90 protein-coding genes (2 of these 90 running past the window's edge) are annotated in these 115,343 nt (G+C 57.9%); 47 read left to right on the top strand and 43 right to left on the bottom strand.

Annotated features, from left to right (window positions below; genetic code table 11):
• Positions 1-1,127: the 3' portion of a glycosyltransferase family 2 protein gene (locus ACR2R1_RS04420; RefSeq protein WP_133716169.1), read on the top strand. 31 nt of this gene lie to the left of the window's left edge; the window shows 1,127 of its 1,158 coding nt (coding positions 32-1,158); its start codon lies off the left edge, out of view; the stop codon is at positions 1,125-1,127.
• A 338-nt stretch (positions 1,128-1,465) separates the two neighbouring features.
• Here the strand turns inward: ACR2R1_RS04420 and ACR2R1_RS04415 are convergent, their stop codons facing one another.
• From ACR2R1_RS04415 to ACR2R1_RS04400, 4 genes are all read right to left on the bottom strand, one after another.
• Positions 1,466-2,854 carry a GumC family protein gene (locus tag ACR2R1_RS04415; protein WP_434114199.1) on the bottom strand — a complete coding sequence of 463 codons (1,389 nt, stop codon included), beginning with the start codon at positions 2,852-2,854 and terminating at the stop codon, positions 1,466-1,468.
• A gap of 77 nt (positions 2,855-2,931) precedes the next feature.
• Positions 2,932-4,434 (bottom strand): O-antigen ligase family protein, encoded by a 1,503-nt coding sequence (locus ACR2R1_RS04410; protein ID WP_434112839.1) that lies wholly within the window; start codon positions 4,432-4,434, stop codon positions 2,932-2,934.
• An 85-nt stretch (positions 4,435-4,519) separates the two neighbouring features.
• Positions 4,520-5,212: a sugar transferase gene (locus tag ACR2R1_RS04405; protein WP_133716166.1), complete on the bottom strand. Its 693-nt coding sequence runs from the start codon at positions 5,210-5,212 to the stop codon at positions 4,520-4,522.
• Complete coding sequence (locus ACR2R1_RS04400; RefSeq protein WP_434112837.1) at positions 5,209-6,081, bottom strand: GGDEF domain-containing protein; 873 nt, start codon at positions 6,079-6,081, stop codon at positions 5,209-5,211. The genes ACR2R1_RS04405 and ACR2R1_RS04400 overlap by 4 nt, the downstream gene beginning before the upstream one ends.
• 1,014 nt (positions 6,082-7,095) lie before the next feature.
• Here ACR2R1_RS04400 and ACR2R1_RS04395 point away from each other — a divergent pair.
• Entirely contained in the window at positions 7,096-8,541 is a 1,446-nt protein-coding gene (locus ACR2R1_RS04395) for a lipopolysaccharide biosynthesis protein (protein ID WP_434112835.1), read from the top strand.
• A 99-nt stretch (positions 8,542-8,640) separates the two neighbouring features.
• Positions 8,641-9,378, top strand: a complete 738-nt coding sequence (locus ACR2R1_RS04390) for a polysaccharide biosynthesis/export family protein (protein ID WP_133716164.1) — start codon at positions 8,641-8,643, stop codon at positions 9,376-9,378.
• A gap of 443 nt (positions 9,379-9,821) precedes the next feature.
• Here the strand turns inward: ACR2R1_RS04390 and ACR2R1_RS04385 are convergent, their stop codons facing one another.
• Positions 9,822-10,871 (bottom strand): hypothetical protein, encoded by a 1,050-nt coding sequence (locus ACR2R1_RS04385; RefSeq protein ID WP_434112833.1) that lies wholly within the window; start codon positions 10,869-10,871, stop codon positions 9,822-9,824.
• A gap of 1,293 nt (positions 10,872-12,164) precedes the next feature.
• Here ACR2R1_RS04385 and ACR2R1_RS04380 point away from each other — a divergent pair.
• From ACR2R1_RS04380 to ACR2R1_RS04370, 3 genes are read left to right on the top strand one after another with little or no spacing between them, the layout of a single operon-like run.
• Positions 12,165-13,460, top strand: coding sequence for a glycosyltransferase family 4 protein (locus ACR2R1_RS04380; protein WP_434112831.1), 1,296 nt, complete (start codon positions 12,165-12,167; stop codon positions 13,458-13,460).
• Entirely contained in the window at positions 13,457-14,608 is a 1,152-nt protein-coding gene (locus ACR2R1_RS04375) for a GNAT family N-acetyltransferase (protein WP_434112829.1), read from the top strand. The genes ACR2R1_RS04380 and ACR2R1_RS04375 overlap by 4 nt, the downstream gene beginning before the upstream one ends.
• A 13-nt stretch (positions 14,609-14,621) precedes the next feature.
• Entirely contained in the window at positions 14,622-15,746 is a 1,125-nt protein-coding gene (locus ACR2R1_RS04370) for a glycosyltransferase (protein ID WP_434112827.1), read from the top strand.
• Positions 15,747-15,902: 156 nt separating this feature from the next.
• Here the strand turns inward: ACR2R1_RS04370 and ACR2R1_RS04365 are convergent, their stop codons facing one another.
• Entirely contained in the window at positions 15,903-16,940 is a 1,038-nt protein-coding gene (locus tag ACR2R1_RS04365) for a polysaccharide deacetylase family protein (RefSeq protein ID WP_077732111.1), read from the bottom strand.
• A gap of 577 nt (positions 16,941-17,517) precedes the next feature.
• Between ACR2R1_RS04365 and ACR2R1_RS04360 the strand changes: the two genes are divergently transcribed.
• A complete protein-coding gene (locus ACR2R1_RS04360) occupies positions 17,518-18,753 on the top strand; it encodes an anion transporter (protein WP_434112825.1) in 1,236 nt (411 codons plus the stop codon).
• Positions 18,754-18,959: 206 nt separating this feature from the next.
• Here ACR2R1_RS04360 and ACR2R1_RS04355 read toward each other — a convergent pair whose 3' ends face one another.
• From ACR2R1_RS04355 to ACR2R1_RS04340, 4 genes are all read right to left on the bottom strand, one after another.
• Entirely contained in the window at positions 18,960-20,207 is a 1,248-nt protein-coding gene (locus tag ACR2R1_RS04355) for a PepSY-associated TM helix domain-containing protein (protein WP_434112823.1), read from the bottom strand.
• Between the two features lie 77 nt (positions 20,208-20,284).
• Positions 20,285-22,750, bottom strand: a complete 2,466-nt coding sequence (locus tag ACR2R1_RS04350; RefSeq protein ID WP_434112821.1) for a TonB-dependent siderophore receptor — start codon at positions 22,748-22,750, stop codon at positions 20,285-20,287.
• A gap of 111 nt (positions 22,751-22,861) precedes the next feature.
• The gene (locus tag ACR2R1_RS04345) at positions 22,862-23,827 is read right to left on the bottom strand and encodes a FecR domain-containing protein (RefSeq protein WP_156881308.1); all 966 of its coding nucleotides are present in this window, start codon (positions 23,825-23,827) and stop codon (positions 22,862-22,864) included.
• A complete protein-coding gene (locus ACR2R1_RS04340; protein ID WP_077732116.1) occupies positions 23,827-24,357 on the bottom strand; it encodes an RNA polymerase sigma factor in 531 nt (176 codons plus the stop codon). Before ACR2R1_RS04340 ends, ACR2R1_RS04345 begins: the two co-directional genes overlap by 1 nt.
• 453 nt (positions 24,358-24,810) lie before the next feature.
• Here ACR2R1_RS04340 and ACR2R1_RS04335 point away from each other — a divergent pair, with 453 nt between their 5' ends.
• On the top strand, positions 24,811-26,043 hold the full coding sequence (locus ACR2R1_RS04335; protein ID WP_240506905.1) for an amidohydrolase family protein: 1,233 nt from the start codon (positions 24,811-24,813) through the stop codon (positions 26,041-26,043).
• Here the strand turns inward: ACR2R1_RS04335 and ACR2R1_RS04330 are convergent.
• The 4 genes from ACR2R1_RS04330 to ACR2R1_RS04315 form a co-directional block, all read right to left on the bottom strand.
• Positions 26,024-27,316, bottom strand: a complete 1,293-nt coding sequence (locus ACR2R1_RS04330; RefSeq protein WP_086133897.1) for a PepSY-associated TM helix domain-containing protein — start codon at positions 27,314-27,316, stop codon at positions 26,024-26,026. The genes ACR2R1_RS04335 and ACR2R1_RS04330 overlap by 20 nt on opposite strands.
• A 15-nt stretch (positions 27,317-27,331) precedes the next feature.
• Complete coding sequence (locus ACR2R1_RS04325; RefSeq protein ID WP_086133898.1) at positions 27,332-29,872, bottom strand: TonB-dependent siderophore receptor; 2,541 nt, start codon at positions 29,870-29,872, stop codon at positions 27,332-27,334.
• Between the two features lie 346 nt (positions 29,873-30,218).
• Complete coding sequence (locus ACR2R1_RS04320; RefSeq protein WP_086133899.1) at positions 30,219-31,181, bottom strand: FecR family protein; 963 nt, start codon at positions 31,179-31,181, stop codon at positions 30,219-30,221.
• Positions 31,182-31,255: 74 nt separating this feature from the next.
• A complete protein-coding gene (locus ACR2R1_RS04315) occupies positions 31,256-31,777 on the bottom strand; it encodes an RNA polymerase sigma factor (protein ID WP_077732121.1) in 522 nt (173 codons plus the stop codon).
• A gap of 698 nt (positions 31,778-32,475) precedes the next feature.
• Here ACR2R1_RS04315 and smbP point away from each other — a divergent pair.
• Both smbP and ACR2R1_RS04305 read left to right on the top strand, forming a co-directional pair.
• Entirely contained in the window at positions 32,476-32,811 is a 336-nt protein-coding gene (gene smbP, locus ACR2R1_RS04310) for a small metal-binding protein SmbP (protein ID WP_077732122.1), read from the top strand.
• A gap of 659 nt (positions 32,812-33,470) precedes the next feature.
• Positions 33,471-33,878, top strand: a complete 408-nt coding sequence (locus ACR2R1_RS04305; RefSeq protein ID WP_086133900.1) for a c-type cytochrome — start codon at positions 33,471-33,473, stop codon at positions 33,876-33,878.
• Positions 33,879-33,980: 102 nt separating this feature from the next.
• Here the strand turns inward: ACR2R1_RS04305 and ACR2R1_RS04300 are convergent, their stop codons facing one another.
• From ACR2R1_RS04300 to ACR2R1_RS04260, 9 genes are all read right to left on the bottom strand, one after another.
• On the bottom strand, positions 33,981-35,204 hold the full coding sequence (locus ACR2R1_RS04300; RefSeq protein ID WP_347258696.1) for a sialidase family protein: 1,224 nt from the start codon (positions 35,202-35,204) through the stop codon (positions 33,981-33,983).
• Between the two features lie 787 nt (positions 35,205-35,991).
• Positions 35,992-38,448 (bottom strand): TonB-dependent siderophore receptor, encoded by a 2,457-nt coding sequence (locus ACR2R1_RS04295; protein WP_434112817.1) that lies wholly within the window; start codon positions 38,446-38,448, stop codon positions 35,992-35,994.
• A 693-nt stretch (positions 38,449-39,141) separates the two neighbouring features.
• Positions 39,142-40,182, bottom strand: coding sequence for a FecR family protein (locus tag ACR2R1_RS04290; protein WP_434112815.1), 1,041 nt, complete (start codon positions 40,180-40,182; stop codon positions 39,142-39,144).
• 69 nt (positions 40,183-40,251) lie between these two features.
• A complete protein-coding gene (locus ACR2R1_RS04285) occupies positions 40,252-40,809 on the bottom strand; it encodes an RNA polymerase sigma factor (protein WP_434112814.1) in 558 nt (185 codons plus the stop codon).
• Positions 40,810-40,909: 100 nt separating this feature from the next.
• Entirely contained in the window at positions 40,910-42,142 is a 1,233-nt protein-coding gene (locus ACR2R1_RS04280; protein ID WP_434112812.1) for a PepSY-associated TM helix domain-containing protein, read from the bottom strand.
• 644 nt (positions 42,143-42,786) lie between these two features.
• Complete coding sequence (locus ACR2R1_RS04275; protein ID WP_434112810.1) at positions 42,787-43,854, bottom strand: TonB-dependent receptor domain-containing protein; 1,068 nt, start codon at positions 43,852-43,854, stop codon at positions 42,787-42,789.
• A gap of 119 nt (positions 43,855-43,973) precedes the next feature.
• A complete protein-coding gene (locus tag ACR2R1_RS04270) occupies positions 43,974-44,981 on the bottom strand; it encodes a FecR family protein (protein WP_434112808.1) in 1,008 nt (335 codons plus the stop codon).
• 96 nt (positions 44,982-45,077) lie between these two features.
• Positions 45,078-45,602 (bottom strand): RNA polymerase sigma factor, encoded by a 525-nt coding sequence (locus ACR2R1_RS04265; protein ID WP_434112805.1) that lies wholly within the window; start codon positions 45,600-45,602, stop codon positions 45,078-45,080.
• A gap of 570 nt (positions 45,603-46,172) precedes the next feature.
• Entirely contained in the window at positions 46,173-46,712 is a 540-nt protein-coding gene (locus ACR2R1_RS04260; protein ID WP_434112803.1) for a PepSY-associated TM helix domain-containing protein, read from the bottom strand.
• A gap of 383 nt (positions 46,713-47,095) precedes the next feature.
• On the opposite strand from ACR2R1_RS04260, the gene ACR2R1_RS04255 reads away from it, so the two are divergent.
• The gene (locus tag ACR2R1_RS04255; protein ID WP_434112801.1) at positions 47,096-47,449 is read left to right on the top strand and encodes a hypothetical protein; all 354 of its coding nucleotides are present in this window, start codon (positions 47,096-47,098) and stop codon (positions 47,447-47,449) included.
• 334 nt (positions 47,450-47,783) lie between these two features.
• Here ACR2R1_RS04255 and ACR2R1_RS04250 read toward each other — a convergent pair whose 3' ends face one another.
• The 12 genes from ACR2R1_RS04250 to ACR2R1_RS04195 all read right to left on the bottom strand — a co-directional run bounded on the left by ACR2R1_RS04250 (position 47,784) and on the right by ACR2R1_RS04195 (position 57,505).
• Positions 47,784-48,872, bottom strand: a complete 1,089-nt coding sequence (locus tag ACR2R1_RS04250; RefSeq protein ID WP_434114196.1) for a TonB-dependent receptor domain-containing protein — start codon at positions 48,870-48,872, stop codon at positions 47,784-47,786.
• Between the two features lie 6 nt (positions 48,873-48,878).
• Positions 48,879-50,618 (bottom strand): complex I subunit 5 family protein, encoded by a 1,740-nt coding sequence (locus ACR2R1_RS04245; protein WP_434112799.1) that lies wholly within the window; start codon positions 50,616-50,618, stop codon positions 48,879-48,881.
• Positions 50,615-52,108: a complex I subunit 5 family protein gene (locus ACR2R1_RS04240; RefSeq protein ID WP_347258455.1), complete on the bottom strand. Its 1,494-nt coding sequence runs from the start codon at positions 52,106-52,108 to the stop codon at positions 50,615-50,617. The genes ACR2R1_RS04245 and ACR2R1_RS04240 overlap by 4 nt, the downstream gene beginning before the upstream one ends.
• A complete protein-coding gene (locus ACR2R1_RS04235) occupies positions 52,105-53,601 on the bottom strand; it encodes a complex I subunit 5 family protein (RefSeq protein WP_434112797.1) in 1,497 nt (498 codons plus the stop codon). The genes ACR2R1_RS04240 and ACR2R1_RS04235 overlap by 4 nt, the downstream gene beginning before the upstream one ends.
• On the bottom strand, positions 53,598-53,915 hold the full coding sequence (locus ACR2R1_RS04230) for an NADH-quinone oxidoreductase subunit K (protein ID WP_077730989.1): 318 nt from the start codon (positions 53,913-53,915) through the stop codon (positions 53,598-53,600). The genes ACR2R1_RS04235 and ACR2R1_RS04230 overlap by 4 nt, the downstream gene beginning before the upstream one ends.
• Positions 53,912-54,649: an MnhB domain-containing protein gene (locus ACR2R1_RS04225; RefSeq protein WP_434112795.1), complete on the bottom strand. Its 738-nt coding sequence runs from the start codon at positions 54,647-54,649 to the stop codon at positions 53,912-53,914. The genes ACR2R1_RS04230 and ACR2R1_RS04225 overlap by 4 nt, the downstream gene beginning before the upstream one ends.
• A complete protein-coding gene (locus ACR2R1_RS04220) occupies positions 54,646-54,918 on the bottom strand; it encodes a Na(+)/H(+) antiporter subunit B (protein ID WP_434112793.1) in 273 nt (90 codons plus the stop codon). Before ACR2R1_RS04220 ends, ACR2R1_RS04225 begins: the two co-directional genes overlap by 4 nt.
• Positions 54,918-55,241, bottom strand: coding sequence for a monovalent cation/H(+) antiporter subunit G (mnhG, locus tag ACR2R1_RS04215; RefSeq protein WP_434112791.1), 324 nt, complete (start codon positions 55,239-55,241; stop codon positions 54,918-54,920). Before mnhG ends, ACR2R1_RS04220 begins: the two co-directional genes overlap by 1 nt.
• On the bottom strand, positions 55,238-55,513 hold the full coding sequence (locus tag ACR2R1_RS04210; protein ID WP_086133912.1) for a monovalent cation/H+ antiporter complex subunit F: 276 nt from the start codon (positions 55,511-55,513) through the stop codon (positions 55,238-55,240). Before ACR2R1_RS04210 ends, mnhG begins: the two co-directional genes overlap by 4 nt.
• Positions 55,506-56,006, bottom strand: a complete 501-nt coding sequence (locus tag ACR2R1_RS04205) for a Na+/H+ antiporter subunit E (RefSeq protein WP_434112789.1) — start codon at positions 56,004-56,006, stop codon at positions 55,506-55,508. Before ACR2R1_RS04205 ends, ACR2R1_RS04210 begins: the two co-directional genes overlap by 8 nt.
• A gap of 219 nt (positions 56,007-56,225) precedes the next feature.
• Entirely contained in the window at positions 56,226-56,852 is a 627-nt protein-coding gene (locus tag ACR2R1_RS04200; protein ID WP_434112787.1) for a hypothetical protein, read from the bottom strand.
• Between the two features lie 233 nt (positions 56,853-57,085).
• Complete coding sequence (locus ACR2R1_RS04195; RefSeq protein ID WP_077730999.1) at positions 57,086-57,505, bottom strand: GFA family protein; 420 nt, start codon at positions 57,503-57,505, stop codon at positions 57,086-57,088.
• Positions 57,506-58,109: 604 nt separating this feature from the next.
• On the opposite strand from ACR2R1_RS04195, the gene ltrA reads away from it, so the two are divergent.
• Positions 58,110-59,444, top strand: a complete 1,335-nt coding sequence (gene ltrA, locus ACR2R1_RS04190; protein ID WP_205780748.1) for a group II intron reverse transcriptase/maturase — start codon at positions 58,110-58,112, stop codon at positions 59,442-59,444.
• A gap of 95 nt (positions 59,445-59,539) precedes the next feature.
• Here ltrA and ACR2R1_RS04185 read toward each other — a convergent pair whose 3' ends face one another.
• The 4 genes from ACR2R1_RS04185 to tssJ form a co-directional block, all read right to left on the bottom strand.
• Positions 59,540-59,944, bottom strand: coding sequence for a YybH family protein (locus tag ACR2R1_RS04185; protein ID WP_434112785.1), 405 nt, complete (start codon positions 59,942-59,944; stop codon positions 59,540-59,542).
• Between the two features lie 445 nt (positions 59,945-60,389).
• Positions 60,390-62,726: a caspase family protein gene (locus ACR2R1_RS04180; protein WP_086133915.1), complete on the bottom strand. Its 2,337-nt coding sequence runs from the start codon at positions 62,724-62,726 to the stop codon at positions 60,390-60,392.
• 50 nt (positions 62,727-62,776) lie between these two features.
• Positions 62,777-63,622, bottom strand: a complete 846-nt coding sequence (locus tag ACR2R1_RS04175; protein ID WP_434112783.1) for an alpha/beta fold hydrolase — start codon at positions 63,620-63,622, stop codon at positions 62,777-62,779.
• Entirely contained in the window at positions 63,603-64,103 is a 501-nt protein-coding gene (gene tssJ, locus ACR2R1_RS04170; RefSeq protein WP_077731003.1) for a type VI secretion system lipoprotein TssJ, read from the bottom strand. Before tssJ ends, ACR2R1_RS04175 begins: the two co-directional genes overlap by 20 nt.
• A 505-nt stretch (positions 64,104-64,608) precedes the next feature.
• Here tssJ and tagH point away from each other — a divergent pair.
• The 26 genes from tagH to ACR2R1_RS04040 all read left to right on the top strand — a co-directional run bounded on the left by tagH (position 64,609) and on the right by ACR2R1_RS04040 (position 99,360).
• Entirely contained in the window at positions 64,609-66,183 is a 1,575-nt protein-coding gene (gene tagH, locus ACR2R1_RS04165; protein WP_434112780.1) for a type VI secretion system-associated FHA domain protein TagH, read from the top strand.
• Between the two features lie 21 nt (positions 66,184-66,204).
• Complete coding sequence (gene tssK, locus ACR2R1_RS04160) at positions 66,205-67,542, top strand: type VI secretion system baseplate subunit TssK (protein WP_077731005.1); 1,338 nt, start codon at positions 66,205-66,207, stop codon at positions 67,540-67,542.
• 573 nt (positions 67,543-68,115) lie between these two features.
• Positions 68,116-69,438 carry a type IVB secretion system protein IcmH/DotU gene (gene icmH, locus ACR2R1_RS04155; protein ID WP_086133918.1) on the top strand — a complete coding sequence of 441 codons (1,323 nt, stop codon included), beginning with the start codon at positions 68,116-68,118 and terminating at the stop codon, positions 69,436-69,438.
• A gap of 8 nt (positions 69,439-69,446) precedes the next feature.
• A complete protein-coding gene (gene tssM / locus ACR2R1_RS04150) occupies positions 69,447-73,007 on the top strand; it encodes a type VI secretion system membrane subunit TssM (RefSeq protein ID WP_434112777.1) in 3,561 nt (1,186 codons plus the stop codon).
• The gene (gene tagF / locus ACR2R1_RS04145; RefSeq protein WP_434112775.1) at positions 73,004-74,536 is read left to right on the top strand and encodes a type VI secretion system-associated protein TagF; all 1,533 of its coding nucleotides are present in this window, start codon (positions 73,004-73,006) and stop codon (positions 74,534-74,536) included. The genes tssM and tagF overlap by 4 nt, the downstream gene beginning before the upstream one ends.
• A 69-nt stretch (positions 74,537-74,605) precedes the next feature.
• Positions 74,606-76,009, top strand: coding sequence for an autotransporter outer membrane beta-barrel domain-containing protein (locus tag ACR2R1_RS04140; RefSeq protein ID WP_434112773.1), 1,404 nt, complete (start codon positions 74,606-74,608; stop codon positions 76,007-76,009).
• A gap of 109 nt (positions 76,010-76,118) precedes the next feature.
• Positions 76,119-77,171 carry a type VI secretion system protein TssA gene (gene tssA, locus ACR2R1_RS04135; RefSeq protein ID WP_434112771.1) on the top strand — a complete coding sequence of 351 codons (1,053 nt, stop codon included), beginning with the start codon at positions 76,119-76,121 and terminating at the stop codon, positions 77,169-77,171.
• A 459-nt stretch (positions 77,172-77,630) separates the two neighbouring features.
• The gene (tssB, locus tag ACR2R1_RS04130; RefSeq protein WP_077731009.1) at positions 77,631-78,161 is read left to right on the top strand and encodes a type VI secretion system contractile sheath small subunit; all 531 of its coding nucleotides are present in this window, start codon (positions 77,631-77,633) and stop codon (positions 78,159-78,161) included.
• Positions 78,162-78,164: 3 nt separating this feature from the next.
• Positions 78,165-79,661 carry a type VI secretion system contractile sheath large subunit gene (gene tssC / locus ACR2R1_RS04125; protein WP_077731010.1) on the top strand — a complete coding sequence of 499 codons (1,497 nt, stop codon included), beginning with the start codon at positions 78,165-78,167 and terminating at the stop codon, positions 79,659-79,661.
• Positions 79,662-79,823: 162 nt separating this feature from the next.
• Positions 79,824-80,306 (top strand): Hcp family type VI secretion system effector, encoded by a 483-nt coding sequence (locus ACR2R1_RS04120; RefSeq protein ID WP_434112769.1) that lies wholly within the window; start codon positions 79,824-79,826, stop codon positions 80,304-80,306.
• Between the two features lie 75 nt (positions 80,307-80,381).
• Entirely contained in the window at positions 80,382-81,200 is an 819-nt protein-coding gene (locus ACR2R1_RS04115; protein WP_347257326.1) for a type VI secretion system accessory protein TagJ, read from the top strand.
• Entirely contained in the window at positions 81,193-81,693 is a 501-nt protein-coding gene (gene tssE / locus ACR2R1_RS04110; RefSeq protein WP_077731013.1) for a type VI secretion system baseplate subunit TssE, read from the top strand. Before ACR2R1_RS04115 ends, tssE begins: the two co-directional genes overlap by 8 nt.
• 3 nt (positions 81,694-81,696) lie before the next feature.
• Complete coding sequence (tssF, locus tag ACR2R1_RS04105; RefSeq protein WP_434112767.1) at positions 81,697-83,574, top strand: type VI secretion system baseplate subunit TssF; 1,878 nt, start codon at positions 81,697-81,699, stop codon at positions 83,572-83,574.
• Positions 83,538-84,569: a type VI secretion system baseplate subunit TssG gene (gene tssG, locus ACR2R1_RS04100; protein ID WP_156880901.1), complete on the top strand. Its 1,032-nt coding sequence runs from the start codon at positions 83,538-83,540 to the stop codon at positions 84,567-84,569. The genes tssF and tssG overlap by 37 nt, the downstream gene beginning before the upstream one ends.
• Positions 84,570-84,636: 67 nt before the next feature.
• Positions 84,637-87,348, top strand: coding sequence for a type VI secretion system ATPase TssH (gene tssH, locus ACR2R1_RS04095; RefSeq protein WP_434112764.1), 2,712 nt, complete (start codon positions 84,637-84,639; stop codon positions 87,346-87,348).
• 101 nt (positions 87,349-87,449) lie between these two features.
• A complete protein-coding gene (locus tag ACR2R1_RS04090) occupies positions 87,450-88,460 on the top strand; it encodes a M35 family metallo-endopeptidase (protein WP_156880899.1) in 1,011 nt (336 codons plus the stop codon).
• Positions 88,461-88,590: 130 nt separating this feature from the next.
• Positions 88,591-88,917, top strand: coding sequence for a hypothetical protein (locus ACR2R1_RS04085; protein ID WP_077731018.1), 327 nt, complete (start codon positions 88,591-88,593; stop codon positions 88,915-88,917).
• 215 nt (positions 88,918-89,132) lie between these two features.
• Positions 89,133-90,041: a DUF2934 domain-containing protein gene (locus tag ACR2R1_RS04080; RefSeq protein ID WP_077731019.1), complete on the top strand. Its 909-nt coding sequence runs from the start codon at positions 89,133-89,135 to the stop codon at positions 90,039-90,041.
• Between the two features lie 348 nt (positions 90,042-90,389).
• Positions 90,390-91,232, top strand: coding sequence for an FYVE zinc finger domain-containing protein (locus tag ACR2R1_RS04075; RefSeq protein WP_347257331.1), 843 nt, complete (start codon positions 90,390-90,392; stop codon positions 91,230-91,232).
• Positions 91,233-91,298: 66 nt separating this feature from the next.
• Positions 91,299-92,633, top strand: a complete 1,335-nt coding sequence (locus ACR2R1_RS04070; RefSeq protein ID WP_156880897.1) for a tetratricopeptide repeat protein — start codon at positions 91,299-91,301, stop codon at positions 92,631-92,633.
• 125 nt (positions 92,634-92,758) lie between these two features.
• On the top strand, positions 92,759-94,708 hold the full coding sequence (locus ACR2R1_RS04065; RefSeq protein ID WP_434112761.1) for a type VI secretion system Vgr family protein: 1,950 nt from the start codon (positions 92,759-92,761) through the stop codon (positions 94,706-94,708).
• 32 nt (positions 94,709-94,740) lie between these two features.
• Positions 94,741-95,346 (top strand): DUF6931 family protein, encoded by a 606-nt coding sequence (locus ACR2R1_RS04060; RefSeq protein ID WP_434112759.1) that lies wholly within the window; start codon positions 94,741-94,743, stop codon positions 95,344-95,346.
• 35 nt (positions 95,347-95,381) lie between these two features.
• The gene (locus tag ACR2R1_RS04055; protein WP_077731024.1) at positions 95,382-95,675 is read left to right on the top strand and encodes a PAAR domain-containing protein; all 294 of its coding nucleotides are present in this window, start codon (positions 95,382-95,384) and stop codon (positions 95,673-95,675) included.
• A 181-nt stretch (positions 95,676-95,856) separates the two neighbouring features.
• The gene (locus tag ACR2R1_RS04050) at positions 95,857-97,143 is read left to right on the top strand and encodes a paraquat-inducible protein A (protein ID WP_347257333.1); all 1,287 of its coding nucleotides are present in this window, start codon (positions 95,857-95,859) and stop codon (positions 97,141-97,143) included.
• Positions 97,127-98,782, top strand: a complete 1,656-nt coding sequence (locus tag ACR2R1_RS04045; RefSeq protein WP_077731026.1) for an intermembrane transport protein PqiB — start codon at positions 97,127-97,129, stop codon at positions 98,780-98,782. Before ACR2R1_RS04050 ends, ACR2R1_RS04045 begins: the two co-directional genes overlap by 17 nt.
• Positions 98,779-99,360: a PqiC family protein gene (locus ACR2R1_RS04040; protein ID WP_077731027.1), complete on the top strand. Its 582-nt coding sequence runs from the start codon at positions 98,779-98,781 to the stop codon at positions 99,358-99,360. Before ACR2R1_RS04045 ends, ACR2R1_RS04040 begins: the two co-directional genes overlap by 4 nt.
• Before the next feature lie 117 nt (positions 99,361-99,477).
• Here ACR2R1_RS04040 and ACR2R1_RS04035 read toward each other — a convergent pair whose 3' ends face one another.
• The 3 genes from ACR2R1_RS04035 to ACR2R1_RS04025 all read right to left on the bottom strand — a co-directional run bounded on the left by ACR2R1_RS04035 (position 99,478) and on the right by ACR2R1_RS04025 (position 101,621).
• The gene (locus tag ACR2R1_RS04035; protein WP_086133961.1) at positions 99,478-99,810 is read right to left on the bottom strand and encodes an RNA recognition motif domain-containing protein; all 333 of its coding nucleotides are present in this window, start codon (positions 99,808-99,810) and stop codon (positions 99,478-99,480) included.
• 297 nt (positions 99,811-100,107) lie between these two features.
• Positions 100,108-100,602: a siphovirus Gp157 family protein gene (locus ACR2R1_RS04030; protein WP_077731029.1), complete on the bottom strand. Its 495-nt coding sequence runs from the start codon at positions 100,600-100,602 to the stop codon at positions 100,108-100,110.
• 5 nt (positions 100,603-100,607) lie between these two features.
• Positions 100,608-101,621 (bottom strand): hypothetical protein, encoded by a 1,014-nt coding sequence (locus ACR2R1_RS04025; RefSeq protein WP_347257334.1) that lies wholly within the window; start codon positions 101,619-101,621, stop codon positions 100,608-100,610.
• Positions 101,622-102,305: 684 nt separating this feature from the next.
• Here ACR2R1_RS04025 and ACR2R1_RS04020 point away from each other — a divergent pair.
• From ACR2R1_RS04020 to ACR2R1_RS04005, 4 genes are all read left to right on the top strand, one after another.
• Positions 102,306-103,544 (top strand): PhoPQ-activated pathogenicity-related family protein, encoded by a 1,239-nt coding sequence (locus tag ACR2R1_RS04020; RefSeq protein WP_166642424.1) that lies wholly within the window; start codon positions 102,306-102,308, stop codon positions 103,542-103,544.
• Positions 103,545-104,259: 715 nt separating this feature from the next.
• A complete protein-coding gene (locus ACR2R1_RS04015; RefSeq protein WP_240502563.1) occupies positions 104,260-104,730 on the top strand; it encodes a transcriptional repressor in 471 nt (156 codons plus the stop codon).
• 95 nt (positions 104,731-104,825) lie between these two features.
• Positions 104,826-106,919, top strand: coding sequence for a TonB-dependent receptor (locus ACR2R1_RS04010; protein WP_434112755.1), 2,094 nt, complete (start codon positions 104,826-104,828; stop codon positions 106,917-106,919).
• A gap of 422 nt (positions 106,920-107,341) precedes the next feature.
• Positions 107,342-108,640 (top strand): citrate synthase, encoded by a 1,299-nt coding sequence (locus ACR2R1_RS04005; RefSeq protein ID WP_077731034.1) that lies wholly within the window; start codon positions 107,342-107,344, stop codon positions 108,638-108,640.
• 96 nt (positions 108,641-108,736) lie between these two features.
• On the opposite strand, the gene ACR2R1_RS04000 is transcribed toward ACR2R1_RS04005, so the two are convergent.
• Positions 108,737-110,266: a diguanylate cyclase domain-containing protein gene (locus ACR2R1_RS04000; RefSeq protein WP_434112753.1), complete on the bottom strand. Its 1,530-nt coding sequence runs from the start codon at positions 110,264-110,266 to the stop codon at positions 108,737-108,739.
• Between the two features lie 605 nt (positions 110,267-110,871).
• On the opposite strand from ACR2R1_RS04000, the gene modA reads away from it, so the two are divergent.
• The 5 genes from modA to atpD all read left to right on the top strand — a co-directional run.
• Positions 110,872-111,654, top strand: coding sequence for a molybdate ABC transporter substrate-binding protein (modA, locus tag ACR2R1_RS03995; protein ID WP_156880892.1), 783 nt, complete (start codon positions 110,872-110,874; stop codon positions 111,652-111,654).
• The gene (locus tag ACR2R1_RS03990; RefSeq protein ID WP_156880891.1) at positions 111,651-112,505 is read left to right on the top strand and encodes a sulfite exporter TauE/SafE family protein; all 855 of its coding nucleotides are present in this window, start codon (positions 111,651-111,653) and stop codon (positions 112,503-112,505) included. The genes modA and ACR2R1_RS03990 overlap by 4 nt, the downstream gene beginning before the upstream one ends.
• Positions 112,506-112,530: 25 nt before the next feature.
• Entirely contained in the window at positions 112,531-113,226 is a 696-nt protein-coding gene (locus ACR2R1_RS03985) for an ABC transporter permease subunit (protein WP_208110020.1), read from the top strand.
• 402 nt (positions 113,227-113,628) lie between these two features.
• Positions 113,629-113,994, top strand: a complete 366-nt coding sequence (locus tag ACR2R1_RS03980) for a hypothetical protein (RefSeq protein ID WP_156880890.1) — start codon at positions 113,629-113,631, stop codon at positions 113,992-113,994.
• Between the two features lie 630 nt (positions 113,995-114,624).
• Positions 114,625-115,343 carry the 5' portion of a F0F1 ATP synthase subunit beta gene (atpD, locus tag ACR2R1_RS03975; protein WP_156880889.1) on the top strand. 667 nt of this gene lie beyond the right edge of the window, so 719 of the gene's 1,386 nt are visible here — the first part of the coding sequence; the start codon lies at positions 114,625-114,627; its stop codon lies off the right edge, out of view.

Raw genomic sequence — 115,343 nt, 5'->3', positions numbered from 1 at the left:
GCTTAATTTGTTACGTCTATATCGGATACCCCATCTTAATTACAGCGCTTGCCTCGGTAAGACAACGTCGAATCGACGCAGCGCCGATTCACCCGACAGTCAGCTTGATTGTTTGCGCTTACAATGAAGAGGATATTATAGGCAGGAAAATTGAGAACAGTCTGTCATTGAATTACCCGGCGCATCTGCTCGAGGTGATAGTGGTTAATGATGGGTCGACGGATAGAACGTCATCAATAATCAGTAAATATACCGATAAACCGGATATCACTATTGTTCACTCCCCTGTGCGGGAAGGGAAGGCTGCCGCGATGAATCGGGCCGCCGCTCTAGCCAAGGGTGAAATCCTGATTTTTTCGGACGCACGTGCCATTTATCGTGCCGATAGTCTAAAGCTTCTGGTTCGGAATTTTAATGATCCAGAGGTCGGATGCGTTAATGGCAACAGGCGTTTGCACAAAAACAGATCGCCGATCTTCGGCTCCGAGAAATCGTATTGGGGCTACGAGGCTTACATTAAAACGAAGGAAACTCAATGCGGGTCGACCGTCAGTGTCAGCGGGGCGATGCTCGCCATTCGCGCATCGATATTCGAGCCTATACCGACCAATATGATTCTCGATGATGCCTGCCTCGCCATGCAGACATTGCGGAAAGGATTTCGAGTCATCTACGATCCGGCGGCGCTGTGTTTCCAAAGTTCGGCGATGTCCACGCGCGACGAGGTTTTGCGAAGGCAGCGCATTACAGCCGGACGCTTTCAGATGCTCCTGGATGCTCGGGCATTATGGCCATGGAACGACAAGCTCGCAATTTTCGAATTGGTATCTCATAAGGTCATGCGTCTCTTCCTGCCGTTCTTCAGTGCCGGTGTCTTTCTTTCCAGCGCGGGATTGATGTTTTTACCGGATACTCCCGAAATAGTGATTGCATTATTTTGGGCCCAAATCGCATTTGGTTTCCTGGCCGTTATTGGATGGATCTCGGAAAAGTTCGGTTGGAAGGTAGGGCTGTTGGGGATTTGGTATTACATCGCGAGCGGAAATTTTGCGTCCTTCCGCGGTCTGGTGAGGTATTCGAAAGGTAGGCAGACCGTTCTTTGGGACAAAGCGCGCCGTACGGAGTGAGGGCAGATTCGTTCTGCGAGCGCTTTCCTTTTCGATGGTGAGTTCGGTCTGCTGATGAAGCGGTAACGACTCCGGCAAGCGGATCGCAGCTTCCAAGGACGTTCGATCAGTGTTGTGGCTGTGGGGTGTGGGGCGCACGGATGCCCTGAGGCCCATCGAGACGGCACGACGATAGTCCGCGGGAAGTCAGGCGCCGACGGATCGTCCATCGAAAGGAGGTGCACAGCCGTCGAGCGGGGTAGGGCGGCCTCGAGACCGCCCATCCGCTGACGACAGCGGGTTTACCCAGCCGAGTGTGTCCACTGTTCCCAAATGCCGGCCACTCCGTTCGAAGGTCTTTATGGGGACGGGATTCGAGCCAGGACCGGCACGCCGAGCTTTTCTTCAACACCTTCCGGTGTGTAAAGCCCGCGTCGCTTCAACTCAGCAAGGTAGGCCACGATGAAGGCAGCCAAAAGCCCAAAAAGCGCACCAACCATTACCTTTAAGAGTCTTGCCGCGTTTAATGGCTTCGGAGATATCGTGGGCTCCTGGAAGACGCGGACATTGGTAACTTTCTTGAGGTCCAGTTCTTCGGAAATCTTGGTTTCCTCGAGTTTGCTCAGATAATCACGATAGAGGCCTTCCTTTACCGCTAGCCGCGTTTCAAGATTAAGCAATTCTCCCTTATGCATATTGATGACCGATAGTTGATCGTTGACCTGCCTCAGGGTCTGCTCGGCATCCTTAATGGTTGTCTGGACGCTCAGCAATTCGGGCTCGAGGTGGGTCGTTTCCAGTTCCAGCGCCCAGTAAGCCTGGTTCGGCTGACGCCGAATCTGCGCCGCTTTTTCCTCTTCGTTCTGGCGCATGAATGCCTTCACGTTATCGATGTCTTGTCGAACTTCACTCACGGTTCTGCTGTTTTCATTGTATCTCCGCAAAAGCTCCTGCTCCTTCAGCTGAAGCTCGAGGAGCCTTTGCTGCGCAAAGTCCACCCCCGTGGACAACGGATCATTCCGCGGAACCCTGTTTTTCAACTTTTGCAGAGCGGCCAATTTATGAGACAGTTCATTAGCCCTCGATTTGGAAAGCCGGAGCGTTTCCTCTACGGCCGACTGTCTTTGCAACAGTAACCGTATCTGTTCGTCGACGTTAATTATCCCGTACTGTTGCTTGAAGTCGCGTAGATTCTGCGTGGCTTCTTGCAGGCCTACGGTGTACTCGGCGAGTTTTTGCTCGAAAAACGGAGCGCGGGACTCTCCGTAAATTCGGACGTGCTTATCGATAAAACTGTTAACGAGCAAGTCGACGACCCGCTTCGCGACAACCGAATCCGGATGGGCAAAATAGACGTGGATGACGCCCGAATTTTTCACGCTTTTGACGGCGAGAGCTTTGTCGAAATTCAATAGCGCCGCATCCATTACGGATTGATCCTGAGGATTGGCGTCTTTAAGTTCAGGGTATAGCGTTTTGATGCCTATCGAAGTGATTACTTTTTGCCGTAAGTCTGTGCTATTCAGAAGCTCCGACTCCGTGTTGAGCAATTCCTCCATTTTGAATTCACGCCTAGAGCTACTATAGGGGCCGCTGAATTCAGGTATGTATTTGTACTCACGACCCAGGTTGAACAACAACGCGGCATGTGCCTCATAAACCGGTTTTTCAAGAATTGCGGTAATTGCTCCAGCCGATAAGGCTACTAAGAAAGCCACCAAAGCCTTGCGTTTATGCCTGATCACCATGGCGACCAAATTAGAATCTCGTATTTGACGATTAGAGAGCATCACTGTTATATCCCTATAGTGAGTTATTGAAAAAGTTAAGTAGAGAGCGAACGCTTACCAGAGTGAGCCATTTCCCACTCGGCTGCTTGCGGTAAAGAAAGGGCAATTCCCATCAGAATCCAAAAATATTTTGGATAAGAGTCGTGCAGAAATAAGCTGCTCACAAGAAAACCGAAAACTCCTATGCTAAAGGCAGTTACCAAAGTTGCATAGTCGTGGCGTCCTGCTTGTTCGAACGTGTATCTTGCCTGCTTCAGGCTCTTGACCATAAACCATAGCAGAGTTCCGAAACTCACCAAACCGATAAGTCCTCGTTCAGCGGCTATCTGAAGATAAAGACTATGTGCGTTTCGATTTTCGCCGCGATTCATAAGGTGTAAGTCCTGGCTATAGCGCTGGAAATTGAAAACATAATTACCGGCTCCAACTCCGAACAACGGGTTATCCGCGAACATACGCAACGCGATTTGCATCTCCGCCTTGCGTCCGTCGACCGAAATGTCTGCGGCGCTGGTTTCGGATGGATCTTTCTCTCCGGAAAACGTGGCGACCATATCGTTTATACGAGTGACATAAGCACTCGGAGCAAGGGCGAGCAGGCAGATTAGTACGGCGAGGCCTGATGTTAACACCTTGGGAGAAACGCGAATGTGCATAAGTGCAAGGCACAGCATTCCGAATATGCCCACAAGTGCGCCGCGAGAGTAGGTGAGACTGATGGCCAGGAGTACCAAAGCGAGCGTAATTGCCGCTAGTGGGCGAAGCAACCGAATGGGTTCGTTTAACAGCCGCTCGATACATAATGGCACTATGGGTAGAAGGATAAGGGCATAGAAATTGGGGTCGGTCAAAGGGCCCGATATCCGATAATCGCCCAATTCCTTTGCGAGCTCATCATATTCGGCATTTGCAAATCCAGCGAACTTGAACCAATAAGCACCAGTAACAAATTGGGCAAAATTCATGGATACTAAGAATAGTGCCCCGAATCCTAGTGCCCAAATCAAGAGCCTAAACGAGGCGGCAGTTCGTGATATTAGTATTATGAGAATACAAATCATTCCTTCCCTGATGTTATTGAAGACGAATTCCTGTGCGTCCCGAAAGTAGTCCGAATAGGATAACGACGCCAAGACGAGCAGCATGTATATCAGGACGAGCAGGGCCGGTTTGGCGGCTCCAACGGGTCTATCGCCACCGATGAAGCGAAGCGTGAATGCGGTGAGCAGCGCGGCGCCATACAACTTAGTCGGCGATGGTGCACCGTGCTCGATGGCGACATCCGAGGCATTCGTATAAATGATGAATGTCAATGCCGCCAAACCCCAGTCGGTACGTGCAAAAGTGAGAACGGCGGCTGGAATTCCGACAAACACGACAATGAACATCAGTGCCAATTGAAGAGCTTCCAGTTGGGAAATCAATACAACCGGCACCAGCGCACTCGCGCCTAGGGCCAAAAGATCCCATTTTTGTGCGGCGATCCGCCGCCCGATCCCTTCAGGTTGGGATAGCCAAGTCCATGGTTTTGCAGACACTCTTTTCTCCTTATGTTCGATCGAAAATTGCACTGTTCTCCCTTAAGGGAACAATTTGCATCGCGAGCCCGTCCGGCTCAGTTTGCTAACAACCGAGTGAGCGCCGGGTCAGTATTACCTGGAAAGTTCGCAGAAGGATTTCCAGGTCGAGTCGGAGACAGGCTCGCTGAATGTAAGCGATATCGAGTTGTGAGCGTTCGTCGAACTCAGTCTTATTTCTACCCAGAATCTGCCACAAGCCCGTGATTCCCGGTATCGCATCCAGGCGTTCGGTTTGCCAGAGCCGGTAGGTTTCGGGGCGGAAAGATGTCGGCCGTGGTCCGACTAACGTCATTTGGCCGAACAAGAGATTAAAAATTTGCGGGAGTTCATCCAGGCTCGTTTTCCGCAATATCTTTCCTACGCGGGTTATCCGCGGGTCATTCTGGATTTTGAAGTCCGGCCACTGTAGTTCGTTCAAGTGCATGAGTTCACATTTGAGCGCTTCAGCATTTGGAACCATGGTTCTGAATTTAAAGATACAAAACCGATAGCCGTTCTTACCGGTCCTTTCTTGTAAGAAGAAAATGGGATCTCGTGGAGATTCCAGTTTAATGAACAATGAAATAATTAATATTAGCGGTATCCACAATGGACTCGTAAGTATTACAAATAGCATGTCGAATAGCCGCTTGGCTATCAAGTAACCCTGGTTATTGGAGATTCTTAGTCTTGGCTTGAATCGACCTAACCAGTCGAGATCATTTCCATATCGCTCTCTTAGCGTTGGGGTAATCATGCAGCTTGCTCCTCGGTTTCTTCGACAGGCAGGGGCTGCTTGCCATCCACGATATTTGACTCGGCGGTTTTGATTAAGGCTTCAAGTGTGAACCCATCGCTTGGAAAAGACGCTGCACCAACCGATACGGGAAGGTCCAGATCCTTCTTGGCGCTCGTTTGTATCCGTTGAGCCACGGTATTGCATGCTTCGAGACTTGTTGACGGACACATGATTAACAACCGGGAGTCATGCTCGGTACACATTACGATCATGTCGCTGCGTCGAAACCCGGCGACGATCCGGTTTATCAACTTTACCGTCAGATAGCGCTTCAAGTAGCGTTCGGCAAGCTCATGAAATATCATTTTTCGATAGTGGGATAGCGAGTATTTGTTAAGGTTTTCCTTCACGTCTAATACGATAACGCTAAGCGGATTTCCGGATCGCCTGCTTTGATAAAGATATGTATTGATTTCATTCATGGAGTCCGGGAGCTTGGCGATCGGTTTATGCAGATCTTTCAAGAGCATGCTTTCCAGTTCCTCTGAAACGTAAGCTATCCACCTGGCGACGGCATGGGAGAAATACACCGATATACTCAGAAGAATGGTTTCTAAAAAACCGAAGATGTAATTATTGTATTGGGTATTATGGCGTGCCGATAAAGCGAGGTTTGTACTTATAACTAATAGGAGAGGCAGGTATATGGAATGTTTGGTCCAGAATTTCCAGCCCGCCACGATAGTGAGCACCGACAAGGCGGCTAAAATTTTTGTGGGAGTGGAGATGCTGGCGATCGAACCCGTTCCCAGATCTAAGGTATTTAGGCCGAAAAGTATAAAGACAGTCGTAAGCAGACCAAGCAAGTCCTTTGAAATAGATTTCATTTGCAAACACTCCTTTTCTGCAAACTTTATTCTCTCTATCTGTCCGTTAAGATTCTCCGAATAGTGAGAGGGCGCTGCATCAAGTCCTCGTGCTGCGCGCAATCGCTGTATGTATTTTTACCTCCGATAAATTGAACGATAAGCCGTCAGGATAGCTCCAAGGTGGCGGGTTTGACTTCCGCGCTTCGGCCGGCTGCGCGCAGGCGCTAAATTCACCTTGGGTGCAGCGGAATGAATGTCGACGTCGACAGCTCGAGCGATCGGGACCGCTTCAAAGCCGTCATAATGCAGATCGAAAGTTTTGCTGCACTCCGACAAATTTAGATGAGCTAGAGGACGGTATTCAACATCGTGATGCAGGAACGGCCAGGCAACGAGACCGGCCGGAGAGTAACGCGGCCGCGACAATCCGCCTGCACGGCGGTGCCTCGGGTTCGCGTGAATGGGGGTGCTGTCCATCGCCAGACTCCAAAAGTCGATTATCCTCCCTGGGACGGACCGGGACTGCGCGAAGTCCGGCCGAATGCGTTCACTATATCAAACAGTCGCGTAATCAGAATAGACAAAAATCAACAAAAAATCGGCTTTTCGAAGCTCGATATTGTTAAGAATAACTTTGTTTGAATCTTTCCGCTGCCCCGGCAGTCCAACTGGCCGATAGAGGTTCAACTAAGTCATAGCAACTGAGCCGGTTTCGAAACATGCGACGACGGCCAGTGTAACAAAGGCGTTAAGCCGCCACTCGCCCCGGTCGAGATAACAGCCAGGAGGAACTCGGCGTGATGCACGCAACGGGCGACGTGTATCAACAATGCAATAGGGAATCGCATCTCTTGGCGTATCGGCAAGATTTATATTAGAGTACGAAGCGCCAGTCGGTTTGTGTATCGCACGATGAACAAGGAGGGCAGACCGGTAGGGTTCTGCCTTAATAGTGCTGTAAGCAGAGTTGGGACTTATGACATGACGTCATAAGAATGGCCTGCGAACGAATTCGCGACAAGGGATTGAACAATGATTCATGCTGGCAGAAAGACCGTACATGCCGTGGCGTGGAACTACGCGTCTTTTGCACTGAGCAAAGGCGTCGTACTGATCACCATGGCAGTACTTACCCGGCTCTTGCCACCCGAAACCTTCGGGATAGTCAGTCTAGCGACAATCATCATTTCATACTTTTCGCTGCTGCAAGACTTGGGTTTAGGAAGCGCCCTGATACAGCAGCGAAACGATGTACAGGAAGCGGCGAACACCGTTTACGCCGCGAATCTGGTCATCGGAATTCTTTTTTTTCTTTTTACCTTCGCCATAGCTCCGGCGGTTGCCGTCTTTTTTCGCGCACCGGCGGTCGAGCCGATGTTGCGGATACTTGCTTTGACGTTCCTCATCGATCCTTTCGGTTCGGTCCACATTGCGCTTCTTCAGCGGGATTTGGCGTTTCGCAAAAAGCTGATACCGGATCTCGGGCGATTGCTTATCAAAGCAGTTGTCACGATCGTTCTTGCCGTCAAAGGATTCGGGGCATGGTCGCTGATCATCGGACAGCTATCGAGTTCGCTTTCGGGCGTCATCCTAGCGCGCATCGCACTGCGGCAAAAACTCAGGATGCGCATCAAAAAGCCGCAGCTTGGCCGCCTTTTGAAGTTCAGCATACCCTTCATGGCATTTAACCTGATTAACGCACTTGTATCGAATATCGAGTTTATCGTTATTGGACGAACCCTCGGAGATGCGGCGCTCGGGATATATTCGATAACTTATCGTATCGTCGATCTACTGATTATGAATGTGTGGGTGGTATTGGCGGGAGCGATGTTTCCCGCGTTAGCGACGATACAGCACCAGCCCCACTTGCTGCGACGAGCATTTCTTTCGGTAACCCAATACGTTCAGGTTTTTATTGTTCCGATCTCTCTCGGTCTCATTATCACGGCGGAACCTATAGTCAAGGTTTTGCTCGGGGCTCAGTGGTTGGGCGCGATTCCGATTCTCCGGTTGCTGCCCGTTGCATTTCTTATTTTCTCGATCGGAACGACAGCGGGTGATATCTATAAGGCAATTGGACGCCCGGCACTGTTGTTAAAAATGGGCATACTACACATCATGATACTGATTCCTTTACTTCTCGTGGGTGTTCAATACCAGCTCGTAGGGGTGGCATTGAGCCTAATCGCAACGGCATTCCTAGTCAAAATCGTTCATTTGTTCGTAATCGTACGGGTGATAGGGGTTACGGTGTCGGAATTGATGCGCGCACTCAGGCCGGCGTTTGTCGGCGGGACCGCGCTCACCATTGTTACCACCCCGCTGGTCTACAGCATCGGCGATCAGCCTCCCGTGGTGCAACTGTTGGTTGCCGGAGTAACGGGAGCCGCCGCTTATTTCGGAACACTATGGCTTTTAGAAAAGGAGGTCGTTATTAAGGGAGCAAATACGATACTCGATGCCGTCAGGCGTTAAGGCAGCGAAAGAATGCTAGATGTCGAGCTTTCGTAAACCAGGTACCGAATTACGTCACGTATTTTTGTAAACCACGATTTATCTAATGGACAGGATGCTATGAACGGAGTCAACCCGATTGCGCGAGGTCGCAAAGCTATTTCCGGTCGTCTGGCACGGCTGATGACGCTGATCATCATCATGGGCTGCTATGGGTGTACGGTTAACCGGCCCGTCCTTGATCCCAGCGTGGCATTGGCCGAGGTGGAGAGCAGGTATGAGGTTCCGCCTAATTACATCATTCAGCCCGGAGATCAGCTGGACGTGAAATTCTTTTATACCCCTGAGTTCAACGAGTCGGTAATCGTGCGGCCGGATGGCAAGATTTCTCTCCAACTGATCGACGACGTGCAGGCGGCGGGGATTAACCCGGCGAAGCTCGACGAAGTCTTGACGAACGCCTATTCCGGAGAGTTGAAAGATCCCGCCGTCACGGTGCTTGTCCGGACGCTTACCGAGCCAAGGGTCTACTTGGCGGGCGACATCGCAAAGCCGGGATTCATCACGGTAAGAAACAAGATCGGGGTCCTCCAAGCCATAGACGAAGCCGGGGGATTCCTGGAGACTGCAAATATCAACGATGTCACCGTCATCCGAAAAGGACCCAACAACCAACCGTTGACGCATGAAGTCGATGTGGAAAATATCCTCGACGGCGAGTTAAGCGATTCGGATTTTCTGCTTCAGCCTACGGATGTCGTTTTTGTGCCGAAGCGCGGGGTGGCGAAGGTTGCGGGTTTCATGGATCAAATCCGGAAAATACTGATGCTCAACGGGCTCTTCATACCGCTGTTTTGAGGTTTGAGGAAAGGACCAGCAGTATCTGGAACGATTTAGGACCGTCGGCGGACTGTTCCGCCTATGAGATCGCGAGCGACTCGCGCCTCATGACGCATGAGCAGCCTGAGGGAAAGGTTGGCGAAACGGATTTTTCCGGTGTTCGGTTGATCTATGAATGCATCCCGGGGCGAGAAAAATCCCGCCCGAGGATGGATCGACGTGGCCGAGTGTCGAAACCCGGCTGAGGGAGAGTTCGGAGTAGAGCTGGGCCCACCGACGATTATCGCCTCTCGCAATCGAATCGCGGGGAGGCGGATACGGCGACGTGGGTTCAGAACTGCTCGGCTTGGGCTAGCCCAGTCGGTATTTACCCTGCGTGCGGTCTCACTTTGAGAGGGAACGGACGAACTGTCTTATCTCGAGAAAACGCGCACGCAGGGTTTCCGTACCGATAAGCTCGATCAGTATTGGTCGCTAGGAGCTATCGCATAGATACGCTGTTTGGTCAGCAAGCCATCGAGCAGATCGGTGGGATAGTTCTTATAGTTGATGTATTGCTCTCCCAAGCCCAGCGCCTCCCATTTGGCTTTGGCGGTGGCGTTGTCCTCGAACTGGAAGTGCGCGCCGCCGGCCGTGTCGGAGATGAACCAGCCGTAATCCCTAAGGGCCACGGCGATGATCCGCGCCGCCTGGCGGGTCTGGTCCGACAATTGGCTCGGCAAGGAGTTCACCCACTCGTCGATCTCGGCATCGGTGATGTTCAGCGCGAACCGGGTGCCCATGGGCATACCGTTCTGGGTAACCCGACCGTCCGACTTGGTGGCCGGCGCCACGAAGGTCTTCGCGGTGTTCCGGCTCGGCATCGACAGCGCGTGCTCGATCTTGCCCTGGGCAATTTCCTCAGGTCTCACCAGCATGGCGAGATAGGAAATGCCGCAGCCGCGCGAGGGCTTGAAGCCGTCTTCCTTGGTCAAGTACGAGCCCGGCACCAGATTGCCGTTCGAGATGCGAATCCGGGAGCCGTTAAAGTTCACCTGCCACAAATCCCACTCCTGTCCGCTGTCCGGGTCGAGGATGATCACCTGGCCATCGGAGCCGGTCGCGGGCTTCCAGTCCGGGCTCCAGGGGATCTTGGTACCGTTGAGGTTACCCATCCCCGCCTGGACCTGGTAAGAGCCCTTCGCGGTGCCGGCCATGTACACCGGATAGGTATAGCCGCTGAAGGACAGATTGAAATTGCCGACCCGCGACGGCGAATATTGCCACAGGCGATTGGTCAAGGCATCGGACTGGGGATGGCGCGGCAGCCCGTCCACCGGTCGGTTCCAGGGCGCGTTCGGGCCGAACGGACGAACATAATCGTCGGCGGCACCGGCTGATTGAGCCATGACCAGGGTCGCTGCTATCGACAGGCCATGGACGGCTTTGCGTACGATTCTATGGCTGCGACCGTCGGCAACTCGTTTTTCGGCGCATTTGGCTGAAGGAAGGTAAGAGTTTACAAATTTCATGGTTTCTCCCGTGGGATTTTTTCGCTACAAATTCGAGGCATAGCGGCTCTTCGCGGCCATGCCAGGTTATGTAAGCTTCAGTGCGACGGCTGATCTAAACCGCCGTAATCACCGAGCTTTAGCGTCCCTGGGACCAACTCCATCATTCCTGACAGGTTCAGCGTTGGTCGAACTACCGGCTGTTCAAGCAGTTCCATTCGTTTTCCAAAAGTACGAGCACCCCCCCTTTTAAGCTATGGCTGAATCCCATGTGTCTTAAGTACCGCTTCGAATAACTCAGTGATGAAAAAGGCATCAGCCACGTTTGATGAAGGCAAACGTCGGTGACATTCATTACTGGGTTATTCAAGGCTGATTGAGTAGGCCCGAATGTTTTTCGGGGGAACTGCTCTGGGAGCAGCGTGTTGCCCTACTCACGGGGTCGGATATCCGAGACCGCCAATTACCTAAGGGGCACAAAGGCAAGCATGTTTAACGCTTCAGTTTCCAAGCAAAAAAGCGCAAGTGGATTGAAGTAAAACCAATTTTTGTTGTCGGGTAGTCGCTCGTCACTTGCGTAGCCGATGAAAGCATGTGCCGTGCCAATATCGATCAAACCTAGAGCTGACGCGGGATTGGCTTTTTGGGGGTGTCGCCGACTACGTAGAATTACTTATCAATCGACGCTGATATGCGACAGAGGATCGCTCCTATCCAAAAAGATGTGTGGTTCGATGGAAGAGGACGCGCCGGGCGTATGCAGCGAAAATGGGGTCACTGGAGGGGGCGGAAATGACACCCGAAACGCATGTAAGGGATCGGAAAGTCGAGGGGTCGCCGGAGAGCGACGGTTAAGCACATACCCCTTGCACCATAGAAAGGCGACACAAGTCGTGATTGTTCGTCTTTTCTCATCCGACGACTGTTTGATATAGTGAAAAACGTTTCGGCCGGACCGTTCTCGTTCCCGGCCCATTCAAGGAGGATAGTCGACTTGCGGAGAGTCTGGCGATGGACAGCGCACCGTTTCCGCTTCATCTAAACCCGAGGTCCCATTGGGGGCCAGCATTCGCTGCTCCGTCCGACGGGTGCTATTCCTCGGAGCAAATCGCCATTCCCTCGATCGCGTGCGGAATTCAAGCTGAGGGAAACCGTAATCTCGCTGACTAGCCAAGGTTTTTGATCTTCCGTGCGGGGTTTATCGAGGGCGGAAATCGCCGGGCCTCACGGGTTGTTGGATCATCGAGCGATTCATGGCGTCAGTGCTGATACAGGGAAGTTGTCGGTACCTTATATATAAGACAGGGATTTAAGATGAGGATATTTGTCGTCGAGCCTACGGGCCAGGGAGGGTTGGTGCACTATGCCTACGAGTTATGCACCGGACTCGCGAATGCCGGAGCGGACATCACTTTAGTGACCGCAGATGAGTATGAACTCAGCGGCTGTCCGCATAATTTTCGTGTCGACAAGCGATTGCATCTGTGGAAGATCGTCGATTCGCGCGCAGTGCGAAAGCAGCCGCGAGGAGTCCCGGCGAAAACGTGGCGCCGGTTCTGGTGGACCGGCCGAAGAGTGTTGAGGTTTTCTCGACTACTCGGCCAGTGGATTCGCCTGACGAATTATCTGATCGCCGAGAAACCCGACGTCATTCTGTTTGGACGGTTCTATTTTCCCGGAGTCTCGCTTTTTCTTCGAAGGCTTAAGCGTCATGGCCTGGTCTTGGCGGACGTGTGCCATGAGTACGAGTTTCGCGATCCGAGCTTGTCTCGAATCAATGCCCTGATCGATCGGACGACGGGGTTTTTCGAGAAAACCGTATATAAAGCGTTCTCCGCCGTGTTCATCCACGGGGAAATAAATCGGGATCGGTTCTTGGCCGAGCTCGAGGTGCCTTCCGAGCGCGTCCACATCATCCAGCACGGGGTGTCCAGTCTATTTTTCAGTCAAGCCCAAAAGGTCGGCTTAGCCGAGCGTTATGGCATCGAGGCTTCCGACCGGGTGGTACTGTTTTTCGGCAATCTTCGGGTGAGCAAGGGCGTTCCCGATCTCCTTCGCGCCTTTGCTTTGATCGAGAGCGATAAATATCGAGCCAAATTGGTTGTCGCGGGCTACCCGACGCAATCGGTCGACGTAAACGAATTGCGCAGACTGGCCCGGGAGTTAGGAATAGAGCGGCGCACGATTTTCGATATTCGTTACATACCCAACCATGAGGTGAGCGAATTGATTCAGCTCGCTACGGTTGTGGCCTTTCCGTATCTCAGCGCCACTCAAAGCGGGCCGCTGATGATAGCCCACGCTTTCGGTCGGCCGGTCGTGGCGACCTCGGTCGGCAATTTTCCGGAGGTGGTAAAAGACGGAATCACCGGTCTCCTTGTGCCGCCTGCGTCTCCGCCGGCCTTGGCCGGTGCACTTGGAAAGATTTTAGCGGCCCCGGATCTCGCCGAAAAAATGGGCAAGGATGCCAAAGCGCTCGCCGAGAGACGGTACAGTTGGAATTCCGTAGCCAGAGACATGTTGACGGTACTCCAAGACATCGCCTTGGGACCCGCCGTCCGCGGAAAGACAGCTTCATCGGCAAACGACGCACGGACGGTAATACGATGATCAAGATCGAGATCGTTCAATCGGAAGAGGGATTTCTCGCGCTCGCATCGGAATGGAATGCCTTGCTCGACGCATCCGGGCTGGGAAATATATTCCTCACCTGGGAGTGGATATCCACATGGTGGACCTGCTTTGGCCGAGGACGCTACAAGCCGTGGGTCATTACAGCTCGCGACGGAAACGATGGCCGGCTGGTCGGGCTGTTGCCGCTCGCTTCGCAAACGGTAAATCTCGCCGGTCTCCGCCTGCGGCAACTATCGTTCATGGCCGGCGACCGGGTCATCGACCATCTCGACGCGATCGCTAAACCAAGCCATAGCCATGCGGCGATGCCATTCTTCGTCGATTGCCTGGTCGGAAAGTCGGTCGAGCACGATGTCGTCCGGCTCGATGCCATGAAAGCCGATTCGGCCTTTGTCAAGGCACTCCTCGATACCATCGAGCAACGGCCTGATGATGCCAGCCACATGGCGATCGACTCGGTCTGCCCTTATCTTTCGCTTCCCGATACGTGGGACGGTTATTGGGCCTCGATCGGAAAACAAAGCCGATATAACTTCACCCGCAAGGCCAAACGGCTTCAGGCCCGAGCGAGCGGGCCGGTCAGCTATCGAAGGGTCGAAACGAAAGCAGAGCTTTCAGATGCTATCCGTGAGCTCGTGCGTTTGCATCAGGCCAGGCAGCAGCAAAAGGGTAACCCCGGAGCGTTCGCGCAGAAGCGGGCGATCGAGTTTCATACCGCGGCTGCCGAGCGTTTTCTGGACAAAGGATGGCTTCGGCTGTACTTGCTTACCGTCGGGAGCCAGGTGATCGCGGCCATCTATTGCTACAAATTCGGCGGCAAATTCAGCTTTTACCAATCGGGCTACGACCCTGCTTGGGCCGAGTGCAGCCCGGGCGCCTTAATCATGCTGCATGCGGTTCGAGAGGCGATCAGCGAGGGTGCCGAGGAATTCGACTTTCTTCGCGGCGAGGAGCCTTACAAGTCGTTATGGACCAGCACGGCGAGGACGGACCTGCGTTTACGGATTGCCACGAGCATGCCTGGCTGGCTGATTCTCAGAGCATATCAGCTGGCCTACCAGGGCCGCCGCGCCATCAAGGCGAATCTCGGTTGGGGTAACCGCCATGCCAAAGCCGCGTCCTAACCGCATACTGTTCATGATCGATTCTCTTGGTATGGGAGGTGCCGAGCGGATGCTGTTCAATTATCTCCAGCATCTCGACAGGAATCGATACGAGCCCCGTGTTTGCGTGTTTCGGGTCCGTGACGGAAATCCCATTGCCGCCGAAATCGAGAGGTTGGGGGTGCCGGTGGATCTGCTGCCGGCTTCGGGTATCCGCGATTTCATGAATGTGGTGTCTCTCGTGCGCTATCTCCGGCGTCACGGAATCGATCTGGTACATACCCAGCTCGAAACGGTCACGGTACACGGCGGTATTGCCGCCAAAATCGTCGGTCTTCCGACTGTGCACACTCTGCATACATTTGCCTATCCCGAAGCGACGTCAAAAGAAATCCGCAGAAGCGAAGTCGCGTGGTTCGCCCTGAGAAACTTTCACGACAAAATCATCGCGGTTTCTGCGGCGGTCGGCGATTATGCCGTGGCCAAAGGGCGCGTGCCGCCGGAAAGGATTTCGGTGCTCTACAACGGAATCGATACGAGTTCCTTTCGCCGTCGCAATGAAGCAGACCGAGCGGCAGTGCGCAAGACCTTCGGGATACCGGCGGATGCGGCCTTGGTCGTCACGGTTGCGGTATTGCGTCGGGAAAAGGGAATCCAATTCCTGATCGAAGCGTGGCCGGACATCCTCGAAGCCGTGCCGAACGCCTATTATCTGATCGTCGGTGCCGGCCCTTTCGAAAGTCAGTTGAAGTCGCTCGCCACGACTTACAAATTAACGGATCGAGTGTTATTTGCCGGTGCTCGCAACGATATTCCGGAGATATTGGGAGGCAGCGACCTTTTCGTGCTTCCCACACTCGACGATGTGCTTCCGACCGTGTTGGCCGAAGCGATGGCGAGCGGTTTGCCGATCGTGGCGAGCCGTGTCGGCGGAGTCCCCGAGATGGTGGAACCCGGCAAGAACGGTTTGCTTGTCGCTCCTGCCGACCAAACGCAACTGGCGGAAGCCTGTGTTCGTCTGCTGCGTACGCCAGACGAGGCGCTGCGGCTGGCGCAGGGCGGACAAGACGTCGCCGAGGCGCGTTTTAATGTTCGAAATCAGGTGCGAAAGCTCGAAAACATCTATCAGGAACTTCTGGAGCGGACAAATTCCTCCTGATAACTCGGTATTCGAGCGTCACCGTCCGCGCAACCTGGTGCCATTCGACGTTCGAGCGTTTTCCGAATCGGTGTAAGGGATTCGGATATGTAGGTCAGCAATCCCTTGCCCACGTATCGGCTGGCACGAATCCGTACACCGGGATGGAACACGCTCTCAGCTGACCTCGGCATTGGAACGATAAAGTACATGGTGCACCTTGCATTGGAACGACATTCGCGTTAGACCGGGGTGGACGCCATAGCGTCTAAGTTCCAGCATTGGCGTATGTGCCGTATTCGGTCCCTGAATGGTTGTTGCTGCTGCGAGGATTCCGAAGTCTTTAAGAATATGAATTATTTTGTAATCGTAATCGGTGGACCCACCGTTCGGGTATGCGAATAACCGGCAAGCTTGGCCCGTCCAGTCGGATATCGAACCAATACTTTCGTCGATTTCATCACGTGCTGCCTTAAGCGGAACTCTCGTTAGAATCGAATGAGAAGCCGTGTGAGCCCCAAAATGGATTAGCCCGGAGTTAGTCATGGCAGTTATCGCGTCCCGATCCATGATCCGAAAATCCGATGAGGAATCGAGAAGACTGCTATCAACCTCGAGCTTCTCGATAATTCGCTCGAGCTGTTCCAGAAGATCGCAGTGTTCCAGTTTCTTGAGGTAACACTGTAGTTTTCTCGATGCAATGGCCTTGGCGTTTACTGTGGATAGGTTAAATTTAAGGCCTTGCCATTCAAGAGTCGGCATAAACGTATTTGCGATCGCCTGAATCAAGCGGCAAAACCAAATCGTCTTCGAAGTTCCGACAAAGCCGGTGTTTACGAATACCGTTGCCGGAAAATGAAATTCCCGCAGGATCGGAAAAGCGACGTCAAAGACATTTTGATAACCGTCGTCGAACGTAATGACCACGGTCGGACGGTCGATGGATCCGGATCGCAGCCGCTGAATCGCGTCCGGCAAAGCCGCGACTCGGCAATATTTGGCGAGGTATTCCATCTGCTCTCGAAACTGAGCCTCGGTAATAAAGCAGTAATCCGGCACCGATAACGGCCGCCGCACTACGCCATGATACATCAGTATCGAGAGTTTGTTTTTGTATAACGATCTTGGCAAAAGCCAAGATAATCGAAAAGCAGACTCGGTTAATGTAAGAGAATCCCGCTCGATCGGTTTGATAACTGATTCTGGGTTTGACATATAGCAATCCTGCCATGGCTTTAAAGTCCATTTTAAAGTCACTCTCGTTAGCCGATGATATTCCGGTTAACGATGGATCCCGAGTGTATCAGGTGAATCTCAGCATGATCAATGAAGATGAGGCAATCATAACGGACAGAGGAATATTATGTACAGTAAAAACCACTCGAAAAACGGTTTTGATGATTCAGGAGCGAGCAAGATATGGCCGATGCTTCAACGGAGTATGGAACACGCATCTATGACTCCTGCCGGGACCGATATCTCATGAGCGGACAGTCATGTTACTCGACTAACTAAGTATCATACGGGCTATTTTTGAATTCCGGAAATTATGTAAGCAATACATTACGAGTGATCGGCCGGTGTGACAAAAAGACGATTCCTTGAGATTAAGCCGAGCCGGTTGTGTTTCTACCGAATATCGAGATAAACACCGTTACGCCTGTCGTTTTTCGATGAATACCGCGGTCCGGCCGCAGGCAGCCGGATTTGCCGCGACACGGGCAGGTATCGAGCTCCGGAAGGTGCCGCCAGGTTATACTTCGCGCCATTTTGCGGAATCGGACCTTCAATCGTGATCGCTACGATCGTTATCGTTTTCTCCCTCGTTTATATCGGCATGATTTTGGGCGGCTTGCCTTTTCTCCAGCTCGATCGTACAGGCATTGCGGTGCTCGGCGCGATCGCTCTGATTGCCACCGAGTCGCTCACGCTCGAGGAAGCGGGCAGGGCGCTTCATGTTCCCACCCTGATTCTTCTTTTCTCGTTCATGGTCATTTCGGCTCAGTTGCGGCTGGGCGGATTTTATACGCTGGTGACGGAAAAACTCGGCACGCTCCGGGTGAGTCCAGCTGTGTTCTTGGCGGCCCTGATCGCTGCGGCGGCGGGGCTTTCCAGCGTGTTCAGCAATGACGTCGTCTGTCTCGCGACGGCCCCGGTATTGATCGATGTCTGTGTGAATCGTCGCCTCGATCCGGTGCCTTTTCTGCTCGCCTTATCCTGCTCGTCCAATATCGGCTCGGCCGTCACGCTCATCGGAAATCCGCAAAACATGCTGATCGGCGAGACCCTGAAAATGTCGTTCGTCGATTATCTTCGAGACGCCGCGGTTCCGGTGGGCCTGGGGCTTGCGATAACCTGGCTGCTGATCGCACTGTGCTGGCGCGGACGTTGGGAGTTCGAGCCGAGCCGGATCGGAGTCGACCAAGACCCGCGTCTCGAACGGCATGCGCGTTTCGATCCTTGGCAGACGATAAAAGGGCTAAGCGTTGCAGCCGCGCTGTTCGCGGCGTTTCTGTTTTCCGGTTGGCCGCGCGAAATATTGGCTTTAGGCGGCGCCGGCGTACTGTTGCTGTCGCGGAAACTTCATTCGAGACATATGCTCGGTCTCGTGGATTGGCAGATCATCCTGATGTTCATCGGGCTATTCATAGTCAACCATGCCCTGGAGATGACGGAGCTGCCCAGGCAGGCCGTGTCGGCCTTGGCGAACGCCGGACTCGACTTGCACGATCTCGGGCCGCTTTATGGCGCATCCTTCCTGCTCAGCAACGTCGTGTCCAATGTACCTGCCGTGATGTTGCTCCTGCCCATGGCCATCCATCCGGACGCGGGGCTGCTCCTTGCCTTGTCGAGCACCTTCGCGGGCAATCTGCTGATCATCGGAAGCATCGCGAACATCATCGTCGTGGACGCAGCGGCACGCCGGAACATCGTGATCACCTGGCGACGTCATGCCATGGTGGGGGTGCCGGTAACCCTGCTTACCATTGCTATCGGTGCCGCGTGGTACTGGTCGAGAATGAGATGATGCCGATGGTCCTTGCTTGGGATAAGGGAGATCGTCCCGTCTTGCATCACGCGCAACGACACGCCGCCGACCTCATTGCGCGCATTCGAAAACTGCAAACTTCCAGAGTTCCGGGAGTTGTGATGTCCGAATGGAAAGCATTGTCGATTACTTCACCCGCTAATCCGGTCGGCTCTCTGAATTCGACGGCAGGTTGAGATCGTTCCTCACCCGAATCCACGGTTCTGTGCCGGTTTCTTGAACTGCCTGGCCCGCCGCTTCTGTAGCCAGCGGATGATCCCGGTGACGTACAGCACCGGACAGGCGAGGCCGGAGAGGAACACCAGGATGCGGCCGGGTAAGCCGAAGACTTTTCCGGAATGCAGCGGCCATTGCCATTGCACGAACACGTCGCCGCCGCTGCCATGGGCGGGATCTCGCACCTGCAGGAGCTCGCCGCTGCGCCGGTCGAGCACCAGACAGCGGGAATCGAGCACGTGGGGGCGCAATTCGGGAACGTCCCGATAGCAGGCGGTGAAGAGACCCTTATCGCCAGGGGAAAACGAATAGAACTGCGGCACGCCGCCCGGATATTCCGACCGCGCCAGGGCGGCTTCCAAATTGATTGAAGGCATATTCGTGCCCGGATTGCCCGATGCGGTGGGCTCCGGCGTCAGGGGCGAAAAGCGTTCCACCAGCCAGCGGAACTGCGCGGGAAGGTTGAAGTAAAGGCCCGACACGAGGAGGGCCAGAAGCACGATCACGGGGTAAAACCCCGAGACCTGATGCAGGTCATGGTTGAAACGTACCGTGCTGGCGCGGCGCTTGATGGTGAATACCCGCCGCCATTTGCCATCCAGCGGCCACCAGAGAATCAGGCCGCTGAGGACGGAAACGACCGACAGCGCGGCCATCGCTCCCACCAGAATGACGCCGAAGTCCTTTAGCAGCAGAGCGTAGTGGAGCTTGAAGACAAAGCCGATGAGGCAATGCCGGAGCGGATTCCGGGTGTGGTAGAAGACGCGCCGGCCTACCGCTTCAGCCGTGTAGGGATTCACGGCGATGTTGAGCGCGGCCGCTTCCTCCGGCGGCGGTGTCGGTGTCTGTTCGGGATAGTAGAAGCTGAACACGTAATTCATGCCCGCACCGTCCGGCGCGTCGAGCCAGCCCGACTCCCAGCCCGGCGCCGCGGCTCGCTCGGCTGCGGCGAGAATCTCGTCCAAGGGCCTGCGCTCTGGTCCGGGCGGGATCGATGCGCGGTACAGGTCAGGGTTCAGGGACTCGTCGATTTCATGCCAGAACACCAGCACCGAGCCGGTGACTCCGATCACCGCCAGGAACAAACCGAGCCCCAGCCCCAGCCAAAGGTGGACTTTCAGCCAAAGCCTGCGCCGGGCCTGGAGACGTCTCAGCCGGCGGCTTCTCCCGCTTTCGCGAACCCTTCGATGGGTGGAGGGGGTGACGGTTCGATTCATGTTCGGTTCCTGTCTCCCGTCTCGTCCGGTTTCCCGGAACGATGAACGAGACGGGATATTCCGGTGGCGGTGTTCGTTCAATACTCCAGACGTAACGACCCCAGGACGGTCAACGGCTCGCCGACGGTGATTCCTGCGCGTGGTGCGCCATCCAGCATGTTGGTCGCTTTGAAGTAAGTCTTGTCCAGAATATTGGTGACATTCACTTGCGCCGTTAGCCGCGTCGGCCCGACATTGAAGCGATAAGCCGCCATGGCGTCCCAGCGCACGTAACCGGGTAGCTGAAAGCTGTTTTCGTTATCTCCCTCCCGCTGACCGGCGACATAGGCACCAGTGCCCAGGCTCAGCCCTTTGACGAATTCGAACGGCAGGTCGTATTTGACCCAGAGGCTGCCCGAGTTCTCCGGAACGTTGGGAAGCCGATTGCCTTCGTTGTCGGGGAATTGGTTGTCCCGCTTGATTCGGGCATCGGTGAACGCATAGGTTCCGATAACGCTTAGATCCTCGGTAATCCTGCCGGCCACATCCAGCTCGATACCCTGGCTGCGCGCCTGTCCCTGTGTCTTATAGAAGGTACTGTTAGCCGAATTCGCCACATCGACCGCTTGGACGTTCTCCTTGGTGAGGTGGTAATACGCCAGGCTGGCGATGAGACGGCCGTCCCAGAATTCGGTCTTGGTTCCGATCTCGTACTGCGTGCCGGTTTCCGGCGTCAGGATCTCGCCGGTGAAGGAATGCCCCAGGTTGCTGCCGATGGACTCCACGAAGTTTCCGTATAGCGATAACCATTCGAAAGGACGGTAGAGGATGCCGACACGCGGGCTGAAAAACTGGGTTTCCAAGGCATCGAACTGGTTCTGGGTGAAGAGCAAGTGGTTCCAGCGGTTGGTGTTCTTCTGATGAATCCAGTCGTAGCGTCCGCCGCCCAGGATATGCAGTTGGTCGAACAGGGTGATCTGATCCTGGAAGTACAGCCCGTACCACTCTTCCAGGGAGGCCGTGTCGTAGTTGAAGCTCCGGCGCGACGGAAAACGATGGGTGTCGAAATTGAACGCGGGATTTCCCCGCGGGTTGAACGGGTCGAAGCCGTCCATGCCGGGAGGCCAGGGCAAGCAGTTGCCGGACTGTCCGGGGCCGGCGCAACCTTCGCCGAGTTCCTGGCGCCGATAATAATCGCCGCCGAGCAGGAGATTGTGCTTGACGCCGAAGGTTTCGAACTTTCCGTTCAAATCCAGGCTCGTGGCATAGGTGCGCCGGGGATTTTCGACCTGCCACAAGCCGCGATGATATTCGTCGTTGCCGAAATCGACGACCGGTCGATAACTTTCCCGGTAATCCCGGTCATCGTAGATAAAAGTGTGTTTGAGTGCCCAGTCATCGTTGAAGGCATGGGACCAGTTGAAATCCAGCAATATTCCGTCGTGTTGCGTGAAATCGCCTCGGTCGCCCATGAACTGACTGCGCTTGACCTTGGCCGGGCGATCACCGAGGGCGACGATGCCGCTGTCGATGACCGAATTTTCGTGGGTGTATTCCAGGGCCAGATTGAAAGTGGTTCGTTCACCGAATTTCCAGCTGATCGAAGGAGCGAAAAATACCCGTTCCTGATCCACGAGGTCGCGAAATGAATCCGAATTGAGATAGGCCAGATTGACGCGATAGTTCAAGCCATCGGTCAAAGGCCCGGTCGCGTCTATGGTCGTCCGATAAAAATCATAGGAACCGAACTGCTGCTGCAGCGCATAGTACGGTTGATCGAGCGGCTGCTTGGTCACCAGGTTCACCATCCCGCCCGGCTGAATACGGCCGTAGAGAACGGAGGATGGCCCCTTCAGAACCTCGATCTGCTGCAAATGCGCCGTTTCGAACGTGGTTCGCCCCAAGCGGACGCCATTGCGGTAAATCTGGGCATCGGCGGTGAAGCCACGGATCGTGAAGTTTTCGCGCAGATCGCCAAAACCGAAATTCTTCTGCACGCCGCTGACGTTTTTGATGGCATCTTCCACGCGCACCACCTGCTGATCCTCCATCACCTGTCTAGTCACCGTCTGGATCGACACGGGAGTCTCCATGATCGGTGTGTCGGTTTTAGTCGCGGTGGAGGTGCGGATCGCGGCATAGCCGGGGTTTTCGTCCTCCGCCGAATCGGTAACGGATACCAGGTCCAGGGCGACGCTGGCGTCCTTCGGCGCCTGCGGATCCTCCTTCACCGCCACCAGCGTCTTGTCCACCCATTCGTGACGCAGGCCGTTCCGGGCCAGCACCCGCTTCAAGGCCTCGTCGGCCGTCATGCGCCCGCGCACCGCCTGGGTCTTGAGTCCTTGCACCGCGGCGTCGGCGTACATGAGCTTGATGCCGGATGTGTCGGCCACGCTGTCCAGGGCGGCGGATAGCGGCTGTGCGGGCAGATCGAAATCGAAGCGGTCGGCGCCCGCAAGGGCGTCGCGTCCTGCCAAGGCGAAAATCAGCGCCAGAGCGGACGGTTTCGGAAGTGCTTTCCCCCGATGCCCCGGCTTGCGAACGGGGCGGTCGCTATGGACCATGGTCGTCTCCTTTGTTGTGGTTATGGGTCTTGCGACGGCTGATCGTCTTCAAAACTCCTTAACGAAGGAGAGCGGGCAAACCGGACATTTTTTTGTCGAAGGGGGAAGAACTCATCTCCGCGTGGACCGCTCCAGCACAATCGTGTCGCCGCTCGAGCGCTCCGCCCGGACCGGCAAAATTTTCTCGACGGCATTGAGGAAGGGGGCCAGATCGTCGGCATCGAAAGCGCCGCTCAGGGTCTCCCGGCCGAGGGCGGGGTCGGCGATAACGAAGCGCACCGGGTGATAGCGTTCCAGTTCGGCGGCAACTTCGGCCAGCGGGGCGTGCCTGAATACCAGGCGGCCGTGCGTCCAGGCTTCGATCTGCTCCGCGTCCGCCCGTTGCCGGTATCCGAGCCCGGTGCTCTCGCGGTAGCAGTTCCGTTCACCCGCCTTCAACCGCTGTGTCTTGGCATGGCGCGCATCTTCCAGCTCGACCTCGCCTTCCAGCACGGCTATCGTGACCTGTTCCGGCCATTTGCGAACGTCGAACCGGGTGCCGACATCGCGGATCGACAGATCTCCGGACTCCACCACGAAAGGATGGTGCGCATCGTGGGTCACGCTGAACAAGGCTTCGCCGGATTCCAGCTCGACTTTCCGGCTCCATCTCGACCAGTGCACGGCGATCCGGGTGGAAGTGTTGAGATCGATGCGGGAACCGTCGGCCAGCGTCACGCTGCGCCTTTCGCCCATGGCCGTGGCGTAGCGGGTGGTTTCGACCCGGAATTCATACCACCATCCCGCGGTCAGCACAGCCGTCAGCAAGATGGACAGGAGGAGGGTCGGCAGGGCGGAGGGCCGGGGGCGCGCCCGGCGGGCTTCGTCGAGGCCGGGCACGGGAATCTTCCGCAAACTGTCCATGCTGGTCCACACCTGCTCGGCCTCCGCGTAGGCCGCCCGGTGCTTTTCGCTTTGCGCCAGCCAGGCGGAGAACCGGGTACGATCCTCGTCGCTGCAATTTTCCGATTGCAGGCTTACGAACCACTCCATGGCCTGTTTCAGAATGCGATCGTGAGGTCCGTCGAACGGGGGCATCAGCGGAAATTCCCGTTTAACCCGAACTGCGGATCCTGCATGCGCCGGTGACAATGCAGCATCGCCTTGACCAACTGGCGCTGTACAGTCTTTTCGGAAATCCCGAGACGCGCCGCGATTTCGCCGTAGCTCAAGTCGTCGATCTTCCGCAGCAGAAACACGTGCCGGCACTTTCCGGGCAACGATGCGATGGCGTCCAGCAGGATTTCGCACTGCTGACGGAGCGATGCCAGTTCGTCGGGAGAAAGCTTGGGGCAGGTGAGATCGTCGGCCAGGGAATCGGCGCTGACGAAGGTTTGCCGGTTTTGCCGCAAATAATCGATGGCAAGGCGCTCCGCCGTGCGGAACAGGTAGGCCGGCAGGTTGTCCCCATGCGCCAGCGCGTCCTTGCGCACCAGGCGGAGATAAGTCTCCTGGCTCAGATCCTGCGCGGTTTCCGGACACTGCACGCGGCGCACCAGAAAGGCCACGATCGGATCGCGGTAATCGCGAAAAAGCCGGAAAATCTGGTCGTGGGTGAGGGAGGACATGAATGGCGTCGGATGGATCGGAGGAAACGGTTGGTCTCGGTCCAGGTTAATACCTGGACTGAAAAAGCAAGCTCGATGCCATCCGTACACGGCAGCGCAAGCCCTGTGGGAAAGTCTTTATGCAACAGTGCCATACGAAAATCCCGTGGTTCCGGATCGGGAGCGTGCCGCTATCCGGCGCAGTCCGTATGTGTCATTTGCCGCAGTGGGAATCGGCGGAAAGATCGTGTGTCGCGGGGGCAATCCCCCCGACCGCCTCGGATAAAACGGCCGGACCATGCGTCTATTGCCTTGGCGGAGCGCCTGGCCGATGCGCGATTCCCGGAACTTTCCGCAGTGGTACATATCTTGCCCGTAACATTTCCGGCCATAGGGGTGGCATTCGCCCGGATTCCGGTCGATCACTTTCGGTCCCGACAGATCCGCAAAAACCGCAAGACACGAGGACATTACGTGGATTCCAAACCCATCATCCGGTTCGGATTACGGCAAAATCCGATTCTGACCGTGCTTCTGCTTATCGGCATCATCGGGACGTTCCCGCAGCAGACGCGGGCTGCGGGCAACGGTTCCAAGCCGCTGATCCTGCAAGCTGCACGGGTATTCGACGGCGTCAATATGAATACCGATTACGCGGTTCTGATCGTCGACGGCAAGGTGGCGGGCGCGGGGCCGTCACGGCAGGTGCGCAATAACGGCGCGCGCATCGTCGATCTTGGCGATGCCACCCTGCTTCCCGGTTTCATCGAGTTGCACGGCCATTTGGCCTTCCAGAACGTGCCGCGCGAAACGGTGCTGCGCCACGGTGTCACCACCGTCCGCGACGTGGGCGGGCCCTTGCTGGCGCCCTCCGGCGGCGACGGGAGGCTACGCCTGTTGACGGCCGGTCCCATCATCACCGTGCCCGGCGGCTATCCCATCCCGGTGTTCGGCCAGCCCGGTCATGGCCATGGGCACGGCGAGGTGGCGGCGCCGGTCGAATCCGTCGAGCAGGCTCGGCAACTCGTGCAACACCTGGTTGCCGGCAGTGCGGCCGTCATCAAGATCGCACTGGAACCCGGCGGCGAAGAGGGCGCGTCCTGGAGCACGGGACATCCGGCGTCGCCGCCGCCGCCCTGGCCGATGCCGTCCCTGGAAATCGTCCGCGCCGTAGTGGAGGAGGCGCATAAGCTGGGCAAACAGGTATCGGCCCACGTGGCGGAACCCAAGGGCGTAGCGCGAGCACTGGCGGCCGGCGTCGACGAGTGGGCCCATGTCCCCTGCGAGCCCATACCCGACGAATTGCTCGACCAGGCCGTTCAACAAGGCGTCAGGATCATCACGACTATCGATACGCTGTCTCATTGCCGCGGGATACACGCGAATGCCGCCAAATTGGCGAGCCTGGGCGCCCAGCTTTACTACGGCGCCGAAATCGCCCATACGGAAATTCCCTGGGGCATCGATGCCCAGGAGCTTCATCTGATGGCGCACCTGACCGGGATGACGCCCCTGGAGGTGTTCCGTACCGCCACGTCCAAAGCGGGAGAAGTCTTGGGTCTCGCTCCGCTCGGCACCCTGAGCGTCGGTGCTCCCGCCGACCTCATCGCGGTCAAGGGTAATGCGCTGGAAAACTTCAAACGCCTGGAATCCCCGGATTGGGTGATGTCGGGAGGAAAAATCGTCGTCAATTACTTCGGCCGGTAATTCGATTCCTCGCCTCCCCCCAACCCGCGGGCCGGGGCGGCTTTTTGGACCGCTTTGCCCGCCGCTTCTGCAGCCAGCGGATCACGCCGGTGACGTACAGCACCGGGCAGGCGAGGCCGGTGAGAAAGATCAGGATGCGGCCGGGCCAGCCGAAGGCTTTGCCTGAATGGAGCGGCCACATCCAGTCCAGAAACGTGTCGCCGGCGGCGGTTCGGGTGTCGGGATCGTGGACCGTCAATATCTCACCGGAATATTGATCCACCGTCACCCGCCGCTCCGACCAAAAACGGCTGAGACCGGGTACGTCCCTTATGCTGATGGTGTAGACACCCGTTTCGCCTTCTGGAAGGCGCAGCCAATTGACCCTTCCCTCGGGATAGCTCCGGCGGACGCTGGCCAGGGCGCGATCCAAACCGATGGGAGAGCGTCCCGCCGCCGGGGATGATTGCGGATTGTCCGTAAAAGACCGGCTGTTCGGCGAAAGCAGTTTGACCGGCACCTTGAAATGATCGGGCAGGTTCATGTACACGCCGGACAGGAGCACCGCCAGCATGATCAAGGCGGTGTAAAAGCCGAAGGTTTGGTGAACATCGTGATTGAGGCGCTCGGGACTGGCAGCCCGCTTGATGGTCAATGCCCGCCGCCATTTGCCGGTCAGCGGCCACCATACGATCAAGCCGGTGAGCACCGAAATGATCGAAATCACGCCCATGATTCCGACGACGACCGCGCCGGTATTACCCGCCAGCAGGGCAAAATGCAACTGGAACATGAAAGGCACGAAGCCGTCCGGAAGCCACCGGCCCCGTTCGATCACGGCCCGTGTTCCGGTCACCTCGGCCGTGTAGGGGTTGACGAAGACATGCCGGAGTTCGGGCGTGGATTCGTTGTCGGTGACAACGCGGTAGAAGAATTGATACGCCCGCCGGTCATGCCGGGGGTAAATGATCGAGCCGATTTGCGCTCGGTCCGGCATCACCGAGCGAGCCGCTTCGACGATGTCGTCCACCGGGCGGAAATGTTCTTGTCCCTCTACCAGATTCGCCAACGCAATGACGCCGGGATTCAGCCAGTCGTCGGTTTCCTCGTAGAAGACGAGAACGCTGCCGGTAATGCCGAAGATCGCGAGACAGAATCCGAGTATCAGCCCCAGCCAGCCGTGGACTTCGAGCCACAATTTTCGGCGCGCCTTGAGCCGCGACAAGCGCGCGGCCCGCCATGCGTCGACGCCATTCGGGGATTGCCGTACGACGCTCATCCATCGATTCATCATTCCTCCCTCATTCGATCAAAATTCCAGCCGAATCGAACCCATCGCGGTCAGCGGGGCGCCCGGATAGATGCCGACACGCGGTGGTGCGCTCTGGAAAGGATCGGTGGATTCGTAATAGGTCTTGTCCAGAAGGTTGCGGATATTGAATTGCGCGATCAGGTTGGCATCGCCGAGTCGGTAGCGATACGCGGCAAAGGCGTCCAGGCGGACGTAACCCGGCAAGACAAAGGTATTGGCATCGTCGCCTTCGCGCTGACCGGCGATGAACACGCCGGCGCCGAAACTCAGGCCGTTCAGCGGCTCGTAGCGGCGGATATCGTACTTGAGCCAGAGACTGCCCGCGTGCTCGGGCACGTTGTTCATCCGGTTGCCCTGACGACCTTCGTTGTCGTTCGTGATACGCGCGTCGGTAAAGGCATAGCTGCCGATGAGGCTGAGTTCGTCGGTGATCTGTCCGGACACATCCAGCTCGATGCCCTGGCTGCGCGCTTCGCCGATCGGGGCGACGGCATTCGGGTTCGGGCTGCTGAAGTCCCGCGTCAGGATGTTTTCTTTGGTCAGATGATAATAGGCCAGCGTAGCCGTCAAGCGCTGGTCGAAAAGCTCGGTTTTGACACCGGCCTCGAATTGTTCGCCGATTTCCGGATCGACCGTGGCGCCGCTGGCGGTAATGCCGTTGTTTGCGCCGAATGAAGTGGTCCAGTTGCCGTAAACGCTCAGCCAGTACCAGGGCTGATAAAGAATGCCGACCCGGGGGCTGAAGGCTTCGTCCTTACGCGACGGCAGATTGGCTTCGGCGGCGCTGAACGAGTCGCCGAGCCCGCGACCGGTCTCTGCCCAGTCATAGCGCCCGCCTCCCAGGACGTGGAGCGTGTCCCAGAGCGTGATGTGATCCTGGAAATACACGCCGTACCACTCATCCCTGAAATAGGAATGATTGCTTCCCGCCGGAAAAGGCGTTGCCAGAGCATTCGCATAAAACGAACGGTCGATGCCGTAGACCGGATTGTAAATGTCGATTTCCAGGCCCGGTACGGGGTTCATGAAATCCCCTCGGGTCAGATAGGTGCCCGTCGATCGCAGGAAGTCGAAACCGACCAAGGTTTGGTGTTTAGTTCCCCAAAGCTCCAAATTCCCGGTCAGATCGAGGTTGGTGGTATAGGTTTCGGATTCAGCGGCTTGAGAAAAGATATTGCGGAGATAGGTACGGTTGCCGGTGCCGGGATCCAGGAACTGTTGAACGGTAAAGGCATTCGCCGGTTTCACGGACAAATTGCTGTCTTCGTTAAACGAAGCCAAGAAGCGGTTACGTAAAGTCCAGGTTTCGTTAAAGGCATGGCTTAAAGTAAAGCCGAGATTGACCCTCGACAAGGTATCGATCGGGTCGTCGGGATCGATAAAGGAGCGGCTGATGGGAATAGGTGCCGGGCGGTCGCCGATGGCGAACAATCCCCGATCGGCCTGGTATTCCTGATACAAAGCTTCGACTTCCAGGGTCATTTCCGTGGCATCAGTCGGTCGCCAAGTCACGGAAGGCTGCACCAGGATCCGGTCGTTGAAATTGAAATCGCGGAACGATTCGTTGTTCTGATAAGCGCCGGCAAAGCGGTAGCTCCAGGACCGGTCCTCGGTAATCGCTCCGGTCGCGTCCCACTCCGTCCGATAGAAATCGTAAGAGCCGAAACGCTGTTCTAATGAATAATAGGGCGTATTCTCGGGACGTTTGGTCACGACGTTGATCATCCCGCCCGGTTCGATGCGGCCGAATAAAATGGCCGCGGGGCCTTTCAATACCTCGACGCTTTGCAAATTGGCCGTATCAAACTCAGGCGCTTCCCCGACGGAAATGCCGCCCGCGACAAGGCCGTTACGAAATACGCGCTGGTTCTTGAAGCCTCGGATAAGGAAGCCGTGGCCACGGCCCAAACTGGTTTGGGGGCGCACACCGCTGACGTTTTCCAATGCATCCTTTATGCGCGTGGTTTGTTGATCCTGCATGACCGCGCGGGGTACTACCTGTATCGACACCGGCGTGTCCATGATCGGCGTGTCGGTCTTGGTGGCGGAGAAACTGCGGGTTACGGTGTAGCTGCCCCGATCTGTTTCTTCCAGCGCCTCGTCTTTCACCATAACGGGGGACAGATGCACTTCCTGGTTGTCAGCCATGGCCGGACGGATCGGCTCCCGAGCCCGTTCCAGCGTGACGGCCCTAGCCCCGGTATGACGATAGACGAGGCCGGTTCCGGCAAGGAGCTTTCTCAGGGCTTCAGACGGCGGATAGCGTCCGGCGACGCCGGGGGAACGCGCGCCCTTCGCGAGCTCCGCCGGGAAGCCGACCTGCCAGTCTGTGACGGCTATGAATTCGTTCAGCGCGTCTTCCAACGGCTGGGCGGGAATCGAAAACGGCATCGCCTGCTCGCTCCGGGCGGCAGCTTCGGCAGCCGAGGCTCGCGGGGAGAAGGACAATGGCGGAAAAGTCAGCGTGATGCCAATGGCGACTCGAGTGAGCGTCCGTGAGAGGATGACGGTGGACTGATGATTTGTTGTTCTTGTCATGAATGCTCCCAATGCCGGTGTCGTATGCCTGATTCAGGCTCTGGTTACCGAGACGTTTTAGGGGGTGGGAGCACACACCTCGCGACGAAAGAATTTTCATCGCGCATTCAGCGTCTTTGTCGGCAAAGGATTGCCGACCTACATTTTGGGCCGGGATAAGCCGCCGTAGGTCGCGAATCCCTTCGCGACATTGCGCCGCTCGACCCGCGGCTTGCGTCTTGATTTCCAAGACGGTATCTATAGTTTCGGCGACCTTGAAATGGGCGATTGCAACCTACGGTCATTTCACGGGCTACGGCAAGCGAAACGCGTTTCCGGCATACCCAGGGGCACGCCGATTAACGCTCTAACGCACTACCGTCAGATAGGGCGAGACGGTCGTGACGCGGGCGCCGGCGATGTCCGCGAGGGCACGGACCACGGCGGCGGTGTCGTCGAGCTTGTAGTTGCCGGTGACGCGGGTCTCCGCAAGCCTCCCGCTGGCGATGACGATGACGCCGGGATGATAGCGGTCGATTTCATTCAATACGTACGCCAAGGATTGATCCTTAAAAATCAGCCGCTTGTTGAGCCAGGCGAAGGCGCGTCCTGGGTCGATGGTCTCCGGCGGCGTGACCGTTTCCTTTGAGATCGATACGCGCTGCCCCGCCGTTACCTTAACGCTTGCGCCTTTCTCGTTGCCGCAGGCGACGATGCCGCTGTCGACGACGACCGAGGTTGTCTCCCCGGCCAGAACCGCGAACCGGGTGCCCACCACCCGCACGGTCGCGTTGCCGGTGCTGACGATGAAAGGCCGTGCGCTGTCGGGCCGGACCTCGAAATAGGCCTCGCCGGCCAGAAGGCGAACGCCGCGCCTATCGTTGTTGAAATCGAGCGCCAGGGCGGAATCGGTATTCAGGACGACGGTGGAACCGTCCGCCAGCGCGATGCGGCGCTGTTCGCCGGCTACCGTAGTGTAATCGGCGCGCCAGCGGTCGATGAGCCCGGATGCAGCCGCAATCCAGCCGGCCAGCAGCAGGACGGAGGCGGCCGAGGCCCAACGGCGGGCCGTTCGCCGCCGGCTTCGGGCGACGACCGGCGGGACCGCGGCGGGAAATCTTGCCAGCGCCTCGGATAAGGCCGGGGAATTCCACAGCTTCTCCACGCGGGCGTAGGCCTCGGTATTTTCGGGCTTGGCTGCATGCCAGGCCAGGAAGGCTTCCCGCTCGGCCGCGCCGGTTTCGCTGTCCCGCAGCCGCGCGAACCATGTCAGCGCCTCGGCTAGCGGCGTGCCGGGCGCCTTGGGATCGTCGTCGCCGTTGGAAGTCATGAAGAGGATAGGGTCCGCGTGAAATGGAGGCGTTATAGGATAAGACGTTCGGGGCGTGCCGGAACACACTGGCGTCAGAAGATATCGTCTCCCAAAACGGATACGAGATGAGCCAGCGCCGCATGGACATTTTTTTCCACGGCGCTGCGGGACAGGCCGATATGGCTGGCTATGCGTTCGTAAGGCCAGTGATGGAGCTTGTGCAGTATCAGAATTTGCCGCCGACGCTCGGATAGGCCAGCCAAGGCTTCGAACAGCCTTTCGACATCCTGCTGCGTTGCGGCATGCTGCTCCGGTGTCGGAGCCGAAGCCGGAATTTCGGCAACGATCTCCGGATCGGCTTCCGGACAATCCGTCCGGCTGCGGACCTTCGCCTTGCGCAAATGATCGAGAGCCAGATTGCGCGCGGTTTGGTAAAGAAAGGCTTTCAGGTAGGTGACGTGTTGGCTCTCCGCCGCGCCCATCACGCGCACATAAGCTTCCTGTGCCAGATCCTCGGCAGTCTGCCGGCAGCCCACCATACGGAACAGAGTGTGAACGAGCGTTTCCCGGTGATCCAGGAACAAATCGCTGACGCAGGCGGAAGAATGGTCCATTGACGGTGGACGGGGTTACGGCTGGTTTTTGTTATTTCGGACTTGAGCGAGGCCACTTTCTCGTGGTGGCAAAGAGCTCAAGCAATACAAATGCCATGGGAAGCGGGCCGGAAACCTTGCGGTTGGGCGATACATGAACCGGATTGCTGTGTGAATTGCCGCACCTGGTGTGGCATAGCTCGGGTAGCCGGCTTGGCGGGCAAGATAAGACGCGAATTTTGAAATGATCTCCACTGCCGCGAGACGTCGAGAAACGCCTTACCCTGATCTACGATCTTTGCCTGCCGCTCCTGCAACCAGCGGATTAAGCCGAACACGAGCACCGCCGACAGGGTCAGACAGTATTAGAGTCGAACGTCTGCTGTAATCGGCGTCGGGTTTATTAATCAGGCCCGTAAATACCCTCCTGGTATTTCGGGCCGCCGCCCAGGCCCGGTACACGCCCGGCCTGGGCTCACGCGGCTTGTCGCTGCGCCGGGGCATCCCTGCCCCGGATTAACCCGGCCTATATTTATAGGCCGGGTTAATAAAAGGGCTTTGTCCGGGACGACATACCCGGTTTCTCGTGTCCCGGTTTCGATACTAATGTCACTCTTTCGTGCGGCATCATGATTCTGTTAGGCTTAGCGTGCCCTGTGTTGTTTACGGCATGGGGTAGGACATGTCGATTCCGATGAATAGCACCTAAGGAGGCAAAAATGAAGACGAAGATCATTCCATTGATGGGCGCGTTGGTTTTGACTGCGAGCGGGATGGCTTACGCCTGGGACGCGCATACGGACCAGGCCATCGAGCACGCGGCGCAGGCCCTGGCCCACGGCCAGGATAATCATGCGCCACAGGCGACCCAGCATGCCGAAGAAGCGCTCACCCATGCCAAGGCCGCCGAGAAGTATCACGATGAAGCGACTAAGCACGTGAAAGAGGCGATCAACCACCTCAATCAGGCGGTCGAGCACGGCAAGATGGGACACGCCGATATCGCCGCCCAGCATTCCGACGAAGCGTTGAAGCATCTAAAAATGGCAAGATAAGAACTTTCGCTTCAATGCAAGCGGGCAGGTGCGCATTCTCTGTCCGCTTTTTTTGTCCCTACACCTTCAAAAGCGGCATTTGGCGAGAACGGCGAGCGCCGCTCGACCTTTACCTCAGAACAGCCCTCTCCTGAGGGGGTTACGCTCGAAGACTCATAGCAAACTGGAAAGCGTTCCAGCCGTTCCCCTTGCGCATCATGGATCGGTTCTCTCGAATTGCGTGTGTTCCCGCACAACTGGGTGACAGCCCTCAATTCCTTCCCGAAGAACAGGGCGACCAAGCCACACGATGCTTGGCCAGCAAGGCTTCCGGCGTTTGGCACCAATTTTGTAATCACTTTTGGTGCATAACCTCAACTTGTACTGTGGCGGATGATTGAACGAGTGCCAGGTATTCCCCGGCATCGCTCTCCCATCCGCCGTTTTTTTGCATGGGTTGGGTATGCCCGAGTTCGAATCGGGAGCCGACGACTCGCGAATCGAGCCGATTCCATCGCGACTGATGCAAATTGAGCTCTCCTCGAACTGGCGGCCGTTGCGAGCGGAACGATGAGAGAAAGACGCTTTGCCGTTGCTCTTGCGCCGTTGCAGCGCTTCCGGCAGGGAAGGAATCAAAATGCATCCGTCCTGGCTGTTCAATCAATACTAAAGGAGGCCTTATGCAAAGAATCGATACGCTATTCGCTCTGAGGAGACTGGCCGCAGCCGGTGCGCTTGTGCTTGCCGCTTCGGTCTGCTCGATCGCTCATGCGGAAGCGCCTTATAAAGTCGAAGGAAAAGCGGTGGACAAAGCGACTTTCAATGGGTGGAAACTCTACAAGCGCCAACGCTGCGAGACTTGCCATGGACCGACCGCGGAAGGAGGGGCCGCTTTTCCCAATCTGGTGACCGGCTTGAAGAACATGAGCACGGAAGATTTCAAAGCGACCGTGCTCAACGGACGCAACAACATGCCGGCTTTTAGCGGCAACAAGGCGGTGGTCGACGGGATCGACGGCCTGTACGCTTACCTGAAGGGCCGCTCGGACGGGGCGATCCCCGTCGGCGAACTACAGGAAATGCCGTAGGCTGAAAACCGCCACGAGGCCGGGGAGCCCGATGGCAGACCGGCCTCGATCCGTCCGGCCGCGTTCGCCGTCGAGACAAAACCGCTGCCGTTCATGGATTCGTTACTCCCCGAGATCTTCGGCATTCGCCGTCAGGGCGGCCACCGGTGTTCCGACGAGTCTCACCCGCTGCTGCGCCACATCGGTCCAGGCTACGTAAATCTCATCGCCCGCCTGCGCCAGGCTGATATGGCGGCTCGGCCAACGCGGGAATCCTCCGCGGTACAGGCTTGTACGACCCAACAGGGTGCCGTCTGGCCGCAGCCGGGCCATCCACAGTTCTTCGTCTGGACCCGCCCGTCCCCGCCAAGCCGCGATAGCCGAACCATCCTCCAACAGCAGCGTGTCGACGTAGCCGTTCGCATCGGCGCCAAGTTCGACGGGTTCGCCGAAATGCGCGCCCTGGTCGGCTGAAAACGCCGCTTTTACCCGCCCCACGCCGTCCGCTGCGGTGAACCAGGCGACCACCGTCCGTCCATCTTGCGAAGCCACGGCGGGGCCGTTGCTCGGGCAACCCTCGATGGCCCACCGGTCGGCATGCACGATTCCATTCGAACGGATGCCGCCCGAGCTCCAGCGAATTAGGGCGATATCCCGGAGCTCGCCTGCGAGATGATCACGGTAAGTCGTCGATAGCGTGTTCCCATCGGTTACCGTCCGGGTCTCGCAACAGGAGCAGACGTCGGGATCGAGCGTCGTTTCGGCGCTCGCGCGTCCGTCAGCACCGATCAGCGTGGCCATAAGGCGATAACGATCCGGATGCCGCCGGTCGGTCCACACCAGCGCGAATCCACCATTTTCCAGGGGAGCGGCGGACATTTGGGCATCGTAGATGCGAGCGGCGGCGGGGTAGGGGCGTTGCGGTTTGCTCCACTGGCGCCCGCCGTCCTTGGATATCGAGACATGAATGTCGGCCGCGTAGCGATCCTTCGCCCGGTCCTGATAGGTCATCCATACCGCGGCCAATGCGCCACCCTTCAGTCCGACCACGAGCGGCGGCGCGGCGAACTTGTTGCGGCCCTCGACGACCGTATGCGGCGCGGCCCAGATTCCGCGCTCGCGAACGGCGAAACGGAAGCGACTCGACTGTTCGTCGCCTTCCACCCAGCTCAACAAAAGCCGCTCTCGGTCGAGTTGAGTCAGATGGTGTTGGCGGCTGCCCTGCGCCGCTGGAGTATCGATTTCGCGCACGAGCGTTTCCGACCCCATCGAGGGGGCTACGGCAAAAGAAGCCAGCCACAACACTCCCGCAAAAAAACGTGAAAAGAACGAATGCTTCGTTTTCATGGTGACTTCCTTGAGTCTTGCGCTAATTCGTCCGGCCATGGCTTACATGGCACACTCGGAACTTGGGCATGCTGCAACGGTTCGGCCGGAGTTGGAGGAGGTGGAATATCTTTTCGAAGCCATATCCTGCTCGATTCCACGTGTGGGGAATAAAGACAAGTCGCTGAAAACCGGACAAATCCACAGAGTGGTCGCGGCCAGCCTTTCCCCTGAGCACTCCCAAGCGCTCGGAAAGGCTGACCGCTAGTCGGCACAAAAATAGAAACAAACTTCGCGCCAGATATTATCTCATCGTTATTTCAATGGTTTAGGGAAGGGCTGGGTTTTAGAAGGGCGGGCCATTAATGCATTTGCCGCACTGCGCCGAGTGAAATCCCGCATCGGCTATGCGACAAAATGCCCTATTGGATCAATGATTTAGGCGGCGTACGATAATCCCATCTCGTAGCAGTCATTGGTTTTCCTCCGGGACCCAACCGTACGAGTGCGTGAGATCTCCTCATTCGATCGGGATGCCGTTCAGTCGACATCCCGTTTTTTATTCCCTGCCATAACCCGAGTCACGACACTTCGATTGCAGCACTCGTAGCAGAGCGCAAATTCCTTATCCCGCAAGCAACGGACATACGGGCTATTTCATGATCATAGCCGCGAAAGATCGGCTTGCCTGTCGCGCTACAATCTCCGGGGTCGGGATCGTCCGGCCGTTCCTAACGGGCAGAGGAAGCGGCTGCCGAACGGTCCGTCGACATCTGTCTGAGTCTCGGCGGAAAAAGAAAGATCTGCTTCAAAACTCCACCCGCACCGAGCCCAGCACCGTAAACGGCGAGGCAGGTACGACCGCGAGCCTGGGCGCGACATTCACGAACGGATCGGTCGACTCGTAATAGGCTTTGTCGAGCAGGTTGCGCAGGTTCAGTTGCGCGGTCACGCGGGACGGGCCCATGGTCCAGCGGTAAGCGGCGGCGGCGTCGAGCCGCACATAGCCTGGCATCTTGAACGTGTTCTCGTTGTCTCCGTCGCGCTGACCGGCCGCGAACACCCCGACCCCCAGTGAAAATCCGTTGGACGCATCGAATCCGTTGATGTCGTATTTGAGCCACAGGCTTCCGGAGTTGTAGGGCACATTCGGCATGCGATTGCCCTGGTTGTCCGAGTTATCCTTGGTGATCTCGGCGTCCGTGTAGGCGTAGTTGCCGATCAGGCTGACGTAATCCGTGATCCTTCCGGAAATGTCCAGTTCCATGCCTTTGCTCCGCGCCTCGCCGATGGTGTCGCTATCGGTCGGGTCGGCCGTACTGAGGTCGGGGGTGAGAATGTTTTTCTTGTTGATGTTGTAGAAGGCAAGAGTCGCGGTCATCCGGCCGTCGAAGAATTCGGTCTTGACGCCGGCTTCGTACTGCTCGCCGGTTTCCGGCGTTACATTCCCGAAGCCCGGTATATTGTTGTTCGATCCGAACGATTCCGCCCAGTTGCCGTAGATGCTCAACCAGGACCAAGGCTGGTAGAGAATGCCCACCCGCGGGCTGAACTCGTCATCCTTTCGGTTCCGTCGGGCGTCGTCCGCCGCGGAATAGGAAGTGTCCGAATAGCCGCGTCCGATCGTCGCCCAATCGTAGCGACCACCGCCCATAATGTGGAGTTTTTCCCAGAGCACGATGTGGTCCTGAAAGTAGACGCCGAACCATTGTTCCTCGGCGCGAGAGTAGAGCGGGAACGCCAGGCGGTCCTTGTCGAACAGGGCGGCGTCTATGTTGTAGCTGGGGTTGAAAATATCGATGGCGAGCGCCGGATCGCCCGCAAAATAGTCGCCGCGAGCATGATACTTTTCCGAGTTCTGGTAATAATCGAAGCCTACCAGGACTTCATGTTCGGTGTCCCACAGGTCCAGTTTTCCGGTGAGATCCAGGTTGGTGGCGTAGACGTCCTGGTCCGACCGCTGGTGAAACAGGTTGCGGTCCAGCGTGCGGTTGTCGCTGCGCAGGGCCGAAGCGTCGAACTGGGGTGAAGGCGTGATGTCCAGATTGTCGGCATGGTAATACCGCGCCAGAAAGCGGTTGCGCAAGGTCCAGTCCTCGTTGAAGCGGTGGGTGAGATTGAAACCGACGTAGACGTTGGAGATGTTGTCGACGGGATCGTCCGGGTCGTCCAGCGCTCGGCGAATCGGAATGGGTGCCGGGCGTTTCCCGATGACGGGGATGCCGTAGTCGATTTCCCGATCCTCGTTGAAACCTTCCACCTCGATCGAGATTTCGGTGGCGTCGCTGATCCGCCAGGTCAGGCTCGGGTTGACCTGAATCCGATTCATGGTGTGGAACTCCCGAAACGAGTCGCTGTCCTGATAAGCGCCGGTAAAACGGTAGAGCAGCGCTCCATCCTGGGTCACCGGCCCGGTTGCGTCCCAGAGGGTGCGGTAAAAATCGAAGTTGCCGAACTGCTGCTCCAGAGAATAATAAGCCTGGTCCAACGGCTTCTTGGTGGTCAGGTTGATCAGGCCGCCCGGCTGAATGCGGCCATACAGCACCCCGGCGGGGCCTTTGAGCACTTCCAGGGACTGCAGGTTGGCCGTATCGAAGCTGGTGAAGCCCACCCTCAGTCCGTTCCGGTATTGATTGAAGTCCTGAAAACCGCGGATGATGAAACCGTTGAATACGCCCAAGGAAGGTTGCGGGCGCACGCTGCTCACGTTTTCGAGCGCTTCCTTTAAATCGGGGGTTTTCTGATCGTCCATCACCGCTCGCGGGACCGCCTGCACCGACACGGGCGTGTCCATGATCGGCGTATCGGTCTTGGTGGCGGTGGAGGTGCGGGTTACGGTATAGCTTTGGCGGTCCTCCTCGGTCACCGCCTCGCCTTTCACCATGATCGGGGACAGTTGCACTTCTTGCCTATCGACCGCGGGCGCGGGCTTTTCGGCTCGGGCGAGGGTGACCGTGCCGCCGGGCGTCACGCTGTAGGTCAGCGGCGTGCCGGCCAACAGCCGGTCTAGCGCTATTTCGGGCGGGTACTCGCCTTTGAGTCCTCCCGTTTTCAAGCCTTCCGTCATTTCGCTACCGTACAGAAGCTGCCGTCCGCTCTGTTTGCCGAATGCGACCAAAGCGCTGTTCAAAGGCTGCGGAGGAATGTCGAAACGGGTGTTTTCCGCGGCACCGGCCGTGAAGGCGGACAGTAAGGGCAGGCCGAACACCAGCACGCGGCATTGGTTGCGGGGCCGATCGTTCCTGAGTCGGGACGGCTGGGACATGCGGTTTTTCTCCTGATCTTCTTGCTTTTTTTCGGCGGGCAAAATAGTCGGCCCACGAGAGCTATGACGGAGTCGGAGAAAAAAACCACATGGCGTAACCGACGGTGGATTTTACGCTGGGTCCCAAACTCCGGTTCGGGACCTATGTCGAGAAATTCCGGCTTCCCGATTTGAAACCCAGAGCATTTGCATATCTACTGTACGGGCACTCGCGCGTAGGTTGCGAATCCCTTCGCGACACGACGCCGCTTGGCCGAGCGCCTTCGTCGGCATCCTTTCCAATCGCAAACGACGTCTTCGGGAAGGGGCTGGCCGGCGCTCCCGGCCAGGCCGTTTGCGATTGGAAGGGTCATCCCAGCGCTCCTGGGATGACCGTTTGCGATTGGAGCGCCGAAGCCCCCCTTCCCGACGCGACGACATGGGCGAGCGTCTTCGTCGGCAAGGGGTTGCCGACCTACAACTTCTAAAGCTCATGCGCGGCGCGGAACCGTCGCAAACCGAAAATCTCATGGCGCCCGATGGACGCGACAGGTAGGACGGTCGCGCGGGAATACCTCTCGGGGTGAAATTATAGAATTCAGTCTAACGTCCTTGCCGCAGCCCGTATGTAGAGCAGCGAAATACGGGGTGTCACGGCTTCGCTCGTCCCGGATTTCGCTTCACTTCATCCGGGCTACGGGCCTCGCAACTTGCTCAGCGCAGGATCACCCAGTAATCCGTCAGGCGGGTGATGCGCAGCGGCGTGGTTTCGGCGATGGCGTCGATCACCCTGTCGGTGTCGGCGAGACGGAAGAGTCCGCTCAGGCGTCGGTCGGCGAACGATTCGTTGAGCAGAGTCACCCGTCCTTTCCTGTATCGGTTGAGCGTGGCGACCACCTCGGCCAGAGGGGTTTGATCGAAGATCAGATAGCCTTCGCGCCAGGCGGCGGCATGATCGACTCCGCTTTTCCGCAGGACGACCCGGCCGTCCGCTTCGAGGCTGGCGGCTTGACCGGCTTTCAGCGAGACGCGCAGGCGGAACGTGCTGGCCTCGACCACGCCCTCCAGCATCGCGATTTCGGTCTTTTCTTCCGACTGCCTGACGGTAAAGGCCGTACCCACCGCCTTGGCTTCGCCGTGGCGGCTGGCAGCGACGAACGGACGCGCCGGGTCCTTGGCCACTTCAAAAAACGCTTCGCCGCGAAGCAGTTCGATCCGCCGCGTCGAATGCTCGAAGCGAACCGCGACGGCGCTGTCGGAATTCAAACTGGCGCGGGAACCGTCGGGCAGCAGAACATCATGAATTTCGCCCTTGGCGGTTCGATAATCGGCCCGCAGCGCGAGCATGGGGTCGAGAAAAACCAGGCCAGCGATCAGAATGAAAAGGCATGCGATGGCCCAGCCGAGGCGCACGGAGTGGCGCGGAAAGCCGGTGCCGCGCGAACGGCTTAGGGCAGGATCGGTCTCAGATCGCAATCGTCGCGGTCTCACTATCGCTTCCGCGAGGTTTGCGCGAGCAGTTTCCAAGGGCAGGGGAGACGATCCGGGCAGCGGCCGGCCGCGCAGCGGTTCCAGCCCCTCCCAAAGCGCGAGCGCGTTGCGCCAAGCTGCCTCGTGCTCCGGGCTCTGCGAGCGCCAACGCTCGAGTCGCTGTGTTTCGGCCGTTGTCGGCGTGCGCGTCTTCAGAACGATCAGCCCGTCGAGCGCCTCGCTTACCAAACGGTCGGGATCGTGGGAGGGTGGGGATTCGGGCATAAAACGGCCGTTGTCTTAGGAGACTCGTGAAGATAGACGAGCCGCCGCGAAAAAACCACACGCCACGAGCTAATCTTCGTGTACGCGGCGATTCAAATGCAGCAGCGTGCGTCTCAGATGCTCCTCCACCGTGCGCAGGGAAACGCCGAGCCGCTCCGCGATTTCCCGCTGTTTCAAGCCTTCGAACCGGCTCAGATAAAAAATGCGTTGGCTCAGTGGCGGAAGCTCCTCCAGCGCCGCCGTCGCCCGGTCGAGCTGCTCCGAGGCGAGCGTCGCGGCCTCGCCGGTCCGTTCCTCCGTCGGAAGAACGCTGGGATCGTCCTCGTCCAAATCGGCCAAAAAGCTTGGCCGGTTTTTGCCGTAGCGGTGATGGTCCGTAATCAGATTCAGCGCGGTCCTGAACAAATAAGCGCGGGGATTGGCGATGCGGCTCAAGTCGCCGCTCCGCCAGAGCCGCACGAAGGATTCCTGGCAAAGGTCGTCCGCGGTTTGAGCGCAACCCAGTCGGCCGAGCAGGAAGCTCAGGAGTTCCTGGCGGCAGTCCCGGAAAAGCTGAACTAGCAGTTGATGATCGGAAGACAGCATGGGTATCGAGAAAAAGGGACTCCTCGATACAGCAAGCCTCATGCCGAATCATGTAAACGATTGATCGGAAAAGGCTGGATCGGTAGGCTCGGCTGTTTCGCTGTAAGCGACTGCGGCAAATCACACAGTGCTCTTCCAGCGGTCAGATTTCATTTGTTCGCGGCTGATCGCGAAGCCGTCGGTCCGCTACGCCGGCCGTGCGCCGCGCCGCCTTCCGTTTTTGCAGCCAACGGATCACCCCCGTCACGTACAGCACCGGACAGGCGAGGCCGGTGACAAATACCAGAATGCGGCCTGTCATGCCGAAGGCGTGGCCGGAATGGAGCGGCCATTGCCAGTGGGTGAAGACTTCTCCTGCCGTTCCCGTAGCGGGATCGTCCACGTCCAGGATTTTTCCGGTATAGCGGTCCATCACGACGCAGCGGCGGCTGAGAAGACTGCCGGGCTCCGCCACGTCGTGCTTGCACACGGTGTAGGTGCTGGTCGGCTCCGGCGCGCCGTAGATCCAGTCCGGGCGGCCGCTGGGATAGCGGGTATCGGCGATGGCGACGGCCTGTGCCATGCCGATGGGCTCACCATCCGCAATCGGGGTGGAGCGAAACCAATAGCGGTAGGTGACCGGCGAGAACAGTTCCAGAACCGGCACCACATGCCGCGGCAGGTTCATGTAGATGCCGGAGAACAGCACGGGAATCATGATGAGCGTGGTGTAGAAGCCGAAAGCCTTGTGCAGATCGAAATTGAGGCGTTCGGCGCTGGCTCGGCGCTTGATCGTGAGCGCCTGCAGCCATTTGCCGGTCAGCGGCCACCAGACGATGAGGCCGGTTAGCACCGAAATGATGAGCAAGGCTCCGAGAATACCCGTGAGCGCATAGCCGACCTTTTCGCCCAGGAAGAAAGCGTAGTGGAGTTCGAACACGAATCCGATGAACGTCCTCGGAAAAGTGCTGTCCGAGCGCTTCATCAGGCGCCGACCGATCACCTCGGCGGTGTAAGGATCGACCGCGACTTCCCAATTTTCCGATTCACCCTCCGGCAGGGCCGGCACCTGGAATCGCAGGCGGAACACCGCCGTGTCATTGCGCGGGTAGTTGGCGAAGGTCAATTTGGCGTCGGCCGGCATGGCCCGGATGCCGGCCGCGAAGATGTCCTCCAGTGGACGGTAATTTGCCTTTCCTCCAGGGCGAGCTTCGATCGTCAGCAATTTCGGATTCAGCAGTTCGTCGATTTCCTGATGGAACACCAGGATGCTACCGGTAATCCCGAATATCACCAGCGTCGCGCCAGCGACGAGTCCCAGCCAGAGATGCACTTCCAGCCACAGTTTCCTTCGGGTTTTCAGATTGGCGAGACGCCTTAAATTCTGGAGGGACATGGTCGATTTCCGATTTGAAGTCGCAAATTGTAGGGACGTAGATGTATCGCCGGGTTATGTCTTTCGTGAGGCCTCATGGATCTAATTCCAAATCGCTTTCAATAAGGCATTCATTTTTGTAGGGTGGGTTAGGCCGCGAGGCCGTAACCCACCGAACGGCCTCGAATCGGTGGGTTACGCGGAGCCTGTCCTGAGCTTGTCGAAGGGCCTGTCCCAAGCGGAGACTAGGGGCTAACTCACCCTACGATGAATGTTCACTCGAATGCCGACTAAATAAGACGAATGACAGAAAGAAAACCCCACCGGCATCCGGCCGGTTTGGCCGTCGAGTTCGCGCATTTCGAACGCCGGGAACGGTTGTCACCTTGTTCCGCCTTGTATCGGTGTTTGCGCCGGTTCCCAAGCTTTGGGCTTGGGAACCGGGTCTTGCAAGCTCTGGCTTGTCATGTTTCGGGAAGCGGGAGCTTCCAAGGCAGCGTTCCCAATCCGGAGATCGGGAACGAGCGTAATTGCAGGCTTCGACCGAAACGACTCGGCACGTTCGGCCCGGCTGAGTATGGCTCGTAGGATGTGGTGACCGAAGCGAACCGCCCTTCGACTACGCTCAGGACAGGCATCGTTCGCTACGTACTCGCCGAACCAATTCAATACCGGTACTCGAATCCCCCGAACACCATGCGGGTGGCGCCGGGATTGAATTGCGCCACGTCCTGTCCTCCGGCGTCACCGGTAACGAAGACCGAGGCGGCATAGCGCTCGTTGGTGAGATTGCGTCCGTCGACGAACACCTTCCAATGTTTGCCGTCGTCCCAGCCGACGCGGGCGCCCAGGAGAGCATAGGCATCGGCCGCCAGGGTGTTGGTGAAATCCACCCAGTTGGAGCTGACCGCCGTTACGTTCGGCCCGATGTAGAAACCGCCGGGATGCTGGTAGAGCGCCTCGAAGCGGGCATTGTGCTCCGGTATGCCAGGCAGCCGGTTGTCTTTTAGCACCGGATCGTCGTCGAAGTGGAAATTGCTCCAGGTGTAACTGCCGCGCAGGCGAATGCGGTCGCCGACGTATACGCCCGGCGCATAAGCAAGCGCGTCGTTCACCGTTAGCGCCGCGCCCTCCCTGATTCGCTCCCCCTCGATCAGCGTCGTCCCGCCGGGCACTCGCTCCAGTTTTTCCCGCGATTCTTCGATGGAGGGTGTGGTAAGGCTTTGAGGTTCCGCTTCACCGGTAACCGAAACAGTGGCCAGTTGGACCGATTCGTCGCCGCTCCCTCGGGTCTGATGGCCGGCAGCGGGCGCGATGTTCGGTTTGGCAGCGCGCTTGGCGAGGCGTTCGATGGTGACGGTTCCGGGACCGATGAAGCGATAGCCGAAGCCGGTACCGTCCAGCAGCTTGTCCAGGCCCTGCTCCGGCGTTAGCGTGCTCGATAGTCCTCGGGACTTGAGGCCGCGGACGAGATCGGCATCGAAAACCAGTTTCAGGTCGGACTGGTCGGCGAATTCCGTCAGTGCATCGCCGAGCGGCTGTGCGGCGATGGCGTAGTGTCGCGCATGGCTCTTTTCTTTTTCAGAGGCCTCGGCCGGAATTACGATTGCCGCGATGACGACCGCTAGTGCGGTGAATGATCTTTTCCCCGGAGGAAAGTAGTTTGGGGGTTTTGAAACTGGGTCAAAAATGTCGGCGTCTTTGCATGTGTTCCGGTTCTTTTTGTTTTTCATGACGTTCTCGAAGGAATTCAGAAAAGGGATGTTTCTTTTCTGAACACGTGCGAACGCCAAAACCATGAACCGGGAAAGCAAAAAAATTTTCGTCGAATCGATGCGAACGAGATGGGGGTTCAGCGATGCAGCAGTACCAGCCAGGGACTCAGCCGGGTAGATCGGATGGCGAGCGCTTTCTCGACGGCTGCGAGGATGGCATCGGAATCGTCCAGGGAAAACACGCCGGTAACGCGCAGATCGTTCAGGCGATGGTCGGCAATCAGGATCTTTCCCGGCCGGTAACGGTCGAGTTCCGCGACCACTTTCACCAGCGGCTGGTCCTTGAATATCAGCTTATGCCGCTGCCAAGCGGTCGCTTGGCTCAAATCGGTCTTCTCCGGCGAACTCAAGCCGTGTGTCGGGCTGTAGGTGACGCGCTGCCCGGACGCGACCCGCACCGCCGCCTGCGCGGAATCGGCCCGTCCGTCCGCAAGCCTGACGCTGACGGCATGTTCCTGGACCGTCACAGCGATGTCTCCGGCCGTGCTCTCCGAAACCTCGAAGGCGGTGCCCAAGGCGCGGATCACCGCCGGGCCGGTTTCCACCTCGAACGGCCGGGCGGCGTTGGGCGCCACGGTGAACACGGCTTGGCCATGGCGAAGATGAATGCGCCTTCGCGATGGGCTCCAATCCAGCGCAATGGCGGTATCGGTGTCGAGCAGCACGGTGCTGCCGTCGTCCAGGCGTACTAGTTTCTGCTCTCCCGTGACGGTGGCGTAATCACTGAGCCAAAAGTCGCCGAGATAGAGTCCCTGTAGTCCGAAGGCGAGCAATAGCGCAGCCGCCGCAGCCCAGCGGGCAGGCCGGCGCCGACGCGCGGGCGAGAGCGGTGAAGGGCGCTTTTCCGGCAGTCCGACCGCGTCGGGCTGCTCTGCACGGAGATCTCCTGCCTCGTTACTCAAAACGTCCGCGACCGAAGCCCAAAGACGTTCCGCTTCTTGAAATGCGTCCGCGTACTCGGGCCCCTCCGCCAGCCACTCGGCGAAGCGCTGGCGATCGCCGTCCCCCGCCGCACCCGAACGTAGCAGCACCAGCCAATCGATGGCTTGGTCCGAGAGTAGTTTGCGGCGATCGCTTGGGTTCATGAACGGTACGGTCGGGTATGTCGGAGAGACTTATGTATATAAGACGGACGGAAGAAAAAAAACCGTATCGCTATGGGCATGAAACGGCGGCATCGATCAGGTGGTCTCGTCGTCGAGCCGGTCCCGACAGTGTTTTAGGGCTTGAGCAATGCGCTTCGCCACCATTCGCTCCGATACGCCCAGCCGTTCGGCGATCTGGACATAGGTCAGGCCGTCCGCGCTGTTCAACAGCAGAGCCGTGCGGGAGTCCACCGGCAATTCCGACAAGGCCGCTTTCAGACGATCCATGGTTTGCCCCAGACTAACTGCCTGTTCGGGGGCCAAATCCGGGCCGGGGACGGTTTCTGAGGCAAGCGCTTCGTCGTCGTGAGCGGATTCGTAGCGGGATTTGGCGGTCTGCTTTCGCAAATAGTCGACCACCAGGTTCGCGGCGATGCGAAAAGCCAGGGCGCGCGGATTGTCGGCAGGACTTCGTCGCTCGCTCTGATGCAGGCGCAGATAGGTTTCCTGGGCTAAATCGGCGGCGGTTTCCGGACATCGGAGGCGGCGCATGAGAAAGGCGAAGATTTCGTCCCGACTGTCCGAGAAAACGCTTTCGGTGCCGAGCGATGAAGGATTCATAAATTGGCGATGGGATTCAGTGCCGGTTTGGTGGGAAACGGATTGCGTCCGGAGCTTGTGTACGAGACAGTTGCCTGGGTTTCCGCGAGCTATGTTGGGGAATGTATTGATTTTCGTGAACAAGCTTTCGACCTGCATCGACGCCATGATCGTGCGATGTGGTCGCGGTCGGCCTTTCCATCAAGCGCCCGAGGTGCTCGGAGAGGCCGACCGCTGGTCAGCATCAATAACATAACAAACGGCGTGCCAAATCTTTTTGCCTTGATATTTCAAAAGTTTATTAAATCACGCGGTTTTCGAATGGGGGGAGCTTTAATGCATTTGCCGCACTGCGGCGAGTGAAATGCCGCATGGTCCATGCGACAAAATGTCACCTTGAATCAATGGGTTAGGTTTAATAGGATAATCCCATCTCGTAGCAGCTATTGGTTCTCCTCCGAGGCCAACCGTACGAGTGCGTGAGATCTCCTCATTCGATCGGGATGCCGTTCAGTCGGCATCCCGTTTTTTTTTGCATTACGCCCATGTCAATTCGCCCGGATCATAGCGGAGAAATGTCGGGTTCATGCCTCAGCACAACCCGCCTCGCCAAATTCGATTTCTCTCTATAAAGGTCGCGCTCAAGGCGTTTTCGCGATACGCCTTTCGCCCGACGCGCCGCAAGCGGGCTTCCGGAAACACGGGCTCAGCCGCGCTGACGGCGGACGCAATCGGAATCGGCGTCGCTCCGGGCGTTATTTTCGAAGTCAGGCCGTGCGGGTCGGCCCAGCCATCCAGTTCGACCGGGGAGAACAGATTGACCATCGGGCGGACGTAATCGAAAAACACCAGATAGACGCCGCTGAACGCCACGACCGCGAGTACCGGAGCGCTGTAGATGCCGAAAACCTTGTGCGGGTCGAATATGAGGCGCTCCCGGCTCGCGCGGCGCTTGACGGTCAAGGCCCGGACGAGCTGATTCCGGCTCGGCCACCAGAGGTAGATTCCGGTCAAGACCGAGACCAGCAGCGCGACCCCACCGGTGGCGCGGGAACTCGTGCCAGGGGATCGATGTGCGATCTCTTCGCTCGGATGGTCTGCCGGGTCAAAAGCTTCATCTAGACCCCCCAATGTTATTGTTTATCCTCGTGGAGGTAGACGGACCGCGCGCAAAAAGCCGCCAAGCGGGTTGAGATCTTTTAACGAGCGGCATGTGCTCCGTCGAGTTTTTTCCGTCAAACGCCACAGATGACTTAGGCTTTTGCCGCTCCGACCTAGAAGGGAAGGCCATTCACGGTGCCGCGATTGCCGATATGCCGCATCCTTCCTTAAGTTCCGTTCACTCGAAATATGGCCGCGCAGCAAGCGTTGCGTGACCTTGCCCTCTGTTTCGTAATCTGGTTGAGGCAAAGTGGATGTTTGTAGGTCAAGTTGGCTCGATTCTTTCTTTGTTAAGTCCGCACGTTTCCTTTGAGACGTTTTCCATTCATTCCACTTCCAAGGAGGATTTCGATATGTTGATGGGTGCGCTTGCCGTTTTTACTTTAGTTGCCGCTATGGGCTTGATGATGATCCGGGACGCCTGGCGCGGCCAATCCGTGGGGCCGGCTTACTCGCTGGTTCATGCCGCCGCCGCGCTGCTGGGCTCCGGTTTGGTGATCGCTGTCGCGCTGGATGGCGACCAGCGGGTTTATGCCAATATCGGCATGGCCGTAGTCATCATTCTTTTGGGAGCTGCGATGGGATTCGCCGCCAAAAGAGGGAGATCGGCGCCTAGAATCGTGCTGATGGCCCATGCAGCCCTGGCGGTTGCTTGTTATGGGCTGTTGGGTTTTTTCGCTCTGAATCCGGACGCGGCGTTGATGTAGTTGTTTCTCGAACTGCGCCGAGGTCTATACATCTTCGTATCCTCTGATTTTGAGAGGAAAACCCTGACCCCCGCCCACTGGAAAGTGTTGCAAAGGTCCAATTTATAGGCTGGGCTGAGGAACGAAACCCAGCATTTTCGCGGATTGCTGGGATTTCTTCGTCATCCCGGCCTATTTTTGCTTTTGCGACACCCGGTGGGAGAGGGGACTTATGCTCGGTGATTCCTGAATGGTCAATACTGGAATAAGCATTAGCGTTTTCGCCAATGGGTTCCCAAGCGGGGAGCTCGGGAACCCCCAAGTTCAGGCGGGTAGGGATACGATTCAGGCGTTCTCAAAAGCGGATCGTCACGCCGCCGATCACCGTTCGGCTCGGGCCCGGGCGCAAACCATTCGAGTAGTCTGAGACATACAGCTTGTCCGTCAGGTTGCGACCTTGAACCCAGAGCGTTACCGGAGTGTTCGGGATGGCATAGGTCGCGCGCGCCGAAAGGAGGGTGCGGCTGGGGACGGCGCCCACGACGATGGGCTCGCGGAGGTCGATCACATCGCCCGCCTCCAGAGGGACGCCGTCTTCATCCGTCAGGATGGGATCGCGGGTGTTGGCCGGGTCGGTGAAGAAGCTGTCCATATGGGTCAGGGTCGCGCTGATCTGCCAGCCGCTCGTGTGTTCCAGGCCCAAGGTCAAACTGCCCGTGTGCAGCGGAACCTCGGGCACTTGATTACCCTTGCTGACGCCCTCGGTGAATCTCGCGTCCGTATAGTTGTAGGCCAGCATGCCAAAGAAATTATAGGGCGACTGGGTGTAAGCGGCCGAGTCGACCCGCACCGCGACATCGACGCCGACGGCCTCGGAATCTTCCGCATTGATGAATATGTCCCGCCCGGTGTTCGGATCGATGTAGGGGAGTTGCACGAGCGTGTTGTCCAAGACGTTGTAAAAGCCCGCCAGTTCGAAATTGATGCCCTTCACGAAGCTGGAGCGCACCCCGATCTGCGAGTTGATACCGGTTTCGGGAACCAGCGGGAAGTCGCTGCCGCGAGCCGGCGCGGGCGTATAGCCCCGCTGCACGCTGGCAAAGAGCTGTGTGTCCGTTAAGCCGCTGTAAAGAAAGCTGATGCCGGGCAGCAGAATCGATGTGTTGTCTTCCTCTTTCGGCTCGGGGCCATCCTCTGCGTCGAAAACGCGCGTCTTGTTTTGGGTGTAGCGCTCCATGCGGAGGCCCGGAGTTATCGTCCAGTCGCCGAAGCGCATGGCGTCCTGCAAAAACGCGGAGTAAGCCGAGGCCTGATAGCGTTCGTCGCGGGTCAATGTGCCGCGATCATCCACGTCGAGTACCTCGCCGACTTCACCTTCCGTGCGCCGATCCCGGTAGGCCGTTCGCCCTGAGCTTGTCGAAGGGTTTCTTGAACCTACTGGGATAGGCTCTTATTCACGCCCGAAGTTCTTCGGGAGCAATGCCAAGGCAAAAAGCACGATGAGCAAGAGAAACAGGATTCCGGCGATGGCCATGCTTTCAAGCCACGCTTGGCCGTATGCCAGGCCCTGGGCCAGCCGTGCGCCTAAGGTTTTCCATGGCGGGCGAGCCGGTTTCCGGACCGCCTTATTCCATAAACTTTTCATACCCGTCCAGGCACTCAGCGCCAGCCGTTCCGCCGGTACGAGCAAATCGCCCGCTGGTATCGGCGGGGCGGACCGGGCGAACCGGCGGCCGAACAGATAAGCCAGCAAGATACCGCCGCCCACCGGCCATAATTCGCTCCAGAGAATCCCGGGTTCCAGCACATGCTCGAAAAAGGCCCGCGCCGCGTCGGCGAACATGATCCAGGTGAGTGCCAACACGCCTAGCAGCGCCAGCCCCCAGGTAAAACCCAATCCCCGGCTCCCGCTGCCGTGGCTTTCCGTCAGCGCCTCGTGTCGGACCAGGTAGAGGAAGCGTACGAGCAGCAGCGTGGTGCCCACCGCCGCGAAAGACAATGTCCAGGCCAGCCAGTCCTGCGATGGTTCGGGCACCGAGCCTATGGCTCTCTTGAGCGACTCTTTGGCGAGCGCGCCGCTGGTAAAGGGAGCTCCCGCCAGCGCCAGCGCGGGCAGCAGCAGCCCGGCCGAGATCCAGCGAAGTTTCCGCTCGTCGCGAGCGGTTTCCCGCGCGACTCCGACGCCGAGGAACAAGGCTCCCTTGGCCAGAGCATGATGGACCGCATAGACCGTAACCGCCGCCAGACACGACGGCCAGCCCGCCGGTGCCGCCAAGCCCAATCCGACCGGCACGGTGATGAGCCCCATTTGGCTGATGCTGGAATAGGCCAGCACGGTTTTGGAGTCCTTTTGGACCAATCCCACCCCAGCACCGTAGAACGCCGCGGCGAGCCCTGCGGCCGTCAGTCCATAGCCCCAATCGGGAAGAGCCGCCTGCCCCAGCGGCAGAAAGCGCAGCCAGCCCAAGAGACCGGCCTTGATGATGACTCCGCTCAGCACCGCGCTGGCGGGAGTGGAGGCGACCGGATGCGCCAAAGGTAGCCAGACATGAAGCACCAGGACACCAACCTTGATCCCGAATCCGCCGAGGAACAACGCCACGATCAGATTTCGCTGCGGCGATACGGCGACCGCCTTCGGAATCTGGTCGAGAAACAGACTTTCCGCCGCGCTCGCGCTCAGCAAAAAAGCAACGAGCAGCATGGCCTCCCCAAGGATGGCCAGGATCAGATAGATGCGCCCCGCTCGGTGCGGCTCTTCACCGCCCTCATGCACGATCAAGCCATAGGCGGAAAAAGTCATCAGAGAAAAGAATAAATAAAAACTCGCCACGTCCTGGGCCAAAATGACGCCGAGATTGCCCGTCATGGTGCTCAGAAAGAACCCGCCGAAGCGGCGGCGCTTCGAATCGGAGGCCAGATAAACCTGAGCGTAAAGGCCTGCGATCAGCCACAGCAGAGCGGTGAAGATTAGAAACATCCGACCGGTGGCATCCAGTCCCAAACGCGTGCCTAGCAATAACCAGGACAGATCGATGCGGAAATCCGGCGCCGCGGCCAGAACCAGGCCCGGCAATGCGGCCCAGGGCGCGATAGGCCATGTCGGGGAACGCCCTGAGGCCATGAATAGCGCGATCGCCAGAAGGGAAGGAGCGAGCAGGGCGGCGGCGACCAGCCAACTCGTGCTCACGAAACGTACTCCCGGGCCGTGACCAACTTGGCCCAGCCCAGCGGGCTGAACCACGAGCCCGCGAACAGTCCGGCGGCAAAGGAGAGAAGAGCGGTGATCAATGTGGGCACCAGCAGCGTCGGACGGGTTTCGAGCTGATCGCGTTCGCGTTTCGGCCATTCTCCGCTCGCGGGCAGAAACCAGATGCGACGTAGGACCGGCAGGAAATAAGCGGCGTTGAGCACGGTGCTGACGGCAAGCACAGCGAGCGCCCAGTAGTCCTTCGCGGCTATCGCCCCCAAGCCCAGATACCATTTGGTGACGAAGCCGGCGACCGGCGGGACGCCGATCATGCCCAAGGCCGCCACGGTAAACGCAACCATGGACCAGGGCATGCGCCGGCCGACGCCGTTCATTTCGCTGATCTTGTGAATGCCCAGGGTTTCGGCCAGATCGCCTGCGCAGAAGAACAGAGTGATCTTCATCAGTCCCTGGTGTACCAGGTGCACGACGCCGCCGATGGTCGCCAGCGGACCGAGAATGCCGATTCCCAGTACGATGTACGACACCTGACTGACGGTGGAATAGGCCAGCCGCCGCTTGAGGTCGTCCTGAGTCAACGCCCGCACCGAGCCATACACGATGGTGATGCCCGCGACCCATGACAAGGGACCCAGCACGCCCAGGCGAGCGGCGAACTCCACCCCGTACACGTCGTAGGCGATGCGCACGATGCCGAAGGCCCCGGCCTTGACCACCGCCACTGCATGCAACAAGGCGCTTACCGGGGCGGGCGCCACCATGGCGACCGGCAGCCAGCCGTGGAGCGGCACCAGCGCAGTCTTGACCCCGAGCCCCGCGACCAGAATCGCGAAGATCGCGAGCAGGTCAGGGTAATCAACCACCGAAACCCCCGCCAGCACACCGCGCTCGGTGAACTCGACAGACCCTACCACCTCGTACAGCCAGACGACGCCCACCAGCAGCAGTGCGCCGCCGGTCATCGTGTATTGCAAATAGACCTTCCCGGCGCGCAACGCGTCCGCTGTACCGCGGTGCACCACCAAGGGATAAGTGGACAACGTCAGCAGCTCGTAAAAAATGATGAAGGTTATGAGATCGCCGGCCAGTGCGATGCCCATCGTGGAGGTCACGCACAGGCTGAAAAAACCGAAAAACCGGCTGCGATGGGGCGATCCTTCCAGATAGCCGATCGCGTAGATCGTAGTGAGCAGCCATAGGACCGAGGAAAGCCCCACGAACAGCATGCCCATCGCGTCGGCGCGCAATACGAAATCTTGATCCGGCAGCAGAGGCAACCGGGTTTCGTAACGATGTCTCTGGAACACGCCCCATACCATGATGCCCACCAGCACGAGCTTGGCTACCGCGCCGATCAGATTGAGCCAGGAGCGGGTGCGATGCTGTTCCTCGCCGACGAAGAAAATGAGCAGGCCGGTTATGAGCGAACTCAATACCACCAGGAGGGGCAACCAATCGTCGAAAGTCATGGGGCCACCGTCGACGGTGCGGAGGCTTCGAGCAGAAGGGGCGCGCCCGTCTGCAAGAGGCGAAGCGGATAAGCCGCCGCCAGCCCCAGGGCCAGGGCGATGCCGGCCAAAGACAGCGCGGCTAAGGGCATGACCAAGGGCACCGGATGGAACGCAGCGTACTCCCTTGGTGGCAGAAAACAGCGGCGCAGCACTCGAAAGATATAGGCGGCGGACGCGAGCCCGCCCAAGACCAGAACGGCGGCCCACCACCATTGCCCGGAGGACAGCGCGGCATTGAGCAGAAGCCACTTGGCGATGAATCCTCCGCTCGGCGGCAGACCCATGAGACTGACACCAGCCATGGCGAAGGCGAACAGGCTGATGGGTAGGTGCCGGCCGACGCCTTCCAGCCGATCGATCCGGTCTTCGTCGGTCACTTTCAGCATGGCGCCGGCCGCCAAGAACACGGCGGCCTTGGCCACGGCATGGGACACGGCCAAGTACACGCCGCCGCTTAAGGCGGCCGGGGCACTCGTAGAAGACGCAGCGGCAAGCGGAAACGTCAGAAACAAATAGCCGACTTGAGTCACGGTCGACCAGGCGATCAGCATTTTCAGCTTTTCCTGGTGAAACGCGAGCCAAGCCCCGGCAAACACGGCTATGGCGCCCAGAGAGCCGATTCCTTGTGTAAAGATTTCGGTCAGCGCGGACGGAAAGACCTCGAACCAAAGGCGCAGCAGCATGTAAAAAGAAGCCTTGATGACCAGTCCCGACAGCAGAGCGCTGACCGGAGCCAAAGCACTCCCGTGCGCAGGCGGCAACCAGAAATGGAGTGGAAAAAGGGCAGTCTTCAGCATCAGTCCCACGGTAATCAGGCTCGCCGCCAATGTGTTTGCGGGTTCCGGGCGGAACAATCCCGCCATCCGCTCCAGTGACAAGGTGCCGTAGGCGCCGTACAGCAGGGCTACGCCCATGAGATACGCCAGAGAGCCCGCCAGCGCCGCGAGAAGATAGCGGAGCCCGGCAGCGAGCGAGTCTCGGTCGCCCGCGAGCACGACCAGACCGACGGCGCTTAGACTCAACAGTTCGAGGGTTACGTACAAATTGAAGAGATCGGCCGAGAGAAAAACGGCGTTGAGCGCCCCCCACAAAAGCCACCAAAGCGGCCAGAACCGGATGCCGCGGTTTTCGTCGCCGGCAAAATAACCCAGAGCATAGAGGCTGATGAAACTTCCTACGGTCGCCGTCATGCCCAACATCGCGAGGCTCAGCCCGTCTGCTCGCAGATCGATCCCGAGAGGTGCTCCCCAGCCTCCGATCGGATAGTGCTGGAGACCCGCATTTTCGAATTCGAGAATGAGCCGTATCAGCGAGAACCAAATGCCGGTCATCGTTGCCGCCAGCAGGCTTCTGTGGCCGCGCGGTCCGAACAGGAAGGAAAGAGCTCCGGCCATCAGAGGAAGCAAAATCAGCAAGGGTATCCATGGCGCGGCGAACGAGATGCCGCTCATGGCTCGGGCCGAGGATCGTTCGGCAGGCGAGTTTCTCCGGTCAAGTCGTAAAGACGCCGGACCAGCGCCAGCCCAAAAGCGGTAGCGCTGACCGCGACGACGATTCCGGTGAGTACCAGGGCTTCCGAAACCCGGTCCGGCGGCGTTCCGGCGACTCGCTGCGGCAACCCCACGAGGACCAGGAACACGCCGCTGCCCATGATGTTGAATGCGATCAGTCTCCGTACCAGATGAGCATGGATGATGAAGCCGTAAAGGCCGATGGCGAACAGAACCACGCCAGCCATGGCATAGATCAGCCCGCCGCCGATCATGACTGTCCCGCTCTTTCGCCCTCCGCCGAGTGTGCCGGTCGGGACGGTGACATGCATCGAATGCGGGGAGGTGCCGCGCCGATGAAAGCGGTTGCGAGAATCGCCGCGATCGACACGGTCAGCGCCGATTCCACCACCAGGATAGCCATCGCAGCTTCCGCCGTTCGGTATTCCAGCAGCCTCGAACCCTCGAACAGCGGCAGAGCGGCAACCGCAAGAAATACCCCGAGGCCCAGAACGAGGCTTACACGCAACCATGCATTCGGCGACTCGAAGCTCGGAATCGTGCCGGTCAGGCGCAGCAGAACGCCGCCCCCCGCGAGCACAGCCCCCGCTTGGAATGCTCCACCCGGCCGGTGCGCGCCCGCCCATAACAGATATCCCGCAGCGAGAACGATGAGCGGAACTATCAAGCGACTCAGAGCCGCGAGCACGGGGCTCGAATCGGGCGCGGCGTCGGGTATGGAGGCGGGGCCTGGAGGCCGGAATGCCAGGATTCCCAGCACGGCCAACAACAGCACGGCAATCTCCAGAAGAGTGTCGTAGCCGCGATAATTCAGCAGCACGGCCGTTACCGGGTGTCGGACGCCGCTTTCCTCCAGATGCGCTTCGACGAGTTCCGCCAAGCCGAAGTCCGGGCGGGAAAGCGCGACTATCGCGGCGCTAAGGCCGATGCCCAAGATCCAAGCGAGCGCGGCGGCGATCTGTCGGATCGGTCCGTACACCGCGCTCATGATGGGTTCCTTCCCGCACGCCGGCGTCCGCGTTTACCGGTGATGTGCGCCACGGCGTCGAGCATCAGGGCTCCGGTTAGCCCGGTGCCGATGGCGGTTTCGGCCAGGGCGATGTCCGCAGCGTGCAGCCTTACCCAGGCCAGCGTCATCAGAAGGCCGAAGGCGATGAACAGCACCACCTCATTGAACAGATCAGGGGTTGTCACGGTCCGCCACGCAATCCAAATCAGGATTGCAGCCAACGAAAAATCCAGTATTTCGCCGAGCATCACTGTGGTTCCTGCCAAGTGGAGACTCTGGCCCGGTGTTCGGATCGCAGGGTATGGCGGGCGAGCAGATGACAGGTCGTGGCGCTGGCCGGCAGCGCGAGCAGCCAGATCAGCAAGAGTTTCAGTATCACCGCCCAGGATGCGGTCTGCAGCATCAAACCGAAAATGACCAGGCCTAACCCTAAATTATCGGCTTTGGTGAGGGCATGAATTCGGGTGTACGTATCGGGAAAGCGCAAGAGACCGACGGTTCCCGCAAAAAAGAATGAAACGCCAAGAAACAGCGAGAAGGCAGAAAGCCATTGAAGCGCAATCTCGTTCACGACTCGTCATCCCCGTCGCTGCGATCGGAAAACCGCCTTACGAACGCCACTGTCGCAAGCACCGCGAGCAGCACGAAAGTCAAGGCGACATCGCGGAGCGCCGGCAAGTTTTGCGCCTCCGCCAACAACAGCAAGACCGCTACGCCGGTCGTGCCGAACAACTGTGCCGCCAGCATGCGATCGGCCGAGGTAGGACCGCGCACGATCCGGAGCAATCCGGCGGCGATGTTGAGGAGCAGAAAGAAAGCGAGCGCCAGATTCAGTTCAGGCATGGGGCGTATCCCCGGCTTGATTCAAGGAGCGGCCGAACAGAGCCGCAACCCGTTCTTCCACCGTTCGCAGGGATTCGAGAATGGGCAGCCCCTTGTCTAGGACATGAACCTGCAGCCGCTGCTCGTCCAGTTCGGCGACCAGGGTGCCCGGCAGCAAATTGACGGTGTTGATGAGAAGTACGCAGGCCGCCTCGTCTGTCAGCCGCAGGGAAAAATCCACGAATGCCGGCGCCAGAGGCATTTTCGGATGCAAGGCGCGCCGCGCGACATCGATGCCGCCGAGCAGCGAGTGCCAGAGAAAGAAACCGAGAAAACGGGGCAGACCGTACAGGGGCCTGTATCCGGACGGATTGATGAGGAAGCTTGAAACAAGCGCGATGAGAATGACCGGCACGCCGAAGGCCCAGGCCGACGCCCCCTCCGTCAAGGCCCACCAGCATAACGCCAGGAACAGAATGCGCTTGAGTCCTGATTTGACGAAAAAATCGAACATGACCTCGACTTTCCATGTCAACCGTGGCCCCATCATATCAGATCGTCCGGAGCGCTCCATCCTCTTTTGAGAACATGCAGAAGCCCACCTATGGGGCTCGCGTAGGGTGCATTACGCTGAGGCTAGAGCATTTTCATACCGACTGTACGGGCACTCGCGAGTAGGTCGGGAATCCTTTCCCGACGACACGTCCCGCCGAGCGTCTTCTCGAGCGAAGGGTTAGGCGTCGGCGAGCGCGCGTTGCGCAAGCATGCGTTTACGTGCAGAAGCATTCGCCTGTGCGCCGGACGCCCAGGACTCGAAATGGCCGTTTCCGGGTGACGGGTGAGCCGCGTAGACCCAGAGTGCACCGCCAGCGCGAAAGGCGACTTCGTTGACTGATGAGAAGTTGGCGTACATCCCGGAGAAGATGGCTTTCGTCTTCTTGATGTACGCGTCGGCTGTTCCTAGCAGAACCACGCGCCTCACGCTGGGCGGCAGAGTCTTGAGATGAGTAGCCGCACAGCGTTCGATGATTCTCACCGTGTCAGCATTGGTGAATGCTGAGGGAATCACGTCGCCGCTCGTGTTGCACTCGCCACCCTTCATCTTGCAGAAGCTGCACCTTACCAACGACGCGACGCCAAACTCTCGTTCGCGGGCAGTCATGAGGTCATCGATGGATCTGTCGCGCGGCATCAGCCCAAGCACTGCCAAGACAGTCTCCAGACGGTGACGCGCTCCCGCGAATGCGACTTTGTCGAAGTTTCCGGCTTCTGCGGCGCGGTTCTGAGTAGCTCCTTTGGAGAAGCCGAGCACAAGAGTGCTTGGCGTTGAGCTCCCGTAGTAGCCGGGGTTGTTGTGCAAGCGCCAGTCGCCGAGAGACAGGGTGGCTTCGGTGCTACTGAAACAGAGACGGCATTGCTTGGGGCCGTGAGCGTATGCGGTTGACAAGGGTGGTTTCTCTGTAGGTGAACGGCGGCGCCCGCTTTCCGATGCCTAACGCCGCAAATCACCGGCAAATTGGAGCAATGGATATTTTGTGCTATTAAAAGCACAAAATATCCATTGCGGAAATTTGTCCGAGTGAATTTGCCTTGTTAGGCATTTTTCTTAAACCCCTGTGTATCTGATTTTGGCCAGCTTTCAGGAAAATTAACCCAATCATGTTTCGATCTATTCCATGCTGCCGCAACTGGCTCTGGGAACTTCGGATCTTCAAAACACCCAACAGCCACACCAACTGCGTTTGGCATGAACTCAGCTTCCCAATGAACGGTAGAACCGCAATTAGGGCAAAACGAACGGTAGAGTTTTCTCCCATCATCGCTCGTATCAACGAACAACTTTGGGTCGCCTTGTTTTGATACTATTTGGTCGTTACCAAAGTACGCCCCAACTCCAAATACCGAGCCCGTTCGTTTTTGACAGTTTAAACAACTGCACGTAATCACCATCTTTGGATCACCTGCAAGCTCTATTTGTACTTTCCCACACGAACATTTTGCTTTTCTGTTCATTATTGTCTCTTACATATAATTTCTTGACGGAACGAGTAATGCCTAACGTCTGAATTCACCGGCCTGCGCGGCTTTTCGCGCAGGTCCGGTGGAATGATGGGTGTACGCCCGACATGGGCATGAACTGATGGGGTGAGAGTCCCCTGTAGGAGTACCTGTAATGCCCATTCTTTGGGCCAATGTAACTACTAGCCGACGGCAAGGGCAACTCCGCGAGGAGTGGTCTGAAGGAAGCCCGAGCGCAAAGGTGCGAGCCGACGAACAGAAACCGCATAGAAGGCTCAGTCTCCGGGTGAGTCAGCACATGATGACGAAACCCGCCGGGTACGGGAGATAGGGTAAATGCGGCGGTTGTGCGCTGAAAGCTCATGTTCTTATTCGGGGAGATCTGTCCGGCGAGCGGCTGGGATAGGTTATGGGAGTCGGACTGAGGTCCAGGGCGAAAGCCTTGGAATAGCCACCGGACCCTACGACCTGTCTTTGGCAGCGCGTTCTGCGGCAACGCAGGGTGTGACCGGGCAGAAGTCAGCAGAGGCCATACTAGCCGCATCGGCCTGGAAGACCGGACGGTGAAGGGCCGAACACAAGAAGACAAGGAGGAGCCGTGAGCGACTCGGTATCGACGATGAACCCGACCGGGGGAGCCGATGTCCGGCGTGGCGTCACGCAGCCAGCCTTGCACGACGATCTGATGGAGCGGGTGTTGGACCGTGCGAACCTGCGACGGGCCTGGAAGCGGGTGAAGGCCAATCGGGGTGCGCCCGGCATGGACGGGATGCGCATCGAGGACTTCGCCGAGTTTGCGCGCTCGCATTGGGCCGAGATTCGCCAGCAACTGGCCGATGGCAGTTATCAACCCCAAGCGGTACGACGGGTGTCGATCCCGAAGCCGGGAGGGGGCGAACGACTGCTGGGTATCCCGACCGTCATGGACCGGGTGATCCAGCAGGCCATCGCGCAAGTATTGACGCCGATCTTCGACCCCGGCTTTTCGGAGTCGAGTTTTGGTTTCCGACCGGGACGCTCCGCCCATGGAGCGTTGAGGCAGGCACAAGGTCATCTTCAGGCCGGCTACCGCATCGCCTGTGACCTGGACTTGGCGAAATTTTTCGACAACGTCCGGCACGATGTCTTGATGGCTCGTGTGGCCCGCAAGGTTGGCGACAAGCGGCTGTTGGCGCTGGTTGGCCGGTATTTGCGGGCGGGTGTTCTGGTCGGCGAGTCCATCCAGGTAACGGCGTTGGGGACGCCGCAAGGCGGACCGCTGTCGCCGTTGCTCGCCAACATCCTGTTGGATGACTTGGACAAGGAACTGGAAGGGCGTGGCCACCGGTTCGTCCGCTATGCGGACGACCTGCTGATCTTGGTCAAAAGTCAGCGGGCCGGCGAGCGGGTGAAGGATAGCGTCACGCGCTTCCTGACCGGCACGCTCAAACTGGTGGTCAACGAGCAGAAGAGCCGGGTGGTCAAAACCGACCAGGCCAAGTTTCTCGGATTCAATTTCCGGGGAACCAAGCTGCGTTGGGGCGACCGGGCATTCGAGGACTTCAAACACAACATCCGGACACTGACCGGGCGTAGCTGGGGTGTCTCGATGGCTCACCGGTTTTACAAGCTCGCCCAGTATATCCGCGGTTGGATGGGCTACTTCGGCATTTCGGACTACTACCGCCCGATCCCCGAACTCGACCACTGGCTTCGACGCCGGGTACGCATGTGCTACTGGAAACAGTGGCGCTACGTGCGTACCAAGGTCAAGAACCTGTTGGGTTTGGGGACGAGCAAGCGCCAGGCAATCCTGACGGCGATCAGCAGCAAGAGCTACTGGCATCTGTCGCGGACGCTGGCGACGCAGACCGGGATGACCAACCAATGGCTGAAGACCCAGGGGCTGATCACTATCCGTGATCTTTGGATGAAGGCCCATGGCTACACCTGACATCGTCGTGTGCTCCCTTTTCGTGAACCGCCCGGTGCGGACCCGCATGCCGTGGTGGTGTGGGGACTGGGGGTTAGAAACCCCTGGTTACCCGATTAGCCACCTGGTTGATTTAGGAGCGCGGTGCCGTAGGAGTTGTCAATTACGCACAACCACTCTCCCGACGGCGCTTTCCTGTAGACGTAGGTTGCATCGCGCTCTGACGAGAACTCACTGTCTGGCTTTCCGGGCGCACGAATATGCGTTTTTGCAAGTACCAATGCGATATCTCCCATTTCCAAGAACACCATGTTTCCCTGCTGCACTTCAAGACTGTCATTGAAGTATTTCGAGATTGCGTTAAAGGCGTTTCTAATTTCCACCTTTCCCTTCGCATACATCCCCGGCTGGACGACCAACATTGCGTCTTCAGCATAGAAATTCATCAGTCGATCAAAGTCACGGCAATTGATTGCCTGATCGGCCTGATGGATCGCATTCTTCAGTGTTTCGATACTCATAGCTTGCTCCTTGTGCTTGGGTTAATGCCTCAAGAAGCGGACACAAAAAACCCGCCTCTCGGGGCGGGTTCGTTAATTCTTAGAGCCTTACGGGCGCTAGCAAACCCACCGTTCAAACAGAACGATGGTAATAATTCGTTGAGAGACAAAATTTTCATAGCGCATGCCCGAAGCGTATATCAGATAACAAGCGTGCGTCAAGAATCAGGTGGCTAACTTAAATTCGACCTCAAAACTAAAATCGAATCCGGAATTCGCCCATATGCAACGTCTTTGTTTATGTCAACTTTGACGTCTAAAACAACGGCGCTAGCCTTGATCACGTGCCCTGTGCACTGGTTGCCGGCATTCCAATCGCAAACGGTCGTCCTGGGAGCGCCAGGACGACCCTTCATTGCCGACATGGCGATGTAGCTAGGCATTATCGGCTGAAAGCGTCTCTCCATCACGCATTATCCGGCACGAAAAAGAACGGGCTGCCTTCGTGGCCGGCGTGCTGGAGCGGGGCGTACTGGGGCATTTGCTCGAAACCGGCTTTGGAGGCCGAGGCTTTGACTTGGCCGGCCACGGCTCGGAAGACGTCGTAGTCTTCCAGGATTCCCTTGTTGCCGCGCAATACGCCGAGGAAGGCGTTGGCGAATACCGAATGGCCGCCGCCGCCCAGGTCGAGCACGGGTTTTACGCCGCCGGAGGTCAGTACCGTCCGCGCCTTGCGGGTGGCCATGATCTTCAGCCACTTGGCGCGCTTGCTTTCGTCCATGGCGTCCGGGAGTTTGGCGATGGCCGAACCGGTCATGGCGCCGGAATAGCAGGAGTCGGCGACGACCAGAACGTGGCGGGCGGGCATGATGCTGAGGAATTCGGTGATGCTTTGGCTGGAAATCCAGTTGGCCGGATTGCCGACTTCGGCGTCGGTGGGCAGCCAGTAGGCGAGGTTCGTGTTGGGGTCGATTTCGCCGTGTCCCGCGTAGTAGATCAACAGGTTGTCTTCCGATGTCAGCTTTTTGTGGATTTCGTTCAGCGCCGTCATGATTTGATGACGGTTGGCGTTGAGGAGGAGCTTGGTGTTGAAGCCGTAGCGTTCGCGCAGGATGACGTCCAGGCTCTTCGCGTCGTTGGCCGGGGTTTGCAGGGCAGGATAGGCGCTGTAGCTGTTGTTGCCGATGATGAGCGCGTAGAACTTGCCGAAATGGATATCGGTCGGCCGCCCCGCGCGTTTGCTTTCAACCGGCGCCGTGGCCGTCGTCTCTGAAGGCTGCGCGGATTGCCCGATGAGGGTGACGTCCAGGCTGGTGACCTTGTTTTTCTTGTCGGTCGCGGTGATCTTGACCGAACCCGTGGATTCGCCGGGATTGATCGGGTACCGGAAGATACCGGAGGTATCGGGTGTCAGAGGCTTGTCGTTGACGATCAATGAAAGCAGTTCCGCCGAAGACTCGATTTTCCCGACGATCTCCCTGGCTTCCGGCCCCACCTGAATCACCCGCGCGCCGCGGGTCATGGTGACGGGCGGGTCGATGATCTCCACCTGCGGGCCCGCCTGGGCGAGCATTTCCGGAGCGGGCTGTTCCTGAACCTTGAACGCCAGCTGTTCCACCTTTTCCTTGAGCAGAGCGATCTCTCTGGCCTGGTTCTGAAGCTCGGATTTTCGGCGGTCGATCTGCGCACGCGAGACGTCCCCGTTCGGCTTGTCCTTCTGAGTCAGCCATGCGGTCAGTTCGGACGACCTCTTTTGATAGTCCTCCATTTTTGCTTGGAGCGCGGTTTCGGCTTCGTCCAGTTGTTTGCGCGCGGAATTGACGGTTTGGCCGTTCGTTCCGGTTCCTGCCGGGGAACCGGCCTTCGCCGGGGCCGTTTGGGTCCGGACCGCCGCCAGTTCCTGCTTGAGCTTTTGGCGCTCCCGGCCGAATGCGGCCGCCATCTGGCTGACTTTGGCTTGCTGCGTTTTGAGCAGGGCGGTTTTCTGCCGGAGTTCTTCCTCGAGTTCGCGTATCTTCGGATCGTCGCCGGTCGATGAGGCCGCCTTTTGCTTCGCGAGCTTCTCCCGAAGGTTGTCGATCTCATCCTGCGATTTGCGCAGAGCATCTTGCTGTTCCTGTAGCTGCTGCCGGGTCGAGTTGAGTTCGCTGCGGAGTTCCTCGGCTTCGAGACGGCTGCGCTCGGCGGCCTGGCGCAGGGTTTCGATTTCCTGCCGCTGTGCATCGGAAGCCGCGACCGCCGGCGTGAAATTCAAATCGCTGCCTTCGAGCCCGGATGCTTTTTGATACCAGCGGCTCGCGGCAGCGCTGTCTTTAGTGACGCCCAAGCCTTTTTCGTAGAGATGTCCGAGGTTGATCTGCGCCTGGGCATTGCCTTTTTCGGCCGCCTTCCGATACCACTCGGCCGCTTTCCGATAGTCGGGCTCCTGCCCGAGGCCTTTTTCGTAGATCTGCCCGACGTAGAGCTGGGCCGTGGCGTCGCCTTCCTGGGCTTTGGGCAGCCAGACCTTCAGGGCGGATGAATAATTCGCGCGGTCGTAAGCGACATATTCGCCGCCGCGCACCTCGCAGTCGGCGGCCGTGGTTCGGATCGGACGGCGGGCACTGAGATAGGTCATTTGCGACCCGAGTTTTCGCACCTGGCCGGGAAGGAGGCAGTCGACCACGAACAGTTTGTCCGCATCCTCGATATAACCTTCGACGGCGCGCGCCGCTTCCTCCTGACTGACCGGCTGAGAGGCGCAGCCGATCAGAAGGGTGGTGGATAAGGCAAGGGCTAAGGATGTCTTACGCAGCGGCTTCATGGTTGCAGTTTCTCCGGAGATCGGGGCGGGATGGGCTAAAAATGTAGCATTCATTGTGCAAGGGCGCTTGCGGAGTTTGATCCGAGATCGGCCGTCTTTTGCAGAATGCCTTTCCAGACTTCTTGCCAGCAGCAGTGGTGGTCGAAGTTGGGGAGCACGAAAACCTGGGCCTGGGGGCGCCGTTTGGCGATCGGTTCGAAGACGGAAGGCGGGACGACTCGGTCGGTCTCGCCGAGATAATGGTATTCGATGACGCCCTTAACCTTGATTTCGGCCGGGTTCAGCGAGCCTGCAAGAGGGCTGTATCCGTGATGGGCGGTCCAGGCCTCGATGTCGAGATTTCCGGCCAAGGTCACGACGGCGGAGGTTTCCGGGAAACGCGGTGCCAGCAGAACGGCCAGCGCGCCGCCGCCGCTGTGTCCGAACAGAACCAGCCGCTCGAAGCGGCTTTTCGAAAGGAAGCTCCGCAAGGCGTGCGCCAGGCTGTCGACCACCTCGGGGCCGTACCTTCTATGCGTCCACAGCGCCGGCGAACAGCCGAGATCGGCCGAATGCCCGTAATAACAAGGACGCCCGAGATAAAGAGCCGGGCCTTCGTCCAAGGCCATCAGCCTCAACATGACCGGATCGCGGGGAGTAGGGTCGTCCGAGATCGTCCTGCGCGATAGCCAGGGCGTTCCGTCGCCTTCGAGATAGAGATGCAAGCTGTTGCCGGCGCCTGTCGCACCAGGCTTGAAAAATGCCGCGAGCCTGAAGCCGTTTCCCTCCAGATTGAGCGGCCGGTATCCGAAGCGCGCCGCAGCGTGTTCGATCCGCTGAGTGGGCGATGCGCAGCCGGCAATTAGCAGGACCGAAAACAACGCGGCGGCGACGAACCTATTTGGCGGGCGCTTCATCGGTCGGTTCGGGAGATCCCAAGTCGAGCCGGTCGCTGGTTACGCGCAGTTTGATGATGCTTGTGGTATTCGGAGGGATCGCAGCGGAGGCTCGCCATTGGGCCGAATCGAGATCGCGGTAAGCCGCGAACACCCCGACGGCCTTTGCGTCGGGTTTTGCTTCGAAAGAAAGCTCGCGCTTCTCTCCGGGACGCAGAATGAATTCCTCCTTGCCCGCGATATCTGCGCCGAGGACGCTTTTTTCATTCTGATAAAGCTGGAAGAAGTCGGCGCCGTTGAAGGCGGCCAGCTCCTTAAGCTGATACACGCGAAGCAACAAAGGCGACGGACGGCCCTCGCCGTCGAGATTGATATCGGGCAGCGCCTCGATCCTCAACTGTACGACGGTGGGCGGTGGTGGAGTCGGTTTGGGCTCATCCGCCGCACATCCCGCGAGGAGAAGAAAGGTTACAAGGATCGGGAGAACTGTGGTTACACGCATTGGGAAGACTCTGGCTGACTCTATAAACGAAGGAAATTCTGGCGTTACACCCTAAATCAGAAGCGTTGTAGGATGGGCACAAATCTGCCGGGAGCAAATTTGAACAGGCGAAGCCTAGCCGAAGGGCGAGCCCCACGGACGGGCGAGTAAAGCATAGCGTGCCCATGGAAGTTGGTGAGCGGTGGGCGCGGCCCAAGGGCCTTTGCCCGTGCAGCGCGGTCTTCTTCCCTCTTTAAGTGATACACCGGCTTTGAGCTTAGCTCTCGATGCCGTGGTCGGCAAGCGGCTGGTATCGTATCCGAACCGCGTTTTGCCTGTCCGGCGTTCGCGTGTAAGCTATCGGCGACTCGATGGAACGAATACAAACGGTTCAGGGAAGGCAGGATGGGCTGAGACCCTGGATCGCTTCGGACATGGCCGGTTTTTCCGGGGGCCTCAGTTTTCCGTCGTTACGATTGTCTATGCTTAATGCCTGACAATCAGGGGCTCAACCGAAGCACGCATCATGGCACTCATCCTCAAAGTTCTCAGCTACAAGGGCGCTCCCGTTCCGGAGGAACCATCCTGCACCTTCGACCAGGAAGGCGGTTCGGTAGGTCGCTCGCCCGACAACCGCTTCGTTTTGCCGGATCCCGACAAGTTCATTTCCCGCAGGCACGGCTCGATCGAGTATCGGAACGGCGTTTACTGTTTCACCGACTTGAGCACGGCGGGCACCTATGTTGTCAATAAAGACCTTCTCCTTCAGCACGACACCGCGCCGCTGTCGAATGGGGACGTACTGAAGATCGGCGAATATGAAATCGCGGTCGTCGAAGTGTCGCTTCCGCCGGCAGAGCCCGAGGAAGCGCCGTTCCGCTTCGATCCGTTCGAAGCTTCGCACGAGGCGCCCGCCGCGCCCGTACCGGAATCTGCAGCTTGGCCCGAGCCGCCGACGTGGGACTCGCCGTTCGATCTTCCTCCGCCGGAACCGGAGAGATCCCAGCCGTCGGGACCGAGTTTCATCGATCAGCCCGACGCATCGCCTTTTCATGACAGTTTTATTCCGCCCGATATCGCTGACAAACCGGAAGAAGCGGCACTGCCCGATTTCGATTTGTCAGACCTGTTGCGTGACCTGGATGCGAGTGAAAGTGGATCGGGGCATTCCACCCTCGCCCCGGAAAGTTGGGAACCGCCGGACGATTTCTTTAAAGGGCTCGATTTGAACGAACTCGGCCCCGGCGCAACCGAATCCGCCGACTCGCATGACTCGATGCCCGAAATCGGACCGCTCGGCGGATTCGAGGAGATGCCGGGTTCTGCGAGAACCGAGAGCGCCGCTCACGGCGGACAAGCGGCGGGATTGCCGCCCGATGCGCCGATACCGCCTCGTGCCAGCGTTCCGCCAGTGGATGACGCACCGGTAGATCTAAGCGGTGCGGCCACGTCGCCGGCCGCTCCGGAACCTGTTTCGGCCGTGCTGCCGGACGGTTCCTCCTCGGTTTCGAAGAGTGCGGCAGACCGCGAGTTGTTCGCGTCTTTTTTGGCCGGTGCCGGAATCGCGCCCGCCACTGGATGGGTGAAGGACGAGGACATGGCGGCGGTCATGAATACCGTGGGCGTTCTGCTCCGCAGCTTCGTCGAGGGCATGATGACCGTCATGCGGGCACGTGCGGAATTGAAAAGCCAATTTCGCGTTTCTGTTACCACCATGCGTCCGGTTGACAATAACCCGCTAAAATTTACCCCGAACGTGGACGACGCGCTCAAGATCATGCTGGCGCGCAACCATCCGGGATTCTCTGATCCCGTCGAGGCGGTGCGGGGGGGATTCGCCGACCTCATGAATCATCAGATGGCCATGACGGCGGGGATTCAGGCGTCGCTGGCGGCGGCCTTGAGGCGGTTCGATCCCCAAGGGTTCGAAAAGCTTTACGAGGATGCCATCGTCTTTCAGAAGAAGGCGAAATGCTGGGATGCCTACGGAAAAGCGTATCCGGAACTGGTCAACGAGATTCTGGAGAACTTTTTCGGAGAGGAGTTCGGGGAAGTTTACGAGCGGCAGATGCGCATACTGCAATCGGCCCGTTCGCGATAAGAAAATACAACAGGAACCGATATGTCCGAATACAGCAGAGTGGTGTGGTCGGAGGGAATGTTTCTTCGTCCGCAGCATTTTCAGCAACACGACCGTTATCTGGAGGCGTTGGTCGACGGCCGGTGCCGCGGTCTGCGACCGTTCGATTGGGGGTTCGGCACGCTGAAGCTCGATCCGCGGCAACTAGCTGTCGGCAAACTGGCGCTGGTTGAAGTGCGGGGCGTTTTTCCCGACGGCACTCCGTTTAATCTGCCGGATGACAACGAGCTTCCCTTGCCCCTGGACGCGCCCGACGACGTCAAAGACAACGTCGTGTATCTGTCGCTTCCCGTTCGGCGCCCGGACTCGGCCGAGATCGACAGCGAAGCGTTCGAGGACAGTTTGGCTCGGTATCGTCTCGGCGAGCGCGAGGTGCGGGACCACAATAGCGGCGCCGACGGACGGTTTCCGGTGCAAATCGGCAAAATGCGCACCCGCTTGATGCTCGAACGGCAGGAGCGCTCCGGCTACGTCTGTCTGGGGGTAGCCCGCATCATCGAAGTTCGCGCCGACAAAACGGTGGTCCTGGACGAGCGATATATCGCGCCGGGCCTCAATTGTTTCGGAACGGGGCTGCTCGGCGGATTCCTCCGGGAACTGCACGGTTTGCTGCATACTCGCGGCGAAGCCCTCGCCGGCCGCGTGGCCGAGGCCGGGAAAGGCGGCGTGGCGGAAATCGCCGATTTCATGCTGCTTCAGATTATCAACCGTTACGAGCCCTTGCTGGAGCATCTGGCCAACACCGCGGCGCTGCATCCCGAGGATTTTTACCGCCTGGCGGTGCAGATGGCCGGCGAATTGGCGACCTTCTATCGTCCGTCCAAGCGGCCGATCGGCTTTCCGGTATACCAGCACGACGATCTGCAGAAATGTTTCACGCCTGTGATGGAGGAGTTGCGGCAGCTCCTCAGCATGGTGTTGGAGCAAAACGCCATTCAAATCCCGCTCAGCAAGCCGAAGTTCGGGGTATACGGCGCGAAACGGCCGGACCTCAAACTTCTGGAGAATGCCGTTTTCGTTCTCGCCGCCAATGCGCAGGTACCGCCGGAATTTCTGCGCAACCACTTCCCTCCCCAGGTCAAGATCGGGCCGGTGGAGGAAATCCAGCAACTGGTGCGGTCGGCGCTTCCGGGAATTTCCGTACATCCCTTGCCGGTGGCTCCCCGTCAGATTCCCTATCACGCCGGCTTCTCCTATTTCGAACTCGACAAGCAAAGCGAGCTGTGGAGAAAAATGTCGGTTTCCGGGGGATTCGCGATCCATATCGGCGGCAATTTTCCGGGGCTCGAACTGGAATTGTGGGCGATCAAGAAAACCTGACGCCAATGCACGCCGCCCGTGAACTGAATCCGACATCCCATCATGCCGAGTGCATTTTTTGTTGCCATATGGCGGGTTAAATGTTCGAAAACTCGACTAAGGCGCCGCTAAGCGCGGCGATGGTTTCAGAGCGGGGAGCCGCCCCGCACGCGGGGTACGCTGCGAAGTCCGTCCGTGGACCTCGCCTTTCGGGCCAGCGTACCGCTGTCCCAATTCGCTCCCGGCGAATTGGTCTTTGCGTGGCCAAAAGAAAGGAACCAAAGACAAATCGGCCGGGAGCCGATTTGGGCGCCAAGGGCGCGCGAAGCGCGAGCGCCAGGGACGGTGCGAGCCCAAAGGCCACCCGGCGAGCACCCTTATCCTGCGCGTTTCACCCGGCACCGGGGGCGACCGAAGGCACTTCCGTGTGCCTCGGTCGCCGCACGCGATCCATCGCGTGCTCCTTTGGACAATTCCGGTGCCGGGCTCCAATGCTCGGGGGCGCTCGAACGGGACCAAGAAGACGTGTAGCACCCGCTACCGCGGGCACTACACCAAAGCAGAAAACGCCTTAGCCGTCCAGGAAAAGCCAAAGTGAATTCAGACGATCCCTTCGCACCCTTCGACGACGAAGACAAAACCGTAATACGGCCGACGCCCGGCGGGCGTCGCCGTGCCACGCCCGCTGCGGCGGCACCGCCACCCGAACCGCCTCCGATCCGGGTGCCCGACGTGCAACTGGATGCGCGCCGGCAAGCGGTATACGGCGAAAATCCGGTGGTGACGGCGGCGCTGTCGCTGCTCTCCCTGGTTTCCCGGCTGCGCAGCACGGCGGTCCATCAAGCGGTGGCCGAGCTTCAGCAGCAACTGGTCAGCGAACTGCGCGGTTTCGAAAACCGGGTGCTGCGGCAAGGGGTCACACAGGAGCATGCGCGCATCGCCAGCTACGCGCTCTGTACCTTGCTGGACGAGACAGTTCTGAACACGCCTTGGGGCGCGCAAAGCAACTGGGGGCACCAAAGCCTTTTGGTGATCTTCCACAAGGAAGCCTGGGGCGGCGAAAAGTTCTTCCAGTTTCTCGAGCATTTGGCGCGCCAGCCGGCCCAAAATCTGAACCTGATCGAGTTGTTCTGGCTGTGTTTGAATCTCGGCCTCGAAGGCAAGTACCGCATCGTGCAGAACGGCGCAAGCCAATTGGAGCGCGTGCGCAGCGAGCTGTATCAGCTGATTCAGCGCCTTCGAGGAGATTTCGAGCGGGATTTGTCGATTCGTTGGCAGGGGCTCAAGGACGTACGCAACCCGATCGTCCGCTACGTGCCGATCTGGGTGATCGCGGCGGGTGCCGCGGCATTGCTCGTTCTGGTCTATTTGGGCTTCGCCTTTGCCGTCAATTCCGCGTCGGACCCCGTCGCCCGCGATCTGTTCGCTTTGGCGAAAGACGAGGTGAACCTTCCGGTTCAAAAGGTCGCGACGCCGGCACCCGTACCGGCACCGAAACCGGTCTCGAAGACGGAAAGATTCAAACCCATACTGGCTTGGGAGATTTCCCGGAATATGGTGGAAGTGGTGGACGATCGAATCTTGCGGATTCGGAATTCCTTCGACTCGGCCAGCGATCGCGTTAAGCCGGAGTTCGTTCCGATGTTGGCCAAGATCGCCAAGGAACTGGAGTCCGGCGGCGACGGCGCCCTGGTCACCGGCCATACGGACAACAAGCCCATCTTTTCCGCCCGCTTTCCGTCCAACTTCGAATTGTCGACCTCCCGCGCCAAGCACGTCGCGGAACTTCTGGAGACCTCCGCCGCCTTGCAGGGCAGGATTCGCTTCGAAGGGCGGGCCGATTACGAACCGCTGGTTCCGAATGACTCGGCCGAGCACCGGGCCATCAATCGGCGCGTGGACATCCTGATCCAGTGAGGCAAGTCGTGAAAGGCGTTATCAATTTCTTGAAAAAAAAATGGGTAATTCAGGCGATCGGGATGATCGCCCTATGCGCCTTGATCTGGTTCGTCGGCCCATTGATCGGGATCGCCGGTTCAGAACCCTTGGCGTCCGAATGGGCTCGGGGCTTGACCATGGCCGTGGCGGTCGTGGTCTGGGTGATCTGGCGTTTGGTGGCGGAAATCCGGGCGGGACGCAAGGAGCAGCAACTGGTGAAGGATCTCGCCGCACCGGGCGAGGGTGGCGAGGGAAAATCCGCCGAAGCGGTGGCGGCCGACGAGAATATCGAACTGCTGACCGAGAATTTCACGAAGGCTCTGAAACTGCTGCGCGAAACCCGAGGCGACAAGCAGCACCTGTACGAGCTGCCCTGGTACGTCATCATCGGCCCGCCGGGTTCGGGCAAGACGACGGCTTTGTTGAATTCGGGGCTGAAGTTCCCCCTGGCCGACCGGCTGGGCTCGCAGCCCATCCGCGGCGTCAGCGGCACGCGGAATTGCGAGTGGATGTTCACCGACGAGGCCGTACTGATCGATACCGCCGGACGGTACACCACTCAGGAGAGCTATCAGGCGGTAGATGCGGCGGAATGGGGTGGCTTTCTCAAACTGCTGAAGCAACACCGTCCGCGCCGGCCGATCAACGGGGTACTCGTGACCCTGAGCCTCTCGGATTTGCTCCAGCACACCGAGGAAGAACGCGCTTTGCATGCCAAGGCGATCCGTCAGCGCGTCCAGGATCTGTATTCGACACTGGGAATCCGATTCCCCGTCTACATGCTGTTCACCAAGTGCGATTTGGTCGCGGGATTCAACGATTTCTTCGCCGACCTCACGCAGGAAGAGCGCGCTCAGGTTTGGGGCGAAACCTTCCCGGCGGAGGATTCCAAGCAGCCGGTGGATGTATTGGCCCGGTTCTCGTCCGGCTACGACGAACTGCTTCAGCGCCTGAATCGGCGCATGCAGAGCCGCATCCAGGAGGAGCGCGACGTACAGCGGCGCAGCCTGGTTCTCGATTATCCGCAGCAGATGGCGCTTTTGAAGCCGGCAATGGAGAAATTTCTCGAAGACGCTTTCGGCGCGAACCGCTACGAGGTTCGTCCACTGCTGCGCGGCATTTATCTGACCAGCGGCACCCAGGAAGGAACGCCGATCGACCGGGTGATGGGCATACTCGCCGCCACGTTCCGGCTCAACCGCCAGGCGACGCCGATCTTCAGCGGAAGGGGAAAGAGCTTCTTTCTCACCCGCCTGCTTAAGGAGGTCATCTTTCAGGAAGCCGACTTGGCGGGCCTCGATCCCCGCGTCGAGCGGCGCCGGCGTCTGATACAGGCCGGGGCTTACGCATCGGTGCTGGTCCTGACCCTGGGCTGCATCATCCTTTGGCTGGTGAGTTACCAGCGAAATACCTCCGCAATCGAGCAGGTGGAGAAAGAAATCGAACGCTACCGTGCGGCTCGCATCGATGGGAGCGATTGGCAATCGAGCCTCCGGACCTTGATTCCCAAGCTCGATCCGTTGCTGGCGATCAACGACATCTACGAAAATTCCGGCCGGTTGGCGCATTTCGGGCTTTATCAGGGCGAAAAAATCCAGCTCGCGGCGAATCATGCCTACGAGCACTGGCTCAGGGATTATTTCCTCCCGGTCAACCTTCAGCGCCTGGCGCAGCGCATGACAGGCCCGGAAGCTTCCAACCCCGATATTCTTTACGAACTTCTGCGGGTCTATCTCATGCTCGGCCAGCCGGATCGCATGGACGCCAAGATCGCAGCGCCCTGGATTCGCAGCGATTGGGAAAGCCGTTTCGGCACCGAACCCGATTTGCTCGCCCGATTGAATCTCCACCTCGACAATCTTCTCAAGTTGCGGCTCGATCCTCAGCCCATGGATGAAGCTCTGGTCGCCGGCGTGCGAGCGAAGCTTTCGCAAGTTCCTCAGACCATTCAGCTCTATGCCCGTTTCAAGAACGAAGCGCTACTGGATCGTTCTCACGATTTCAAGCTCGACTCCGCGCTCGGGCCCGACGGTGCGCGGGTGTTCGTCGCGGCGGACGGACGGGATATCGGGACGCTTTCAGTGCCGGGTTTGTTTACGGCTTACGGTTATTCCGAGCTGTTTCTCAAGAAAAGCTTCGATTTCGTCAAGGACGCGGTTACCGAGAACTGGGTGCTCGGCAAGCAGGCGAATGTCGACCTGACCGAAATTCAACGCTTGCACGGCGATTTCAAGACACTTTATCTAGCCGATTACCAGAAGGCGTGGAGCGGTCTTCTAGATAGCATCAAGCTGCGCCGACCCAAGGACATCAATCAGACGATCGAGTGGCTGGACATATTGTCCCGCCCGACCACGCCGGTGCGTCCATTGCTCGAAGCCGTCGAAAAAAATACCTCGCTGACCAAGATCGCCTCGCTTACCGCACAGCTTCTGAACAAAGTTCCGGCTGTCGCCGAGGCGAAGGTCGACGACCGTACCCAGAAACTGCTGGATGCCGCGCGCCTGGTGGACGCCGGCAGCGCTCCGCAAGCCGACCCGGTTCAGAGCGTGGAGACTACGTTCGAAGACCTCAGCTATCTGGTGCGGAGCAGCGCGGATCGGCCGGCGGCCCTGGATTCGACCCTGCAAACCGTGGCCTCTCTGCGGGATTACATGCTGCAAATCGGCAGCGCGGCTCTCAGCGGCGAACAGGCGCTGAAAAGTGCCTCCGGGCGAGTCGCGGGTGGTGGCGGAGACGTGCTGCTCCAGGCCAAGAGCGAATTCGGGCGCTTGCCGGAACCCTTGAAAAGCTGGTTTCTCTCGTTTCTGACGGTGGGATGGAGGCAAACCCTGGCCGGAGCCAAGTCCGAATTGAACGGCATGCTCAAGACGGCGGTGGCCACTCCGTGCAAGGCCGCTTTCAGCGGTCGCTACCCCTTCGTGGGCGGCAGCTCGAAGGACGCGACGCTGATGGATTTTGCGAAATTCTTCGCGCCGAACGGCGCCCTGGATCAGTTTTTCCAATCCAATCTGAAGACCTTCGTCGACGTCAACCGCCCGGTGTGGACGGAAGTCGCCATGGACAACCAATCTCTGGGACTTTCGCCGGCGACCATCCGCCAATTTCAGAATGCCGCCGCCATTCGTTCCGCTTTTTTTTCCGCGGGGGGGCAAATGCCCGCGGTGTCGTTCGAACTCAAACCGATTTCTTTGGATGAGAACGTGGCGACTTTCCGCTTCAATCTGGAAGGGCAGGAGGTCGTTTATCGGCACGGCCCGGAACAAGTCACGCGGCTTCAGTGGCCGGGGCCGTCGGCCGGAGCCGGCGTTCGAGTCGTGTTCGAGGCCGTGGACGGAAGGCAGGTCAGCCGCTCGAAAGAGGGCAGTTGGGCTTTTTTCCGTCTGCTGGATGAGGCCGTGGTGCAACAGACCGAGCTTCCGGAGCGGTTCCTGGTCACGTTTCGAGTGGAGGGTTACAGCGCACGCTACGAACTGCGTGCCGGCAGCGTGACGAATCCGTTCGGGCTCGCGGCGTTGAAGTCCTTCAGCTGCCCGGATGCTCTATGAATCGACTCGCTCAAGTCGGCTTTTACGGCAAATTGCCGGCTCTTGGAGATTTCGTCTCCCGGCGTCTTCCCCGGCATTTCATCGATCATTGGGATCAGTGGTTGCAGAGCGCCATAGCTGCCAGCCGGGAACAATTACGGGATTCGTGGCTGGATGTTTATCTGACCAGCCCGATTTGGCGTTTCGGGCTGAGTGCGGGCGTCTGCGGGACTGACGCCTGGGCCGGCATTTTGATGCCCAGCGTGGACAAGGTCGGACGGTATTTTCCGTTGACCTTGGCGGTGCCCGTGGCCGAACCGCAGAACCTGCCTTTTTTGTTCCGCCGGGACTGCGGCTGGTTCGCGGCTCTGGAAGCGCTGGCCTTGTCCGGGCTGGAAAATGATTTCGATCTCGCTGAATTCGATCGGGAGTTGGAGACATTGTCTCTGCCGGATTTCATGAAAAGCAGTTCGGGCATTAGCCGTTCTCAAAATCCGCGGGCGGGCAGATTCGCACTCCACTTCGAGATGGAAAACCTGAGTCAGGTATCTGACGTGCTTATGGGGCTCAGTGGATGTTTGCTCGACCGTTTTCTTCCGGCTCATAGCTTGTGGAGTACATCGGGATCGGAACACATCGAAGCCTCGTTCCTGGTCTGCGAAGGGTTGCCGCCGATAGACGCATTCGTCGCCCTGATGACTGGAAGCTGGGAGCAACGCGGATGGGCCATCAGTACCCGGCGCTTGCCCGATTTGCCGGCTCGGACCTCGGCTGAGCCGAAAAGCGCAGACGGAACCAGCCGACCTGTGTCACCGGAAAGCGGGCCGTCCGGACTTCGTCGCTGGCTTTCTCACGGCATCAGCGTGGTTGGCAAGCGGCGGAAAATCAACGAGGACGCATTCATCGAGCGTCCGGACATCGGCCTGTGGGCGGTGGCCGACGGCATGGGAGGACATCAGGCCGGCGATGTCGCGAGCCGTGCGATCGTCGAGGCATTGGCGGCTCTGCCCGCTACGTCCGATCTGGATGAGTCCGTAAAAAACGTCGAGTCGGCTCTGAAACGCGTGAACGACGAATTATGGGAACTGGCCCGCCAGAGTTCGACCGGTCAAATCATCGGCAGTACGGTCGTCGTGTTGTTGGCGATTGATGATCGATGCGCCTGCCTGTGGGCGGGCGATAGTCGGCTTTATCGCCATCGCGCGGGCCGATTGGAACAACTGACGCACGATCATTCGCCGGAGGGGGAGCTTTCCTGTTTCGAAATTCTGACGAATGAGAAACGGACCCAGCGGGAACGTAGCAACGTCATCACCCGCGCGGTCGGGGCGGACCCGGTGCTCGTGCTCGATATCATGACGTTCGACTTGATGGAGGGCGACGGGTTTCTGCTATGCAGCGACGGTTTGGATAAAGAAGCGGGACCGATCGAAATCGAAGAGATTTTGGAAGCCGGCGATTGCCGGGAGCGCGCGGAGTCCTTGATTGCGCTCGCTATGGATCGCGGCGCACGAGACAATGTGACCGTGATTGTCGTGCAGTCGCCTTGACAGGTTAAGACTGCGACGGCTAAAAGATAAAACAAAAAATAAGAAGACAAATAGCTTCCCGGGGGAGATATGTGGGAACTCACAGAGGAAAAGAACGTTCGGGCGACGATACCCGCACGTACTTCGATGATTCGTCGAGGACTGGTGTGGTCATGTACCATCTGCTGGATCTCGGCGGCAGCCGCGAATCCGTTGACGAGCGGAGCGACGCTGAACCAGACTCAAACCGACATGGCCAATGTCGCGTTCGACGCCTGTACTCAAAGAAACTCGCTGCTTTCCGAGGATTTCAGAGACCGCTGCGACGCTCTCGTTGGCGCCGCGATTTCCGCTTCGGATAGCCAGATTCCTACGGTCGGCTCCGAGCCGGTCGAAAATGCCCTTCAAATAGTCTCGCCGGAGCAAATTCTCCAGCACGGAACGACAGCCACCCGGGTAACTGCCGGCCAAGTGGCCCTGGTCGATTCGACCATAGGCGCGAGGCTCGCAACTTTGCGCACCGGCTTGGGCCTGGCCGGATTACAGATGTACCGAAACGGCTTGTCGGCGGATCGCGCCTATGCCGGTTTGGGCAATTCCTTCGCCACCGGAGGTGCGGCCGGCGACGGCTCGTTCAGTCCTCTCGGCGTCTGGATCAACGGTAATTATCATTTCGGCGACGTCGATTCCACCTTCGATCAAAAAGGCTTTCAGTTTAAAAACTTCGGTTTTACCGCCGGCGCCGATTACCGCTTTACCGACAATTTCATAGCGGGTCTCGCTTTCACCTACGCCCGCACCAACGCGAATTTCGACCGTTCCGCCGGAGGTACGGACAGTGATGCCTACACCGGATCCATTTATGGGTCGTTCTATGTGACGGAAGGGTTCCATATCGATGCGCTCGGTTCCTTCGGCGGCATCGATTACGAGACTACCCGGAACATCAGTTATACCTTGCCGGGGTTCGAGACCGTCAATACTCAGGCTGTCGCTAATCCCGGCGGAACTCAATATTCCTTCAGTATCGGCGGAGGCTATGACTATTCGATAGCCGGGTTGACCCTAGCGCCCTATGCGCGAACGGAATACATCGGCCTGGATGTGGATGCCTATCGCGAGCGGCAGGGCAATGGTTGGGGGATGAGGTTCGACGAGCAGCACGTCCAGTCGCTCATTTCCACGGTGGGAAGCCAGATTTCGTACGCTTTCGGTTTACCCTGGGGCGTGATCACGCCCCAGCTGCGAGGCGAGTGGCATCATCAATTCAAGGATGACAAGCGGACAATCGGCGCCAGCTTCCTCGGCGATCCCGCCGCGCAGCAGTTTGCCGTCGTGACTCAAGGACCCGATCGGGATTATTACACCTTCGGCGCCGAGGTTTCGGGGGTATTTTCTCACGGCATTTCGGCATTTTTAGCCTATGATTTATTGCTGGGCTATCGCGATATCGAAAGTCACAAGTTTACCTTGGGAACTCGCGTCGAGTTCTAGCCGGAAAGTCCGCGTAAACGAGATCGAACAATAAATATTCTCGTGATCCTGGTTGAAAGCCGGAGTCGTCGAGACCAAACGAAAAAATGCTTGCGACGATCGGGGGATTATGGGCGAGCTAAACGTAGAAGCCTTTCTGACGGAAGTATCGCCGGATGCGCCTTGTGGGGAAGATCTTCAGTACGACAACGCATTCATCGCACTGGAGCAGAAAGCCAAAGGTACGCCGGAGCAACAGATCGGGGATCGGATCGAGCCGGCACAGCCGCCGAACTGGAAAGAAGTACGCCGAGACGCGATCGAATTGCTGGAGCGCACGCGCGACCTGCAAGTGATCCTCTATCTCATCCAGGCTCTTGTTCATACCGCCGGGCACCCGGGACTGCGCGACGGCCTGGCGCTTCTGGAAGGCATCGTCAGCAAGTTCTGGCCCGATCTATATCCGCTCCTCGATCCTGAAGACGACAACGATCCGACGCAGCGCGTCAACATCCTGATGGGATTATGCGACTTCGAGTCGGTATTGCGCCCGGTCGCGCTTGCGCCTCTGGTTGAGTCGCGTGCGCTCGGACGCTTTAGTCTGCGGGACGTGCAAATCGCGACCGGAAAGTTGCCACCGCCCAGCGACGGAAGCTCCTCGCCCGAGATTGCAACCATCAATGCAGCGTTCATGGACGCCGACCCGGAGGTTCTGGCGTCGACCCGCGAGGCGGTTGTCTCGAGTTTGGAAAGCATCAAGGCCATCGAAAGTTTCGTAACGGATCAGGTCGGTGTCGGCGATGCGCCGAACTTGGCTCCGTTGAGGGACTTGCTCAAAGAAGCACAGCATGTGCTCGGAGAGTATGCGGAGGAAGGCGGCGCTAGCGACGCGCAGCCCGAATCCGAGGGTGAAGGGGCGTCCGCGCACGATTCGGCCGCCAGACCATCTGCGGCTCGGCCGGGGGAAATCGGCAGCCGCCAGGATGTGATCAAGACCCTGGATTTGATTTGCGACTATTACGCTCGATGCGAACCCTCCAGCCCGATTCCCTTGCTGCTGAAGCGAGCCAAGCGTCTGGTTTTTATGGATTTCATCGAGATCGTCAAAGACCTGGCTCCGGACGGCCTTTCGCAGGTGGAGTTCATCAGGGGGCGTGATCCGTCCGAAGACAGCCAGTATTAGAGCAAATAACGAAAGCGTGAGCCCTACACTGATTCATAAAATGGCGACGCAATCGCCATTCCTTCTCATCCGGTTAGTCATAACCGTCGATCGCCCAAATATCAAAAATACGATATGCCGTAACAGATACGAAATATCGCAATATTGTTTTGCTCGAACTGGGTGATCTTGAGAGCTGGAATTATTGCCAATGTGAACAAAAGCGATTCAAAAACAGTGTGTTGGTCTATTTCGATGGAGAGATATTGATGGTTGGCATCGTTATTGAACTCGTTTGGTTACACTGGTCGATGATGTCGTTACTAAGGAATGAGCGGAGTGGGGTGGTAGACATGCCACGATAACCGGTGCGCTGGGCGCGATTTCGAAGCTGGAAGCGATTTTATCGATCGAATAAAGCCCGCGTAACCATGAAAATGTGAAATTGCTGTAGTTCTATAGCCTAAGAGGAGATTTGCCGTGGCAGAAAGTAGCCAGAAATTTATAGCTCGAAATCGCGCACCGCGCGTACAGATCGAATACGACGTGGAAGTTTACGGTGCGGAAAAGAAGGTCCAGCTTCCTTTTGTAATGGGTGTCATGTCGGATCTCTCCGGCAAACCGACAGAGCCGCTGCCCCCGGTTGCGGATCGGAAACTGCTGGAAATAGATGTCGACAACTTCAACGAACGGCTCAAGGCCATGAAGCCGCGGGTTGCGTTTCAGGTGCCCAACACCCTCACCGGCGAAGGAAGCCTCAGCGTCGATATCACTTTCGAAAGCATGGACGATTTTTCGCCGGCGGCGGTTGCCAGGAAAGTCGAGGGCCTGAACAAGCTGCTCGAAGCACGCAGCCAGTTGGCCAACCTGATCACCTACATGGACGGAAAGACAGGCGCCGAGGAGCTCATCGCTAAGGTAATAAACGACCCGACATTATTGCAGGCACTCGCCTCGGCTCCGAAGCCGGCGGACGAAGCCGCTGCGGACTCTTCGAGCAGCGAGGGATAAGTCATGGCTGAATTAGAAACCCAAACCTCAGCTCAGGGCGCCGAGCAGCTCGGCGAGCTTGGTGATTTTACGAGCCTCTTGAACAAAGAGTTCAAGCCGAAATCCGACCGAGCCAAAGAGGCGGTCGAGTCGGCGGTGACCACTCTGGCGGAATTCGTCCTTAAAGACGTATCCAAGGTCTCCGAGGACGCCGTCAAGACCATCCAGTCCATCATCGCCGAAATAGATCGCAAGCTCACCGAGCAGGTGAATGCGATCATGCATCACGAGGACTTCCAGCAATTGGAAAGCGCGTGGCGCGGCTTGCAGTATCTGGTAAACAATACCGAGACCGATGAGATGCTCAAGATTCGCGTCTTGAACATCTCGAAGAAAGAGCTCGGAAAAACCCTGAAGAAATTCAAGGGAACTTCCTGGGATCAAAGCCCGATCTTCAAGAAGCTTTACGAAGAAGAGTACGGGCAGTTCGGCGGCGAACCCGTCGGCTGTATCGTGGCCGACTACTATTTCGACCACTCTCCGCCGGATGTCGAACTGCTGGGGGAGATGGCGAAAGTCTGCGCGGCTGCGCATGCACCTTTCATCGCAGCGGCGGCACCGACCGTGATGCAGATGGATTCATGGAACGAGCTGGCCAACCCGCGCGACCTCACGAAGATTTTTCTGACTCCGGAGTACGCGGCGTGGCGCTCGCTACGCGAGTCGGACGACTCCCGTTATATCGGCTTGGCCATGCCGAGATTCCTGGCTCGGTTGCCTTACGGGGCGAAAACCTGTCCGGTCGAGGAATTCGATTTCGAAGAAGAGACCGAGGCGGCAGACAGCCGAAAGTATGTCTGGGCCAACTCGGCCTATGCGATGGCCGTCAATATCAATCGATCCTTCAAGCTTTACGGCTGGTGTTCGAGAATCCGCGGCGTGGAATCGGGCGGCGCTGTGGAAGGGTTGCCGGTGCATACCTTCCCGACCGACGACGGCGGCGTGGACATGAAGTGTCCGACCGAGATCGCGATCAGCGACCGGCGTGAAGCGGAGTTGGCCAAGAACGGCTTCATGCCTCTGATTCACAAGAAGAACTCCGATTTTGCGGCGTTCATCGGCGCGCAGTCGCTCCAGAAACCGGCCGAATACGACGACCCCGACGCGACGGCCAACGCCAATCTGGCGGCGCGGCTGCCCTACCTGTTCGCCACCTGCCGGTTTGCCCACTACCTGAAGTGCATCGTCAGGGACAAGATCGGTTCGTTCAAGGAGCGGGACGACATGCAGAAATGGCTGCAAAGCTGGATTTACAACTATGTCGACCCGAATCCGGCCATGTCCGACGACATCGACAAGGCGCGCAAGCCTCTCGCGGCGGCCGAGGTAATCGTGGAAGAGGTGGAGGGCAATCCAGGCTATTACACGTCGAAATTCTTCTTGCGGCCGCACTACCAGCTGGAGGGGCTAACCGTTTCGCTGCGTTTGGTGTCCAAACTACCCTCCGTGAAAGGCGGCTAGCAGATCGAGTCGAAGAGCTGGCAACTAGGGGAATTTGGAGGTGACGATATGAGATGACACGGCAAACTCACATTGCCCAACGGAGCCGGACGGAGTGTATTCCATCCATGTTTGATCAAGTTTTAATCAACCAACAAGTACCAATAAGTAAAGGAGAAGACCATGGCAGTCGACATGTTCATTAAGATCGACCCGATTAAAGGGGAATCCAGAGATGATAAGCATAAAGAAGAAATTGACGTTCTGGCTTGGAGCTGGGGCCTGTCCAACAGTGGCACCACCCATATGGGAAGCGGCGGCGGAGCGGGTAAGGCCAACGTGCAGGATCTGAGCTTTACGAAATATATCGATAAGGCGAGCCCGGATTTAATGTTGAGCTGCTGCAATGGCAAACATTTCGACAAGGCCGTGCTGGTGGTTCGGAAAGCCGGCGAAAAGCCGGTGGAATACCTGACCATTACCATGGAGGAAGTCCTGATCACCTCGGTTTCTACGGGCGGCTCCGGCGGCGAGGACCGCTTGACCGAGAACGTCACGCTCAATTTCGCCAAGGTCAAGGTGAAATACATAGAACAGACCGAAAAGGGCGCGGAGGGCGCCAAGCCGGAGATGGGCTGGAATATTGCTGCGAACGTAAAACAATAAGTTTGCGCGGTATTTTTCGGCAGTGCCCGCCGCTGAGCGGGCACTATTCATCCCCTCAATTTCTCCCATCCGCCTATGTCAACCATCGCTGCTGAAGAAAGTCTTCGGGAAGGCCGCCTGGAAGATGCGCTAGCACAACTCCAGGACCAGGTCCGCCAGAATCCTGCCGAAGCGAAGTACCGGATTTTTCTCTTCCAGTTGTTGGCCCTAATGGGGCGCTGGGAGCGCGCTCTCACGCAGTTGAGCGTGTGCGGCGATCTGGATGCGGCAAATCTCGCAATGGTGCAGACCTATCGCGAAGCCATACGATGTGAAGTCCTTCGCGAGAAAGTTTTCCGCGGGGAGATTTCTCCGCTGATCTTCGGCAAGCCCGAGCGATGGATCGCGCTTCTGATAGAAGCATGCAAATGCGCCGCGCAGGGAGATTATCCGATGGCGATCCAGTTCCGGGATCAGGGTTTCGAATCGGCGCCGGGGACGTCCGGTACCATCGACGGGAAGCCGTTCGAATGGGTGGCGGATAGCGATAGCCGTCTGGGACCGGTTGTGGAAGCCATAGTTAACGGTCGCTACTACTGGATACCTTTTTGCCGGATTGCCCGCATCGAACTCGATCCACCCAGTGACCTTCGAGATTTAGTCTGGCTTCCCGCACAATTCACCTGGGCCAACGGCGGTTCTGCCGTGGGTCTGATTCCTTCCCGTTATCCCGACTCGGAAAAAGCCGATGACGTAGCGATTCGCATGGCCCGGAGAACCGAATGGCAAGAGCCGGTCGAGGGCTACTCGTTGGGCATGGGACAACGCGTATTGGTAACGAACGAGGGCGACTTCTCGCTGTTCGATGTTCGAGAAATTGCGATGAATACGGACACGATCGAAAACGATGGCTGATCTCACGCCGAAGGAACGCCTGCAGCCGTCGCTGCTGGATCGCCTTACCGACGACGAACCGGACAAACAACAGGAGTCCCGCGACCAGCGGGTGATGAATATACGGAATTTGCGCCACAGCGTATTGCGCGACTTGGCGTGGTTGCTGAATACCACCGCCATGGAGTCGCTAGTAGATTTGGAAAAATATCCTTTCGTGGAGCGTTCGGTATTGAATTTCGGTATCCCGGCCCTGGCCGGCACGCCTCTCTCCGGTGCCGACCTTCCGGCGATCGAACGAAAGGTCAAACAGGCTATTCTCGACTTCGAACCGCGCATCCTGGCGGATTCGGTGAGGGTGAAGGTCGCCGCCTCGGACAGTATGAATCTCAAGGCCATGACGTTCACCATCGAAGGTGATCTGTGGGCTCAGCCGCTTCCCTTGCATCTTTACATCCGCACCGAAATCGATCTCGATACCGGCTATGCGCGGGTCAGCGATTTGAACGGATAGACTATGGACCCTCGATTGCTTCAGTACTACAACCGCGAGCTGCAGCACATTCGGGAGGTGGGTGCCGAGTTCGCCAAAGAGTTTCCGAAGATTGCGGGCCGGCTGGGGCTGGACGAGTTCGAGTGTTCCGATCCGTACGTCGAGCGCCTGCTCGAGGGGTTTGCGTTTCTCGCGGCGCGGGTTCAACTCAAAATCGACGCCGAATTTCCGCGTTTAACCCAACATCTTCTCGAGGTCGTTTATCCGCATTATCTCTCGCCAACACCCTCGATGGCCGTGGTGCAACTCCAGCCCGATCTTTCCGAGGGCGCGCTGGCCGAGGGATTCTTGGTGCCGCGCGCGACCTCGCTCAGAAGTCAGATCGGCAAAGGCGAGCAAACCGCCTGCGAATATCGGACCGCTCATGACGTCACGCTATGGCCCCTGCAACTGGTGGAAGCGCAATACCTCGCCACGCCCAGCGCAGTCGCCAATTTGGGCGTGCCGACCAAACCCGGCGTGAAGGCCGGTTTACGTCTTTGTCTCCGGACCAGCGCGGGTCTGCACTTCAATCAGCTCAAGCTGGACCGGTTGCCGATTTTCTTGCGCGGTACCGGCGAACTGCCGTTCCGTCTTTACGAGCAATTGCTTGCCGACACGCTTGCGTTGGCGGTCCAACCCGCATCGCGGCCATCGGAATGGGTCGAGATCATCGACCGGACGCCGATATCGCGGCTGGGATTCGGCGATGATGAAGCCTTGTTGCCGTTTGGTCCGCGCTCGTTTCAGGGCTACAGGCTGCTGCAGGAATATTTCGCGTTTCCGGAGCGATATCTGTTCGTCGGGTTGAACGGCTTACAAAAGGCCGTCAGTCGTTGTGACGGCACCGAGCTCGAGGTCATCGCCCTGTTCAAGCGCGCCGAGCCTCATCTCGTCAACGCCGTCGATGCCGGCAATTTCTCGCTGTTCTGCACGCCGGCGATCAATTTGTTTCCGAAACGCACCGATCGTATTCACTTGACCCATTTCGTGCCGCACTATCATGTCGTGCCGGATCGAACGCGACCGATGGATTACGAGGTCTATGGCGTCAGCGAAGTGACCGGTTACGGCGCCACGCCGTCCGATGAACGGGAGTTCTTGCCGTTCTACGGGTCCAGGAGCGGTTATCGGCGGCGCGACGAGAACGCCTATTACACGCTGCATCGTGAAAAGCGCGTGTTGTCGTCCAAGCAGCGCCGGCAGGGGATGCGCTCCAGCTATATCGGCAGCGAACTTTTCATCTCGCTGGTCGATGCGGCCGAAGCGCCGTATCGCGGGGATCTGAAACAATTGGGCATGGAAACGCTCTGCACGAATCGCGATTTGCCCCTGCTGATGCCCGTCGGCATGGGCGCTACCGATTTTACCTTGCAGACCGGCGCTCCGGTGCAAGCGATACGGTGTTTGGCCGGTCCGACCAAGCCGAGGCCTTCGTCCGCCGACGGCGAAATGGCGTGGCGTCTGATCAATCATCTGTCGCTCAACTACCTGACGCTGACGGATAGCAGCGAGACCGAAGGTGCGGCGGCGCTTCGCGAGTTGCTCGCCCTTTATGCGGATCCGAATGATGCGACGATACGCCGTCAAATCGAGGGCGTTCTGTCGATCGGATCCAAGAACGTGGTTCGTCGGGTGGATGCTGCCGGTCCCATTGTATTCGGGCGCGGTTTGGAGATTGCCGTCGAGTTTGACGAATCCGCATTCGAGGGCTCCGGCTGCTTTCTTCTGGGGGCCGCTCTCGAACAATTCTTCGCCCGTTATGTATCGTTGAATTCGTTCGCTGAAACGTCGGTAAGGACGGCGGAACGAGGGGAGATCATGCGATGGCCGCTACGTATCGGGCAGCGACACACGATCTGATCGAGCTCCTTCGCCGCGAGCCCTATCGCTTCGACTTCTTCGAGGCATTGCGGCTGATCGAGTGCCATTACGCGGACAAGCCGAGATTGGGGAAATCGGTTAAAGCCACTGATGATCCGATTCGGTTGAGTCAACAGCCGGAACTCGAGTTTGCGCCGTCGACCCTGGCTTCGTTCGCATCCGGCGCGGACGGTTTTCCGCCGCGTCTGTCGGCGCGTTTTCTTGGGCTGTTCGGACCCAACGGACCCATGCCCCTGCATTTGACCGAGTACGCCCGCGAGCGGGTCCGGCATCATGGCGATCATACGTTTTCGCGTTTCGCGGATGTGTTTCACCACCGGATGCTGTGCCTGTTTTATCGGGCTTGGGCCAATGCCCAGCCTACGGTGTGCCACGATCGCCCCGAATCGGATCGCTTTGCGGCTTATTTGGGCTCCTTTTTCGGGATCGGTGTTCCGTCCGTTCAAAATCGGGACGCCATGCCGGATCGGGCTAAGCTTTACTTTACCGGTCTCTTGGCCGGACAAACCAAGCATCCCGAGGGTCTGCGCGCACTCATCGGCGATTTTTTCGGGATCAGCGTTAGCTTGCGGGAATTCGTCGGCGAATGGATGGAGATCGCGACGCACGAACAGTCCCGGCTTGGAGTTTCGCCCTGCAGTGGGTCCTTGGGGTTGTCCGTAGTCGTGGGCGCCAGGGTTTGGGGTTGCCAGCATAAGTTCCGAATCGTGCTGGGCCCGATGGGAATCGATCGATATCGGGCGCTGCTGCCGGGCGGCGAAAGTTTGGTCGAGTTGATCGCCATCGTACGCAATTACGCCGGGGACGAACTGGTTTGGGATCTGAATCTGGTTCTTCGATATCAGGAAGTCCCATCTTTGCGACTGGACGGCGGCGCGCAACTGGGCTGGACAAGCTGGCTGGGGACGAGACAAGAAGAAAAAGACGCGGACGAGTTGATGCTGAATCCGTTTTTTCGGTGCTCGGCGCTTTGATTCGCCTGCCTGTACAGAGTTGAATTTTCTAAACGATTAAAAACACCGGATCTAGGGGGATCGCTTCATGGGAGAAATCAGCCGGGTCAAGCTTTTCGGCAAGCTTAACCGCATTTGCTACAAAGCTATCGAAAGCGCGACCGTATTTTGCAAATTGCGGGGCAATCCGTACGTCGAATTGGTGCACTGGCTGCATCAATTGCTTCAGCTTCAGGATTCGGATCTGCACCGCCTCATCAAGCAGTTCGGCATCGATCCGGGCCGCCTCGCCAAGGATTTCACCGAGTCGCTCGACCGCTTGCCGCGAGGAGCTACGTCCATATCCGACCTGTCGTCGCACGTCGAGGAGGCGGTCGAGCGCGGATGGGTATACGGAACGCTAATGTTCGGCGAAAACCAGGTCCGCTCGGGCCACCTGCTCGTCGGCATTTTGAAGACTCGGGGGCTGCGCGGCGAACTGGTCGGCATTTCGAAAGAATTCGAAAAGATCGGCCTCGAAACGCTGACCGAACGGTTGGCTGAGTTCGTTGGCGGTTCGCCCGAAGACGGATTGGCCGCGACCGACGGATTTCAGGCAGGCGGAGCGGCTCCTGGCGAAGCGAGCGGAGCTATGTCGCCTGCTGCCATGGGCAAGCAGGAGGCGCTCAAGCAATTTACCGTCGACCTGACGGAACAGGCGAGGCAGGGAAAGATGGACCCTGTCGTGGGACGCGACGAGGAGATCCGCCAGGTCATCGATATCCTCATGCGCCGTCGTCAGAACAATCCCATCCTGACGGGCGAGGCGGGCGTCGGCAAGACCGCGGTCGTCGAAGGATTCGCCCAGAAAATCGTGGCGGGCGATGTGCCGCCGCCTTTGCGCGATGTGAGCTTGCGCACCTTGGATGTCGGGCTCCTCCAGGCCGGGGCCAGCATGAAAGGGGAGTTCGAGAATCGATTGCGGCAAGTCATCGAGGAGGTCCAGTCCTCGCCCAAACCGATCATCCTCTTCATCGACGAGGCTCATACCTTGGTTGGCGCGGGCGGAGCTGCCGGTACCGGCGATGCCGCCAATCTTTTGAAGCCCGCCTTGGCGCGCGGCAACCTGCGCACGGTGGCGGCGACGACCTGGGCGGAATACAAGAAGTACATCGAAAAGGATCCGGCATTGACGCGCCGCTTCCAGGTCGTCCAGGTGCACGAACCGAGCGAAGAGAAAGCCATACGCATGATGCGCGGCGTGGTTTCCGTGATGGAAAAGCATCATCGGGTGCAAGTTTTGGACGAGGCGCTGGAATCCGCCGTCAAGCTTTCGCACCGTTATATCCCGGCGCGTCAGCTCCCCGACAAAGCCGTCAGCCTTCTCGACACCGCCTGCGCCCGCGTTGCCATAAGCCAGCACGCGGTGCCGCCCGAGGTGGACGATTGCCGAAAGCGCATACAAGCACTCGAAACCGAGCTGGACATCATCGGCCGGGAACGTTCCGTAGGGATCGACACGACAGCCCGCGAAAACCGCGCGCTAGCCGAACTGGAGGCCGAACGTGAGAGGCTGGCGGCGCTGGAAGGCCGCTGGAACTCCGAAAAGGAAGTGGTCGAAAAGATTCTGGCCCTGCGTCAGCAACTTCGGGAGCAGACCGGAAAAGTTGAAGGCACCGGCAGCGCCTTGGAGCAGGCGGCGGAACAGGCGGAACCCGCACCCGCCGTCGACCGGGATGCGCTGTTGTCCGAACTCAAGGACCTGCAAAGTCGGCTGCACGCGTTGCAAGGCGAACATCCGCTGATCCTGCCCACTGTCGACGGCCAAGCGGTCGCTTCCGTAGTCCAGGATTGGACCGGCATTCCCGTCGGACGCATGGTTAAGAACGAGGTCGAAACCGTGCTGAAGCTGGCCGATATCCTGGAACAGCGAATCATTGGCCAACGCCACGCCTTGGAAATGATTGCCAAGCGTATTCAGACCTCCCGTGCCGGTCTCGATAACCCCAATAAGCCGATCGGCGTCTTCATGTTGGCCGGCAGTTCGGGCGTCGGCAAGACCGAAACCGCCCTGGCTTTGGCCGAGGCTCTCTACGGCGGCGAGCAGAACGTCATCACCATCAATATGAGCGAATATCAGGAGGCGCACACCGTATCGACCCTCAAGGGTGCTCCGCCGGGTTACGTCGGTTACGGCGAGGGTGGCGTTCTGACCGAAGCGGTAAGGCGTAGGCCCTATAGCGTGGTGTTGCTGGACGAAGTCGAAAAAGCCCATCCCGACGTTCACGAGATCTTCTTCCAAGTATTCGACAAGGGTTGGATGGAGGACGGCGAAGGCCGGGTGATCGACTTCAAGAACACCCTGATTCTCCTGACTACCAACGCGGGGACGGACCTGATCATGAATCTGTGCAAAGACCCGGAACTGATGCCCGAACCCGACGGCATCGCCAAGGCTCTGCGCGAACCCTTGCTCAAGGTTTTCCCGCCTGCCTTGTTAGGCCGCCTGGTCGTCATTCCTTATTACCCGTTGAGCGACGAAATGATCGGTGCCATTGCGCGGCTGCAGCTCGGCCGCATCGAAAAGCGCATCCGGGAAACCCACAAGGTGCCGTTCAGCTATGACGACGAGGTGATCAAACTCATCACCAACCGTTGCACCGAGCTCGAGAGCGGCGGGCGCATGATCGACGCGATTTTGACCAATACCGTGTTGCCGAGGATCAGCGAAGAGTTCTTGATCCGGATGATGGAGGGGAACGCCATAGAGCGGGTGCATATCGACGTGCAGGATGGACAATTCGGCTACCGGTTTGAATAAAAAATAAGGCCGCGACAAAGTTTCGGCAGCATCCTCGTGGTGACCCTGTTGCTACGAGTCTGTAATCAAAACAAGAGTACGAACCTGAGGGGGAAATTCGGATGGACGTGTTCACCGAAGTCTATGACAAGAGTATCGAGTTGCTTAAGACGTCATCGCTGCAAAAGGACTGGAAAGACATCGAGTCCGGATTGAAGAAGCTGCTTCAATCCGATGGTCCGTCGGTCGATGCCGCACCGGTACTCGACAAGCTGCGCAAGCAGTTGGAAGAAGCCGCGAAGGGGAAAGCCTTGAGCGGCCGCGCGCAGTCCCAGGAGATCCTCAGCGCCTGTCAGACCGGCAGTTCCGGCTACCAAGACCGTGCGGCGTGCATCAAGCAGTTCCGGCATTTCTATCTGGTGGCGAAGAAAGGTAACCAGAGCATATGGGTTGTCGACTCTCCGAAGCACTATGGCAAGTGGACCTATGATCTCTTCGCCGGCAGGAACGAAGCCCAACTCAAATCGGAGCTCAACCACTGGCGCGAGGTGTTCGGTGAGGGTAATCGGAAGATGATGTCCGACGCGCTTCAGCTCGCCCGCAAGTGGAGTTCCGATGTGGAGGTCAAGCTGAGCGGCAAGTCCGGAGATGCGAACGACACGATCCGCCGCTGGTTTCACACCGACGGTGCCAAGGCCGGTGATCTCGATGCCAGCCGGGGCAAACTGCTCGACGGATTCAAGAAGATCACGGCGGCCTGTAATTCCGGCAAGGTGATATTTTCCGACCGTCCCCACAAGCGCGCGGACGGGTCGATGAAAAACACCTTCGCCTCGGTCAACAGCCTGGACGTCATGCCGGTGATCTACATTTACGAATTGTTTCTGCGCACCGGCAAGCGTACGCGTCTCGGAAACATTCCGAAGCTGTGGCTGTGCGCCCTGACGGTAGTCCACGAATTATCCCACAAGCTGGTTAAGACCGAAGACATCCGTTACGACTACGACGGACTCAAGCCCGGCAACGGATTCAAAACCGAAGATGCCTTGAACAACGCCGATAGCTGGGCTTACTTCGCCGGTGATCTTGTCGGCGCGATTCCCAAAAGTGCGATCAAGGAAGCACTAAGCTAAACCAGACGATTGCCCCATGTGCACACTTTTCCGGCAAAGACTTTGTAAGCTCATCATCGTGGCTGCGACGGTGTTTCCTATATTCGCATGGGGCGACGCAGCTACGCTGCCCCAAATAAAGGAGTCAGGCATGGAATCTTCCAAGAGACGTGCGCCGGCGGCGAAGCCGGTCACCCACAAAGGCATACGCTACGAGCAACTGCGTGCGGCGCGCTCACGAGGCTTCGGACAGAGCGGCGGCGTTATCGCGGCGGTCGACGAAGCCAGCGGTCAGGAACTCTGGACCTTGCAATTGTATACCACGCAGTACGACCCCCACGAGGAAACCGATGCACAGGAGGTTTATATCGAGGAACTGCGTATCGATAAGAAGTCCGAGACGTTGATCGCACGCGACGAGCGCGGGCGCACGTTTATAGTCAATCTCAAGGATCGCACGGTCACCGAAAAGCACTAGGCGACTGGGGCGTCCGACGGGCTGGAGCGCGGCGCAGGACGCACGAACACGGCGAATTGGCTCGGGTTTTCTGATTCGGTCGATGGAGGCGAATCCCATCGATCGAGGGCACTGAGTGTCCCGGATCAGGGATTTGGGTACGGGTTCGGGTCATTTTTTCAAAAAACGCGGCATAAAATGCTGCACGTGAGCCCCGACGGGGATTAGGAGAAAGCATGGCCGAGCAGACTGCTCGTGATTTGGTGGCGTACAAGAACTACACGCCGACGGGTCTCACTGAGACGAGACTAACCAGAAAGCTTACCCTGGACCAGGAGTGGGTATTCGGTGGATCGGGCGGCGTCGATATCATGATCAAGTTCGACAAGAACTTTTTCAAAAAGCACCTGTTTACTTACTCCAAGAAAACCAATGAGGTCGCACAGATCGCCTTCTTCCTCTCAAAGGAGGCCGGCGACCCGCCCGGCAGAGAAATGGACTTCTGGCTCCAGGCCGAATTGATCAAGCTCAATCAAAAACTTCGGAAGGCGCTGGAACACCGTGCAGAAGCCTATCGCTGCACTTGCGGGCACTATCTGATCTCTCACGCCTGTACAAACTGCGGGCATGGCCCGGCAAAACACAAGACCGGGAGTGGGGCGAATTGCGCATGCAAGGAAGACACTGGTGCCGGAATAAAATGCGGCTGCACCACCTATACCAACAGATGTGTCGAATCCGGCTGCGCTTGCGGCGGGTTTACGAATACACCGACAGGGGCGTACGCAACATCCCGCAGCAATAGCGGAAAGGGACCCGATAACCCTTTGCAAGGAGCTCCTACGCAAGTAAATACGTGCATTATTCTCGACCGGATACCCATGGAAAAATTCAAAGACGTGGTCATCAAATCGTTCGAGACCGCAGAAACGACATCCCACACCTGGGCGATCAATACCGAAAAACACCTGACATGGGATTTCGGAATCGCAAACTGTGTGGTCAATGCTTCGCTTGGGCAAGCTCCGAAAGATTGGACAACCAGCACCGGTGTAACGGTATCGGCCAAAAAACTCAGTTTTACCCCGGCCAGCAGCGGAAAGCGGGACCTGTACACTTATCAGGTTTTCCACTTGAGCAATTGACGCGAGATACCGGTATGGCGGACTTACAAAGGCAATCTAGGATGTCCGAGATATCCGGTGTAAGGTCCGTAGATCAAGGCCAAACCCATCCTGTGTATCATCCGGATCGTATTTCGACCCCAGAGATGCATAGGATGAGCTAAGTAGCTTCTATAATTTCCTCTTGTGTTCCTTTAATCCCGATTCATTTTCTATTAGGCGTTATTTCGAATGGAGATTACATAAATGCCGCTAGCACAACCGAATACGAAAGGAGTATTCCCGGCGACGATGGGAGGGCAACCCATACCCGAGATAAAGGTCGCGGATAATACTGCATTAAGCGATATGGAAGATATCCATTTTGGTATGAATATCGATGAGGCCGACAATGCCGATCTTTATCGGGATCTCGATCGCGGAAATCCGGTGGAGGCCGACCTTGTCGGCCTTGGCCCAAGAACCATCGATATCAAGCGGCGAGGCGGGAGAACCGCGGAGGATGACTGGGAAATACACTGGGGAAATGCGAGAGCGCGCGGGCTCAAAGGCATGGACGACACGAAGTTCCAAAACTTTAACCAGGCTAGGCCCATTAAGCACCGCCAGTTTCCGGCGGGTGCGCATCTGGGCGGCGTCGACGTAGGGGGAACAAACAAAGAATATAGCCTAGGTGCCACCACAAAAGCGGATACCGAAGGCCTTGAAATGGGTACGAGGTGGTCCAAAACCGCGCTTGAATATTCGCTGGCGCATGGCGGCGGAAAAATCCATTTTCACCTGGACGGAATGGGTGAATTATCCGGTATTTTCGATAAAACCGGGGATTATGGCTATAACGTCACCAGCCGCGAACTGCGGTACGTCAAGAGATTCTGGATGAGATTCCAGCATAAGGTGATATTTTATAACGGATATACGGCCGCTCTATTGCCGGTGATTGTCTGTCCTCCCTGGATACCGAACTGGGAACCGGATAGCGCGACGAACACGTGCCGGGTATGCAATAAGGAATTCAGCAGAGTATTTCCGGTCCGGTGGCGTCATCACTGCCGCTTGTGCGGCAAGAATGTTTGCGACGTCTGTTCGCCCGACCGCGTCCGGTTGACGTTTCCGGTTCAGCGGCCCGGGCACGTACGTGAAACCGGCCCGGTAAGGGTCTGTAGACCCTGTTATTTGGCCTTCAATCGTGCGCTTCCCGCTCCGATATAAGCGTCGGCGATGCTGAAAAAGAAAGGCCCGAATTTCCACGCTCTGTACTATTCCGAAAGTTGATCTATGTTGGACGACGAACCGTCAGATTTCCGCATCGAGGAAGTAACCCCCGAGTTGGCGTTGAGCGGTGCGATTCGCTTGCTGCAAGCGAATCGCCTCGATGACGCCGAGCGGATTTTCAGCGTACTACTGGAGAATTATCCGGACATTCCCGAAATTCTTCATTTCTACGGCATCCTCGCGCATCGGAGAGGCAGAGACGATCTGGCCGTCGAGTCGATCGAAAAGGCCATCGCCATTGCGCCGACCTATGCCGATGCGTACAACAACCTCGGCAACATCTATAACAAGGCCGGCAAGCCCGAAAAGGCGGTGGACGCCTACCGGCGCGCGATCGAGCTGAATCCCGGAAACGTTGCTGCGCACAACAATCTCGGCACCGTTCTCAAGGATCTGGAGCGCTTCGAGGAAGCCGCGGAGCAATTCGCCAAGGCGATCGAACTGATGCCGGACAACGCCGAGCTCTATCACAATTTCGGAAACGTATTCCGGAAGCAGGGCAAATTCGGGGAGGCCGCCCAGGCTTACCGCAGAGCGATCAATCTCCGGCCGTACCGCTCGGACGATTACGAAAATCTTTGCCATGTGCTGTACCTGCAAGGCTTGGTCGAGGAAGCATTGCCCACGATCCGTCAATGGCTGGAACACGATCCGACCAATCCTCTGGCGCTGCACCGGCTGCATTCGTATGCCGGGACGGACGTCCCGGCGCGCGCTTCGGACGACTACGTCCGCATGACGTTCGACAGCTTTGCCGATAGTTTCGATTACGTGCTTAAGGGACTCGACTATCGGGCTCCGGGTTTGGTCAAGGAAGCCGTCGCCGCATTGTACGATCGGGATCGAGTCGACCTCGAAGTGCTCGACGCCGGCTGCGGGACCGGGCTGTGCGGGGAATTCTTGCGTCCTTATGCGCGTCGGCTGACCGGCGTGGATCTGTCCGTCAAAATGCTGGAGAAGGCCCATGCCAGACGGCAATACGACGATTTGATCGAGAGTGAATTAACAGCCTACATCGGACGGCACACGGATCGGTTCGACCTGATCGTCTCCGCCGATACGCTGGTTTATTTCGGCGATTTGAGCGCGGTTTTCGAGCGGGTAGGGCGGGCACTGCGCCGGGGCGGATACTTCATTTTCACGGTGGAACGTAACGACGAGCGGCCGTCCGAAGGGTACAAGATCAATCTCCACGGGCGTTACAGCCATACGGAGGATTACCTGCAACGTGAGCTGGAAAGCGCCGGGCTTTCCCTTCGGAGGGGCGAGCAGCAGATGTTGCGCTACGAGGCCGGTGTGCCTGTGGAAGGGTTTCTGATCGTTGCCGCGCGGTCTTGAATTCGGTGGTTGCTCGCTGCGACCGGAAAGGTGTCTCGGGCGGAATCGCCTGAAATCATCGGTCTATATCCCAGGTTTGTTAGTATTCGACAAATTGTCTCCAATCATTCTAATGGGTTAGTTTTATGTCGTTCACCCAGGATTTCCGCTCCGCTTCCGTAACGAGTCCTTTGGGCAAAGACGTCTTGTTGTTCTTCCGAATGCAGGGGCGGGAGGAGTTCAGCCGCTCGTTCGAGCTTGAAGTGGATTTGCTCAGCGAGAATCGGAATATCGCCGCCAAGGACGTTCTGGGAAAGAAACTGACCGTCGCGCTTGAACTTTCCAACGGGGGCAAACGTTATTTCAACGGCTATGCCGTTCAATTCAGCCAGGAACCCGATCTCGGCGAATTCGCGCATTACCGGGCGGTTTTGCGGCCGTGGCTATGGTTTCTGACGCGCAAGACGAATTGCCGCATTTTTCAGGACAAAACCGTACCGGAGATCGTCAAGGCCATTTTCGAGGAGCATGGCTTCAGCGGCGACATTCAGGAATCGCTGAGCGAAACCTATCGGCAGCGCGAATACTGCGTACAGTATCGCGAAAGCGACTTCGATTTCATCAATCGGCTCCTGGAAGAGGAAGGCATCTACTATTTCTTCAAGCACGAAAGCGACAAGCACATTCTCAATCTCGTCGATTCCGCCAATGCCCACTCGGCGGTTTCCGGGTATGCGGAAGTACCTTTCTTTCCCCCGGAGAATCAAGAACGGCGGCTCCGGGATCACATCTTCGCCTGGTCCTTCAAGCGGGTCATTCAGCCTGGGACTTACACGGTCAACGATTTCGATTTTGAAAAGCCCAAAGCCTCCTTGATCGAAAAGACAAACCGACCGACTGAGGACGATTACAGCAAATACGAACAATACGATTACCCGGGAGGATACGTTGCGAATGCCGACGGGTCGCATTACTCGAAAGTGCGGTTGGAGGCGCTTCAGTCGGATTACGAGCGGTTTTCGGGCGAGGGCAACGTCGCGGGTCTGGAAGTCGGAGCCTTGTTCAAGCTGATCGATCATCCCCGGCAGGATCAGAACAAGGAATACGTGGTTACCGGAATGGAATTCCGGCTGCAATCCAACCGCTATAAGTCAGTGAGCGACTCGGCCGGCGATTTCGCGGAGAAGCTCGGCATTTCCGCCATTGCCAAGACGCAGCAGTTTCGTGCCGCCCATCGCACGCCGAGACCCGTGGTTCGCGGGCCGCAAACCGCCATAGTGGTCGGCAAGTCTGGCGAGGAAATCTGGACCGACCAATATGGACGCGTGAAGGTCAAGTTTCACTGGGACCGCGCGGAGAATCGGGACGAGACCAGTTCGTGCTGGGTGCGGGTGTCCCAGCCGTGGGCGGGAAAAGGATGGGGAGCGATTGCGATACCCCGTATCGGCCAGGAAGTGATCGTTGATTTTCTCGAAGGCAATCCGGATCAGCCGATCATTACCGGCCGCGTCTACAACGCGGAGCAGACCGTGCCCTATGCCTTGCCCGGCAAGGCTACGCAAACCGGCATCAAATCGCGCAGCAGCAAGGGCGGGGGACAGGACAATTTCAACGAGATCCGCATGGAGGACGATAAGGGGAAGGAGGAAATCTATATCCATGCCGAGAAAGACATGAATGTGGTTGTCGAAAACAGCGCCACGCTCAAGGTCGGTTTCGACAAGAAGGACCCCGGCGATCAGACGATAGACATCTACAATCACCGGACGACGACCCTGGAGCAGGGCAACGACAAGCTGCAGCTCAAGCAGGGCAATCGGGAAGTGGTGCTGGACATGGGCAACCACACCTTGTCGATCAAACAGGGGAATCAGGAGACCAAGATCGATCTGGGCAAAAGCACGCTGGAGGCGATGCAGTCGATCGAACTCAAGGTCGGGCAGAACAGTATCAAGATTGATCAAAGCGGCATCACGATCAAAGGCATGATGGTCAATATCGAGGGAACCAGCATGGCGGAACTGAAATCACCCATGACGACGGTAAAGGGCGACGGAATGCTGACCGCCAAGGGCGGTATCGTCATGATCAATTAACCGAGTTTTAATCTCCGAGACTGAAAAGCAAAATGACTGAACCCGTTTTCACCAAGGTCTCTGCGCCCAACGCCGCGGCTGTGTGCCGTGATATCGACCTCGACGAAGCCGCACTCCGATTGCTGAATCCCGAGATGAGCCCGGCTGGCTTTTTACGCCTCCTTATGGAAAACGCCTTGTATCCCGAAGCCGTTAAATTTCTCGCGCGGGCGCTTCCGAAACGGGAGTCGACCTGGTGGGCCTGCCTATGCGCCCGCAGCGCTTTAGCCAATGATCCTGCTTCGCCAGCGATAAAACCGCTCGAACTCGCCGAGCGCTGGGTTTACAAACCCAGCGAGGAACATCGGCGTTCGGCTTTTGCCGCGGCGGAGGCGCATCAGTTCCAAGGGGCGGGGAGCTGGGCGGCGGTGGCGGCGTTCTGGAGCGGGGGCAGCATGGCTCCACCGGATGCGCCGGCCGTTCCACCCGCGGACAATCTTACCGGGAAAGCCGTTACCGGAGCGGTCATGTTGGCGGCGGTTCAACACGAGCCGGAAAAAGCGCCGGAAAAGTACCAACGCTTCTTGGCGCAGGGCATCGACATTGCCTGCGGAGGCAACGGCCGGTTGGCCTCCAAGCTTGCCGGTGCGAATGCGTAATGGCGCGATCGAATGACTGATACAGTGAGGGCAATATGAGCAAACCCGCGGCCCGCCTCACCGATATGCATACCTGTCCCATGTTCGACGGCCCCAAACCCCATGTGGGAGGGCCGATCACGGCTCCCGGCGCGCCCACGGTGCTGATCGGTTCTTTGCCCGCCGCTCGGGTCGGCGATGTGGTAACCTGTGTCGGACCGCCGGATACCATTGCTCAGGGTTCGGCCACGGTGATGATCGGCGGTCAGCCGGCGGCGCGCATGGGCGACATGACCGCCCACGGCGGTGTGATCGTCGTGGGCCAGCCGACTGTTCTCATCGGCGGATAAACGGATCGACCGTCATTTAAGGAATGCACCGGAAACGCGACGCCTCTCCGGCGGAGCTTAAGGTATTATCCGGTGTGCGTTCGGACCTTTTGCGCCGCTCTCCGGAATCAGGGGGATTTTTAAGTAAGTAAACACATCATTTCAGATTTTTAAAAGCCACTCATTCCACGACTTTTCTCTCGTGTGTTCGTCTGTTGTTCCCGCCGCGCCGGCTGTCCCTGCCTTCGGCGATTTAGAAAACCTCTGCGCTTGCCACGAATGTGATCTTTTGCAACGCAAGGTCCCGCTTGCGCCGGGGCAAAGCGCCCGCTGCTGCCGCTGCGGAGCGCAGCTCTATCATGCGCCGAAAGACACCCTGGACCGGACATTGGCCTTTTCCCTTGCGGCATTCATTCTGTTTTCGGTCGCCAATCTGTTCCCTATTCTGGGGCTGAGCATCCAGGGCAAGCACACGGAGGCGACGCTTCTCGGTGCCGTGCTCGAGTTGCAGAAGCAGGGCATGGGAATGATGGCCGGCCTGGTTCTGTTTACCACCATTGTGGTACCGGCCATGGAGCTTCTGGGACTGTTATATGTGCTGCTGCCGCTGAAGCTGAATAAGAAGCCGCCGGGTCAGGCCGCCGTGTTCAGATTGATTCAGGTGCTGCGGCCATGGGGCATGATCGAAGTCCTGATGCTGGGCATCCTGGTTTCCCTGGTCAAGCTCGCTCACATGGCGACTGTTCAGCCGGGCTGGTCGCTGTGGCTTTTCGGCGGTTTTATTTTCGTGATGGCGGCGACCGCTGCCTCGCTGGATAGCGAAGAGATTTGGGCGCGGTTGGGGCGGCGCTGTCCCGTCGCCACTCAGCAAAACTCAGGGGCCGGCTATTTGACGTGCCATGCCTGCGGGATGCTTTCCTATGCCCCGGCCGGGAAGCACGAGCAGCACTGCCCTCGGTGCGGTAGCGTGCTGCACGTCCGCAAACCGAACAGCGTCGGTCGATGCTGGTCTCTCCTGATCGCCGCCATGATTTTATATGTTCCGGCCAATGTGTTGCCGGTCATGTCCACCTCTTCGATCGTCGGGGCTCAAGTCGACACCATCATGAGCGGGGTGATCTATCTGTGGGTATCGGGATCGTGGCCTTTGGCACTGCTGGTGTTCTTTGCCAGCGTTATGGTGCCGCTGCTGAAACTGATGGCTCTCACTCTACTCTTGGTGACGGTTCAGACCGGATCGCGCTGGCGGCCGCTGGACCGCACCCGGCTATATCGGCTGACCGAAAAGGTCGGCCGTTGGTCGATGGTGGATATTTTTGTCGTTACCATGCTGGTGGCCCTGGTGGATGTGCGCCCTCTGGCGGCGGTCCAAGCCGGGCCCGGAGCCATTGCCTTCGGCGCCGTAGTGGTGCTCACCATGGTTGCCGCCATGAGCTTCGACCCGCGACTGATATGGGATTCCGTACAAGAAAATGTTCATTCGAGATAACGATTCAAATTCCGCTTCGAAGACCGACAAGGGCGATGCGTTGCCGACGGCGGTCGCAGCGCCGCCGAGCCGGTTCGCCTTTTCCGTCGTTTGGGTCATACCGCTGGTTGCGGCGCTGATCGGTGCCTGGCTGGCCTGGAAAGCGATCTCGGAACGAGGCCCTGTGATCACCCTTATTTTCATGAGTGCCGAGGGTTTGGAGCCGGGCAAAACGCCTATCAAGTATCGGGACGTAGAGGTGGGCAAAGTCGCCGATGTCGCCCTGAGCGAAGATCGGACCAGCGTCATCGTCACCGCTCAAATGCGTGACGGAACCGAGGATTGGCTGGTGAAAGACACCCGTTTCTGGATCGTGCGTCCGCGCGTGGTCGCCGGGAACATTTCGGGTTTGAGTACTTTGCTTTCCGGCTCTTATATCGGCTTGGACGTGGGGAGTTCGACGGAGCGGAAATACAAATTCCGCGGTCTGGACGTCCCGCCCATTCTAACATCGGATCTGCAGGGCCGGCGCTTCGCTCTCAAGGGCGAGGATCTGGGCTCTTTGGATGTAGGATCTCCTATCTATTTCCGGCACATTGCGGTTGGCAAGGTGCTGGGCTTCGAAATGGATCCTGCGGGGACCGGTGTAACCATACAAGTTTTCGTGGAAACGCCCTATGACCGGTTCGTGACCGCCGACACCCGTTTTTGGCACGCCAGCGGTCTCGACTTAACACTCGATGCCAATGGCGTCAAGATCGACACGGAGTCGCTGATGAGCATCATGCTCGGCGGAATCGCTTTCGCCATGCCGGCCGGCGACGGAAAAGTCGAGCCTGCGGTGGAAAACACGGCGTTTACCCTTTACGCCAATCGGTCCGCGGCCTTCGCGCCACCCAAAACCGAACGGCGCGCGATGGTTTTGTATTTCGACGAAACGATACGAGGGCTTTCGGTCGGTGCGCCGCTCGATTTTAGAGGCTTGCCTGCCGGAGAGGTCACCGGCATCCGGGGCGAGTGGGATACGCAGAACCACCGTTTCCGTATTGCGGTCGATATCGGCCTGAGTTGGGGTGGGATGATACGCAATCAAAAACGCGAACTTATCACCACGACCCGCGAGGCCGTGGAGAGACAGTTGAGCCGAATGGTGGAGAAAGGGCTTCGTGCGCAATTGCGCACAGGCAACCTAATCTCGGGGCAACTCTATGTCGCTCTCGACTTCTTCCCGTCTGCGCCGTCGGCACATTTGGACTGGACGCGGGACCCGCCTGAGTTTCCGACCATGCCGGGCACTTTGCAATCGCTCTCGGACAGCGCGGAACATATCGTGAAAAAACTGGACAAATTACCGCTCGACGAGATCGCCGCGGACCTGCGGAAAACCATGGCATCGTTGAATCAGACACTTAAGAGCGTGGAGCGGCTGACCTCCAATTTGGATCGCGAGCTGATGCCGGAGATGAAGACCACGATTATCGACGCTAGACGGACCCTGACCGAAGCCCAGAAGACGCTTGCCACCGACGGACCGCTCCAGCACGATGCGCGCGACGCGCTGAACGAGGTTTCCCGGGCAGCTCAATCGTTACGCGTGATGTTGGATTATCTGGAGCGCCATCCGGAATCGCTTCTTATGGGTAAAGAGAAACAGCCATGATCCGTTTTCTGTGGATGACGATATTCGTTAGTCTTTTCGCCGGGTGTGGCGGTTCCGCGCCGGCACGTTTCTATACGCTGATGCCGGCGAACGACCCGGTGGCCGCACGGGGCACTCTGAGCGATAGCGCGAAAATAATCGTGGTGGGGCCGGTGACGATTCCCGCCGCTTTGGATCAGCCCCAGCTAGTCGTTACCAAGGGCGAACATGAAGTCGAGGTTCTGGAGCAGCATCGCTGGGCAGCGCCGTTGAAGGACGAAATCACGAGCGCACTGGCCGCTCGCCTTTCCCGTCTGGTTGGCGATGCGACGGTAACCGCCTACGCCCAATCGACGTCTCTTGATCCGAATGTGCGGATTCTCATAGATATTTCCCGATTTGAACTTCGCCCGAAAGATAGAGCCGTTTTCGAAGCGCTGTGGACGATCAAAATGAATGACGAAACGGCGGTCCGCCGCGGACATACCAACGTGGCCATCCCTGCCGCGAATAGCAGTTACGTAGGGTTGGCAACCGCGCAAAGCCGGGCGCTCGACGCCTTGGCGCAGGACCTCGCCGCCGCGTTGCGAACTCGGTGACTCGATGCCCGATGTTCGTAAGCTGAAGAAATTACCCGAGGGATAGACGGGACCGGTTGGCTGAGGCTGCCGACCGATTCCGTTGAACCGGCCGGCGCTCGAAGTCGATTGTGCTGATTAGCTACGGCGGTCGTTATAACTCCCGTTACGCCTTGCTGCGGTAACGAAAGGGTTGGAGCTGCCGTTGCGCTCACCTCTGTCTTGGGGAGGACGGGCTTCGTTTACCGTTAGGCTGCGGCCGCTTACCTCCTTACCGTTCAAGGCCGCAATCGCGGCCTGAGCTTCCTGAGCGCTGCCCATTTCCACGAATCCGAAACCCTTGGAGCGCCCTGTTTCCCGATCCATAATCACATGGGCCGAGTATACCGTACCATGTGGCGCAAAAAGCTGGTGCAGATCATCGTTTCCAAGGCCGTAATTCAGATTTCCGACATACAATTTCCTGTTCACTAGATAACTCCTCAATACCCACTCAAATAACATGTGCGCCGAAGGTCAAAACATATATCCATCAATAACGGCTTCAGCTCCGCTCCTTGGTACGATAAATAAACTATCTTTCCGCACCTAATTCCATAAGTAATCGCCCGTAGGTAACTATATTCCCGTATAGCATTACGGCAGTCGCACTCTTCGGGGTATATCTGTGTCGCGACATCCGTAACGCTAATGTAACGAAAACGCAATAAATTTGGTTGACTCTCGAATACTTTCGGATCGTTCGTTGTCGTAAATCGACACCGCTTCTCAAGTAATATCGAGCCGGGTTTCTTGTTCAAGATGAGCGCCCTTAACCGCCTGTCCGGACAAGATCACTTGTTTGATTCCGTTTTTGTCAATATGAACCACGCTTTCCTCGCGTTTAAATGTCTCGGGGATAGCCGACTCATCATCGAGAATTACTTTCGGCGGATTTTGTTTGACTTTGATAATGAATTGAGGACTCCTGATTTCACGTATATTGATACGTTCCATCTGAATCTTGAGATATTGCCTTAAACCGGCCGCACGAGTTTCCAAGGCTCTGCGTCGCCGGTTCATCCGCTCTTCGGCCTGACGAATCAGTTCGGCTTCGCCCTCCATGTGCAGGAGGGCGGCAGCGATGTTCCATGCTTTAAGCGAGATCTCGCCCGTAAGTGCTTCCAATGTGTCGTTGATCACATCCGGAGGCAAATCCAGATCCGTAAGGTTATTCAAGGCTTCCTGGTATTGCTCGGCAATCTCATAAAGCTTTGTTTCCACGCCGCTTACCCCTTCTCAGTCGCGTCCGGTTTAGCCCAGTCTTCCAATTTCTGAACGAGCCTATCGTAGACTTCAGGCGTCAACTCTTCGAACGCGTTCAACTTGTTCTTGCTCGCGGCTTTGACCCAACGCAGCACGCGCTCGCGGTCCAAGCCGAGTTCCTTGATCCGTGTCTCCAATTGCTCGATCTGTGTGAGGGAAAGGCTGCAGAACCTGTAGCCCCGGCCGCCAGCTTCCGAAGACGGTGTCGATTCGGCCGGAATCCGATCGTTGGCATCGCCTTCGCCCTCGGTGAATTTGCCGGTAGTAACAGCGGCTTGTGGCTTCGAGGCCGGCCCTAGCTGCATGTCCTCAAGGTCTTGCGTAAACACTTCGCTTAAGCCCGCCATCCGCAGAGTCGCATCGATATGCGCCGACTTTCCCGCCATCTTGAGGGCTTTATTCAGGTCCCCATTGTCCTGCTGCACGCTGCGTGCTCCAATGCCTTCCGCGACCGTCCGTTCCTGACTGTCTCGCAGTTCGCAGCGGAGAATGATCGTACCGAGACGCTGTCCCGACAGGGCGGCCTGCTCATAGGCGGTGAGATTGGGATAATGCACCGTCACTCCGAGCATCCCGCAAATTTTTTCGGCACCCGGCTTGAATAGACTCGGCTTGCTCCAGTGGCTGTTGATCGGGCACGACTCCGCTTCGCCGCGCCTGGCAAAGGCGCATCTTTCCCGATTGAAGAGGTGAATGCGGCCGTAGTCCGTGCCTTCCACCAAGGCTTCCCTTATCCAATTGAGTATCGCCGCACGATTATGCTTGCGCCGCGCCAGTCCCGCTTCGAATACATCATTCGGCAAATCCAGAGGGGAAACGCTCGGTAGTTCGGCCTTTGCCGTTTTCCTCGCGACTTTTCGCGCTGTCGGCTTTTCGGGGCTCGCCACGGGCTGTTCTTCGTGTTCGAGATAGGCCGTGGACGGAATCGAAGCCGCTGGGGCGTCTACGGTGTCTTCGCGTTCTTTTACGTGATTCATAACTTGGTTACTCCTGCCGTACACATCACCTTTAATGCATTTCCCTGGGGCAAGGCTTGCTTGCGGGGTGCTATGGCGTTGTACCGCTCGTCTGGGAAGTAGAAAAAAGCTGCCGGAATATCCGGATCGAAGAGTGGTTATTTAAGGCGCCTCAGGTTACTGCCGACGCATCACAGCGCTGTCCTATGGTGGGGGTGGAAGATTGGCACTGGGGAATCGCTCCAAAAACACTTACAGTGACAATTTGCGGCCGAGATTTAGCGGGAAGCGACGTTGAGCCTGGCGCAAGACAATAGGTCAGGACCGAAGGCTAAGACTTGATTCCGGCTTGATTTAGGCAAAGTTATGCTCTTTAGATGCTGTGAATAAATAACCGGTTTTCCATGTAACATTAAACAAAATCCGGCGGCGAAAGTTCCCTCAAGAATTAAAGAAAAATGTGATAATACAAAGAGTTGTCTTGGCTATGGCGGGGCAGCCAAGGGCTCGTTCGGATCTAAAGGACGTTGCGTTGGATTGACCTCGGAAAATACTTCGCTTGTCGGTCTATAGGTCGATTGCCTAAACGCATTGTGATCGATCATGAGGTTGAGGAACCTTCGTATCTCGAGTCACCATTTCTTTGGCCGGGGTGGTTTCGTTCTTGGTTTGATGTTGCTAGCGCCTTTGTGGAGTGGAGGAGGAATGGCGGGAGCGCTCGAAGACTATGTTAATGCGCCGGACACCGCGTACCATTGGCGGTATGAGTCGGAAGCCCAAGAACCGTGGGGAACGCTGATCCGTTTGGAGTTGATATCCCAGAAGTGGCGTGGCGAAACGTGGAGCCACGGTCTTGTGATCGTCCGGCCGCTCGAGCTGCGTAATCCCAAGACTGCCTTTCTTCTGATAACCCACGATGGTGCCGCCAGCATCGATCTGTTGAAGACGGTGGCGGAACGAGCCGGAGCCATTGCGGCTGCGATTACCGGCGTTCCCAATCAACCATTGTATGGGCGTAGCGAAGATGCGCTTGTCGCTTATACGTTCGATCGGTATGCGGAAACGAACGACAAGACCTGGCCGTTGCTTTTCCCCATGGTGAAAAGCGCGGTGCGGGGCATGGATGCGGTTCAGGAGTTCGTGGGGCGGACATTGAGTGTCGGCATCGAGAAGTTTCTGGTCGCCGGTGCCTCCAAACGAGGTTGGACGGCCTGGTTGACGGCAGCCGTCGATGGGCGGGTCAAAGCCATCGCGCCCATGGTATTCGACATGTTGAACATCAAGACGCAACTGCAATGGACCGAGAAAGTCTATGGCCGGCAAAGCGAGTATATCCACGATTACACCGATCTGGGGCTGCATCGGGCCCTGGACGACAGTCCTCTGCAGCGGTTGCGCGTGTGGGTGGACCCCTACGCTTATCGCGAACGTTACAGAATGCCGAAGTTGCTGTTGCTAGGGACTAACGATCCTTATTGGACAGTCGACTCGCTGCGTCATTACTGGCATGACCTGCCCGAGCCCAAACTGCTGTTCCAGGCGCCGAATGCGGGTCACGGTGCGGGTAGTACTCTGGAAGCCAGGCAGACGCTTGCAAGCTTTTTTGAAATGGTCGCGGACAATCATCCGCTGCCCAGGCTGGCATGGACGCATACGCAACGGGGGGATGATACCGAGATGATACAGGTCAAGACCAACGCGAAACCGACCGCGATACGTCTTTGGACCGCCGAGTCCTCGGATCGCGACTTTCGTAACGATGCTTGGTCGAGTCGTAGCCTGGCGCTCAATCCGGAGCGGAATGGCGCCGCCATTCTCGTGCGTGCGCCCTGTGACAAATATCGTGCGTATCTGGTCGAAGTGGAGTTGCGCTCTCCGAGCGGCCACCCTTATCAACTATCGACCGAAGTCCGGGTTCTTCCCGATCTTGCCCGCATCGAATAAAACGGTTTCGGATGGCAGCTCAGCGTATCGGGTGTCATGTCGGAGCGAGAAATTGTCGTCAGATCCCGACGTCCAGGAGCGAGATTGCTCTTTTGGCTCCAATTTATTGATGACTACTGTATTGGAATTGAGCGAGTTGGATCCGCTATCACGATAGGCGGGAATCCTGGCCTTGCCTTTGCATAAAATACGCGGCGTTTTGCAATCAAGGGGGGAGTTCCAATCCATGCGCATTTTGATGTTGAAGCCGATCCTGGCCGTATTGCTTATCGTGTTTAGCGGATCTTCCGTGGCTTCGGGAAAACATGCCCACAAACATAAACATCATAAGCACCGCCACCACAAAACTGTTCATGTCCACGAGCATCACCACCACTATTACGACGACAGGCATCGGTATGTTCCGATAGAGCGACCGGGCTTGCCACGGCTACCGGAGCTGCCTCGCCTTTCTGATTTGCCGGCGCCTCCGCTGCCGAGATTGCCGCCTTTGCCGGGCAGGTAGAATCGCTTGGTGCCTGCCCTCGAGTAATGGTCTGGATCGGCTTGATCGTTATCTCGCGGAGAACGCACTCCGCTCGAATACAGGATCGACCTCGTTCCAAGACATTTGGCTTGTCGCCACTGTAGAGATGTTATAAAGTAACATAAAAACGCAGCGCTTGAGGTCCAAGCAATGAATGTCAGGACTCCGCCTAGTCAAAAAGTGTACACGATGCCCACCCATGATCACCGCGGTTGTGTCGACCGAGCGCTCCGCGTGGCGGAGCAGCTGTGCGCCCAGCGCGAAGTTCGGCTGACGCCGATCCGCCGCAAGGTGCTCGAACTCATCTGGGAAAGTCATCGCGCGGTCAAGGCTTACGACCTGCTCGACAAAATCAAACCGTTCGAGCAAGCCGCAAAGCCGGCGACGGTTTACCGGGCCTTGGAGTTTCTGATGGAGCAGAGCCTGATCCACCGTGTGGAAAGCCTCAATGCGTTTATCGGTTGCAACTGTTCTGAGCGGAGGCACGAGCAGCTGTTGCTGATTTGCGAACATTGCGGGAATGTCGAGGAGCGACCGGGAGCCGAGGTAATGGCAGCGGTCGCGAGTGAAGTGGAGCAGGCGGGATTTATTCTCCACCGGAAAGCTATCGAAATTCACGGCTTGTGCGCCCATTGCGCGCAGGACGCGGCTGACGCCTGAGCCAAAGCGTATCGGGCCGAGAGCTGTCGACTCGCTCGAATTCGTAACGTATATGTAACGCTATAACATTAGCTCGATAGGACCTTATAAGAAACATGAACAAGCGAGTCGTCCTGCTGATGGCTTCAGCCGCATCTTTTGCTTCGTCCGTGGCAGCCGAAGAGGAATCCGTAAAAGAATTGGAGCCCGTATTGATCACCGCGCCGGTGCATAAACTGGCCGAGGAAATGGCACGTCCCTTCAATGCCTTGAAGGGTGATGAGCTGTCTCGGAAAGTTGGCAATACCCTCGGCGAAACCTTGAATCAGGAACTCGGGGTGACCAGCTCGTCTTTCGGCGCCGGCGTCGGCCAACCGGTCATCCGCGGGCAAAGCGGTCCGCGCGTGCGAGTCATGCAGGACAGCCTTGGAATTCAGGACGTGTCTACCCTGAGTCCGGATCATGCCAATGCCGTCGAGCCGATTCTCGCCGAGCGTATCGAGGTGCTGCGGGGGCCTCAAACTCTCTTGTACGGCAGCGGAGCCATCGGTGGTTTGGTCAATGTCATCGACAACCGAATTCCCGATCGGCTGCCGGAGAAGGTCGTTACCGGCGCGGCGGAACAGCGCTACAACACCGTATCCGACGAAACTACGAGTGTTTTGCGCTTGGACGCGGGGCAGGGCATCTTCGCCCTGCACCTGGATGGTTTCTATCGCGATCGGAACAATGTCGAGATTCCGGGGTTCGCCATCGATGAACAGGCGGAAGCGGCCTCGCACGGCGAGGAAGGCCATGAGGAAGCCATCGCCAATACGAAAGGATATATCGCCAACACGGACGCGAGGGCACGGGGCGGCACGGTAGGCTTCTCGTTCATCGGGGACCCGGGCTTTTTCGGATTCTCCGTCAACCGACTGGAAAACGATTACGGCATTCCGCCCGGCGCGCATAACCATGGACATGAGCACGGTGACGAAGAAGCGGAGGGGCAGGATAGAATTCGGGTCGATATGGAGCAGTCCCGCTACGATTTCAAGAGCGAGCTCTACGATCCCGCGCCTTTCGTCGAGACGCTCAAAATGCGCCTCGGTTACACCGATTACCGCCATGTCGAGCGGGAGAACGGCGCCACGGGCACCGTGTTCAGCAACGAGGCGGTGGAAGGGCGGATAGAGCTGGTTCACAAGAACGTCGGTTCCTGGCACGGGGTAGTCGGCGTGCAGGTTCAGGACAGCGAATTCTCCGCCGTTGGCGAAGAGGCGGTAGTGCCGAAATCGGATATTTCCTCCTACGGTTTTTTCGCCGTGGAGGACATGCATTGGCGCAACGTCCTGTTCGAGTTGGGGTTGCGCGTCGAAGATCAGACTATTACCCCCGATAGCTTGAAGAGCGTTTCGCACACGCCGGTCAGCGCCTCGAGCTCGGCCGTGTGGAACGTTCGCGACGATGCGGCTGTGACCTTCGCGGTAACCCGCTCCCAGCGGGCGCCCCAGGTCCAGGAACTTTTCTCGAACGGTTTCCACGCCGCGACCAGGAGTTTCGAGCTCGGCAATCCGGCGCTTTCGGAAGAGACCTCCTACAATCTCGACCTCGGTTTCCGCTATAACCCCGGTTGGGTCAGCGCCGAAGTCAATTTGTTTCACAATTGGGTCAACGATTACATCTTTCAGCGTAGCCCCGGCACGGTTTTCAACCGGGAAACCGAGGAATTCGAAACCGTGTGCTCCGAGGAGGACGCGTGTATTCCGGTGCTGGAAAGTACGCAGTTGGACGCCACGTTCAAGGGCTTCGAGGCGAGCCTGAAGTTTCCGGTGTTCGACCAAGTCTTCGGGAAGCTGGATCTCACCTTGTTTTCAGACTACGTGCGCGGCCGCTTCGATCATGGCGGCGATGTCCCGCGCATGCCGCCGCTCCGATACGGTTTTCAGCTGGATTACGGCTTCGAAAAACTCACCGCCTTCGCCCGGCTGATGAATGCCGAGGCGCAGAACAATCCGGGCGAGAATGAAACGAAAACGGACGGGTATTTGTTGTTCAATGTCGGCGCCGAGTACCGACTGGCGGTCGCCGACTATGCCGAGCTCATGGTATTCATAAGAGGCAAGAACCTGCTCAACGAAACCATTCGCAACTCCACGTCTTACCTCCGCAATATCGCACCGGAGCCTGGCCGCGCCGGAGAATTCGGGATACGCGTCAATTTCTGATGCTCGGAATCGCCCCGAAATTCACGAAATCGGAATGAATGCCGATCGGCAAACATTTTCAGCTCCCCTCGGCACACTTTAAGCCGACAACTTTCCATCCCGCCAACTCCACGCCGCGGCGAGAGCCTGGAATGCAGAAGCACGTCCCAGAGTGTCGGTTGCCGGCGAACTTACTCAGGATGGTCGCAATCAAATAAGACAAATTTGTACCAGCATCGTGGGCTTTGTCGTTCGTCGTCTGATGCCGGCTTATGAACCGACAAGCGGTCAAAAAACGCATATCGAATAGCCGGTCGACACTCGAACACTAATTATGTTCGTTGAGACTCTCCTTTGGCCGTATGCTGCGCGGGAGTAAACTGGAGTCTAGGTCTATGGAAAGCCGCTATTTCTAGTCAGATCAAATCCAAACGGAAACCACTATGACCAACGAATACATCAATTTGACCGATCCTGAAGGCAGACGTCTTACGTCTTTGCCGGTGATCAGGGGAACGATGGGGCCGTCCGTCCTAGATATTTCCAAGCTCTATTCCGAGGTCGGTTGTTTTACCGTAGATCCCGGTTTTGCGATGACGGCGAGCTGTGCGAGTGGAATAACCTTTATCGACGGCGAACAAGGAATTCTGCTGTATCGCGGATACCCCATCGAACAGTTGGCGGCCCGCAGCAACTTTCTGGAGGTCACTTATCTGTTGTGGTATGGCGAGTTGCCGAATGAAAGCCAATTAAGGCAGTTTACCCATGAGGTCGTGCACCACACCATGATCAACGAATCCCTGAGGCTCTTTTACCAGGGGTTTCATCATGACGCCCATCCGATGGCGGTTTTGGTGGGGGTAGTGGGATCGCTTTCGGCGTTCTACCACGATTATTTGGATATCCACGATCCGAGATCGCGGGAACTGGCGGCGCTCCGCCTGGTTGCCAAGATGCCGACCATAGCCGCGGCGGCGTACAAATACACCATGGGACAGCCGCAAATCTATCCCGATAATTCCCTGAGCTATACGGGCAATCTTCTGCATATGATGTTTGCCATGCCGACTCAGGTCTATGAGGTCGATCCGGTCGCCGAGCGGGCTTTGGACTTGCTGCTGGTGTTGCATGCCGACCATGAACAGAACGCGAGCACCTCGACGGTGCGCTTGGCCGGGAGTTCGGGGGCCAATCCTTTCGCCTGTATCGCCGCGGGAATTGCGGCACTGTGGGGTCCGGCACACGGCGGCGCAAACGAGGCGGTCATCAAGATGCTTCAGGAAATCGGGGATGCGAAGCACATACCCCAATACATCGCCCGCGCCAAGGATAAGAACGATCCGTTCCGCCTCATGGGATTCGGTCACCGCGTGTACAAGAACTTCGACCCGCGCGCGACGATTATCCGCGAGACCTGTTACGAAGTACTGGAAAAGCTGGCCGATACCAAAGATCCGCTGTTCGATCTTGCCCTTCGATTGGAAGAGATCGCGTTGAAGGATGACTATTTCATCGAACGCAAGCTATATCCCAACGTCGATTTTTATTCCGGCATCATTTACCGCGCTTTGAAGATTCCGATGAGCATGTTTACCGCAATGTTTGCGGTAGCGCGTACCGCCGGTTGGATGGCCCACTGGATGGAGATGATGGCCGACCCCGAACAGCGTATCGGCCGTCCGAGACAGCTTTATACCGGCCCGGTCACGCGCGATTATGTGGCGTTGAAAGAACGGGGCTAGCCTGTTTCGCATCGAATAGATCCGTATTCAGAGCTTCGCCAACGAAAAGCCGGAGCCGCATGGCTCCGGCTTCGCTTGTCGGTTACGCCGTGCCGTTCAGGCCTTCTTTCTTAGAGGCACCGCGTTGGAATCGACGATCGCCGGCCAGTTTGTTCTCCTGCCTCTCGCCTGATACTTTGCGGTAAGCGGCTCGTTCAGATAGTCGGTACCCTGGCCGTCAAAAATGTAGGTGCGATCACGGCCTTTTTGCTTGGCGATGCGGCACGCGTTGTCAGCGCTCCGGAGCACTGAAGACGCATCGCCGCTTGCGGCCGTCAAAGCCGTAATCCCGATGCTGACGCTTACCCACAAATCCTTTCCTGCCCACGACAATCGGCAGCTCCTGACGGCGTCCCGAAGATTGTTCGCCACGATCCATGCCCGCTCGATCGGACAGTTCTCCAGCAACAGACCGAACTTGTCCTCGCCGAGACTCCCGAGAATATCGCTCTGCCGCAATCGTCTTTCCAGAGCCTGCCCGACTGATTGCAGCAATTGATCTCCAGCAGCGCATCCGTAGGTCTCATTGACGATCTTGAAGCGATCGAGATCGATATAGCAAAGTACATAGTCGGATCGGTTCTCGCAGGGAGCCGCCAAGAGATTTTCCAAGCACTGCTCGAATTCGATGCGGTCGTACAAAGCCTTGTCGACGCTTGCATTGGCAACCTTGAGCAGGTCGGCTTGTTTTTTCAAGGGCTCCGAGCGCTGAGCGTCCAATTCACCCAGGCGCTGGCGATAGTACGCCAGTTGCTGTTCGACGTCCTTGTCCTTGCTGATGTCGACGAGCGTGCCCTGCAGGAACAGCGGCCGGCCGGCGTCGTCGTGAACGACACTGGCTTGGTCCAAAACCCAGCGCGCCTTGCCGTCTTGTGTGATCACCCGGTATTCGCAACGGAGCGGCGCATGATGCTCATAGGTTCCTGCAAACTGCTCGATGACCATTTCCCGGTCGTCGGGATGGACCCACTTGATCAGCCCGATGCCGAGAGGGTCGTCCAGCCAGGTTTCCGGGGCGTATCCGAACTGTTCGGTCTGCGGGCTTACGTACAATAGCTTTCCCGGAGCCTCGAGCGAAGCGATATAGGTAATCGCGGGGATTTGTTCCACTAGAGCGCGGTATTTGGCTTCGGCTTTCCGTAACTGCTCCAGGGCTTCCTCCTTTTCGCGCAAAAGTCGAGTCTGGTTTACGTTGCGGGCAATCAGGTCCGGCAATCGCCGTACGAATTCGAGTTCACCGGTTTTCGCAACATAATCCGAGACGCCGTTCTTGCACATGTCCGTTGTCGCCGCAGCTCCGTCATCGGAAGTCATCATGATCACCGGCGTGGATAATTCGCCCATATCCACGGCCATGTCGGCGAGCAGCTCGTTTATGTCGAAATCCGGCAATCGCCGGTCGACCACGATGCAGTCGGGCCTCTCGGCCCGAATCAATTTCAGCCCCAGACGGCCGGTACCGGCTTCGATGACCTCGAATCGATAGATCGAATGCTGCTCGAGCGCCTGTCGACAGACTTGGCGGCAATCGGGGTCGCCGTCGATAAGCACGAGGCGGATAATCGGTGTGATGTTAAGGGCATTCATTGTGATAACTCGTTACAGTCCTGTAGGCATGGGAAACGGTTCGTTCCGCGGCCAGATCCAGTGGCGGTGAAGGGTTAGCCTGCAATCTCGGATATTCAGTGTCTATCCCTTTTTGTGGTGCAAAACTCTAGACTAAGTTGCGGCATTCGGTAATAAGTACTGTTCCATACCGGTAACAAGAACCAATCCGCTTTATTAACCCGGCCTATAAATATAGGCCGGGTTAATCCGGGGCAGGGATGCCCCGGTGCGGCGATAAGCCGCGTGAGCCCAGGCCTAAGCGTGTACCGGCCTGGGCGGCGGCCCGAAAGACCAGGAGGGTATTTACGGGCCTGATTAATAGGTTTCGCGGTCGAACGCCAATGCCTGTGTCACATCATCTACGGTTTTCATACGGACTCAGAACGCTCCACGAATGATCCGTCTATCCCATCGATGCGCGTCCGTATTTACATTGGCCTGGCGATCGGATCATGAGCGGTGCAGGGTTTGCACAATTGAGTTCGATATGCTTTTCCGAGCATATCGCCAAAATCTTTTCCCTATCGAATGCGATTCCGATGCGTTTTAGACGCGTTTTAATGAAAAAAGCGGAGCACGAATTGATGAAGCGTTTGGTTTCGGTGTTTTCGGTCATTCTGCTGATGTTCGGGTATTCCGCCTGGGCGGCAGAGCCTTCCAGGCTGACCATCACGGCGGCGGCCGATCTCAAGTTCGCGATGGAGGAGATCGCTAGGGCTTTCAGGAAGGAGCATCCGGAGGCAACGCTGGACCTCGTGACCGGATCTTCCGGCAGGTTCTACGAGCAGATCGTACAGGCAGCGCCATTCGATCTGTTCTTCTCCGCCGACGTCAAGTTCCCACAGCAATTGAAGGAGCAGGGGCTGACGGCTTCCGAGGTGCGGCTGTACGCTCGGGGACGCATCGTTTTGTGGAGCGCCAAGATGAACGCGGCCGACATGAAATTGAGCGATCTAGCCAAGCCCGACATTACGAAGATCGCCATTGCAAATCCCAAACACGCCCCGTATGGCACGCGTGCGGAGGAGGCGTTGAAAAAGGCCGGTCTGTGGCCGAAAGTCGAAAAGAAACTCGTGTTCGGCGAGAATGTGGCGCAGACCGCCCAGTTCGCAGAGACCGGCGCCGCCGAGGTCGGTATCATCGCTCTGTCGCTGGCCGAGAGTCCCATGCTCAAGCCTAAGGGCGGATATTCCTTGATTCCGGAGAATCTGCATTCGCCTCTGGATCAGGGTTACGTCATCCTGAAACGGGCCGAGGACAATCCATCGGCCAAAGCCTTTGCCGATTTCGTCTCCGGCGAAGCCGGCAGAACGATTTTCCGCCGCTACGGTTTTGTGCTGCCCGGTGAATCGGGCTCCTCGACATGAGCCGGCACGTTAATCCGGCATCATTCGGGCCAGCGGCGCCCGTGGCGCCGCGGCACAGCATAGCCGCCTTCGGCGGCGGAGCGCTGATCGGAACCCTGGGCGGTTTGATCGGGCTGGGCGGCGCGGAATTCCGATTGCCCCTGTTGATCGGGGCGTTTCAATTCGCGGCTCTGGAAGCGGTCATCGTCAACAAGCTTGTCAGCTTGACGGTAGTGGCCTCGGCCTTGCCGTTCCGCACCGACACCGTGCCGTTCGCTATCGTGGCGGCACACTGGACCGCGATCGTGAATCTTCTAACGGGCAGCTTGGTTGGTGCATGGATAGGAGCGGGCTGGGCGATTCGGCTCAAAGGGGAAACGCTTTATCGAATCATTGCCGTGCTGCTGATGGTCATCGCCTTGGTCTTGCTGTTCGGCCATGACGCGAGCAGCCAGGACCGTGTGCCATTCCTGGGCATCGCGTTGACCGTCGCGGGTGTCGCGGCGGGTTTCGGCATTGGCGTCACGGCATCGCTCTTGGGTGTGGCGGGAGGGGAGCTTTTGATACCCACACTGGTGCTGCTGTTCGGGGCCGATATCAAGCTGGCCGGCAGCCTCTCCCTGGCAGTGAGTCTGCCCACCATGCTCGCGGGATTTAGCCGCTATAGCCGGGACGGGAGCTTCGCAGTGCTGGGACGAAACCGTCGTTTCGTTGGGATAATGGCGGCGGGCTCGGTGATAGGAGCGTTCCTCGGGGGCCGATTGCTAGGCATGATTCCCAGTACGGTATTGCTGCCGCTTCTGGCGCTGGTCCTGGTTTTGTCGGCGGTCAAGATTTGGCGCCACGGTCTCGAACGCAGCCGAAGTCTTTGAATCGTGGGGGAGGGGGAGATCGGCCGTGAACCGATTGCCGGGAATCATTCTTGCCGTCGTCAGCGAAGGGGATATTTCGCTGGTTGATGTCGCAGCTGGGGAAAATACTTTGACCGCAATGCTGGTGGAAACGGCGGAAACCGCGCCCTATCTGCGAGCGGGGAATGCCGTGTCGGTCTTGTTCACGGAAACGGAAGTTTCGCTGGGCAAGGTGCTGAGCGGACGCCTTAGCCTGCGCAACCGTCTCCAGGCCGAAGTGGTCGAAATGCTCAAGGGCGAACTTCTGGCCGAGGTCAAGTTGCTTCTGGCCTTCAGTCCCGGGAACGCGTTCGGCCGTTTTCTGGACGAAACCTTCGGACTGCGCCTGGTGTTCGGTTTCGAAGAGCTGGTAGTGGCATCCGTGCTGTTCAGTCTGCCGTTCATGGTGCATCCCATTCAATCCGGATTCCTGCATTTGCCGCGCAGTTTCACCGAAGCGGCTTACACGCTCGGCCTATCGCGCCGGGCAACCCTCCTTCAAACTCTGCTGCCCAACATCAAGCCTGCCTTGCTGACCGGGATCGTCATCAGTTTTGCCCATACCATCGGCGAGTTCGGCGTGGTGCTCATGATGGGCGGAACTATTCCGGGCGTGACCCGAGTGGCTTCCATAGCCATTTACGATGAGGTGGAATCGCTCAACTATGCCGCCGCCAATTTTTATGCGTTCTGTTCGCCCTGAGCTTCTCCATACTGCTCGCCGTGTTTTTTCTCAACAAACGCGGCCCGAGAAGTCTGTGACACTGGAACTCTCTATACGAAAAAGCCTGCACACCGCGGAAGGCGTCATGGCTCTCGACCTAGCGTTCGAGGTCGAGGTGGGGCGTTCAATCCGCTGGTCGTGAAAGTGGCGTCACCCTTCGAATCCGGCTCCGAGCGAGGATAAAGGAACTGTTCCGTCGTCGGATATCGCCGAATCCAAATGACAGCCGAAGAGTTATCTGGCGACTGCCCGCTTCGCTCGAACTGGGCTGCGCGGACCATGGTCGTACTTCAAGGGAGGTTTTCGGCAAGCTCCGGTCCGATATAGGGGCGTAATCCTTAAGTTGAAAGGCCCGTTTCGGCGGTATGTGCTTGAGTCGTGATGAACGCTACGCAGGTAAAAAGTTTCCTGTTTCTGACCGTGCTTGCGATCATCGGTTTTGGGCCGTTGTCATTGACGTGTTTGATCGGCTTGTTCATCGTTGTCAGAAGGCCCGAATGGTTTTATCAGGTCGTCGAAAATCTTTATCGGGGCACGGCCTGCGGGGCGGTGGACTGCGCGCCGGGGCAACACGGACACGGTTCGGAAGCAAGGAAGGCCAGAATCAAATCCTTCCTGTGCCTTTTTATCCTGCTGGTGCTGGATATCGCTCCGGTTCCGGTGGCGGGCTCGATCGGTTTGTGCGTCGTCCTCATGCGGCCTTGCTGGTTCAAGACCTTGGTCGAAAGAATCTACTACGGCGTGTGAGGATGCCACGGCCATCCGATCGAAAATCCGCACGAAAGTCTCAAACAAAGCCTTTACGGTGTACCGGCTGAGGACGGGGTAACTTGCCCTCAAATTTCCCGATGAGCTGAGCGCCACGGTAATTCGTTGCCGCACGAGCTTTTACGCCGAAAACGAGGAGCTTCGATAGAGGCTTCCTCCAATCTTTGGATCTTACTTTGGACGCGGTAGGCGATCGCGGCAAGCCGCACGATCCGGGACGCTCGGCCGGGGTAACTCGAATGAGGGACAGATAGGCGGGCTCGGGGCAGATATTCGCTCGACGGGTAGGGATCGAATCGGGCATTCTTAGGTTTTGATGCTAGAGCGTTTTCATCTCGCTCGTACGGCAAAACAGGCTTGGCGGAAGTCGTTGGCGCCTTCGGCTCGGGTGAATGGATTCAAGCATTCGTAGGTCGGCAATCCTTTGCCGACGAAGACGCTCGGCCGGGACGTGGTGTCGGGAAGGGGGGCTTCGGCGCTCCCGAAGACGCCGTTTGCGATTGGGAGGGATTCCCGACCTACTCGCGAGTGCCCGTACAGTCGGTATGAAAATGCTCTAAGGGGCGGCCCGACAGGCCGATCCTCTAGAACTTGGTCGCAGAACTTGCAATGAGCACTCAGGAAACACAAGTTACCCCTTTACCCATCGGCCATATCGTCGAGGTCTACGGTCCTGTGGTCGATATCGCCTGCCGGTCCTTGCCGCCTTTGCATCGGTCTTTGTATGCCGCGATAGACGACGAGCGTTATATATTCGAGGTTCATCAGCATCTCGATCCGACTCGGCTTAGGGCGATCACCCTGCACCGGACGGCAGGTTTGAAGCGCGGCATGCCGGTTTACGACAGCGAGGGCGCCTTGCGGGTGCCGGTCTCGCCGGAATGCCTGGGACGGCTCCTGAATGTCTTCGGCGCTCCGCTGGATGGTGGTGGCCCGCTGCCGGACGCCGAGTTTCGAGAGGTTTTGGCGCCTCCCGCCGCGCTGCACGAAGCTGTTCCGGCCAGCCGTATCCTGGAGACCGGCATCAAGGTGATCGACCTTTTATGCCCGTTCGTGCGAGGCGGCAAGACGGGGTTGTTCGGCGGTGCAGGCGTCGGCAAGACGGTATTGATCATGGAATTCATGCACGCCATCGTCGCGTTGCATCAGGGGGTTTCCGTGTTTGCCGGGGTAGGGGAACGCATTCGCGAGGGGCACGAGCTTTGGCATGAAATGCGCAATACCGGTGTCATGGGTAACGCGGTCCTGGTGTTCGGACAAATGGACGAATCCCCCGGCGTACGGTTCCGGGTCGGCCTGACGGCGCTGACCTATGCGGAATATCTACG

This window comes from Methylocaldum sp. GT1TLB, assembly GCF_051027445.1.
In the GTDB taxonomy this organism is placed as follows: Bacteria; Pseudomonadota; Gammaproteobacteria; order Methylococcales; family Methylococcaceae; genus Methylocaldum.
The sequence above is the reverse complement of the archived record's forward strand: the minus strand, read 5'-3'. Positions and strand labels throughout refer to the sequence as shown.

Coding starts and splice junctions, on each gene's coding strand:
- ACR2R1_RS04325 (WP_086133898.1), bottom strand. CDS start 29,872: ATGACAAGAACAACAAATCATCAGTCCACCGTCATCCTCTCACGGACG.
- ACR2R1_RS04220 (WP_434112793.1), bottom strand. CDS start 54,918: ATGCTCGGCGAAATACTGGATTTTTCGTTGGCTGCAATCCTGATTTGG.
- ACR2R1_RS04265 (WP_434112805.1), bottom strand. CDS start 45,602: ATGAATCCTTCATCGCTCGGCACCGAAAGCGTTTTCTCGGACAGTCGG.
- ACR2R1_RS04025 (WP_347257334.1), bottom strand. CDS start 101,621: ATGAATCACGTAAAAGAACGCGAAGACACCGTAGACGCCCCAGCGGCT.
- smbP (WP_077732122.1), top strand. CDS start 32,476: ATGAAGACGAAGATCATTCCATTGATGGGCGCGTTGGTTTTGACTGCG.
- ACR2R1_RS04075 (WP_347257331.1), top strand. CDS start 90,390: ATGAATATCGATGAGGCCGACAATGCCGATCTTTATCGGGATCTCGAT.
- tssG (WP_156880901.1), top strand. CDS start 83,538: ATGGCCGCTACGTATCGGGCAGCGACACACGATCTGATCGAGCTCCTT.
- ACR2R1_RS04000 (WP_434112753.1), bottom strand. CDS start 110,266: ATGAATGCCCTTAACATCACACCGATTATCCGCCTCGTGCTTATCGAC.
- ACR2R1_RS04275 (WP_434112810.1), bottom strand. CDS start 43,854: ATGAAAAACAAAAAGAACCGGAACACATGCAAAGACGCCGACATTTTT.
- ACR2R1_RS04370 (WP_434112827.1), top strand. CDS start 14,622: ATGATCGATTCTCTTGGTATGGGAGGTGCCGAGCGGATGCTGTTCAAT.
- ACR2R1_RS04340 (WP_077732116.1), bottom strand. CDS start 24,357: ATGTCCTCCCTCACCCACGACCAGATTTTCCGGCTTTTTCGCGATTAC.
- ACR2R1_RS04395 (WP_434112835.1), top strand. CDS start 7,096: ATGATTCATGCTGGCAGAAAGACCGTACATGCCGTGGCGTGGAACTAC.
- ACR2R1_RS04120 (WP_434112769.1), top strand. CDS start 79,824: ATGGCAGTCGACATGTTCATTAAGATCGACCCGATTAAAGGGGAATCC.
- ACR2R1_RS04175 (WP_434112783.1), bottom strand. CDS start 63,622: ATGAAGCGCCCGCCAAATAGGTTCGTCGCCGCCGCGTTGTTTTCGGTC.
- ACR2R1_RS04205 (WP_434112789.1), bottom strand. CDS start 56,006: ATGTTCGATTTTTTCGTCAAATCAGGACTCAAGCGCATTCTGTTCCTG.
- ACR2R1_RS04015 (WP_240502563.1), top strand. CDS start 104,260: ATGCCCACCCATGATCACCGCGGTTGTGTCGACCGAGCGCTCCGCGTG.
- ACR2R1_RS03980 (WP_156880890.1), top strand. CDS start 113,629: ATGAACGCTACGCAGGTAAAAAGTTTCCTGTTTCTGACCGTGCTTGCG.
- ACR2R1_RS04020 (WP_166642424.1), top strand. CDS start 102,306: ATGGCGGGAGCGCTCGAAGACTATGTTAATGCGCCGGACACCGCGTAC.
- ACR2R1_RS04270 (WP_434112808.1), bottom strand. CDS start 44,981: ATGAACCCAAGCGATCGCCGCAAACTACTCTCGGACCAAGCCATCGAT.
- ACR2R1_RS04225 (WP_434112795.1), bottom strand. CDS start 54,649: ATGAGCGCGGTGTACGGACCGATCCGACAGATCGCCGCCGCGCTCGCT.
- ACR2R1_RS04365 (WP_077732111.1), bottom strand. CDS start 16,940: ATGTCAAACCCAGAATCAGTTATCAAACCGATCGAGCGGGATTCTCTT.
- ACR2R1_RS04065 (WP_434112761.1), top strand. CDS start 92,759: ATGTCGTTCACCCAGGATTTCCGCTCCGCTTCCGTAACGAGTCCTTTG.
- ACR2R1_RS04185 (WP_434112785.1), bottom strand. CDS start 59,944: ATGAGTATCGAAACACTGAAGAATGCGATCCATCAGGCCGATCAGGCA.
- modA (WP_156880892.1), top strand. CDS start 110,872: ATGAAGCGTTTGGTTTCGGTGTTTTCGGTCATTCTGCTGATGTTCGGG.
- ACR2R1_RS04195 (WP_077730999.1), bottom strand. CDS start 57,505: ATGAACAGAAAAGCAAAATGTTCGTGTGGGAAAGTACAAATAGAGCTT.
- ACR2R1_RS04300 (WP_347258696.1), bottom strand. CDS start 35,204: ATGAAAACGAAGCATTCGTTCTTTTCACGTTTTTTTGCGGGAGTGTTG.
- ACR2R1_RS03990 (WP_156880891.1), top strand. CDS start 111,651: ATGAGCCGGCACGTTAATCCGGCATCATTCGGGCCAGCGGCGCCCGTG.
- ACR2R1_RS04375 (WP_434112829.1), top strand. CDS start 13,457: ATGATCAAGATCGAGATCGTTCAATCGGAAGAGGGATTTCTCGCGCTC.
- ACR2R1_RS04330 (WP_086133897.1), bottom strand. CDS start 27,316: ATGATGAATCGATGGATGAGCGTCGTACGGCAATCCCCGAATGGCGTC.
- ACR2R1_RS04305 (WP_086133900.1), top strand. CDS start 33,471: ATGCAAAGAATCGATACGCTATTCGCTCTGAGGAGACTGGCCGCAGCC.
- tagF (WP_434112775.1), top strand. CDS start 73,004: ATGAATCGACTCGCTCAAGTCGGCTTTTACGGCAAATTGCCGGCTCTT.
- tagH (WP_434112780.1), top strand. CDS start 64,609: ATGGCACTCATCCTCAAAGTTCTCAGCTACAAGGGCGCTCCCGTTCCG.
- ACR2R1_RS04380 (WP_434112831.1), top strand. CDS start 12,165: ATGAGGATATTTGTCGTCGAGCCTACGGGCCAGGGAGGGTTGGTGCAC.
- ACR2R1_RS04315 (WP_077732121.1), bottom strand. CDS start 31,777: ATGGACCATTCTTCCGCCTGCGTCAGCGATTTGTTCCTGGATCACCGG.
- ACR2R1_RS04080 (WP_077731019.1), top strand. CDS start 89,133: ATGGCCGAGCAGACTGCTCGTGATTTGGTGGCGTACAAGAACTACACG.
- ACR2R1_RS04115 (WP_347257326.1), top strand. CDS start 80,382: ATGTCAACCATCGCTGCTGAAGAAAGTCTTCGGGAAGGCCGCCTGGAA.
- tssJ (WP_077731003.1), bottom strand. CDS start 64,103: ATGCGTGTAACCACAGTTCTCCCGATCCTTGTAACCTTTCTTCTCCTC.
- ACR2R1_RS04350 (WP_434112821.1), bottom strand. CDS start 22,750: ATGGTCCATAGCGACCGCCCCGTTCGCAAGCCGGGGCATCGGGGGAAA.
- ACR2R1_RS04415 (WP_434114199.1), bottom strand. CDS start 2,854: ATGGTGATCAGGCATAAACGCAAGGCTTTGGTGGCTTTCTTAGTAGCC.
- ACR2R1_RS04180 (WP_086133915.1), bottom strand. CDS start 62,726: ATGAAGCCGCTGCGTAAGACATCCTTAGCCCTTGCCTTATCCACCACC.
- ACR2R1_RS04045 (WP_077731026.1), top strand. CDS start 97,127: ATGTTCATTCGAGATAACGATTCAAATTCCGCTTCGAAGACCGACAAG.
- ACR2R1_RS04085 (WP_077731018.1), top strand. CDS start 88,591: ATGGAATCTTCCAAGAGACGTGCGCCGGCGGCGAAGCCGGTCACCCAC.
- ACR2R1_RS04240 (WP_347258455.1), bottom strand. CDS start 52,108: ATGACTTTCGACGATTGGTTGCCCCTCCTGGTGGTATTGAGTTCGCTC.
- ACR2R1_RS04280 (WP_434112812.1), bottom strand. CDS start 42,142: ATGTCCCTCCAGAATTTAAGGCGTCTCGCCAATCTGAAAACCCGAAGG.
- ACR2R1_RS04320 (WP_086133899.1), bottom strand. CDS start 31,181: ATGACTTCCAACGGCGACGACGATCCCAAGGCGCCCGGCACGCCGCTA.
- ACR2R1_RS04210 (WP_086133912.1), bottom strand. CDS start 55,513: ATGCCTGAACTGAATCTGGCGCTCGCTTTCTTTCTGCTCCTCAACATC.
- tssK (WP_077731005.1), top strand. CDS start 66,205: ATGTCCGAATACAGCAGAGTGGTGTGGTCGGAGGGAATGTTTCTTCGT.
- ACR2R1_RS04140 (WP_434112773.1), top strand. CDS start 74,606: ATGTGGGAACTCACAGAGGAAAAGAACGTTCGGGCGACGATACCCGCA.
- ACR2R1_RS04010 (WP_434112755.1), top strand. CDS start 104,826: ATGAACAAGCGAGTCGTCCTGCTGATGGCTTCAGCCGCATCTTTTGCT.
- ACR2R1_RS04345 (WP_156881308.1), bottom strand. CDS start 23,827: ATGCCCCCGTTCGACGGACCTCACGATCGCATTCTGAAACAGGCCATG.
- ACR2R1_RS04390 (WP_133716164.1), top strand. CDS start 8,641: ATGAACGGAGTCAACCCGATTGCGCGAGGTCGCAAAGCTATTTCCGGT.
- ACR2R1_RS04400 (WP_434112837.1), bottom strand. CDS start 6,081: ATGAAATCTATTTCAAAGGACTTGCTTGGTCTGCTTACGACTGTCTTT.
- ACR2R1_RS04060 (WP_434112759.1), top strand. CDS start 94,741: ATGACTGAACCCGTTTTCACCAAGGTCTCTGCGCCCAACGCCGCGGCT.
- ACR2R1_RS04040 (WP_077731027.1), top strand. CDS start 98,779: ATGATCCGTTTTCTGTGGATGACGATATTCGTTAGTCTTTTCGCCGGG.
- ACR2R1_RS04385 (WP_434112833.1), bottom strand. CDS start 10,871: ATGAAATTTGTAAACTCTTACCTTCCTTCAGCCAAATGCGCCGAAAAA.
- ACR2R1_RS04230 (WP_077730989.1), bottom strand. CDS start 53,915: ATGATCGGCGGCGGGCTGATCTATGCCATGGCTGGCGTGGTTCTGTTC.
- ACR2R1_RS04285 (WP_434112814.1), bottom strand. CDS start 40,809: ATGAGGCTTGCTGTATCGAGGAGTCCCTTTTTCTCGATACCCATGCTG.
- ACR2R1_RS04235 (WP_434112797.1), bottom strand. CDS start 53,601: ATGAGCGGCATCTCGTTCGCCGCGCCATGGATACCCTTGCTGATTTTG.
- tssH (WP_434112764.1), top strand. CDS start 84,637: ATGGGAGAAATCAGCCGGGTCAAGCTTTTCGGCAAGCTTAACCGCATT.
- ACR2R1_RS04070 (WP_156880897.1), top strand. CDS start 91,299: ATGTTGGACGACGAACCGTCAGATTTCCGCATCGAGGAAGTAACCCCC.
- ACR2R1_RS04055 (WP_077731024.1), top strand. CDS start 95,382: ATGAGCAAACCCGCGGCCCGCCTCACCGATATGCATACCTGTCCCATG.
- ACR2R1_RS04255 (WP_434112801.1), top strand. CDS start 47,096: ATGTTGATGGGTGCGCTTGCCGTTTTTACTTTAGTTGCCGCTATGGGC.
- tssC (WP_077731010.1), top strand. CDS start 78,165: ATGGCTGAATTAGAAACCCAAACCTCAGCTCAGGGCGCCGAGCAGCTC.
- ACR2R1_RS04290 (WP_434112815.1), bottom strand. CDS start 40,182: ATGCCCGAATCCCCACCCTCCCACGATCCCGACCGTTTGGTAAGCGAG.
- tssE (WP_077731013.1), top strand. CDS start 81,193: ATGGCTGATCTCACGCCGAAGGAACGCCTGCAGCCGTCGCTGCTGGAT.
- ACR2R1_RS04295 (WP_434112817.1), bottom strand. CDS start 38,448: ATGTCCCAGCCGTCCCGACTCAGGAACGATCGGCCCCGCAACCAATGC.
- ACR2R1_RS04355 (WP_434112823.1), bottom strand. CDS start 20,207: ATGAATCGAACCGTCACCCCCTCCACCCATCGAAGGGTTCGCGAAAGC.
- ACR2R1_RS04005 (WP_077731034.1), top strand. CDS start 107,342: ATGACCAACGAATACATCAATTTGACCGATCCTGAAGGCAGACGTCTT.
- tssF (WP_434112767.1), top strand. CDS start 81,697: ATGGACCCTCGATTGCTTCAGTACTACAACCGCGAGCTGCAGCACATT.
- tssA (WP_434112771.1), top strand. CDS start 76,119: ATGGGCGAGCTAAACGTAGAAGCCTTTCTGACGGAAGTATCGCCGGAT.
- ACR2R1_RS04405 (WP_133716166.1), bottom strand. CDS start 5,212: ATGATTACCCCAACGCTAAGAGAGCGATATGGAAATGATCTCGACTGG.
- ACR2R1_RS04090 (WP_156880899.1), top strand. CDS start 87,450: ATGGACGTGTTCACCGAAGTCTATGACAAGAGTATCGAGTTGCTTAAG.